This window comes from Catelliglobosispora koreensis DSM 44566 (assembly GCF_000379685.1).
Lineage (GTDB): Bacteria > Actinomycetota > Actinomycetes > Mycobacteriales > Micromonosporaceae > Catelliglobosispora > Catelliglobosispora koreensis.
Genome location: NZ_KB903254.1, coordinates 56224 through 168956, shown reverse-complemented (window position 1 = coordinate 168956; position 112733 = coordinate 56224). Strand labels below are relative to the sequence as shown.

Genomic DNA, 112733 nt, shown 5'->3' with positions numbered 1-112733 from the left:
AAGGTGATTGACGCGATCGAGCGGACCCTGGCACTCGGCCCGGACAGTCTGGCAGTCACACGAAAGTCGTTGCGCGAGAAGGGAAACATGTCGTCGGTCAGTGTGCTGCATGTGCTGCACGAGACGATGACGCGACCGCCAAACCCTGGAACGCCCGGTCTCATGATGGCGATGGGACCCGGCTTCTGCAGCGAACTCGTGCTCATGCAATGGTGAGGAGACCATGTACTACTTGCTGATTCTGGCAGTCGGCGTGGAGCGCTTGGCCGAGCTCGTCGTGTCGAAACGGCACGCGCGGTGGGCGTTTGAGCGTGGGGGCGTGGAGCATGGCAGGTCGCACTATCCGGTCATGGTGGCGATCCACGTTGGACTGCTCGCCGGCTGCGTCGCCGAAGTCGCGCTAACCGACCGCTCGTTCCTGCCGTGGCTGGGCTGGCCGATGCTGGCGATCGTCGTGCTGAGCCAGGCCCTGCGGTGGTGGTGCATCAAGACTTTGGGGCCACGCTGGAACACGCTCGTCATTGTCGTGCCCGGGCTGCCTTTGGTAACCAAGGGACCGTATCGCTGGCTGCGTCACCCCAACTACGTCGCGGTCGTGGCCGAGGGCATCGCGCTTCCGTTGGTGCACAGCGCCTGGATCACCGCGATCGCGTTCACGGTCCTCAACGCGTTCGTTCTGGCCAAACGGATCAAAGTGGAGAACGCGGCCCTGGCTTATGTATGACGCCGACGTGCTCATCGCGGGCGGCGGCCCGGCCGGGCTGGCCGCCTCGGTGTGCGCGGCTAAGGCGGGCTTGAGCGCGATCGTGTGTGAGCCACGGCCGGTGCCGGTCGACAAGGCGTGCGGCGAGGGCATCATGCCCGGTGGGCTTGCCGTGCTAAGGGAGCTGGGCGCGGCGCTCAAAGGTGTGGCGTTGCGGGGCATCCGCTACACCGACGGGAAGCGTCACGCGGAAGCGGTCTTCGGCAACGGGCCGGGCCTGGGGGTCCGCCGCACCGAGTTGCATGCCGCGATGAGCGAACTATCCCAACAGCACGGTACGCAGTGGACCACCACCCGGATCACTGAAGTGCACCAGGACGCTGATGGCGTTAGCGCGCACGGGATGCGTGCCCGCTATCTGCTCGCCGCCGACGGGCTGCACTCGCCCGTGCGGCGGGCGCTGGGCATCACGGTCCGGCCGGGGCGGCCGAGGCGGTTTGGGGTGCGGTGGCACTTCCGTACGCCCCCGTGGTCGGAGTTTGTTGAAGTGTGGTGGTCGCGGTGGGGTGAGGCTTATGTGACTCCCGTTGCGCCGGACCAGATCGGGGTCGCCATCCTCACCGCGCACCAGCCGGATCTGGCTTGGTTCCCGGGTTTGCTGGATCGCCTTGGCGAGGCTGAACGCGGGCCTGTGCGCGGGGCGGGACCGTTGCGGCAGACGGTCGCGCGGCGCGTTCACGGCAGGGTCTTGCTGATCGGCGACGCGGGCGGGTATGAAGACGCGCTCACCGGTGAGGGAATCAGTCTCGCGGTCAAGCAGGCCCAGGCCGCGGTCAGCGCCATCGCGCGCGAGCGGCCAGCTGACTACGAGCGGGAGTGGACCCGGCTCACCCGCGACTACCGCGTGCTGACAAGGGGTCTGGTGCTCTCGACCGGCCCAGCGCCCATGAGAAAGGCGATCGTCCCGTTGGCGGCAACGTTTCCTGGGCTGTTCGCCAGAATCGTCAACGTTCTGGCGCGATGAGGTCCAGGCCATATCGGTCGCGCTCGGCCCGGAAGCCCAGCCGCCCGTAATACGGCTCGACCATGCCTGGCGGCGTGAGGACCTTAACGAACCCGTGCCGTGAGAACAGCCCGCTCTGCTTGAACACGAAGTAGCCCGGGGAGAAGTCGCGGAAGCGTTGCGTCACATAGTCCAGATCGATCTGCGCCACACCGTTTCCGGCGTCGTGCGCGAGCATCATGCCGGCCAGATCGTCGCCGCGCATGATGATGAACGCCAGCCCGCCTTCGCTTTTCTTGAATGACGGGTTGAAGTTCGCGATATCGCTCGCGTGGAAACCCAAGAGGTAGTTCAGCATCGGGTCATCCGGCGCCACGGACACGACGGAGTACACCTTCTCGTCATGCCGGGTGGAGATCAGCTTGCGCAGGTACACGATATTGATGATCGCCAGCACGATGTTCAGGCCGACCATGGGCCACACCTGCAGGGCCCAGTTGAACCCGGTCAGCACCAGGCAGCCCAGCAGGTTGAGCAGGCGCAGCCGCAAGATTCTCGTCTGCAATAAGGACCAGACGAGAAGGGCGGATCCGCCCCAGCCGATGAGATCGAGCCAGCTCACAAGATCAGGCTAGCCCTGCCGCCCGGTCAGCGCGGCGGCGATGGCGATCTGGATGGGGTCGAGTCCCGCCTCGCCGTCCTCAACGGACCACAGCGAGTTCTGCAGCACGCGCGCGATGGTCCAGGCCGAGGCCTCCTGCCGGTCCAGCCCCATGACTTCGGTCATGAGATCAAACCGCGTGAGCACCCCTGCCTCATCAAATCGATTGTCGAGCGCGGGCAGCAGCTCGAAGCCGGGGTTGCCGGAAATCGGCTTCGGGTCAATGGCGAGCCACGGCTCCCGATCGGCGGCCAGCACGTTTTCGAAATGCAGATCCCAGTGCAGCAGCCGGTCGCCCGCGTCACCGGCCACTTCGCGAACGATCGCGGCCCAACGCTTCACCAGCTTGCCTTCATCGCCGCCTAGCGTGGCGGCCGCTTGCGGCACCTGATCCAGCATCGCGGTCACGACGCCATCGAGGGTCCGGATGCCTTCGGGCGCTTGGTGCGCGTTCAGCCGGGCGAGCAGTTCGGCGATGATCTGTGTCGCCTTCAGCGGGTCGCTGACGCTGTGCAGATCCCTGCTTTGCAGCCGCTCCAGCAGCAGGATGACCCCGTCTTCGCGCAGCAGGCGAACAGCGCCATCACCGGCCCAGGCTTTCAGGCCCGGACCTTCGCCGTCGCTTTCGCTGTCGGCTTGCTGGAGCTTGAGGTTGGCTGGTGTGCCGTCGGCCTGGCGCACGGCAAGGACCAGGGCCGCCATGCCGTGCATCGGTGGCGCGTCCTCCAGGGTCAGATCCCATCTGTCCACATAGGACGCGATCATCGCCGGAAGCTCAGCCAGCCATCGGGCGCCAGCTTCTTTTTCAAACCTCAGCCGGTACGCCGTGAAGCGCTCCGGAATCTCGATCATTCGGCTGATTCGAGGTCAGCCCGGGTGAACAGAGCACGCAAGGTCAGGCCCGCCTCGGCTAGCGCCTCGGCTCCGCCTTCCTGCCGGTCGATCACACAGATCGCGTGGTCGATCTTCGCCCCGAGGTCGCGCAGCTGCCCGGCCGAGATGACGACCTGCCCGCCTGACGTGACCACGTCTTCGACGATCAGCACCTGCTTGCCCGCGAGGTCGGCGCCCTCAGCGAGCCGTGCGGTGCCGTAAGCCTTCGCGGTCTTGCGCACGAACGCGCACGGCAACCCGGTGTGCCGCCCGAGCACGGTCACCACGGCGATGCCGCCCATCTCCAGCCCAGCGAGCACTTCGGTGCCCACGGGCACGAGCGCTGCCAGCTGCTTTCCGATCTCATCGAGGAGAATGGGGTCAGCTTCGAACTGATACTTGTCGAAGTATTCGGTGGCGACCCGTCCTGAGCGAAGAGTGAATTCTCCGGTGAGCCGGCTGACGTCGTAGACCCGTTGGGCAAGTTCTGTCACCCGCACATCTTCACACGCTGCTAGGCTGACCCGCCTTTAACCCCTTCACCTATGGCAGGACGAGATGGCATCTCTGTGGACAATCGTCGTGACGGGATCGCTCCTGTTCGGAGCCACCGCGTGTGGGTCACCGGCCCAGGTGCCTTCGGCTGGCGCGCAAGGCCTCGACAAGACCGCGGCCTGTGCCGGTTTCAAGACGATGCGAGCTGACTACGAAGGCAAAGTGCTGCCCGACCTGCGCAAGCTGGCCGACCGCGCGCACGCCGCCAATGTGGCACCGCTCAAAACCGCGGTGCTCGCCAACACGCAACAGCATGCGGTAAATGCCAAGACCTTCGCTGGGACTGTCAGCGAGCAGGAGCTTAAGGTCGCGTTAGAAAGCTATGCCGCTGATTTCGATGACATGGACGTCTACATCACCGCGCTTATCCCGCGTGGCGAGGGTGAGTCGGCCACTCGCGGTGTGGATACAGGTCTGCCGGGCCTCAGCGTCGCCGACATGATTCAGCGCAAGTGCGAAGGAAAGCTCACGCGCGGCAAGCAATTGGCGTGCTTCCAATACGAGGGCATCGACGGGCTCGATATCCAGCGCTTCCTCTTGAGTATGACCGCCTTTGACGAGGGGGAACGCGCGGACGACCAGCGACGGCTCAACAATTGGATCGCGGGAGTAAGCCAGACCATCGCGCAGCTAGCCGAGCAGACCGACGATGCCGCGCTCAAGGCGGCACTGCAAGCGGATGCCAAATACTACGAAGGCCTCAAACCCTTGCTGGCTGATGCTTCTAAGGATCCCGCCAAGGCGATGGACGCCGTGGGCCTGCCCGCTCATGCCGGGTTCGAAGTCTGTCTCAAATAGACACAACCTCAGCACCGTGTCCTGGGTCGTAGGGGGAGACGAGGGGAGGGCCAACGTGACCGACGACGGGTTCCGGCAGTTCGTGGAATTGCGGTATCGCGACCTGCTGCGCACCGCCTACCTGCTGACCGGGACGACCCACGCGGCCGAGGACCTGGTGCAGACCGCTTTGCTGAACGCCTTGCGGCACTGGAAGCACATCGACGATCCGATGGCCTACGTGCGGCGCGCGATGGTGAACCAGCGCAACAATCTCTGGCGCCGGCTCACCTCGCGGGAACTGATCACCGAGGTGCTGCCGGAACGGTCCACCCCGGACAGTTCAGCGGGGGTCGCGCAACGGGCCGAGCTGCTGGCCGCTCTGCGCAAACTTCCGCGCAAGATGCGGGCCGTCCTGGTGTTGCGCTATTGGGAAGACCTGTCCGAAGCGGAAACCGCCGCCCTTCTGGGCTGCTCGGTTGGCTCGGTCAAAGCCCAGGCCAGCCGGGGTTTGGCCCGCTTGCGTGAGCATCTCGCGCCCGAAACCCCAACCTACCAAGCGATCGCCGAGGTGACGGCATGAGTGAGCAGCAACTGCGGAATGCTTTCCGGGAACTTACCGCTGAGGTCAAGCCGAGCGGCACGGCGTACCCGCGGCTGATGCGGCGCAAGGTGCGTGAGACCCGCAGCCGGACGGCTGGCTGGGCCAGCGCGGCGCTCGGGGTGGGCCTGGCTTTCGTGCTCGTGCCCATGACCCTGACAGGCGGCGGAACGTCGGCGATGCCCTATGGGCAGACGCCGCCGCCAGCGAGCCCACCGCCGCTAGCACCAATGTCGCAGTGGGTGCGCAAGCTGATTGAGTCACCGACGCGCGGCAGCTTCGCCAATGACGCGAACCTGCTTACGGAACTGTCCGCGACGGCGAAGTCGCGTGCCGAGTCTTACCCGAGCCTTCCCAAGGAGCACAAGCTGCTCTTCGCGGGCGAGGTCGGCGAGTTCAGAATCGTCATTAGCGCCTTTTACAACAGCGAGGTTCAGACCGCCCTTTTCCAGGCAACAGAACGAGAAACCCCGCTCAATGGGGGCCTGACCGAGGGGCTCTCGGCGATAGAGCCCTATTTCAAGCTGGCGTTCCGCAGGAGCGGCCCGTCTTTCGCCAGCGTGGGTCTGGCTCCCGAGGGCTGCGTTGTCGCTACGAAGGCTTCTCAGGACTGGGGGGACAGCGGATCCTTTGTGGCCAAGGCGGTTTCGCCGGGGGAGTGGACAGCCAGAGTGACATGCGATGGCACTGTCCGCTACGAGGGCCCGCTGGCCGACACGCCACATCACCTCGGCGCCGGGCCGGTCACGTCGTCGATGCGCGCCAAGGCGATAGAGGGCATGATCGGTGACGTAGACAGCCGGCACGTAGACGCGCTCATCGGAAATTGTGTGTCAGATCCGCGGACGCGCGTGCGGATCGGTGGCCCCGTGCCGCCGCTGCCCGGAAACGTCTATGCGGCGACATGTCCCGGCCCATTCGAGGTCATGCAGGCGACGGTGCTCTACCAGCGCCCCGGTGAGCAGGGGTTAAACGGCCACACGTATTTCTTCCCGGAAACGGTGACACAACTGGATGTTGCCGGGTTCCCCCTGGAGGGCAAGACCGTCATCGTGGCGCCACCCGAGACAGTCAAGGTGCAGTTGCTAAGCCGTGATGGCGAGATCATGGGTGAGGCACCGGTGACCGGGCGGGCCGCCGTCACGGAGGGGTTCACCAGTGGCTACCTGAGGGCGCTGGATCGCTTTGGCGCCAACATCGGGACGGGAGCGATCGCGACGTTGAATCCGCCCTCACTGATGCTCATCCAGCCTCCCGTGGCACCCAGGGTAAACGACTGGAGGGACTCGTAAACCCGTGTCCCTCCAGCGTTTCGGGCCGTTAGGCGCGTGAGTTGTGGCTAATGAGGAAACCACTATTCACCGGTACGCCGGCGTTGGTGAAGCAGTTGACATGAGCGTCAACGGCGGTTCCCGCTGGCTGCCAAGGCTTGTGCAATCCACAGAAGTGTGAGGTCGTCCCGAAAGCGGTGACCTGGGTGTTGCTCGGAGCGGTCGAGTAGATGTTCGGGAAGCGGACTGTCCACACTGGAGGGCCGAACACGACGATGCCGTTGGCGGCGGCCAGGTTGTTGAAGTTCGTGGACGCGGGACCAACCGGTGGCTGGTTTAGCAAGTAGCCAAAGCGGTTTGGCGGCGCGACCGGACCGTAAAGTGAGCGCCGGTACTGGTACGACACGGTAAAGGCGGTGTTGGCCAGCGCACCTGCGGGGTTGAAGCAGAAGATCCGGGCGAACTGGCCGTTGGCCGAGGACGTCCACGGGCCGGCGATCTTGCAGCGGGCACCGACGGCGCCGTTGACCGCGGTGACCTGGAAGCCGCCGTCGATCGGGCCGGGGGTTCCCATAGCCGTGAACCCGACGGAGTAGGCGCCCACGCCCGCGTGCGTGCAGGTGTTGCCAAAGCCAGCCGAGTTGTACTGGGTGATGATGCCGCAAACCGCGTTCGCGTGGATGTATCCGTAACGCCCGGCACCGACCGGGGCGCCGGAACTGCGGGAGAACTGCACGGAGAATCCTGGTGTGGGGTCAAGCGCGCCAAAGGGGCTGTAGCAACTGACCTTCACGACTTCGTTGAGACCAACGACACCCCAGCTGTCAGCCTGGCACCAGCGCCCGGGTGGGTTGGCCAGGGCGTCGTGCACCGCGGTGACGTGAACGACACCACCGGCGATGCCCTGCCCGGGGAAGGTAACGGTCCAGCGCCCGGGTGGGCCGGCCACGACCGTGGAGCCTGCTGGCTGGGCCTGGGTGACGAAACCGCCGGACCAAAGCAAAAAGCCGAACTTGTCTGGCACCGCGGCCTGAGCCGGTGCCGATGCCACGCCTACGACTGCCCCCGCTGCCAGCAACGTCACAGCGACGCGTGACGCCCAGCGCTTGATGCTCATATATGGCTCCGTTTCTGATGAGGACGGTGCCACAGGCTATCAATACACATGCATAGATATTTAGGGCTATCGCAGTCAGATCGAGGACGCGAGCGGCGTATTTGCAAGTTAGCGCAGCCTTACTTAGGCTGACCTGACCGAGGTAAGGCTAACCTCTTATGCCACTAAAGGAGCCCGTTTAACGTGAAGAAGCCTCTCATTCTTCTGGTGGCTGCCGTGCTCACGGCAGCGACGCTTAGCGCCTGCGGCGATGAGCCAAACGTTGCGGGCGATAAGAAGATCATCGTCTACAGCGGGCGCGGCGAGTCGCTGATCAAGCCGGCGCTGGAGAAGTTCACCAAGGCGACCGGCATCCAGGTCGAGGCCCGTTATGGGGACACCGCGCAGATGGCTTCGCAGCTGATCGAGGAAGGCGGCCGTACCAAGGCGGATGTCTTCATCTCCCAGGATGCTGGCGGACTCGGTGCCGTCGCCAAGAAGGGTCTGCTCGCCGCTCTGCCAGCGGACACGCTTGCCAAGGCGCCCAAGGAGTTCCAGTCCCGCGCCGGGCAGTGGGTCGGCGTCACTGGGCGTGCGCGCACCTTCGTCTACAACCCAGACCTCGTGCCGGTGGCGGATCTGCCTAAGTCGGTCTTTGATGTGACGCAGCCGCAATGGCGGGGAAAAGTGGCGATTGCGCCAACTAACGGGTCGTTTCAGGCGTTTGTGACTTCGCTGCGGGTGGGCCAAGGGGAAGCCAAGGCGGAGGAGTTCCTCAACGGGCTCAAGGCCAACGGCGTACAGATCCGGTCCAACAACATCCAGATCGTGCAAGAGGTCGCCGACGGCAAGCTGCCGGCCGGTCTCGTGAACCACTACTACCTGCACGAGATCGCCAAGGAGAAGGGCATCGCCCCGGAGACCATGAAGGCGAAGCTGCACTTCTTCACGCCGGGCGACCCGGGCAACCTCGTCAACGTTTCCGGCGCGGCCATCACCATGAACTCAGCCAACGACGCTGACTCCAAGGCGCTCGTGGACTTCTTGCTTGGTGCCGAAGCGCAGACCTACTTCGCGAACGAGGTGGGGGAATACCCGTTGTCGGCCAGCGTGCCCGCGGCTGCCGGGCTGCCCACGTTCGCTGGCATCAAGCCGCCGGCGATCGACCTCAACGACCTCGACTCGCTGGAGCAGACGGTCGCACTGATCAAGAAAGTGGGGCTCGCCTGAGCACGCTGACGCTGCGGAGTGTGCGGGCGCGGCCGGTCCTGCTGGCCGCGTCCCTCATAGCGGTCGCGGTGGGCCTGATTCCCTTAGGCTACTTGGCGATCCGGGCCGGCGAGGCAGGCTGGCCGCGCATCGCCGCCGAAGTGTTCACCCAACGGACCGCTGTGCTGGCCGCCCGCAGCATTGGCCTAGCACTCGTCGTCACGCTGGCTTGCGTCGTGATCGGGGTCGGATCGGCCTTCCTCGTCGTGCGCTCAGACCTGCCGTGGCGCCGGGGTTTCGGCGTGCTGGCGGCGCTTCCCCTGGCCGTGCCGACCTATGTCGCCGGGTTCTCGTGGGTGTCCACGGTCGACGGCTTCTCCGGATTCTGGGCCGCCGCCCTGGTGCTCACGCTTTGCTCCTACCCCTACGTTTTTCTTCCCGTGGCGGCAGCGTTACGCGGAACCGACGCGGCGCAAGAAGAAGTGTCCCGTGCGCTAGGCAAGGGAGCGTGGCGCACGTTCACGGGCGTGACACTGCGGCAGGTGCGGCCAGCCGTGGCAGCCGGTGCGCTTCTCGTTGCGCTGTATGTGTTTTCCGACTTCGGCGCGGTGTCGATCGTGCTCGTGGACACGTTCACGCGCGCTGTTTTCACGGCGTTCAGCCTCGGGTTCGACCGGACGGGCGCGCTCGTGCTCTCGACCGTCCTCGTCGTGCTGACCGTGCTTCTCCTTACCGGCGAAGGACTGACGCGCCGTAAAGGGGCGCGCTATGCCCGGCCGGGGGTCAGCCGGCCGCCCACCCGCATCGCCTTGCGCGGCCTGCGCTGGCCATTCATCGCCGCCTTGGCCGCTGTGAGCGCACTGGCCCTGGGCATGCCGGCCGCCAGCCTGATCCGCTGGCTCAGCGCAGGAGTGTCGCGCCCCGGCTCGCTCGGCGAAATCGCCGCCGCGACAGGGAACTCACTTTTCGTCTCGGTCGCCGGGGCACTCCTGACCACCTTGCTCGCCTTGCCCGTCGGGCTCTATGCCGCCCGGTCACCCGGGTTCCTTTCCGCTGGCCTGGAACGGCTCACCTATCTCGGGCACGCCCTGCCCGGTGTCGTCATTGGACTATCGCTCGTGTTCTTCGGCATCAACGTCGCGTATTCGCTCTACCAAACGGTCTGGCTGCTGGCTTTGGCCTATGCGGCACTGTTCCTGCCGCTGGCCGTCGGAGCCGTGCACGCGGCGGCGGCTCAATCCCCGCCAGCGCTGGAAGACACGGCCCGTTCCCTGGGCCGGCGGCCGCTCTACGTGTTTCGCACGATCACGTTGCCGCTCACGCTGCCCGGTGTCGGAGCCGGTGCCGCACTGACGGTTTTGACCTGCATGAAGGAACTGCCAGCGACACTTTTGCTGCGGCCAACCGGAATGGACACCTTGGCCACCGAGCTGTGGACGCACACCTCAGTGAGCGAATACGCCGCGGCGGCACCCTATGCGGCTTTGCTCGTGCTCATCGCCGCGATCCCGACCTGGGCCCTATCCCGTGAGGTGATTTCCGCATGAGTTCGTTACACGTTACGGGAGGGCGTAAGGCTTTTGGGGCGGTGGCCGCGATGTCGGGAGTGGACCTGACCGTCGCTTCGGGCTCGCTCGTCGCCGTGCTCGGCCCGTCTGGCTGTGGCAAGACAACGCTTCTGCGCTGCATCGCCGGGTTTGAACGTCTCGATGCGGGCTCTATTGAGGTCGGTGGCAAGGTTGTCGCCCGGCCCGGGCTGCATCTCGCGCCAGAGCGGCGCCGGATCGCCGTCGTACCACAGGACGGGGCCTTGTTTCCGCACTTGTCGGTGGCGGGCAATGTTGGCTATGGCCTCGACCGCGGCGCGCGCCGTTCGGGGCGGATCTCCGAAACGCTTGAGCTGGTTGGGCTCGCGGGCTACGAAGACCGCATGCCGCATCAGCTTTCCGGCGGCCAGCAGCAGCGGGTCGCGGTCGCGCGGGCGCTGGCGCCGAAACCGCCGCTGGTGCTGCTGGACGAACCGTTCAGTGCGCTGGACGCCGCGTTACGGGCCGAGCTGCGCCGCGATGTGCGCGCCGCCTTACACGCCGACGGGGCGACAGCCGTGCTCGTCACACACGACCAGGGCGAGGCCCTGTCCATGGCTGACGAACTCGCGGTCATGCGCGCCGGGGTGATCGTCCAAAGTGGAGCACCGGCCGACGTTTACCGCCGGCCCGCCGATCCCTGGGTGGCCAGCTTCGTGGGTGAGGCGGTGCTGCTGCCCGCCGCGGCCGAGGGAACAAATGCCTTAACCCCCTTGGGGAGGGTACGCCTCACAGCGCCCCAGAACGGGCATTCCGACGCGGTCACGGTCTTCCTGCGCCCCGAGCAACTTCAGCTGCTTCCGGCGGGCACTTCAGACGGTGTCACAGCCACGGTGCTGCGGCGTGACTTCCACGGGCATGACGCCCTGCTTTTGCTGGCTCTGCCCGATGGGCTGAAAGTCAGTGCACGTGTATTCGGCGAGGCGGGGGCCAGTCCGGTGATCGGTGACGAAGTCACGGTGACGGTGCTAGGTGAAGCCCTGGCCTACCCACGATGAACGTTCTCGTTAACCTGGCCGCGCACGGCAGCCGTACCGCCCTGGTGACTCCCGAGGGCGAGATCTCTTACACCGCTTTGGCTTCCCGCGTCTCGCGGTTTGGTGAGCGCCTCGGATCGCGGCGCCGTCTGGTCCTGATGACCGGAGCCAACACGGCTGAAGCCATCATCGCCTACCTCGGTGCCCTGCACGCCGGGCATGTCGTGCTGCTGGCACCATCTGCGCCTGAACTGATCGAGGCTTACGACCCCGACGTGGTGATCGGGCCCGGTTCGGTGCAAGAACGGCGCACCGGTTCGGCGCACACGCTGCACCCCGACTTGGCGATGCTGCTGAGCACGTCAGGGTCCACCGGATCGGCGAAACTGGTGCGGCTGTCGCACACTAACCTGCGCTCCAACGCCGAATCGATCGCCAGCTACCTTCAGCTGACCGCTGACGACCGCGCGGCCACGACGCTGCCGATGCATTACTGCTACGGGCTTTCCGTCATCAACAGTCATCTGCTGCGTGGCGCTTCACTCGTGCTCACCGAACGGTCCGTCACGGAACCGGAGTTCTGGGAGACGGTCCGTTCCACGGGCTGCACCAGTTTCGCTGGCGTGCCGCACACGTTTGACCTGCTCGACCGCGTTGGCTTTAGCGAGATGGACCTGCCGTCCTTGCGTTACGTCACGCAGGCCGGTGGGCGCCTGGCGCCTGACCGCGTCCGGCACTACGCGAAACTGGGGCGACGTAAGGGTTTTGACTTCTACGTCATGTATGGGCAGACCGAGGCGACCGCCCGCATGGCCTATCTGCCGCCAGCGCGTGCGCTGACCGATCCGCACTGTGTGGGCGTCGCCGTTGCGGGCGGATCGTTCGACATCGACCCCGAGACGAGCGAGCTGATTTACCACGGGCCCAACGTCATGCTCGGTTACGCGTCTGGGCCGGCTGACTTGGCACACGGGCGGACCGTGCACGCTTTGCGCACGGGGGACCTCGCACGGCGTACACCCCAGGGGTTGGTTGAGATCGTGGGGCGGTGCAACCGGTTCGCCAAGGTATTCGGCTTGCGGATCGACCTGGAGCTGGTGGAGCAAAAGCTTGCCGAGCAAGGCATCATGGCGTCCTGCCTGGACGATGACGGCAAGATCGCCGTCGTGACAACGGGGGAGCCAAGGCACACACGGGTCCTCGCGGCGAAGGCGTGTCAGCTTCCAGCGCGCGCGGTCAGCGTGCACCGGGTGACCGCGTTGCCCCGGCTCTCCAGCGGAAAGCCCGACTACCAAGCCATGCGGGCCTTGCTGCATCCCAGCGGGCAAGCCGCCGGCACGGATCTCGCGGCCCTGTTCGCCGAAGTCTTTGAGCTGGAGACGGTTCCGGAGGACAGTTCGTTCGTCAGCCTGGGCGGCGACTCACTGTCCTATGTGGAGATGTCAGTCCGCCTCGAAGAAGCGCTCGGGCATTTGCCGCCAGACTGGCACACCACCTCGATCAAGGACCTGCGCGCCCTGCGGCGTCCCCATAAGCGGATCGCGGCCCTGGACACAGGCGTCTTCCTGCGCGCCGTATCCATCGTGCTGGTCGTGGGCACCCACTCGGCGCTATTCGCGGTCTCGGGTGGGGCACACCTGCTGCTGTCGGTCGCGGGCTTCAACTTCGCCCGCTTCCACCTGACCGCGGCTGGGCACAGCGCCCGGATGCAGGCCATCGTCCGCAGCGTGCGCCGCATCGCGCTCGTGAGCATCTGCTGGATCGCCTTCGCCGCGGCGTTCATCTCCGACGCCTATGGCCCGGCCGAGATCTTCTTGCTGCACAACTTCCTCAACCGGGGCGTGTTCAATGACTTCTGGTTCATCGAGACCATCGTCTACGTCCTCTTAGGAGCGCTGGGGCTGCTGGCCATTCCCTGGCTGGACCGGTTCGAACGACGGCACCCGTTCGCTTTCCCGATGGCGGTGATGATGGCCGGCCTGGTCACGCGATATGGACTGTTCGCCGGGGCGAAGCTGGCGACCCCGCTCGTCGTGATCTGGCTGTTCGCCCTGGGCTGGGCGGCGGCCAAAGCAACCTCGTGGCAGCAGCGGGCTGTCGTGACCATCGCGGCGGCGGCGACCATTCCCGGCTTTCATGGCCACCCGTTGCGGGAAGCCATCATGTTCGCCGGGCTGATCGCCCTCACCTGGATTCCGTCCATACCCAGTGTCACCGTGGTTAACCGGATCGCTGGCGTGCTCGCGGCATCGTCGCTTTACATCTATCTGACACATTGGCAGGTGTTCCCACGGCTGCTCGACTTTCCACCGGTCGCCGGCTTCGCCGCATCCCTGGTCGTGGGCGTGGCGGTCACTTTTGTGATCGGCCGGGTGAGCTCTGCGGTCACACTGGCGTACCGCCGGATCAAGAATGGCCTGCACCCGCGTTTGACTACGCTCCGTCATTGGAACTAATGTTCGAATGTGCAGGCGGAACTGGCAGGGCTGGTCTGGCGCGCGAGCGAGCGCACCGATCAAGCCTTTCCGCTGCTGCCTGAGCTGACGCAGTTCTTTCCCGGGCAGGGATTGCGCCGTGGCACCACTTTGGCCATCACCCCTGGGCCGGGGGCGCTTTCGCTGCTGCTCGCGACGCTCGCCGCCGCTTCTCAAGCCGGCTCCTGGTGTGCCGTGGCCGGCCTGCCGCAGCTGGGCATCATGGCGGCCAAAGAGCTCGGGGTGGTGCTCGACCGGCTCGTGCTGGTGCCCTATCCCGGTGCGGAGTGGACGGCCGTGACCTCCATTTTGCTCGATGGGTTCGATCTGGTGGCCATCGCCCCAGCCGGCCGGGTCGCCCCGTCGGTGCGGGCACAGCTCGCGGCGCGGGTCCGTCAGCGCAACGGCTCGCTGATCGTCTTGTCCGCACACGGATGGGAGGGAGCCGAGCTGACCCTCACCACCGAAAACCCTGTCTGGTATGGACCAAACCACGGGCGAGGGCGGTTGCGCTGCCGGGAAATCACCATCAACGCCAAGGGCCGTGGCTCGGCCGGGCGCCCACGATCGGGCACCATCGCGTTGCCGAGCACCTGTCCTAACGGTGAGCACACGTGCGGCAAACCCAACCGGGCCAGCGAGCCTCGCCACCTTTATGCCGTGGGCGGTTAAGCGCGGCGCGTTCGGGGCATAGCTCTGGGTGAAAGGAGCGATTCTCATGAACACCATGGAGCTAGTCCTGATTATCGCGGGCTTCGCTTTCCTCATCATCGCAGCCGTCCTGGCCTGGTTATACATCAGGCGGGAAGCACTGCGCCGTCAGTTCGGGCCAGAATACGACCGCCTGGCCTCCGAAATGGACACCGTATCCGCGGCAGAGCACGAACTCCGTGACCGCAAACAGCGGCATGCCCAGCTGCGGTTGCGGGAGCTGTCGCCCGAGGAGAGAAACAGCTATGTCCAGCAATGGCAGCAGCTGCAAATCCACTTCGCCGAAGCGCCGCATGAAGCGGTGGCCGAGGCGGACCGGTTCGTGACCCAGTTGCTCAGCGAAATCGGTTATCCCACCAAGGATTTCGACGAACAAGCCGCGCTGCTGTCGGTCGAGCACGCCCGCACCCTCGCCGATTACCGCACCGCACATGACATCGCCCAGCGACACGACCAGGGCGACGCCGACACCGAAGAGCTGCGCCAGGCGATCGTGCACTACCGCACCATCGTCACCGGCCTGCTTGGCGAAGACCCGGCCGAACAGCCCATGACCACGCCGTCATCGCCATCACCGTCACCAAGGAGGGCCCGAAATGCCGCATGACACCAAGCAAACGAGCCCCCGTGAAAACGAACACCCCCCAATGGACGATCTGGCCGAGCCCACCGAGGAGCGCGCCGAGCTTGAGGCAGAGCGCGCGGAACTTGAGTCAGACAAGGAGCCCGAGCCGTCAGACAGCCTGACCGACCGGGTCGACGCCTTGACCGACCCTGACGGGCAACGCCCCCGTGAACACGAGCTTCCCGTTCAGCGCGAGGAGACTGAGCTTCCCCGTGAGGAAGCCGAACTTTCCCGTGAGGACACTGAGCTTGCCAGCGAAGCAGACACGGAAGTTGTCAGCGAGCCGGCCGCGGACGTTGACGCCGCGGGGCAACCCGATTCTGATCCGGTAACGGATCCAGAGCCGTGGCTTCCCGATGGTGGCTCGGCGGTCGGGAGCGCTGAGGTCGAGTCATCGAGCGATTTGCGCCATCGCTGGGACGCGATCCAGATGCGTTTCGTTGACGATCCAGCGTCGGCCGCCGCGGAAGCCAGAACACTGGTTACCGAGGCGATCGCCAGTCTCAAGGCGACCTTGGAACAAAGGGAGCAGGAGCTGGAAAGCTGGAATGCGGATAGCTCCGACACCGAGGAACTGCGGCAGTTGTTTTCCAACTACCGCCGTCTCTTCGAGACTGTTATCAGCTGACCATCGATGAAGGGCGCTGTGAACACAGCGCCCTTCACTATTCTGGGCCGATGGATCTGAAATTCACCGGCGAGATCTGGTTTTGGAAAGGGCCCGCCCCTTGGCATTTCGTCACGGTTCCCGAGGCGGAATGCGCGGCACTGGAAGAAATGGCCGCCATGGTCAGCTATGGCTGGGGCATGATCCCGGTGAGCGCCCGCATAGGAAAAGCCAAGTGGACCACTTCTTTGTTTCCTAAAGATGGGCGCTACATCGTGCCGGTGAAAACCGCCGTGCGCAAAGCCGAGGACCTTGACGTCGGCGATGTGGTCACCGTTCACCTCACCATTTAGCGGCGTTCGCGGGCAACGGATCCGGGTGGCTGAGGCGTTTGCACGAGGTGCAGCGAATCGAATTCACCGCTGATGATCTGATGCGAACCGGCGTCATCAACGCCGGATCGCTGGCGGAGACACTGTTCGCGCTACGAACGTTGCAAAGCCGCCGCACTCCATTGCTGTTCGGCACGTGGCGCCGCCGCGCCCGGCGCGAGATCGGCGGCCCGGCGCAACACATCGCTGAGCTGTTCCACCCCAACGGAATGCTCGATCTGATGACGATCCTTAGCCCCGCCTCCCAACGGGAGCATGCTGCCGCGGCCGTCGCCGGGGCCCCGGCTCCCGCGCTGCGACGAGAGCTGGAACATCTCGCTCGCATCTCTTCTTTGCCGAGCTGGACGAGTGATCTGGCCCGGGGACGCCGTGCTGCCCGGGCGCGTCTGGCCGCTGGGGTCGATAACGCGTTCAGCGGGACTATCTCGAACCTGTGGCCGCGCATGAAACGGCACCTGGACGCGCACCGTCTTCGTTATGTCGAGGCGATGGCGCTCGGTGGGGTGGAAGGGCTGTTCAGCTGTCTTGCCCCGCATGTTCGCTGGCGCGCGCCGGTTCTCGAAGTCGTTGGCGCGCCTGTGCCGGGCGCGGCCCGTCTGCTGGGGCGTGGATTGCAGATCGCGCCATCGGTGTTTTGCTACCGGCCGGAGTTTTTCTGGCAGCTGGGCGGGGACGGTCCAGCGTTGCTGTTCGTCCCCGCCCTCGACGATCCCGTGACGGCACTGGAAGTGCTAACCGGGCCTGATTCTCAGCACGGCATGGGCCATCTGCATGCCCTCATCGGGAGATCACGTGCCGCGGTGCTTGAGGTAATCGCCACCGAGCCGGGCATCACGACCGGCCTGCTCGCCACCCGGCTTGGCCTATCCGCACCGTCCACATCGGAACATGCCACTGTGCTGCGCCAGGCCGGGCTCGTCGAGAGCCGGCGGCATCGCAATACGGTGCGGCATAACGTTACCGCCCTCGGCCGGGCAATGCTCGGCTACACGGGCGTCACCGCACCGTGAGGGTGTAACGAACGGTGTAGGCGTAACCGAAGGTGTGATGAACCGTCCACACCACCGTGTGCACACCGGGTTTCATTGGCTTGAGCAGGACGAAGTAGCCGTCGGCCACCGCCTGCTGTGGCGTGCCGGTGATGCACGGGTCCAGTTGCCGCATGCTCACGTCACCGGTGAAGGTGAACAATGGCGTCGTGGTCCGGTGGCTAAACACGTTGGGCACCACGGTTCCATCGACGGTGAGCGTGAGAGCGTCAACGGTGTCGATGGTCTGGCGTGCGCCCTCGGTGAGAAACTCCTCAAGCGTCTGCCCTGGCGCTGGCTCGAAGCCCGGATCCGGGCACGGATAATCGTTGAGATACACCGACAGCCCGAGAGCGACGGCCCGGCGCGCGGGCACCGTGCAGGAGCGATCCACGCTCGTAAAAGTGCCTTGCGCCCCGAGAAGCCAGGCGTGGCGATCGTTTTGATCGGCCGTGCACCGGGCACCGGTGGGATCCAGGCTCGGATGGCGGTCGAACGGAATGGCGATCGCCCAGCGCCACCAATCTCGGTACCACTCTTGCATGCTGCGGCCGTAAGGGTGGGAGCTCGGGTCAAACGCGACCTGCCGTGCCCCAGCCGTGTCTGCCCTGGCCAGTTCCGGTGTAGCGGTGGTCATGCCGAGTGCCATCGCGAGTGACAGGGCCAGAGCGGGAAATCGAATGCGTCCATGCACACGAGCCTCCTAAGTGAGTCGCGGCGCGACAGTTCGCGCCGCCGGCTCACGATCTCGCTCGCGCACCGGCGGCTCAACGACTTTCGCCGCTCGCCGAAAGTTCACAGGGCTCCGGCCCGCATCCACGCTTTTACGCACAGGTGTTCTATCTTAAGAGCGTGGGAGCCGTCGCTGGGCTGGGAAAACCGGACGACGGGCGCGCAAGTTCGCTTATCCGGACGATGCTCGTCTGGTGCCCGGACTGGCCCGTCGTCGCCAGTGGTGTGCCCGGCCCTGTGGCGGTGATGCACGCGAACAAGGTGGTCGCCTGTTCCCCGCAAGCGCGGTCCGAAGGGGTGAAGCGAGGGCTGAAGAAACGCGACGCGCAAGCCCGCTGCCCGGAACTATCCATTGTGGACTATGACCCGGGCCGGGATATGCGGGTCTTCGAGCCGGTAGTCGCGGCGGTAGAAGAACTGGCCGCCGGGGTGGCCGTGTTGCGGCCGGGGGTCTGTGCCTTCTCGGCCAAAGGCCCGGCGAGGTACTACAAGAGCGAAGCCGCCGCGGCTGAACGCATCGTCGAGCACATCGCCATCGAGTGCGAAGTGGAGGCCCAGATCGGCATCGCTGACGGGGCGTTCGCGGCGCTTCTGGCGGCACGGGCCGGTCAGCTCATCGCTCCCGGGGAAACTTCCCGCTTCCTAGCTGAGCTGCCGATTTCAACACTTGAGCGGCCACAGCTCGCCGATCTGTTGTGGCGCTTGGGAGTGCGGACCCTGGGCAAGTTCGCCACGCTGCCGCCGGGTGACGTGCTCGCCCGCTTCGGGCTGGACGCCGCCTTGGCTCAGCGGCTCGCGGCGGGTAAGGACGACCGTCCGCTCGCGGTGCGGCAGCCGCCACCGGACCTGGAAGTAGAAGACCGGTTCGACGATCCGGTGGAACGGGTGGACCGCGCGGCCTTCGCCGCTCGCGCGCTAGCGGAACGGTTGCACGCACGGCTTGCCGGATTCGGCCTCGTCTGCACCCGCCTGGCCATCGTGGCGATAACCGCTGAGGGACAAGAGCTTTACCGGGTATGGCGACACGACGGAGTGCTCACCGCGAACGCGATCGCCGACCGCACCCGGTGGCAGCTGGAAGGCTGGCTCACCAGCGGCCGGCTGGCTTGCGGCATCGTGGCTTTGCGGCTCCTGCCAGAGGGAGTGCTCGCTCAAGCCGGTTTGCAGCCAGGGTTGTGGGGCGAAGCCGGGGCTGAGCAAGACCGGGCGCACCGGGCGATGCACCGCCTTCAGGGTCTCCTGGGCCCGGAGTCCGTCATCATCGCGGTGGAAGGCGGTGGCCGTGATCCGCGTACGCGAGGGTCACAGGTGCCGTGGGGTGATGAGCGTGTCCCGGATCGCCCGGCCGGCCCTTGGCCCGGTCAGTTGCCCCCGCCCGCTCCGGCGGCGATTTTGCCCGAGCCAGCACACCTTGAAGTGCTAGATACCCACCACCAGCTGGTACGCGTCGACGCGCGCCTGCGGCTCAGCGGCGACCCCGCGCTAGTGGTGATCGGACAGTCCCGGCTAGAGGTAGTCAACTGGGCGGGCCCTTGGCCGGTCGATGAACGGTGGTGGAGTCCCGCGGGCGAGGGCAACCGGGTCATCCGCTTGCAGGTGGTGCTCAGGGATCAGCGGGCCTTTACCTTGGTTCTTTCGCAGGGACGCTGGTACCTGCCACACGACTTCTCCGAGCATTATCGTTAGCGCCCAGGCAGACTGGTGCCTATGGAACAGCTAGAACCGATGCCGTCAGACTGGAACAGAGCGCTTGCCATCGCGGCGCACCCCGACGACCTCGAATACGGCGCGGCAGCGGCGATCGCCCGCTGGACGGCCGAAGGCAAAGACGTGCGCTACCTGCTGGTCACGCGCGGCGAAGCCGGAATAGACACCCTGCACCCAGACGAGTGCGCTCCGTTGCGGGAAGCCGAACAGCGCGCCGCCGCGGACCGTGTCGGCGTGTCCATTGTGGACTTTCTGGACCACCAGGACGGTGTCGTCGAGTACGGCGTCGCTTTGCGCCGTGATATCGCTGCCGCTATCCGCAAGCATCAGCCCGAGCTGGTGCTCACGATGAACTACCACGACACCTGGCCGGGCGGTGGCGGATGGAATTCTCCGGATCACCGCAACACGGGCCGTGCTGTCCTGGATGCGATCGGTGATGCCGGCAACCGCTGGATTTTCCCGGGCGTGGGCGGTGACCCGTGGGGCAGCGTGCGTTATGCCGCTGTCTCAGGCTCACCAAACGCAGGCCATGCCGTTGGCATCGCGTCCACAATGGACAAAGGTATCGCCTCGCTGGAGGAGCACAAGGCATATTTGGACGCCTTAGGCGATCACCCGATGGCCAACGCCCGTGGCTTCCTTGAGTATCTGGCTGATCTCACAGCGCAACGATTTGGCGGCGAAAGGGCTGCCGCTTTCGAGCTGATCCGTCTCGGTTAAGCGCGCAAACGCGAGGATGAGTATGCTCCCAGCGTGGCTGGGGGAAGAGCGATATTTTCAAGACGGATGGCGGCGGGTCTCGCCGGGCAATCCATGCGCACGTGGGGGGCGGCGGCCGGGGTTCTAGCCCTGGCCCTGTCAGGTCTTTTCGGCGGGCTAGACGACGCCAAGAAGCCACCGGTCAGGCCGGGCACCGAAATCGTCATGCCGACGTGGAAGGTGACCGTCCTTTCTGCCCGGGTGATCGCGAGTCACCCGAAGATGTTCACGCTGTCTAAGGGAAATCAGCTGCTGACCGTGACGGCCAAGGTGGAAATCACGGCCGACTCGACGTGGACGGCTGGGGGTGGCCGGGGGTTGCGCCTCGGCGACATCATCAGGCTCACCGGTGTTACCGGCATCGTCAACGAGAGCGAGGTCGGTGGCCTGCCCATGACGACCCCGGCCGGCGTGCTGCTCAAGCGGGACAACAACACCACCTTGATGCTGCACCCGGGTCTTCCGGAGGAAGTGGAGTTCTACTGGGAGCAAAAGCCCGGCACCGCGCCCGCGAAGGAACTGACTATCCACATCCAGAGCATGCTGTGGCGGGGCGACTCGTTCACCACCTATGAGGACTGGCACATCGACGACGCTAAGAACGTCGAAGTCGTTGTCCCGCTTGACGACCAGCGGGCCACTACGCAGCCGGCGGCACAGTCATGAAGAAAGCCGGCTCCCGGACGCTGTCCGGAATACTGCTGATTCTTGTCCTCGCGGCTGGCTATGCCATCAAGACGGTCACTCCTAACGCTGACTTCTTCGAGCGCCCGTTCATCACCTCCGGTCCGGTCGGTGAAATCGTGACGACGCGCCAGTTCAGCGCCAAGGTGATCAGCGTCAGGTACGCCACGGAACTCAAGGAAGGTAGCAAGACCTTCACCACGGGTGGTGTCTTTGTCCTGGCGCGGGTGAGCTTCACCGCGACGATCAAGGAAACCCACATCGGTTTCGCCCAGCTGGAATCAGGTGACGGGCGCACCTTCGCCGCCACCGACCGGGTCACCCAGAACATGGTTGAGCGGTCCGCCGTGCGCCTGCAGCCCGGCATTCCGGTTGAGGGAGAGGTGGTCTTCGAAATCGCCCGGTCCGCTCTCGGGCCCGGCATGTCGATCCGGTTCGCCACCGAGGAAGGCTTTGAGGTGCGTATGGAGGGCATGGTGGAGATCCCGCTAACTTCCACGGAAGGGGCACCCTGGGTGGAGCCCAAGACCGTCACCTATGACCCGGCGGTGAAGCGATGACGCCCAAAGGCTGGTGGCGGCGCAATCTCGTGTCGCTCGTGTCCATCGTTCCGCTGCTCGCCCTGGCGGTCGGGCTCGGTTACATCGACTCGTTCTACCGCTTCTGGAACAAAGGCGCGCTGGTCGCGGTCGGCACCAACGCCGAAGGCTTCTCCACGCTGGAAGGTGTCCAGATGCGCCTGGTGGAGCTCACCACCACGGTTCCCAAAGACTCCAGTGGCAAGGCTGTCGTGCTGCCCAGCGGGGTGACCGCCTGGAAAGCTGTCATCGAATACAAGCTCACCGAGCCCGACGCGGCCGCGGTCTGCAAACTGGAGCTCGAAGACGACCAGGGCCGCCTACACGGCAATGGCCCGGCTGAGTTGAGCCGGGCCAAGGGCGTCAGCGGCATCGCGAACTGCAGCCCAGAAGATAAGGGGTCAACCCATTACCGGGTGGCGACCTACTTCGTGTTGCCCGGGGGTGCCAAGCCCGCCGCTGTCCGGGTGTCCTGGGTCATGCGGTACCCCTACTACGCCCGGTTGCCCTTCCGGGGCTGAGCCGGGTTGCCCTTGCGGTGACGGCGTTTGCTGAGCCGGGGCCGGCTGTCCAGCCGGTTCCGGCTCTTGCTTGCTGAGCACGAAGTCCACAGCGGCCGCGACCAGGCAGATCATGATGGTCATCTCGATCATCCGGTTGATGAGCGAGAACACGACCGAAAGTGGTGCCCACACGACGTCTACTTCGTTGGGGCCAACCAGCATGCGCTCGACTTCGCCGAGATAGGCCGAGATGCCATCGGCGATGACGAACGCCAGGCAGAAAAGCAGCATCGCCCTGATCCCAGCCTGCCGGATCATGCGTAGCCCTCGGGCGAGCGGGGTGAAGCTGTCCTCGATGTCTGTCCGAAGTGGACGGGCGACGCGCTTTAGCGCGGACGGCAGCAGGTTCCACTTGCGCTGAAGTTGCCTGCTCATTTCGTCCCGCTGGTCCGCGGCCTTGATCCGGAAGCCGAAGATGACGGCGCCGATGGCCAGCCAGGCAAGCGGAACGATGATGACGGTGTCGATGGAGGCGAGGATGTTGCCGGTCCACGTCTTGATCTGGTGGCCAAAGCTGGCGAACGTGCCTAGAGCGTCGATGGCGTTGTTCAGGGTCTGGTCCGCCCAGACCCACAGCCGGCGGTGCTCGGTCCACTCCAGCGCTGGGCCTTTCACCCCGGCGATGACGGCCACGGCCAGCGTCAGCCAGATGACTTCCAAATAGGCCTGCAGGAAACCGATCAGGCGCCAGGACTTCACCTTCGTGTTGATGCCGATGAGCCACCGCAGCACGATCGCCACCGATACGACGATGATGACCGTGGGGTTGAGACTGAACGGAAGCCGTTCGTCCAGAGCGTTGTCACCGCCGAAGTTGCTGAAGATCTCTTCGATGGTGATGCGGTAGAAGTAGGTGCGCCTGTCGTCATCCAGGAACTCGTAGGCCGCGTAAACCGCGAGGAACGGTAAGAAAACGCTAGCCATGTGCCCGGTGAGCGGGGCTGGCGGAGAGGCGTCCAGGGACTGACCCGCCGGGCCCGGCAGCGAAGCGCGGACGATCCGCATGATGATCACCATCACGCCAAGCATGCTGAGCGGAACCGTGGCGAAGACGAGCATGCCGACCGCGGCATGGATGTTGCTGGCCCATACGGCGCACCAAAGCAGGAAATCCCGGAGGGCAAACCCCAGCAGCAGCAAAGCGAACATCACCGGCCAATGCCGGAAGAACAGGCGCACAGCGGTGGCGATCACAGCAAACACTCGCGCACGCTACCGCATTTAAGGGGTCTTCGCTTTCACGAGGCGGCGGGTAGGGTCACGCTGTGTCTAAACAGGACGTTGCGTGGCGGCCATTGGCCCTGGTAGCAGGGATTGCCGGGCTGTTCATGCTCGCGTTTTCGGTTCGTTACGGTTTCCACCGCGATGAGCTTTATTATCTGGCCGCTGGCGACCATCTCGCGTGGGGCTATGACGATCAGCCACCGATGGTCGCGCTCTGGGCACGGATAGCGACAGAGCTCGCCGGTGGCCACATCATGTTGCTGCGGTTGCCCGCGACACTGGCTGTCGCTGGGCTCGCCTTGCTCACGGGACTCATCACAGCCGAACTCGGTGGTGGCAAAGGAGCCCAGATCCTCGCCGCGGTGGCGATGGTGTGCGCGCCGGTCATCGTGATCGCGGGACATCTGCTGTCGACGACGATTCTGGACATCTTCCTGTGGACGCTGCTGTCTTATCTGCTCGTGCGCTGGATCAACACGCACGGTGACCGTTTCCTCTACTTAGCCGGACCGCTGATCGGCTTCGCTCTGCTGACAAAGACGCTCGTGCTGCTGTTCCTGGCCGGGATCGCCGTTGGCGTCATCGTCGCTGGGCCACGGGAGCTGTTGCGCCGCAAGGCTCTCTGGATCAGCGCCGGGATCGCTGTAGTGCTGTGGGCGCCGAACCTTTACTGGCAGGCCACACATGGCTGGCCGCAACTGGGCATGACCGGAGTCATCGCCGAGGACGCCGACTGGGGCGGCCGGGTGGGCCTGATTCCCATGCAGGCGGCCATCATGGGCGGGACGCTCGCCGTGATCTGGATCGCCGGGCTGTGGCGGTTGCTGCGCACGCGAACCCCTTTCCGCCTGTTCGCCATCGCCTACCTGACCGTCCTGTTGCTCACCCTCATCACCGGCGGCCGTGAGTACTATCCCGCTGGCGCGATGCCCGTGCTCGTCGCCTCCGGCGCCATCGCTATCACCGCCTGGTTCAGCCGCCTGCCGAAGCGAGCACCGGGGACTGGCCCGCAAGCCGGGCCCGAAACGCTTTCGCAGCCCGGTGCCTCCGGCGCTGCCCGTGGTTCGCGGGGGCGGATCTGGCTGCTCGTGGGCGCGTTCGCGCTGTCGATTCCGGTGACTGTCGTGATGGGAGTTCCGTTCTTTCCCATGAACAGTCTCGGTAACTCGCCGCAGCCAGCCATCAACTATGACGCGGGGGAGCAGGTCGGCTGGCCGGAACTGGCCCGCAACGTCGCGGCCGTGCTCGCCAGGCTGCCCGAGGCTGACCGGGCTAAGACGACGATTGTCGCGGGGAACTATGGCCAGGCGGGCGCGCTTTACCGTTACGGTCCGCCGTTGGGGCTTCCTCAGCCTTATTCCGGTCATCTCGGCTTCTGGCATTGGGGACCGCCGGCCGAAGTGGACGGGCCGGTCATCATCGTCGGCCGCTACAGCGCGGGTGAGCTGCTCGACCATTGCGCCACGGTGGAACTGGCCGCCAGGAACGACAACGGGCTCGGAGTCGGCAACGAAGAACAGGGCGTACCCATCTGGCTGTGCCAAGGCCGCAAACTTCCGTGGGCACAGCTTTGGCCCCGGTTAAGGCATCAGGGCTGAAGCACCTCGAAGGCGTCGGGATAGTGTGTCTGCCAAGCTGGCAGCGCCCGCACAACGGTCCGTCCTTCGTGCACGGTGTCATAAGTGTGTTCCGGCACGATGAACTTGCGGGCATACTGCCCGGCACCGGTGTCGACGACGATGTAATGGTCGGTCCGGCGGGTGCTGCCGTCGCCGCCGGGGGCGTCGTAGATATTGGTGAACTTGCGCACGGCCAGCCCGCTGACGATAAGCAGCATTTGAGGGGCGTGGGCAACCGGCGGCGAATCAGGCCGCGGCTGAGTGCCTCCGTCTCGGCGGCCTTCTGAAAGGCGGCCCACTTGGTGGACGGCCCGTGGCCCTCGTTGAGCGCGGCCAGCGGAGCGGTGCCGTCTGGGTTCTTGCCCACCACAGTGGACACATGCGTGTAGATGTCCTGCTCTGCCGCGGTGAGCTGACGGTCATCGCCGGCGGTCAGCCGGACGGTATGCCCCGAGGACTCGAACCAGCCCCGGCGCATGAGGTCGGCGAAGGTCGCTTCAACGGCGGGCTCAACCCAGGCCTTCACCCGCCGGGCCCGGGATCGGCGGACCGTTGCCGGGGGCGCCGGGGCCAGGTGACGAGAAGCGTTACGGCATAAGCGATAAGCCAGCCGGTTTCGATCACGGCCGCCACGGCGAGGGTGGACACGAGCGGAGGGTAGCAACCGGGCGCCAACGCTATTAGTACACTTGTTCGTGTGGGGTTCGACAGTCAGCACCAGCGCACCTGGTCACAGCTGGAACGGCGGCTCAGTGGGGTCGCCGATCCGCTGGCTGACGCCGACGGCGGGGATGCCCCGGGGTTCTCGCGCAAACGGGAGATCTATAAAAAGCGGGAGCTCTCCTCGAGTACCCCCGAAATCCCTTATGCGGAGTTGCACTGCCACACGAACTTCAGCTTTCTCGACGGCGCGAGCGATCCGGAGGAGCTGGTCGAAGAAGCGGTCCGGCTTGGGCTGGAAGCGTTAGCCATCACCGACCACGACGGGTTCTATGGCGTGGTCAGGTTCGCCGAGGCCGCCCGGGAATACGGGCTCAAGACGGTCTTTGGCACCGAGCTGAATCTCACCTTCGGCCAGGAGCGCGCCGGGCAGCCCGATCCGCAAGGCGAACACTTGCTGCTGCTCGCTCGCGGGCACGAGGGCTACGCGAGACTGTCCGCTCAGATCGCGCGGGCGCATTTGCGGGGCGGGGAGAAGGGCCGCCCGCGTTATGACCTGATCGCCATGGCCGAACAGTTGCGTGGGCACGTCGTCGTGCTGACCGGCTGCCGCAAAGGCCGTGTGCGCCGCGCGCTGGAACACGAGGGCATTGCCGCTGCCCGCAACGAACTCCTTATGCTGCAGGACCTTTTCGGGCCTTCGCAGGTTTTCGTTGAACTGACCGATCACGGCAACCCGCTCGACACCGAACACAACGATGCTCTGGCAACGCTTTCCGATCAGGTCATCGCGACCAATAACGTTCACTATCACGCGCCCGCGCGGCGCAAACTGGCCACCGTGATGGCGGCGGTGCGCGCCCGCACGAGTCTTGACCTCCTGGATCCTTATCTGCCAGCGGCGGCCACCGCACACTTGCGCTCCGGCGACGAAATGGCGGTGCGCCTGGGCGAAGGGCCGGTGCGCGCCGCCGCTGCTTTGGCCCAGGAGCTCGCTTTCGACCTGAATCTGATCGCCCCGCGACTTCCCCCGTTCATCGGGCTGGCCGAAGGGCTGACCGAGCAGGAGATGTTGCGCCAGCTTGCTTTGGCGGGATATGACGAGCGTTACGGCCGCAATCATGAAGCGCTGGAACGCATTGAGCACGAGCTGCGGATCATCGACGAACTCGGTTACCCGGGCTATTTCCTCGTCGTCTGGGATCTCGTGCGGTTCTGCCGTTCCAAAGGCATTTATTGCCAAGGGCGGGGGAGCGCGGCCAACTCGGCGGTTTGTTACGCGCTGCGCATCACCAACGTTGACCCGATACGCATGGAAGGGCTGTTATTCGAGCGGTTCCTGGCGCCGGAGCGAGACGGTCCGCCTGATATCGACATCGACATCGAGTCAGACCGCCGTGAGGAAGTCATTCAGTATGTCTTTGACACCTACGGCCGTGAGCACACCGCACAGGTCGCCAACGTCATCTCCTACCGCCCACGGTCGGCGGTGCGTGACGTGGCGCGCGCGTTCGGGTTCTCACCCGGTCAGCAAGACGCGTGGAGCAAACAGCTCGACCGCTGGCACGGGGTGTCCAAAGCAGACGCTGAGGGAGTGCCCGATATCGTCATGCACTTCGCCAACGAAATGTTAGGCGCACCAAGGCATTTAGGCATCCACTCCGGCGGCATGGTCATTTGCGACCGTCCCGTGATCGAGGTCGTCCCGGTCGAGCATGCCCGGATGGAAAAGCGCACCGTCCTGCAGTGGGACAAAGACGATTGTGCCGCCATCAATCTCGTCAAATTCGATCTCCTCGGGCTCGGCATGCTGTCAGCTTTGCGTTACGCGCACGAGTTCATCGACTCCACCCTGGACCTCGGCGATCTGCACCCGACTGACGAAGAGGTCTACGAAATGCTGTGCCGCGCGGACACCGTTGGCGTGTTCCAAGTCGAGAGCCGGGCGCAGATGTCAACCCTGCCGCGCCTGAAACCACGCGAGTTCTACGATCTCGTCGTCGAAGTCGCCCTGATCCGCCCCGGCCCGATCCAGGGCGGCTCGGTGCACCCGTTCATCCGCCGCAAGAACGGTTTGGAGCAGTGGCAGATTCCGCATCCGTTGATGGCCAACGCTTTGAACCGGACGCTCGGGGTGCCCCTGTTTCAGGAGCAGATGATGCAACTGGCCATCGACGTCGCGTCCTTCACCGCCTCCGACGCCGATCAGCTGCGCCGGGCCATGGGTTCCAAACGGTCCATGGAGAAGATGGAAAAGCTGCGCGACAAGTTCTATGACGGCATGGCGGGCAACGGCATCACGGATGCGCTCGCTGACGATATCTTCGGCAAACTGGCCGCGTTCGCCAACTATGGCTTCCCGGAAAGCCATGCCATCAGTTTCGCCTACCTGGTCTATGCCAGCGCCTGGCTCAAACGCTATTACCCAGCCGCTTTCTGCGCCGCTTTGCTCGGCGCGCAGCCGATGGGCTTCTATTCCACACAGTCCCTTGTGGACGATGCGCGCCGTCATGGCGTGCTCGTCGACCGGCCTCACGTCAACAAATCCGACGTCAAAGCCACGCTGGAAGGCGATCGCTCGATCATGGCGGGCGGAGCGCGTACCCCCTCGTCTCAATGGGGATGGCACGGCCCGTCGGTGCGCCTCGGCCTGGATCAGGTGCGGACCCTGGGCTCGGAAAAAGCTTCGCTCATCGTCACCGAACGCGCCAACGGCGACTACCGCGACATCCTCGACTTCGCCCGGCGCACCCAGTTGCCCGCCACCGCTTTGGAAGCCCTCGCGACCGCCGATGCCTTCGCGTGCTTCGGTTTGAACCGGCGCGAAGCTTTGTGGGCCGCCGGCGCCGCCGCGCAGGAACGCTCCGATCGCCTTCCCCACACCACCACGGGGGTACGCGCTCCGCAGTTGCCCAGCATGGACGAAGTAGACCAGCTCGTCGCCGATGTCTGGGCCACCGGCCTGTCTCCGGACAACCATCCGATCCGGATCGTCCGCGAGTTCCTTGACGAGCAAGGAGCCATCCCGATTTCCCGCCTCGGCGGCATTCCCGACGGCGATCGCGTCCTCGTCGGTGGCCTCGTCACTCACCGCCAGCGCCCAGCGACCGCAAGCGGCATAACGTTTCTCAACCTCGAAGACGAGACCGGCATGCTGAACATCGTCTGCACCCCGGGCTTATGGCAACGTCACCGCAAAGTCGCGTTGAGCAGTGCGGCGTTGCTCATCCGCGGCAAGCTCGAAAACGTCTCCGGCGTCATCAACGTCGCCGCCGACAAGCTGACCCCGCTGAAGATCGCGACCCGCCCGTCCTCTCGCGACTTCCGCTAGGCTTTCGCGTCCCAGACCATGCGCACACATCTCGGCTTGCCGTTCAGGCGGCCTGGAACGCCGCCCGGGTCTGGCACGAATCCCGTTTCGGCCGGCACGCCACCGAGCGCCGTATAGAACCCTTGCGCGGCAACGTTCTGCTCGAGCACCCACAGATATCTCGCGGGGCTCATGGCTTGCTGAACGATCGCCTCGGTCGCTTGTGCCATCAGTGCTTTTCCGGTGCCGCCGCGGTGGCGGCCGGTGACCACGTGCAGATTGTCGATCAGGCTGCCCCAGCGCGGGTCGTGGTCGAGTAACACGTGCACGAAGCCGATGAACTCCGGGCCGTCCTCGGCCACGAAGGTGACCGTGCCGTCGCGTTCACCGAAGCGTTTGGCCCAGACTTCTTCACGGTTCGCGACGAGGTCACCATCCAAGAAGGAGTCAGCGTAGGCGCCACGGTAATGCTCGCGCCAACTCCGCGTGTGCAGCCTGGCGATCTGTCGCACATCGTGCGCTTCGGCTTCCCGTAACCGCATGTGGGTTCCCTCCTCGTTGCCGCCGAGGCTATCGGGTGCGGGAATCCGTATGGTTGTTGGGTTGTAGGTGTTCTAGATTGGACATGTGTTCGAAGGTGTTGCGGAGCGGATTGTCGCCGATGGGCGCCTCGCTTCCGCGGCCGCAGTTGACAGGCTGGCTGAGCAGGTCCGGGTTGTTGCCCGCGCGCAGGGTGAGCTCGTGCGGCTTGTCCACGAGGTTGTGCAAGAAACGCCGGTGCGTGAGTTCGCCGCGTTTGAAATCGCTGCCGCATCAGCACAATCACGGTTCGCCGCGGAGCATGAGGTCCGGCTAGCGGCGGAGCTTTGTGTCCGCTTGCCAGCCGTGCTTGCCGCGCTTTGTGCGGGTGAGCTCGGTTTACGGCACGCTCAGGTCTTCGCCGACGTTCTGTCCTCTTTGGATGGCGAGGTCGCTGAGCGGGTCGCCGCCGAGGTCTTGCCGAAATCGCGTGGGCGGACGTGCGGGCAGCTTCGGGATATGTTGCGGGGCAAGGCGTTGGCCGCCGATCCCGCGTTCACCACTGCCCGGCGTCAGCGCGCTCATGCCGTGCGGTCTGTGCAGTTGCATGCTGCCGTTGACGGGACGGCTTCGCTGTCGGCGTTCGGGTTGGACGCTGTGCGGGCCGCTGCGGCGTTCGCCCGGATCGGTGCCTTGGCACGTGCTCGTAAGACTGGTGAGGTTTCGCTGGAGCAGGCCCGTGCTGATGTGTTTCTGGAACTGCTGGAAGGCCAGCACTCCAGCGCCGCGTCAGGCGTGGTGCATCTCGATGTCAGTCTGGAAACCCTTGCCGGTCTTGACAATGATCCTGGCCGGCTGGGAGCTTATGGTCCTGTCGGTGCTGATATCGCCCGGCAGTGGGCGCAGTCGCATCCGGGCTATCAGTGGCAATACGCCATCCGCGACAGCAACGGCACGCTCCTTCAGCAAGGACTGACCCGCGCCCGCCCTGCGACTTCAGCTGCCCACCGGGATCGTCGGCCGCCCACCCAGCGCGAGGGATCTGGTCCCGCGCATCGCGAAGAGGGGTCCGGCTCCGTGCGGCGCGAAGGATCCGGGGGCGCGTATGGCGATCTTGATGGGCTGGTGCGGGCGCCGGGTCAGGATCCGGGGGACCGGTTCGCCAACGCTGCTTTGACGCGATGGATTCGGTTGCGGGACAGGACGTGCCGGGCACCTGGATGCCGCAGGCCGACGGTCAGCTGCCAGCTCGACCACACCATCCGCCACCACGACGGCGGGCCTACGCATCACGCCAACCTAGGTGCACTGTGCGAACACCATCACCGGGCCAAAGATCAAGGTGGCTGGACCGTCGTTCAAACCAGACCCGGGCACTTCACCTGGACCAGCCCACTCGGCCGGATCTACGAGGTGAAGCCCGAACCACCGTAAAGTCAGAACGACAACCCGTGACGCTCGACGATCGGGCCGGTGGCCTCAAAGTCGAGATCGCAGTGATACTTGGCGGCCATCTCCGCCAAGGTTTCAGGGTCGGGTGCGGCGGTCATGCTTTCCATCGAGCGGAACAGCTCCTCTAGCCCAGCGGGCGAGATGATCTCAAGGACGGTGGCTGGAGCGGAGCCCGCGTTCCAGAACGTGTGCCATTGCCCGCGTGGCTTGACGAGCAGGTCACCGGGTGAGCCGAGGAACTCCTCGTCGCCGAGGACAGCACCGATCTGTCCACTCAGGACAAACGTGAACTCGTCCTCGTCGTGGTGGCGGTGCATGGGCGCGGCGAGAGCCTTGGGTGCGAAGAGATGCTGCACGAGGGCGAACCGTCCGCCCACGAGCGGGCCGTCGAGCATGAAGTGGTCTATGACTCCGGCCGTAACGTCCGCCGTTGAGCGGGTTTTGATCACCTGAGCGTGGAGTTTCATAACTTCAGCCTAGAGAGGGGCAGGCGCGGCGGACTATTCCACAAATCTGGTAATACGCTGGTGAGCGTGGGCGACCCCAGGGCCAATGCGCTTGGCAAGATCCGTCAGCTGGCCGCGGAGCCACGTGACTTGGTGCGGTTGTGGCAGGAGTCAACCGGTGTGCTGACCGAAACGGTGCCGCACTATATGGTGCCGTGCTGGTACAGCCTCGATCCGGCGTCGTTGCTCATCACCAGCCACTATCACGATGGCATGCCGGAATTCCCGCAGGAGTGGCTCAACGGGGAGTACTACGCCGAAGACGTGAACCAGCTCGCCCAGGTGGCCAAGTCGCCAGACGGTCTGGCGACGCTGCATGAGTCGGTGCGGGATCCGAGCCAGTCGCCGCGGTGGCGGCAGAACATGGAGATGGGCGCCGATCAGGAACTCGTGCTCGCCTTGCGTTCGAAATCGGGTGAAGTCTGGGGCGCGCTGGGTCTCTACCGTGAGCCGGACCGGCCGATGTTCGATGACGGCGAGCGAAAGTTCTTGCGCGCCATGGCACCGGCGTTAGCCGCAGGTGTGCGCCGGGCGTTGCTCATCGGTGAGGCCACCGATCCTGAAGGGCCGGATGCGCCCGGGCTACTCGTGCTGACCGACGACGGAATCGAGTCGACGACACCGGGAGTCGAGCACTGGCTCAGTCAACTGCCCGATGGTGACTGGGAGAAAGGCCGCTTGCCGACGTCTATCCAAAGTGTCGCCGCCCGTGCCCGGCGGACAGCCGCATTCCCTGACGTGCCAGGGGAAGTCGCGATGGCACGGGTGCTTTCGCGCAGCGGGCGGTGGATCGTTTTGCACGGCGCGGCACTGGTTTCGACCGGTGAACCGCGCGTGGCCGTCATCGTCGAGCCAGCCCATCCGGCGCGCATCTTTCCTTTGCTGGCTTCGGCTTATGGCCTGACAGACCGTGAAACTGACCTCGCTCGCTTGGTCCTGGAAGGCTATTCGACCGCGCAGATCGCCGAGGAATTCGTGGTGTCACCACATACGGTGCAGCAACACCTGAAGAGCATTTTTGAGAAAACGGGGGTACGCAGCCGGCGCGACCTCGTGGGAAGGATCTTCTTCACCCACTATGAGCCGCGGTTCCGCGATAACGAAAAGCGCGTGGCACGGGGCAAGCCGGTCCGTGGCGGTCCGGCCAGCCCGTAAATCGTGAGTGTTCACGGTGATGGGTGTCGTACCGTCCAATGCGGACCCGGCTCATACGGAACAAGCTGTAGCACGAGCCGGTCTCCGCATCGAGGAGTGCATCGATCTGGGCAGTGAGTGGGCGATTACGCGGAGGAAGACCGTGGCGTGGTCGGCCGCAAGCTGCTGCACCTCGCGCGGCTGCAGCGTGACCGTGAGCGTTTCGTCGCACAGTTCGGCCAGCGGTGTATGACATCGCGCGCGGCGACGGCCTCTGGCACGTTTACCGATGCTGGGCAAGCTCAGTTCACGGGTCTATGTCCTAACGCACTGAACCGAGCATGGGTTCGGACTCGGCGATGCCTTCGTCGCTCGGGGCGATGCCGTCAGTGAACACGCGCGAGGCTTGCTTGCGCCGCAACGCGAGATGGGCGTGCGCTGGCGCGTCGTAGCCGTACCGTGCGCGGGCCTCGGCGGGGGTCAAGACAACCGGGTTCACCGGCCGGATGCCGCGAAGCACAGGCGCCACAACGGGAACCGTCATCGGCGACAGCACCGCCAGCAACCGCAACTCAAGCCGGGGACTGCGGTGCACGAGCCAGAACGTGGACTTGAGCAGCAGCCGGGCGGCGAGGTCAGCGAAACGGCTCTGGCGCAGCCCGCCCATGCGGCGCATCCACTGTGGCATCGTGGCGATGGTTCCCGCCCGCAGGACGGCTCCGGCGATCCAAGTCGCCGGCTTGAAAACCGCCGGAGCGGGTGGCAGCATGACTCGCGCGTCCAGCAGGTGCGCCATCATCGACTGTGCCGCTTCGGATCCGGCGAGCCGGGGCCGCATGCGTGCGAAGTACTCGCGGATGCCCTCGCGGCTCAAGGGCACATCATCAGGTGAGCACGTCTGCAATTCGGCCGCGACGGCACACTCTTGCCAGTAGCGCGCTTCGTCTGACGGGGACAGTTTGCCGGGGCCGTAACGCTCATAGGCGTAGAGGATCGAGTGCCACGCCGTTAGGTGAATCCACAGTTGCGAGTGCGGATCGTTGGCGTCATAACGGTTGCCGCTCAACGGTTCCACGCCGATGCCTTTCGAGTGCACCTTGACGAGGACGTCGGCTGCCTTAGAAGTCGAGCGGGAGTCTCCAAACGCGACCATCGCGAAGTAACGCAGCGTCCGGTCATATCGCGTGCGCGGCCGGTAGCGCACGGCGTTTGTCTGGTCGACCGCCGCGATCAAGGCCGGGTCCAGTTCTTCGATCGTCACGGCGCGCTGGAAGCCCACGGTGAGCGAAGTCGGGTACCCCCAGACTTTCCAGGTGATGGAATCGGGGCCGAAGAAACCGTAGTCCTCAGCTGGCTCGATTCGTTTCATGGCAACCCCTTCCGGAATTACTACACTGGTGTAGCAATGGATGCTACACGGGTGTAGTAATCTCGGGAAGATGCGACGGCAATACGCTCCCAGACTGTCTATAGCCGACCGCCGCGAGCAGGTCCTCGACGCCGCGCTGCAGGTCATCGTGCGTGACGGTTACGCGAAAGTCTCGATCGAGGCCGTCGCCCGCGAAGCCGGCATCACGCGCCCTGTCGTCTACAGCGCCTATGACGGCCTAGGCCCGCTCTTGCTCGCCCTGCTCGACCGTCAGCAAATCCGCGCCATCGAACAACTCGAAGGCCTCATCCCAGACACCCTGTCGCCCGGCGATCCCGGCGGCTTCGCCCTGCGCGCGATCGAAGCGTGGATGAACGCCGTCGTCACCGACCCGATGACGTGGCGCCCGATCCTCACCCAGCAATACGGCACCCCCGAGGTCGTGCGCGACAGGATCGAGGCAACGCGCGGGCATATCCGCCAGCAGCTTTCAAACCTCATCTTCAGCGGGTACGCCGAAAGCCTCCCGGACACCGAAGTCGCCGCCCACATGTTGCTGGCCGTGCTGGAGCACTTCGGCACGCTGCTGCTCGAAGACCCACCGCGATACGAGCCCGCGCGCATGGCGGCGACCCTCGCCCGGATGCTAACTGCGCTACGGTGACCGGCATGGATATCCGCTCGCTAGTCCTGGGCCAGCTGGAGTTCTACTGGGACAACCACTTGTGGCCCCGGCTGCAAGGACTGACCGACGACGAATACGTGTGGGAACCCTTCCCTCCCAACGGTCCGCCGACCATCGCGTGGCGCATGACCCACGTCTCCGTCGACATCTTCTACACCCGGGCAGACGCTTTCTTTGGCGGCTCCGGCACGGGAGACATGTTCGACCCCAGCCGCTTTCCAAAAACGTTGCCCGAGAAAGCGGCTGACGCCCTGGCCCTGCTTGAGCGCAGCTACACCTGGTGGCGTGAGGGCATCGCCGCCCTAGACGACAAAGCCCTGTGGGCACCCCTCGGGCCGAAAGGCGCGTACTTCCAAGACGAGCCGATGGCGGCCCTTGTGCAGCACCTCAACCGCGAAACCATGCACCACGGCGGCGAAATCTGTCTCCTACGCGACCTCTATCGTGCCCGTGGCCAGTAGCACCACTACTGTCAGTCAGCATGACCTTCCTGAAGACGACAGAAGACGCCAACAGCGATCTGGCCAACTATGCCCGGCTGTTTACGTTGCGGCCTAACGTTTACGAGGCTTGGCAGGTGCTGGCCGCCGCGGCGCATGAGGGGATGGACGAGCGGCGCTACGAGCTGGTGACGCTAGCCGCCGCCCGTGCGCTCAAGTCGAGCTATTGCGGTCTCGCGCACGGCAAAACGTTGCGGGAGAAGTTCTACGACACGGAAACCGTGCAAGCCATCGCGGTCAAGCACGACGAAGCGGGTCTTGACCCGGCAGACATCGCGATTATGGACTTCGCCGGTAAGGTCGTGCGTAACGCGCCCGGAATCACGCAAGCTGACGTGAACGGATTGCGCGAGCACGGACTGTCCGATGACGACATCTTCCAGATCATTCTGACGGTCGGCATTCGCTGTTTCTTCAGCACGGTCCTTGACGCGGCGGGCGCCGAGCCTGACGCGGCTTACCGCGACTCCATCGAGCCGGCGCTTCAGCAGGCACTCACGTTTGGCCGCCCGATCGAGCGGTGAAGGGGTGCCACTGCTTCCCGGGAAACGGGTGGCACCCCTTCGGGGAGGAGCGGGCTGGGGGAGGAGCGGGAATCTAAGGAATCGTCACTCCGTAGGCAGCCAGGATTTCCGCGATGGGCTGGTAGAACGTGGTGCCGCCGGAGGTGCAGTTGCCTGAACCGCCGGACAGGATGCCGATGATGACGCCGGTGGACGCGACATACAGGGGACCTCCGCTGTCGCCCGGCTCGGCACAAATGTTGGTGCGGATGAGACCGTAGACCACTCCCTCGGAGTAGTAGACGGTCTGGTTTAGACCGGTGACCACGCCGCAGCGCACACCGGTGGTGCTACCACTGCGGCATACGCTCATGCCAACGGTGGCGTTCCCGGCGCCCCTAATCGTTACCGTGCCGGGATACGTATAGACCGCGCTCGGGTGCGCGATGCTGGTGTTCGAGTAGCGGACGATGCCGTAATCGTTGCCAGGAAACGACGTTCCCGTGCGCGACCCGAGGACGGTGGTGCGCGCCGCGTTTGAGTACCACGTCGCGCCGGTGTTCGTGCAGTGTCCAGCGGTGACGAAGTAGGCCACCGATCCCTTGCGCACGTTGGCTCCGAGCGAGCATCGCGAGGAGGCGGAGTAGATCGCCTGGCCACCCGCGATTAGGGTGCGGAACTGGCCGTCCACGCGGCGGACCGGGTAGGTGCGGCGAAGTGCCGCGACCTGTGCCTCGGTGACGGTCGCGTCCGCGGTCACGACGACTTCGCCGGTGACGGGGTCCGGACCCCATGACAGGCCTGGCGTGTTCAGCGAGGCCGCCTGAGCTGGCGCGGCTGGCAACAGCACGAGGGCACAGGCGAAGACGAGGGCGGTGAGACGATGGTGTCGCATGTGGACCTCCAATCGGAGAGTAACCATCGTTACATCGAAACTAATCGAATAGCAAGAAAAGTACGCGCAGTGACCGCGGCGATATCATGTGGCCATGTTGACGATCACGCGACCGAGTGCCTGGCGCAGCCAGTATGAGATCCACTCACGGGGACGGTTGCTGGCCACGTGGAAGAAGGAAACGTGGAAAGCCGGCGGCGAAATCGTGATTGGCCAGCAGTCCTATGTGGTGCGCAGCAGCGTCTGGGGCAACAAGCACACCCTCATTGACCAAGGCGGCGGGGAGCTGGCCTTGGCCGACCGGGTGGGCCGCAAGCGCTGGACCATCGCGAGCGGCGCCCACCTCTACCAGTTTCAGCGTGCGTCACTGTGGCGGGCGGATCAGCAGCTGCTGATCAACGGTCAGCCCAAGGGTTACATCAGGCGGGCGAGCGGATGGCGCTTCGGTGCTGAGGCGGAGCTTTCGGCGCTGCCGTTGCCGGTGCAGATCTTCGCGGTCGCGGTGGTGCTGTCGCTTTGGGAGCAGGCAGCGGCGGCTTCCGGCGCGTGATCAGGCGACGCAGACGACCCGAACCTCTTGCGGCGCATTGTTGGTGAATCCACCGCGGTTCCACGTGTCATCGGTCTGCGTCTCGCCGTCTTGAGTCACGGCCCTAACCTTCAGCGTGTACTCGCCGGGCTCCGCGTTCCACATATAACGCCAGCGGCGCCAGGCCCATTGATGCCCCGCGTCCGCCTCTAGAATCGCGGCATGCCAGTCCTGCCCGGTGCTGACTTCGACTCCTTCGAGCGGTGCGCGGCCAGACCAGGCGCGGCCGGTCAACTCCACCGGGCCGGGGCGCACGACGCGCGTACGCGTCATGAAATCGGGAAAGCCCGGCGGCACCATTAGCGCGCGCGGCGCGATCCGGGTGATCGCTTCTCCTTGCTCGCCGGGCTCTTGCCGGATCCGGTAGGCCGTCGCCTGCTGGAATCCCTGGAACGGCTCGGCCACGAAGTCGATGCGCGTGAGCCACTTGACGTGCGCCATCCCATACCAGCCCGGCACCACCAGCCGCAGCGGAAATCCATGCTGTGGCAGCAAAGGAAGACCATTCATCTGGTACGCCAGGAGCGTCTCGGCACGCATCGCCTCCGCCATAGGCAAGCTGCGCTGGTAGTCCTGTTCGACGCCACGCTCGATGCCGTGGTCGGCGCCGGTGAAGACCACCTCGACCGCGGCCGGGTCAATCCCGGCACGGGTCAGGACTTCGTGCAGCGGCACGCCGGTCCACTCGGCGGTCCCCACGGCTTCCACCAGCCACGGCTGACTAACCGGCCGGGGCAGGAGCCGGGCGCGGCCGTTGCCAGCGCACTCCATCGTCACGCGAACGGTCGCCGAAGGCATCGCCCGCAGCTCATCGAGCGTGAAGGTGACGGTGCTAGTGCCGTTGACCGTCAGCTGGAAGGTCTCGGGATTGAGGTCGGGAATGTCGTAGTGGATGAGCAGGTAATGCAGTCCCGCGGGCGTCACGTCATAGCGCAGTGCCTCCAGCGGCATCCCGTGATTACGGGCGGCGAGCGCCAGCTCTTCCAGGCTGATGCCCTCGCCGTCTTGAGCGAGCCGGCCGGGCTGGCTGAACTCCTGCGTCGTCATCTCACGGCACCTCCAGGCACCAGTCTGCTCCTACCCTGGCCAGGCGTGTGCGGCGGGGGATACTGTCAGATCTTGGAATCTTGTCCACAAGCGACAGTCGACCTCACGATACGGTGTGGGCCGTGGCGCAGCATGTCTTCATTAGCTACTCGCACAGCGCGGACAAGGCCTATGCCGACCGTCTCGCAGCGTTCCTGGCCGGCGCTGGTTTCGACGTCTGGTATGACGCGGCCATCGTCGCGGGTGGACACTGGGCCGATGTAATCCAGGAACGCATCGAGTCCTGTGCGGCGTTCGTCGTTGTCATGACGACACAGGCCAGCACCTCGACGTGGGTCTCGCGGGAGATCACACACGCGGAGCAGCACCGCAAACCGATCTTCCCGTTGCTGTTGGAGGGCAAGGGTTTCTTTGTCCTCGGGCACTTGCAGCACGAGGACGTCACGGGCGGAAAGCTGCCGTCGCAAGGCTTTATCGCCCAGTTGCGCGCCGCCATGCCGGCCGCGGCCGGGCCGCTCACTCCCTTGGCGGCGGCGGAGGCACGGAGCCCGGAAAAGCCGCCAGCGGAACGGCTTCTGGACGTCGCACTTGGCACGTCAGCCCAGCCGCCGGCGGAAAAGCCCGGCGAGGCGTCGTGGTCGGCGGACCTCACCTATGACCTCAAGGGGTCGATGACGTGCGTGACGGTCGCGCGGATCATGCTGACGCACGAGACCCACCTGATCACGGTCGGGTTCACGCTTTACAAAGACGTGCTCGCGGCCGATGGCATCACCGTGAAGGCGACAGTGATGGGCACCCTCGCCGGGACACATCACGTCACGTTCAGCGACCGCGACAAGCGGCACGCGGCGACGGTTGAGATCACGCAGGACGGATTCGCGTACCAGATAACAGGCATCACTGTCGCCGGGCAGGAACTTGAGCTGCGGGGGTTCCGCGATCCCATCCGGGCTTAGCTCTTATTTCCCCTCGGGCGTACCGTCCGGGGTCATGGCACCGCCCTCGGCACTGTCCGTCAGGTAGACGTGCTGGTGCCCGTTGCCCGCGTCGTTGTTCAGCTGATCGAGCTGTGTCGCCGCCACCGACCAGGTCGAGACGGCGAGCTTGCGCTGGCGGGCCGCTAGCTCCAGCGCCGCCTGCTGCTGGGTGCCTGCCGGAGCCGACAGCGCGAGCGCGTAGGTGTCCACGGCGGACGACAGCATCTCCACCGCGTTGCGAAACGCCCCGCGAGCGACATTCGTGCCGGTCATTCCGGACACGGTCACGGCGTAGCGCTGGGTCTCTTGCGCCATAACGGCTTTCCACGCGGTCACCTGATCGGCGGTCGCGGTCGTGCCTGAGCTCAGTCCCGTTAGGACCGGCTGCAGCACGGCTTTGGTGTTGCGGGTCATCTTGGTCAACTCGGTGATCTGGGTGACGTCGCGTTTGGCCTCTTCGGCGCGTAGCGCCGCGACAGCGGGCGGTTCGCTGCTGCCGGGGCTGGCCACGAGCAGGCCGGCCCCGACACCGAGCGCGACCGCCACCGCGATCACCCCAACGATGCTCAGAACACGGCGGTCCGCCGCGGGCTGGGACACAGGCTTGCCGGTCTTCCGGGACATCGACGACCTCCGCTCAGACTTTTGCTGAGCGGAGCCTACTCTTTCTCTCATTTAGACAAAAGTGAGGTTTAGTCGTCGGTCCTCTTGACCCGGCGCAGCCGGACCTTCGTGATCGCCCGGCCGGTCACTTCAACGACCTCGGCGGTGAACCCTGGTGCTTTGACGGTGTCGCCGGCCGCGGTCGGAATGCGGCCCAGCCGGTCGAGGATGAGCCCTGCCACCGTCGTGTAGTCGGTCTCGCCCAGCCGGTCGGTGTCGATGTCGACGTCAGGAAGGTCGTGCAGCGGAAAGGAACCCTGAACCACGATCGCGCCATCCGCCTCGCGAACGACCTGGACCACGTCACGGTCCGTCTCGTCATAGATCTCGCCAACGACCTCTTCGACGAGGTCTTCCATCGTGACGATCCCGTCGATGCCGCCGCGCTCGTCAACCACAAGAGCGAACTGCTCATGCTGATGGCGCAACTGGCGCATCGCGTCGGAAACGGAGAGCGTCTCGGGCAGGAACAACGGCTCGCGTGCGCGTTCGCCCGCGGTGCCGTCGTGACCGAGCAGATCGCGCAAGTGCACGACACCGATCACGTCGTCGAGCCCGGCCGGGCCGACAACCGGGGCACGCGTGTGGCCAGACTCGGCGAGCACGGTCAGCGCGTCCTGTGTGGACAGATTCTCGGCGAGCGTGGTGACCTGCTGACGTGGTACCAGAATGTCCCTGATATCGCGCTTGGCGATGTCGAAGGCACCTGAAATGATCTCGCGCTGCTGCGCGGTGAAACCTCGTTGCGCCACAACGAGTTCCCGGATCTCCTCAGCCGAGATCTCCTCACGTCCCGCACGCGGGTCAACACCGGCGATGCGCACCACCATGTCGGTCGACTTGCCAAGCAGCCACACGAAGGGCCGTGACGCGGTCGCCAGCCAGTCCAGAGGACGGGCCGCCATCAGCGCCCAGCCTTCCGCCCGCTGCATCGCGATCCGCTTGGGCGCCAGCTCACCGATCACCAGCGTGATGAAGGTCAGGATCAGCGTGACGATGACGATCGCGACCGGCTCGGCCGCAGTGCCCAGAAACGACAGCGGGCTGACGAGCGGTTTGGCTAGCGACGTCGCCGCGAAGGCTGACGCCAGGAAGCCAGCGAGCGTGATGCCGATCTGAATCGTGGCCAGAAAGCGGTTCGGGTCGCGCGACAGTCTGGCCAGGGTCTTGCCGCCCCGCGACGTTCGCTCGAGGCGCTGAATCTGCGACTCCCGCAGAGAAATCAGGGCCATCTCACTGCCCGACAGCGCCCCGTTGATCAACATGAGAACAAGCACCAGCAGAATCTGGGTGCCGTAGCCGCCCACAGGCGTTCACTCCTAAGTCAGGTCAATTGACCTACCACGGTATCGGATCTCCCACTTTCCGGTGGCCGGTAGGGTCGGGGAATGACGGCGATTGTGCACGCGGGGCCGGTGGAACGGCTGAACATCGGGGCGGCGACAGGGCTAATCCGGTTACGTAGCGAGGATACGGCGGGGCAACTGTCCATAATGGAATTCCATTTGCCGCCGAATTCGCTTGGGGCGACACCGCACATTCACGATGGCCACAGTGAGGACTTTGTCATCGTTTCTGGTGAGATCACCTTCGATCTGCTTGCCGAGGGAAATCTGGTGAGCGAGGCGGTCGGCGCTGGCGGGACAGTGTCAGTGCCGCCGGGAACAGTGCACGGATTCCGTAACGACTCCGCCGAGGAAGCCGTGATCGTGGGGCTGTTCCGGCCCGGCGGATACGAGCAGTATTTCCGCGAGCTGCACGAAATGGTGCTCGCAGGGCAGATGCCAGGACCGGACGATATGGCCCGGCTCAGGGCTAGATTTCAGAGCAGAACGCTGTAAATTACGGCCGTGCCCGACCCCACCAAGCCGCTGCCACCCGCGTCCGACCCGTGGGAAGGGCGCGCTGCCGTGCCAGGCTACGACCCGGCTTTCACCCAGAGCACGGGACCGCAGGTCATCTTCGTCGAGGTGGCCCGCAAACGGCGCTGGCCGTGGGTCCTGGGCATCATGGGGGTACTCATGGTGCTGTGCTGTGGCATCTGCGGAGCCGTGGTCGCGCCGGTGTTCGGGGAGTGGCCGTCGACGATCGCCGCGACCCCGGCGGAAGTCGGCGGGCTCAAACGAGACGACAACGCGCTCGTCAAGCTGATCACGGCTGAAGCCAACTACCGGCTGCGGGCTAGTGAATTCATCGATGGCAGTTTCGTCAACGTGTTCCAGGATCCGTCCAGCAAGGACAAAGGCGTGGTCGCCTTCGGCGGGACGGGCCTGATCTGGGACCCGGAGAAGACGCTCAAAGACGTCATCCAGGGCGCGGGCGAGAACATCTGGGACGTCAGCACGTTCCCGCCCGGCAGTCTCGGCGGATTACTCAAGTGCGGCAAAGGAAAAGACGACCAAGGTAAGCCGGTCGTCATGTGCGCCTGGATCGATCACGGCAGCATGGGCATCGGCATCTTCTACGGTGGGCGGTCCAAAGAGGACAGCGCGACGTTCATGCGCGCGTTGCGTTCTGAGATCATCGTCAGGCCCTGAGGAGGCAGGCCGGGCGGAAAGCTGGTGAGGCTGCTCCGTCGGTGGTCAGGGCGTGCAGCACCCATTGCCACGTCACGGGGTCGGTGATCAGGGTGCCGTGCTCGGCGAGGTTCAGTGGGCACGCCTCCTGCACGACGATATTCGTTGCCCCGTCAAGGAACTGGCTCTCATAAGGGATCACGACCTCGTCGAGGGCGGTCGCGATGACGGTGTAGTCGACGCCTGGTTCGGTGTCGCGCCCGTCAGCGTTCAGTTCCCGCATGAACGGTGATCCGGCGATCTGGTCGGCACAGGCCGGGCACAATACGGCGGCGATCGGGGCGAGCGGTGTCGTGGTGCCGTGATTGGACGGTGCGATGCCGATGAGTTCTTCGACCTTGGCCGCACCACCCAGGTAACGCAGGTAGTAACGGGGCATCATGCCGCCCTGGCTGTGCCCGACGATGCGCACTTTGCGGGCTCCCGTCGCCTCGAGCACCTCATCGACGTAACTGGCCAGGAACTGGGCGCTTTCCCGCACCCGGGCCGTGGCGAAGATCCCCGCGAACCCGAATCCACCGTCGCCGTAGTTGGGCGCGAACACGCAATAGCCCGCTTGACGCAGGAACGGCACGAGAGGTGCCCAGGTCTGCGCGTTGCCGCCGGTGCCGTGGGTGAGCACGATGGGCGACCCGCCAGCGCAGTCCCAGTCTTCGATCGCGGCGACGATCCGCTCAGGGGCACGCTGCCCGGCTGAGTCCGCGGGATTGGCGACGGCCGCAGTCGCGGGCAGAATGGCCAGGGTGACGAGCACAGCCACGATGGTCTTGCAAAGTTTCATGAACGATCTATAAAGGACATATGCCCCTAAACGTTCACCGCCACGCCGCCAGCTGGCCCGCCATCACCGCGGGCGCGCTGTGGCTCCTGCTGACCCTCGCCGTGTGGCGTGAGTCGACGTTAGGGCTCGACGCCTGGCTGCACGCTCAGATTCCTGACCTATCCGTGGCCGAATTCATCACGTACGCGGGAGACCCGGTCGTGATTTTGCTCTTGGCGATCAGCCTGGTGGTGGTCTTAATGCGCTGGCGGGAGTGGGAGGCCGCGCGGTTCGTCGCGGGCACTTTCCTTGCGGTGGCGCTGTTTCGCTGGGCCGTGGTCTGGCAACTGGAACGTGAGCGGCCAGAGGGTGGGCTGATGGCCGCGTTCGGCTACTCATATCCGTCCGGTCACACCGCCTATTCCGCCACCGCCGCCGCCGTGATCGCGTTGCTTGCCATCGAGAGTCGTAGATCTGTCTTGCTGGCGTTGATTGCCTGGCCAGCCATCGTTGGCACGACGCGGGTGGCGGTCGGTGTGCACTGGGCGACGGACGTGATTGGCGGGCTGTTGCTGGCCATCGCGGTCGTGTCAGTGGTGTGCAGGTCACACCCGATCGAGTTGACAGCAGTGGGTTACCGCGCCAAGACTGTGCGGCGACAACTCCATAGCTTGCCCACGTGGGGAAGCCGGTCCAAGTCCGGCGCTGACCCGCAACGGTAGGCCGCTATTCGATAGCGGCAAGCCCGATAGCCACCTGGTCAAGCCTGCTCCCTGTTCCCGTCGTGGTCTGCGGGATGGAGCCCGGGCACGCCCGGGATCTGTGCTGAGGCCCGTCCGAAAGGCGTGACCCCTCATGCTCAAGCGCTTGGCCGCGTTAACGCTGGCCGCATCCTTCACCTTCTTGGGCACCCCCGCTGCCGCAGCCGCACCAACGACCGATCCCGCTGACGCCGCCGCGGGCTGGCTCGCCGGACGGCTCGCCGACGGCGATCACTTCGTCTCCCCGTTCGGCGACGCCTGGGCTTACGGCCTGACCCTTGACTCAACCTTGTCGTTCGCCGCCGCCGGAGTCGCGAAAACCACTGCGGGCAAAGCGATCACGTGGCTGTCGCAAACGGACCGTCTCGAAGCCTACGCCGGCAACGGAACGGACCGCTCCATCGCGGGCCGCTACGCCAAGCTGATCCTCGCCGCCGACGTCAACGGCGCCGACCCGGCCAACTTCAACGGTGTTGACCTCGTCGCCCGGCTGACCGCACGCGAAGATGCCAACGGGCGCTTCGCTGACAAGACTTCCGGCACCGACAGCGCGAGCCCGTTCAACCAATCGCTGGCGATCATCGCGCTGGAGCGGCTGCCCGCTGGAGCATCCGCTAACGCCGTGAAGTACCTCCTCGACGCGCAGTGCCCGGACGGCAGCTTCCCGTTCGCCTTCGGCCTGCCAACGTGCGCCGGTGACTCGGACTCGACAACCCTTGCCATGCAAGCACTTGCCGTCGTCGGCGAGGACACCGCGCTGGCCAAGGCCACCGCCTGGATCGTCGCGAAGCAGAAAGCCAACGGCGCGTTCGCCGATGACTGGGCCGGTGTCGAAAACGCCAACAACACCGCCATGGCCGTGCTCGCCCTCAAGGCCGCCGGCAAAGACACCGAGGCGGGCAAAGCGCTCGCATTCCTCAAGACGCTCCAGGTGGGCTGCGACAAGCCCGAAGCCAACCGTGGCGCGGTCGCCTATGACACCACCGGATACGACGAGTCCACAGTGGACTACGCGACGATCCAGGCGGTGTGGGGACTCGCCGGAACGCCGCTAGCCTCACTGGACGCCTCGTCATCCGTAGCGGATGTTCCAGCCCTCAAGTGCGAGACCGGAGGCACTGGCGGGGGAGGCCAGTTGCCGGTAACCGGAATCCAGCTGTGGACCATCATCGTCGTGGGTGGGGGATTGGTGCTGATCGGTGCTGGCGTCGTCGTTCTTGGACGGCGCCGCGCGTGAAGCGCCTCGCGCTGACAGCGATCCTCACGGCGTTTCTCGCCGCCGGATTCGCTGTCGCACCAGCGGTTCCGGCACAGGCCGCGGCTTGTGCCGGAACCACCGGCGTTACCGTGATCGTGGACTTCTCCGCGTTCGGTGGTGGCGTGCAAACCCGTTGCGTCTTTGGCGATCCGGCTACTGGGCTTGCCGCTCTCCGGGACGCTGGATTTACTCTCGCGGGCACTCAGTCTGACGGCAACGCTTTCGTCTGCCGGATCGACGACAAGCCTGGCCCTTCCGAAGAGCCGTGCGTGGATACGCCACCCGGGTCACGGTCGTGGAGCTACTGGCACGCGACACGGGGCGGCTCGTGGACGTACAGCACCAAGGGCGCGGCCGTGCGCAAGCCACCCCAGGGCACAGTCGAAGGCTGGGCCTTCGGCGACAAAGCTCGCCCCTCAGCGGCCCCTCCGCCCCCGCCAGCGCCACCCGAGCCGCCCCCGGCAACGACCCGCAAACCTGCTGCCGCGACCACCTCGTCGTCCCCTGAACTCCCCGCCCCGGCACCGTCTATTTCGGACAGTCCGCCGCCTTCTGCGAGCGATGCCCCGGCTTCGCCGTCGTCGTCTGTGGCGGCTGCGTTGGTCCCGCCTTTGGAGCGCCGCAGCTACACGGGCACCGTGATCACCATCGTGATCGTGATCGCGATCGCCGCACTCGCCATCCACCTAGCCCGCCGCCGGCGCCGCCTCACCGACCTCCCCTAACACCCTCCCCGCACCCCACCTTCCCCGCCCCGCTTTCCCCGCCCCGCGCTTCCTGTTCCGCGCTTCCTGTTCCGCGCTTCCCCCTTCCCGCGCCTCGCGCCCCGCTTCCCGCGCCTCGCGCCTCGCGCCTCGCGCCTCGCGCCTCGCGCCTCGCGCCTCGCGCCTCGCGCCTCGCGCCTCGCGCCTCGCGCCTCGCGCCTCGCGCCCCGCTTCCCGCGCTTGGCTTTCCGGCCCGCGCTGCGCTTTCTGTGCCCGCCTTGCCTGCTCGACACCTGTCGCGAGCAACCGCTCGGCCGCTTGCCGTGTTTCGGCTGGGCAGCCTCGGCCGCTCGCGGGTTCGTGAACTATTGCCGCCTGCGCAAACCCCCGCCATGCTTCGTCGGCGGCAGACCCGCTTCGGTTGCATGCCTGGTCACCGTTTCGCTGGGTTCCCGGTGCGGCGCCGCTGACGACTCCATGCTTCGCGAAAGGCTTGCCGCTTCGCTTTGGGGCCAAGGTGTTCCGTTCGGTGGCTACCTAGTCGTGATCCACATCCATAACGCAGATCCACATCCCTTGAGACGTGATCAACAGGCGGTTTGATCACGTCCCAAGGGATGTGGATCACGGATGGGCCTGGCGGAAAGCCGGAGGGGAAGCGGGCGGGGAGCGCGGGGCGGGGAGCGAGTAGGTCCGGCGGGGCGGCGGGAAGCGGGGAGCGAGTAGGCCCGGCGGGAAGAAGCGGGGCGGGAAGCGGCGAGAAGCGCGGGGCGGGCGACCCGCGTGGGAAGCCGGCGGGAAGAAGCGGGGCGGGAAGTGGCGGGGGAGATCGTGCGAAGCGGGGAGCAGCGACCGGGGAAGTGGCGAAGGACTTGGGGTGGGAAAGAGGGGTGGGGAGGAAGGGGGTGTCCATGGTGGAGGGTTGGGGATAGCGTGACGCGGTGAGCAGATGGTTCCGGCCGGCCGGGTTTGTGATCGCGGGGTTGTTGCTGTTCATGCCGTTTGTGGCGGTGTCGTGTGAGGCTCCCGGGGGGTTTGGGCGCGCGGCGCCGGGCGGGACGACCACTTATACGGGCATGGATTTGGTGACGGGTGGCACGCCTGAGGTGTCTCCGGCCGATAAGGTGCGTGAGGGTCCGCACGAGACGGTCCCCGCGCAGCCGATGGCGATTGTCGCGTTGCTGCTCATCACAGCAGGGGTAGTCGTGACGCTTGTGGTGGGTCAAGTGCTGATCAGGCGGGCGGTCGCGACGATGCTCGCGGGGCTGGCGGCGCTCGCGCTGACGGTGAACCAGCTGACCGTCCAATCACTCCTGATCGATAGGGTGCAGGCGCAGCTGACCGTGGCGGTTCCGGCGGGGAAACAGACGGCGGACTTCGTGCGTACCCAATCGGGATTTTGGCTCTGTGTGATCACGTTGATCGTTCTAGTCATGGTCTATGGCGCGGGCTGGATCCGTAACACGACTCGTGAGTAGAGTCGGCTTCGTGGATCAAAGCCTCAACGAGAGCATGGGTATCGAAATCAAGGAAGCCGCGCCTGACAGGGTGGTGGCGACGATGCCGGTGCGGGGGAATACGCAGCCGTTTGGCCTGCTGCACGGTGGTGCGTCGTGTGTGCTGGCCGAAACGCTCGGCTCGATTGGGGCGAGCATGCACGGCGCGGCGATCGGCCGGCCGCGCGCGGTCGGGATCGAGATCAGCGCGACGCATCACAAGGCGGTGACCGAGGGGACCGTGACCGGTGTGGCTACGCCGTTGCACCTGGGCGGTTCCGTAGCCACCTACGAGATCGTCATCACCGATGAGTCCGGTGCCCGGGTTTGCACAGCCCGGCTGACCTGCCTGATCCGGAAATAGCTCGATGTATCTGTCGCACTTGGACTGCCCCCGCTGCCGCAAAACCTATGACGCCACGGTCCTGCAGAACTTGTGCGAGTGCGGTTCGCCGCTGCTGGCTCGCTATGACTTGGTGGCGGCCGGCAAAGCGGTTACGCCGCAAGACATCGCGGGCCGCTCGGCGGATCTGTGGCGTTATCGCGAGCTGTTGCCTGTCAGCGATGGCGAGTTCGTCACGACGCTTGGCGAGGGCTGGACGCCGATGTGGCCAGCCGAACGTTTTGGCGTCCACATTGGACTCGATAATCTGCTCGTCAAGGACGAAGGGTTAACGCCCACGGGATCGTTCAAGGCCAGGGGCGCTGCCGTCGGGGTCTCGCGGGCCAAAGAGCTTGGCGTGCAGCACATCGCAATGCCGACGAACGGCAACGCGGGTGCGGCGTGGGCGACATACGCCGCGCGCGCCGGCCTCAAAGCCACGATCGCGATGCCCCTGGCGGCACCCGAGATCTCGCGGCTGGAAATCAGGGCGGCCAAAGCCGAACTGCACCTTGTCGACGGGCTCATCAACGACGCGGGCAAACTCATCGCCGGAATCCTCAAGGGCGGCGGGATCTTCGACGCGTCCACGCTGAAAGAGCCTTATCGCCTCGAAGGCAAGAAGACCATGGGTTACGAGATCGCCGAACAGCTCGGCTGGCGCGTGCCCGACGTCATCATCTACCCGACGGGCGGGGGAGTCGGGCTCATCGGCATCCGCAAAGCCTTCGAAGAAATGCGTGCCCTGGGCTGGATCGGGGACAAGATGCCCCGGCTCGTCGCGGTGCAGTCGAGTGGCTGCGCGCCTATCGTGCGGGCCTTTTCGCACGGTGAACACCGTGCCGAGCCCTGGGAAAACGCCAAAACCGTCGCCTTCGGGATCACGGTGCCAGCTCCGCTAGGCGACGAACTCATCCTCGATTCCCTTTCCAAATCAGGGGGTACGGCGTTAGCCGTCGACGACGCGGAAATCCTCAGTGATCTGGCTGATTTTGCCGCCCACGAGGGATTGCTCCTGTGCCCGGAAGGTGCGGCGTGCCTAACCGCGGCACGCAAACTGCGCGCGTCCGGGTGGCTCGGCCGCCAGGACGAAGTTGTCGTGCTCAATACGGGCGTGGGATTGAAGTACCCAGACTCGATTTCAGCTCTGGGCTAACACGGGCATGACTCCCGCCTAAGCCGCGTTCGGGATGGCATGAGTGAAGAGGATGCTCTAGATGCCTACAGTCGCATCGTCACCGACGTCGCGGCCAAGGTCCTGCCCAGTGTGGCCGCGCTGGGTGTCCGCACGAACCGCGGCCAGGGGGCTGGTTCGGCCGTAACGTTCACCGACGACGGCTTCCTGCTCACGAGCGCACACGTCGTCGCCGGAGCGGACAGTGGTGTCGCGACGTTCTCAGATGGTGTGGAGACGCGCTTCGATGTCGTGGGTGCCGATCCGCTCAGTGATCTCGCTGTGCTGCGGGTGCGGGCTCAGGGCGTACCAGCTGCTGGTTTTGGTGATGCCGACAAGCTGAAGGTGGGGCAGCTGGTTGTGGCGGTCGGCAATCCCATGGGTTTGGCTGGGTCGGTGACCGCGGGTGTGATCTCGGCCTTGGGCCGCTCGTTGCCGACGCGCGATGGGCGGCAGGTGCGGCTGATCGACGACGTCATTCAGACCGATGCGGCGCTAAACCCGGGCAACTCGGGCGGTGCGCTAGCCGATTCGCAGGGTCGTGTGATCGGTGTCAATACGGCGGTCGCCGGGGTGGGCCTTGGGCTCGCGGTGCCGATCAATTCAACGACCCGTCACATCATTAGCGAACTCATCTCGATGGGCCGTGTGCGCCGGGCGTGGATGGGTGTCGCGGGAGCCCCGATTCCGTTGCCGCCCAACGTCGCTGAGCGCACGGGCCAGAAGCAGGGACTGCGTGTCGTCGAAGTCGTGCCGGGCAGCCCCGCTGGCGTGGCGGGGATCTATCTGGGCGATGTCGTTCTCACCGCTGGTGGCCAGCAAATACAGAGCGTCCAGTCCCTGCTGCGGCTCATGCTCGGCCCGGCGATCGGTTCCCGGATGCCCGTGACGCTCCTGCGCCGGGGAGCGTTCGTGGACGTCGTTGTGGTGCCCGCCGAACTGTCCAAATAGGATTGTCCGGCAAGAAGGCTGCTAGGGTGGGGTGATGCGTTCGTCCCCCCGGCTCGCAGAACGCCCGTCCAAGGCGGAAGAAACGCCCAAACGTGGACGCAAACGTGGTCCGCTGTGGACGCGGCTGCTGATTGTTTTCGGTGCGTTGCTGATGGTGATCGGTGGCGGCGGCATCATCGCTTTCAAAGTCGTGCTCGACGCGACCGTTGACAGCATTGATCAAGTTGACGCCGACATGGGCGACTCGGCTGTCCCGGCGGGTGAGGCGCTCAAGGGAGCCATGAACATCCTGCTCGTGGGTGTCGACGACGGCGTGATCGAGGGAGTGGACAAGCGGTCCGATGAGCCCGTGCGGGCAGACTCGATCATGATTTTGCACGTGCCGGAGACCCATGACCGGGGGTACTTGATCTCGCTGCCCCGCGACCTGTGGGTGCGCGTCCCGGCATACCCGAAGACCAACTTCAACGGCGGAAACGGCAAGCTCAATAGCGCCTACCAAACCGGTTACGGAGATCCGAAGAAGCCCGGTTTCCCCGGCCGCTCAGGCGGGCTTGAGCTGCTCACGCACACCATCCGTGAGATCACCGGCATCAGGATCAACGCGGCGGCGACCGTTAACTTCACCGGATTCACCGCCGCGGTGAAACTGCTCGGCGGCGTCACGATGACGATCGATGAGCGCGTCGAGTCTGTGCACTACGGGTTCGACAAGAACGGCAAGCACTGCGTGCCCGCGATCTTCGACTCCAACGCGGTGGCTCACCGGGTGTCTGGCTGCAAGCCGCGCGTGTTCGAGCGGGGCACGCGACGGCTGACCGCTGAAGAGGCACTCGACTACACCCGCCAGCGGGAGTGGATGGAGCTCGATGACGGCGACTATGGCCGTCAGCGCCATCAGCAGCAGTTCATCAAGGCGCTCGTGGGTGAGGCCAAGGCACAGGGGCTGACCGGCAACCTGCCCAAGGCGCTCGGCCTGATCGATGCCGTGGGCGGCGCGCTGAGCATGTGGACCAACGGCCAGAAGGTCGAAGACTGGTTCTTCACGCTCAAGGACATCGCGTCAGGTGACCTGGCCATGATTAAGACCAACAACGGCAAGTTCACCCCTGCCAACATCACTGGCACGTCAGCGGAGGCGCTGTCGGAGGAGAGCAAGCAGATGCTCGAAGCCCTCAAAGCTGGGCAGATTTCGGCCTGGCTCGCCGGGCACCCTGACTGGATCGGGTCATCCAGTTAGAGCGTCCGTTGTGGTGACGGTGCCGAGCTTGGCGAAGACGTATTCCACCGCGAACCGGTGGGCGTCACCGTCCAATCCGGACATCGCGTCCTCGGCGAATGTCACGTCATAGCCGTGATCGTCGGCGGCACGGGCCGTCGACTCCACGCCCATGTTCGTGGCTATGCCCGCGATGACGATCCGCTTGATGTCGCGTTTGCGAAGCTCGGCGTCCAGATCCGTGCCATAGAAGGCGCCCCAGCTGTGCTTCACGACGATTACGTCGCTGCGCTCCGCGATCTGCTCGTTCAGCTCGCTGCCCGGGGGCTGTTCGGCGACGTTGGGCCGGTCCACCCTGATGGCGATCACAGGCCGTTGCCGTTCGCGGAAGGCGTCGGCTAGCCGGATCGCGTTACGCAGCACGGTTTCGCCACTGTGCGGAGCGAGAGGCAGCCCGATGATCCGGGGCATGAGGTCGACCAGGACTAGCGCGGTGTCATCAAACGTCACGTCTCAAGATCTTAGCTCCGGCCTGCGCTTGGCGCTTTGAAGACGGCGAACAGGGCCAGCACGGCGCAGGCGAGCAGGGGAGCGCCGTCGCGGATCAAACCGTCGGTGCCCAGCAGCAGCCAGCACAGCGGCAGGTGAATCGCGAGCACCAGGAGGGTCAGGACGACGAGACCCGGTGTGGCCCAAGGCTTTCTCTTCACCAGGAAGAACGTCACGATAAGCGTCGCGTAACTGATTACTAGCGCGGCGCCGAACCACACCACGACTATCGGGACGGCGCCAATGCGCCCGTCGAAGATCTGTCCAATCGCGACAGCCGCGCCCACCAGCATCAGCGGGCTGTAACTCAGCGCGGCGACCCGGGCCGTGAGCAGCCAGCCCGGCACAGGAGAACGCTTGGGCTGCACCGGTTTCCAGTCGATGCCCTGGCGCGTGACGACGAGCCGGTTCGCGTGCTGCACCAGATAATCGCGCACCGCCTGGGAACGGTAGAACAACAACAGCACCGCCGTGCACAGCGCGAGCACCGCGATGAAACCAGCGAGCCCAGCCGGATGCGGCGTGCCTTGCCTGGGCACGACCAGCCTCGCCAGCGCGAACAACGTCGTCACCGACAGGATCAGCGCGAACGGCTGGGCACTGGCCCGCCCACGGCGCACCTGCCAGATCAGGAGCAAGAAGCCAGCCGAGCGCAGCAAAGCCCACGTCGTGCGCACGAAGAGCGGATAGCCACCGTCGTCGGTGACCCACCAATTGACGCACTCCACCGCGACGGTTACGAACGCCGTAACGCCGAGAAGGACCAGAAGGGTGCGAACCGGGGTTGGTGTCAGCTGCGGACTCCCATGAGGCGGCGGTACATCACGTGCAAACCGACATACCCCTTGAGCGGATGCAGAAACGCCTCCGGAATCGTGGCCATGATCTCGAACCCGATCGACTGCCACAACGCCACCGCGTGCGTATTCGTCTCGACCACGGCATTGAACTGCATCGCCCGGTAGCCATCGACACGGGCCGCTTCCAGAACGCGGTTCACGAGAGCCCGGCCGACGCCACGCCCCTCGTGCGCCGGGTCCACCATGAAGCCGGCGTTAGCCACGTGCGACCCCGGCCCCGCCTGATTACGGTGGATCTCAGCCGTGCCCACGATCGCCCCATCCCCATCGATGGCGACGAGCGTGCGCCCGGTGCCGGGCTCGTGCAGCCAGTTGGCACGGGCGTCTTCCTCGCTGATGTCGGGATCCCAAGTGAACGTCTCACCAGCTTTGACGATCGGCTGCATGAAGCGCCACATGTGCGGCCAGTCGTCGTGAACCGCGTTTCTGATCAGCATGCCCCCCATCATTTCAGGTCGGGCATGAAGGGGGACACCGCTGTGTCCCCCTTCTTTCTTATGAACAGGATGCCGTGGCCGGCAGGCCGCCGCCGTTGCGGTTCGCCTGGAAACCCCACGACGTGACCGCGTTGGGCCCGAGCGTCCCGTTGTGCGACAGGTTCCGTGCCGTGACGTTCTGCCCACTGACCGTCAGCTGAGCGTTCCAGCTGTTGACGATGGTGTGACCGGCAGGCAGCGTGAACGTCACCGTCCAGCCCGTAATCGTGCTGGAGCTGGTGTTCTGGACATTGACCGCGGCCACATAGCCTTGCTGCCACTCGCTTTGCGCCGTGATCGTGGCACTGCAACCGCCTCCACCACCGCCGGGTGCCGTCGTGACATTCACCGTGGCTGGCGCTGATCTGTTGCCCGCGGCGTCGAGGGCCGCGACCTGGAACTGGTAGGCGGTGGACGGGCTCAAACCCGTTGCGGTGTAAGACGTTGCGCCAACGGTCGCTATTTGAGTGCCGTTACGGCTCACGGCGTACCCGCTGACTCCAATGTTGTCGCTGGAGGCGGACCAGGACAGGGCGGCGCTGCTGGAGGTGACCGAGCCCGCCGTTAGGTTTTGCGGCGTCGTCGGCGGTTGCGTGTCGCCGCCGCCACTGGTGCTGACCGAGAACGTGTTGACGGCCAAGCCCGTTTGCCCGACCCACGGCTCAAAGCCCGCCTGAATACTTGTCATGTACCAGTTACGCTGCGCGTGACCACGGTTGACCGCGTCGCCATAGAAACTCTCCACCGTGAAATCGGCACTGGTCGTCGCAGACGTGCGCAGGTAGGAGATGACGTTCCAGCCGATGTTGCCGAACCAGACTTCCCACGTCGCACCGTTGATGTTCGCGGTGCCGGTGCGGGAGCCAATCGGCTGGATCGATCCCTGCCGGTTGAGCCAAATCATCAGCTCCGCGCCCGTGTTCTGCCCGTTGGTCCGTGGCGTCGGGTCAAACCAGATGTCGTACGAGGCGTTGTACACGCCACTTGACGAGTACGTGAAGCTGGCACTCGTGCGGTAGCTGCTGAAGCTTGGTGCGCTGGCCTGCAGTGGCAGCCCACTGTTGGCGCTGCAGTTGCCGTAGTGGCATCCAAAGAAGACCGACGGGTACGAGCCAGGGGCGCCATTAGTCGGCTTGTTATGACTGGCGGTGGTGATGCTGAACCCGGTGTCGGTCGTGTTGATGCACTGCGTCGTATCGTCGCCCCAGTTGTTGTTCTGGACGATATAGCGACCGCCTTGAATGCTTGTGCTGCCGTACTTCTCGCAGATCGTTGCCGCGTGAGCTGGCGTCGCGGGGATAGCTATCAGCCCCGCGAGCACGGCAAGTGCCGTGAGCGTCCGTTTCATTGAGTCACCCATTTCGGTTCCGGCCGGTTTGGTTTGATCGCCCTTTCACCCGGCTCCCGTGGGTGTGCCGTTGAGCTTAGCGTGGCCGTGGGAGCGATTCCAGTGGTCCAGTAACCTAGGACGTTGTAGTGGGTGTGTCCGGGTACGGGCCCCCGGATCCGGTGGTGTACTCTTTTGAAGCCGCCGCGGTGCTGACGTGTCGCGGCGACGGGATGTGGCGCAGCTTGGTAGCGCACTTGACTGGGGGTCAAGGGGCCGTGGGTTCAAATCCCGCCATCCCGACAGGCGAAAACTCCTGATCAGGCCGCATAATTCATGCGGCCTGATCTATTTTCTGATCACGGTTCGACACATGTTTCGACACGTACGCTCGTACTGTTAGCGCTCTGAGCCGGATTCAAGATCGCAATCTGCGTGCGGCCTTACGGCGACCGCCGTGAGTTTTTGCAGTTCGCGGCCAGCGTTAGTGATCGTTGGCCGTGGCTAGGCTTTCGCCGTCCTATATGGATAGTCACGACACATCCACGACACATGATCTCGGTTTAGGGCTCCCAGCGGAACGGCATGGGAGGCCGTGATGGGCATGGCAGCAGGTGTGTTCTTCGACAAGCCGTCTGGATCGTTTGGGTTCCGGATGGATCTTCCGCGGTTATCGGATGGAAGCCGCCGTCAGGCGAAGCGAGTGGGGTTCGCGACAGACGCTGAGGCCGGAGCGGAGCGTAACCGGCTGCGCCAGTTGGCTAGGGCTGGTACCCATCGGGCCCGGCTGGCAGGGACGACGAAGACGCTATGCGAGGGATGGCTCGAATCGCGGATCCAGGAGCTGAGTAGCAACACCGTGTACAACTACCGGTGGCTACTTGAACTCACCTACCCGTACATCGGCGGTAAGCGGGCCTCCGCGCTGACGGGCCGTAAGGCCGAGAGTGTGTACAAGAAGCTTGAGGAGCTCGGCTACTCACGCACCACGTTGCGGACGCTGGATCTGGTGCTGACCAAGGCGTTCGGTGACGAAACCGGCCGAGATCTCGGTGCCCGCAAGCCGAGGCCGTCAGATGACGAGCGTCTGGTGTGGACGCTTACGGAGGTGCAGCGGTTCCTTGCCGTGACATTGGGGGATAGGCGGCACGTGCTGTGGCGGCTGATGGCCGTCACCGGCCTGCGCCGTGGTGAGGTCTGCGGGCTGAAATGGGCAGACCTTGACCTGGACTCCGGGATGCTGGCCGTGTGCCGTCAGCGGGTCGTCGAGGAGAACCCGCGCCGGATCGTGGAGAAGCCACCCAAGTCCCGCAACGGCCACCGCACCATCGCTATCGACGACGGAATGGTCGAGCTGCTGGGCAAGGCATCACTGGATTCTCAGTCGGTGTACGTGTTTACCGGCCGTACCGGGATGCCACTGCGACCCGACAACCTCACGAACCAGTTCAATAAGATCGCAAAACGGGCCGGAGTACGGCCACTCGGGCCGCATCAGCTGCGGCACAGGCTTGCTTCAAGCCTCCTCGACCTTGGCTACGGAATCCATGAAGTCGCCGAGCGCCTCGGTCACGACCCAGCGACGCTGATGAAGTACTACGCCCGAGTCAGCGCAGGCCGAAGGATCCGAGCAGGACAAGACGCAGCGAGATTGATGATCGCTTGGAAATAGGTGAAGTCTCGCGGCACGGGGCGCCGCTGTAGCCGGGCGTCACAGGTCAGTTCAACAAGGGCTGTAGTCCGGGTTGGAGCGATGCCGCTTGGCCCCGCCAGGTACGGCACGTCTAAATTGGACTCTTTCTTGCTCTCATCGAACCTGGCTCACGGACACACCAAGTTTGACAGTGCGCCTTTTGAAGGGCGCGGGACCACCTTCGAGGTGATAGAGAGTTAGCGCATTAAGGTCATGCCGTTCGAGGGAACCGGTTGCTTCCACGACGCCATTGTTTGCGTCCGACGTCAACGTAATGATCATCTCGGCGTCAGCCGAAACGACGAGACCCGGGCTGCGGGTGGCGAAGATGTATTGTCGGGCACCTCGTAGATCCCGGAGCTTGGCTACAAGGTATTCCTCGATCCAGGGCGCGTGGAGAGCGTCTTCGGGCTGGTCGATGATAAGAGGGTCGTTTCCGTCGGCGAGGGCGATGATCAGAATCGCAGTGCATTTTTGGCCGTGTGCAAGCCGCTCGATATGCACGTATTCATCGTTGCTGTGCTTGCGGAACTCCACCGAGAGTCCATCGGAAAGGTCGAGGGTCTGCATCTGGAGCAACTCTTCGATGGCGCCTTTCTCGTTGACGCGGTCGAAAAGAGTCTCGATATGTTTGCGTTCGGCGTTGGTGGCGGCGCACACCCCATCGATGTCTTCATTGAGAAATGAACGGACCAGTTTGACGGGAGTGGACCGTTCGCAGATTTGCTGGAGCACAGGGGCCCGGAGCCGGGCGCCTTTGGCGATGGCGGCGAGTTCAGCTTGATACTCCGTGTCGTCGTTTTCGGGGAGCATCTTGATCCTGACAATGCCGCCCATCAGTTTGTTGAGGGATTTGATCCGGTCTTCGCGAAGTCGGCGACGTGTCTTGCGGACCTCAATCAACTCCGCGATCAAATCCTCGCGATATGCCTTGGCTTTAGCTAGGTTCGGCAACAGCTGCTCTTGGAGCCTAGTCTTCTGAGCGTCGAGTTTGGCCTTCTCCGTCTGTAGCTCTACCAAGCGGGTCCGAAGCGCTGGAAGACCCTTTTGATCGCCGTCGAATTGGCTGACAGCTCTGGCGAGCTGGCTGTCAAATTGACGATACCGCTCGAACCACTCCTGCCGTATCGAACTGAGTTCCTTGTTGAATGTCAGCAGTGCGTCGGATAGCTGGGTATTGGCGGCGTCGATCGCTTCGCGCAGTTGAGCGTATGCCAGCTGCACCCGACTGTAGAGGCTTTGGTTCTGGGCAACGGCAGCGGCTGCGGAGAACTTTTCATCGTCGTTACGGGCGGGGACTGCAAGTTCCGGGATTCCAACTAGTGGCTCGAAAAGTGTCTTCTCTTTACTCCAATTCGCTTGCATCTTAACGATCTCGGCGTCGAAGAGACCTGACAGCTCCTCAAGTCGCTTCTCGACTTCTGGCTGGGCCTGCAAGTTCCTCTGCGTTTGCGCGATCTGCGTGTGGAGTGAGGCGATAAGATGCCCATTTTCGTTAAGCCGTGTAACTGTTTCTAGGTGGCGGATGTCGAAGTCGGTCAAGTCCAGCGCGGCGTCGATTAGCGCCATACGGCCTACCGGCGTTCGTGCGTATTCGATCACCTCGCTTTGCGAGAATCCTGTGATTGCGATCCGGCCAGAGAGCCCAGTCATATGCTCGGTGTCGCCGAGGAACTCTGGCTTTGTTGACCCGTCTTCGAAGTACGCGCGGCGGACCAGGCACCGTGCGTGGCCGCGGGTTATCACGACCTCTACTGTGGAGCCAGAGGTGAGGGCGTACTTAAGCCGGGAATCGACCTCCTTGCGTACCTGGGGGAAGTCGTTGCAGTCGGTCTGCTGATCGAGCGCGAACCGAATGAGTTCAATGAGGAGCGATTTTCCCGCTCCTGTCCCCCCGAGCAGACAGTTGAGGTCGCTTGAGAATTCGAACTGCTGGCCGTCGAGGAAGCCGCCACTCACCCTTACGGATTCGATCACCGTATGTGCCGGATCTTCCGGATGCACCAGACTAATTCGTAGAGCTGGGTCAGCTAGTGCGTGCCGGAGGCCGCACAAATCTGGCCTCGATGCTTTGACCCAAGTCCGGCGATTTCCGATGCCGTGAAGAACGTGGACGCTTGCGCCCGGCGCGGTGGTGTCGGAGCTGCGGACGACCGCGAGATCACGTTTACCGCCAAGCCTTGTGTTGATTCCCGCGGCCTCAGCGATCTCTACAATCTCGACTGCAGCGATTGCTGAATCAAGCAACGTCTGCTTGACATGGTCGGCCACTGGGATCCGCAGCAGGCCCTTTTCCCGGTCTGCGTGCGCCGCGATTGCCAGACCACCCCTGTCGGCGACGATCTTTGCTGTCGCGGCAAATCCAGTACTGAGTGCCTTATGAAGGTCACCGTGATCGGCACGGAGAATCTTGAGTTCTACAAGAACATCCTCAACGAAGTGGGCGGGTGTCCCCTCTTCCCAGATCGCCAGCAAATGTCCTTCAGCCGTGCTCAGCTCCACACCTGGTAACACGATCAGCGGCGTATCCTTCGCAGCCTCAGCTACGGCATCACACCAACCGGCTGTGTTGTGATCAGTCACGGCGATGGCGTGCAATCCCGCCGCTATCGCCGCGTCGACGATCTCGCGGGCATTGTCAGCACCGTAAGTGCGGGTGTCGACGTCTCGCGAGGCTGGCGTGTGCACGTGGAGGTCCACGGCCCAGAACTGCGCGGGCCCGTGCTTTGCGCCCACCGATGTTGCCGCGCTGCTGCTCACGATATGTACCAACGCTTTCGTCAAGCCCTTCGCTCCACCGTCTCGGCCGAGCGTCCGGGACGACACTGTAGCGATGAGTAGCGAAGGGAAAGGCACGACACTCAGATGCGGCGAGAACGCTGACTAACTAGATGATCCAGATTGGACAAATGAGGCTGTGAATCCACCGTTTCGGCGACGAGTCGCTGCATGCGGGCTAACTCGACTGGGTGCTGGATCCCAGGCAGGCTGTCCCATCGCTCGCGCGTACCGGCTTGGGAGGAGCAGTGATCGTTCGAAACGTCAGACGTTGGGTATACCTTGCCGTCTATGCCTGTTAGCAAAGTTCGTCGTCGTGCTCAACAACCACGGCGGGATTATCCAGATGTGAAGGCGTGGCAACCGAAGCTACATCCGTCCGAGAGCCTTCATGAAGCTTTTTTCATGCGATGCCAGCAGGTCGAGCGCGAGATCCTGGGTCGTATTGACTTCGAGAGAAGGTTCAACGCGAACAATTTCGACTCAGGATGGGCGGTGGAGGAAATTATTCGGCATTCCCTCAGCGAGCTGCTTCCATCCAGATACTCGGTGCGTGCTGGATCACTCAGCGACGTTAAAGGGTATTCAGCTGGTGACTGCGATGTCGTGATCTTCAACCAAGATTGGTTTCCGGCGATCAAAGCGGCTCCAACGAAGGAGTCAAGAAGGACCTATCTCCCCGTAGAGGGGGCCTACGGCGTTCTCGAAGTAAAGCAAACGCTGACACGGAAGTCCTTGGACGAGGCGATGGAGAAGCTGGTCGTCTGTAGCCGGTTGTTTAGGCCGAGCGTCGCTTTCGACCGCGTTGTAGAAAATGACACGAGGAATGCGTGCACTCATTTCATCTCTAATCCGCTGTTCACGGCAGTAGTTGCGGCCGACCTGAATGGCGATCACGACCGCGAAAAACTTATTGAGCGTTTCATCCGAATAAATCAATTGTTACCGCGAAAAGATGTAGTTCATGCTCTCTGCATTCTAGGAAAGGGCATGCTCTCGTGGGGGGCAAATCGCGAGGTCTTTTGCGCAGATCCCCTGCGGCCAAAAGATTTCGGCCCAGCGACGTTCATGAGCGATGACCGGTACGCGGAGCTGATCCCGGTCTACCGTGCGACCGACCCAAGCGCATCGCCGTTCTATGAGCTAGTAACAGGCCTAATGAATCATCTGTTTGCGTCTGTTCTCGGACCTGAAAACGTAACAGTCCATTACGGACAGGTTTCAGGAGTTTCGATACCTGCAACTGCTGGCTGCACTCTTGTGCCTGATGCTGCCCTCCTGAACGACCTAAATGATGACTGCGTTGGCAAACATGTCTGCACTGAGAGTGAGTACCACCGGAAAGGTGCGAGCACGCTTCGTCATCCAGTTCCCGGAGCTGCTTAGTCGAACGTGGAGTACTTCGACTTGAGCCGAGCGAGGCCCTCGGCGGGTGCGACGCCGCGCTGGCCCCAGGCTGGTTGCCGCGGGCCGTGACCAGTGGGTCGAGCTGACGAGATGGATGGATGCGTTGCCACGTAACAACATCGCGGCTACTTGACCGCTCGTGGTAACAAATGCGGTAACGGGAGAAGATGGCGCCGAAGTCGGCCGAGGACGTGATGAAGGTGCTGTCACGGATATTCAACAACGCGATCGACGACGGCCGGATCTCACGGAACCCGTGCCTGCGACTCAAATGGCATGCGGCGCCTAAGAATCGGCCGTGGGCGACGCCGGATCAGGTGCTGCAGCTCGCGTCGCACATCCGGCATTGGGGCTATCAGGTCACGGTGACTGCTGCGGCGTACACGGGGATGCGTTTCGGCGAGCTAGCGGCGCTGCAGCGGTGCAATGTGGACGAGGAATGCCGCTGGGTTTACGTCGATCCTGAGATCGGTGCGCTCAAAGACCTTGGCGGGCACGCTGTCCTAGGCCCGCCAAAGACCGCCGCTGGAACCGGACCGTCGGCCTTCCCCCGTTTCTCACCGCACTCTTGCGGTTGATGCTGCAAGCCCACGACCATGACTTCGTGTTCATAGGATCCCGCAGGGGAGTGGTGCGCCACAACGCGCTCGACAAAGTATGGCGCCGGGCCATGGCGGAAACGGTTGCACAGCTGGGTAATCAGGCGATCCGTGGCCTGCACTTTCACGACCTCCGCGGCTCACACAAGACCTGGCTGCTAGAGGACGACATGCCGCTGGTCGCCCAGTATGCAAGGCTGGGGCACAGGCTCAAAGGCGTAGAAGGAATCTACGGGCATAGCACACCACAGATGGAGCACGACATCTCCAAAGCCTTGCAGAACCGTTGGGAAGACTCAGGTGGGTCGGTCTTCGCGGCAGCCCTGGTGCGAACGATCGCATCTCACAAGCTGGCGGGCGGGCCGAACCTGGCCGTTACCCCGGGTCGCCTGCGTCCAGGCTGAACATGGTGTTCTGGTTGGGCCGGGAGTTGTTGCACCGAACGCCGTTGTAGACGCCGTAGCCCGTTCGCATGGCGAACCTCAGGGATGCTGACCGTAAGAGGCTTTGGGCCTTGTCGGGGAATCAGTGTGCATTTCTTGGCTGCACCCAGGTGCTAGTTGGCAGTCACGGCGTTGCGGGCGTAAACGAGATTGTGCTGGGAGAAGAGGCGCACATTGTTTCGGAGGCAGACAGTGGGCCTAGGTGCGATCCTGGGATGCCGCCTCTGCTCCGAAACGCCTACGAAAATATGATTCTGCTCTGCCCGACCCACCATGCCCTGATCGACAAGGCAGCAGGCGTCCATTTTTCAGTCGACGCCCTGCGCAAGATGAAACATGATCACGAGAAGATGATCGCGGTGCGCGAGAGCCATCTTTCAAACGACCGGAAAATCGCGCAAAACGTGATCACATACCTCGCCGACCGGCGCGTCCTATTTAGAGCCATCTACGCGGAGAGCCAACCTCACTGCGTGGAGTCTGCAAATCGGATCCGCGAATTCTTGACCAAGCAGCTGTGCGAACCTGATGTCGGCAAGGAACTCAGGAATGCCTTGGTTGCAATACGGGCAGCTTGCCGCACGTTCGTTGATGCTGCCGACGCTGACGGCACCTTTAACCGGAAAGAATGGGAACACACGGACCCATTCTCGCTTGCCTTAGGTGCTTTGAGGGCGAGCGTCGGAGTGCACCTAGCCCGGCTCGCCGAACGTTTCGATCTGGAGGTTGAGCCCCAGCTCGCAGAGATCGTGCCGCCCGAACTTTCGGCCGAGGATGGCCAGGTGCTGCTGCGTAATGTTGTGTAGCTGGTGGCGATCTCGGCGCCAGCGACCTGGACCGCTGGGTTCCTTTGGGCGAAGGCTGACGGACGCTGTGCCGCTAGCTGTTTTGCAAAATCGTTGTACTGCATGTCGTGTCTATTTCGAAGTTTCCGGGAGCTGGCCGCCCAGGGTGCAGGTCCCGCAGATCTTCGACGGGTGTTCCTTGCGGAAGGTCATCCGCTGCTGAGCTTCTCGCACGATCCAGTCGTAGGAGTGGATTTGTACATTGTTGCGGAATTCATGACGCTGGAGCAGTTCGCGATCGGTCTCTGTGCGATCGTTTCCGCGTCCAATGAGGACTAATCCAGAGCAAGCTTCGCCATCGATGTCATATAGGCCTAATCCCGTGCGTCCTCCACGCCGTGCATAGCTGCGGTTGTCATTGAGCCAAGCCCGCCACTCCAATATCTGGTTGAGGCCTTTGGCCAGTTCTTTTCTGGGCCTGCGGTCCTTGGTGAATAGCCGCGCTCTTGGGCTCTCTAGTTCGACGAGCGTCCATCTAACTCCACGGCTGTCGAGTCTCGCGATCAGAAAATCGGCGCGGAACTCCGCTCCAAGGCGAGTCTCCGGGATCACCCATCGGCAGCCCGCCCCTAGTTCTCCGGCCAGCATCCAGGGGTGATCAGTGAAATACCGTTGCAGAGGCTTCTCGTCGTCGGCAGACTCCAGGGCGAGGTTGTACGCAGCTACATCGTCAGGTGTCGCATCGTGCGCGCCGGTTCTGCCGGTGCAGCAGCGGAGGAAACCGGCTTGATCAAGGGTGATCCGGGCATGGGCCAGATACGTTTCGAGCTGATTCACCGTAGAAGAATCTCAACCACCAACTCATAGCGCCAGAGCCGATTTGATTCCTCACCTCATGCTGCTTAGCCACCACCGGACTTCATACACCTGCGTAACCTTGGAGCCCGCCAGTCGTTATGTGTCGAAGTTCCCGGTGATCCATGTTGGACACAGAGAACTTTGTTTAACGACGATGGCAAAGCTGGCCCGCGAAAGCCGATCGTTCATGATTCAGACTGTTGCAGGAGTATGTCCTCATTGAACAACTGTTAGGCGGGGACGCCGATCCTCTTGATAGCGAGACGGATGATCCCAAAGCGCGCGAGGCAGGGCTGATCCCGGTAGTTGCTCGACGCTGAATCCGCAAAAACACCGCCAGATGGTCCGCTTTCGGCCCTGAGATCCGTCGGTGTTCCAGGCGTGTACATCGGACAGTCCGTCAACATATCCAGCTGCATACGCCTCACGTACGCGCTGATCGGCGGTCCCGAGGCGCACCGAAATTGATTGCAGTGCATCAATTGTCTCTGTGTCGATGCCGTCAGCAACCTGATCTGGGGCCACCTGTAGATGATGGGTCATGTCAATATAAACGCGGTACAGAGCCATCCGCGACTGTCGTTTTGATGATTGCGGCTCGGGCCGGAGTATGCCGTCACGAACCTGCTATGAGACTGCCCAGTTGCCCCAGTAGACATTCCAATCCGGCAATGACGGCAGCGCTGACTCATCGCTCCCGGTAAGGAACGATGGCAGGGCTTCGACGGCCGCACGCTGGTATGTCATCGCGTGTATCTCGTAGACGGGTTCGCACTCGGCATGGATCACGCCACCGACATAATTTGTCTTGATCGGATGACCGGAAAGGTCCCGTACACGCCGTCGAATCTCCTTGCGCAAGGCGGAAACTTGATCGCCTGGAACGTGGTAGATCTGCGCAAGGCCGTGCTCAACCAGCAGTTGGGCCACAAGCTGAGCGACCAGCGGTAAACGCGCGTCCACTTCAGGCGCAGGGAAGAGTTTGTCAATGATCGCCATACAACGACTGCAGGAAGGAGCAAAGGCGGGGTCGCAATACTTCGTTACCGGCCCAGCTTCACCGCCGACCATGACAGACCAGGTTCGTCCACAGAGCGTCACCTCCGACCACCGCGGCTCCGACAATGCCGCCGTGTCATACCGCGACGCGGTTGGCACGCGTTCAGTGAATTCAGGCTCAAGGTGGAAGTCGTGGACAGCCGGTCGGCCCCGGGTGTCGTTCTCAACTGGACGCACGAGATGTATGGCAGTACCACCGCTAGTAGTGGTCAGCAGCAAGGCCTGTCCAGCTACGGGAATGGTGTTGACTCCGTGAAGCGTCTCTTTCGCCATGGCCTAATTATTCGCGAAGACCGAGGCGCATTGGAAACCCTCACGCACCAAAATCGACAGTTGGGTGTACAGCCGGTACCTGGTGACATCACTGCACCGCTGAGGCTGTGGCTGCCTTGGTGCCGCCAAGTACCGGCCGTGAGACCGTCTGGCCTGTCTGGGAAAATCGGAGAGTGCCTTTGATACTCGACACGTCCCGCGCGCTTCGCTCGCATGATGAGCTCGTCAGCCTGATTCGCGCGGTCGTCGCTGCTGGTCCGCAGGATGAGAGCCGTGCACTGGAGTGGAAGCTGGGGTACGGCGATCTACTTTCCCATGAGGCGTCGTTCGCCTTGGCTCGTGCCGTGCTCGGCCTGGCCAACCGGCCCGTGGCCGTTGCACGTACCCAATTTGAGGGTGTGGGCTACGTGGTCGTGGGCGCTGAGCCCGGCGAGATCCGCGGACAGGTCGTTCCCGACAGTGCCGAGCTGCTGAACGCTATGCGCCGTTACACCGGACCCGCGCATCCTGTATGGGACCCGCGAACCGTCTCCATTGACGGCGTACTGGTACTCGTTATCACCGTCGAGGCGCCATCGCCTGGTGATCGCTTCGCGCTGCTACGGAAGTCCTACCAAGGCCCGAAAGGCACGCTCGTTCCCGAAGGCACCATATTTGTCCGGCACCCAGGTGCGTCCGAACGCGCCACTCGCGAGGACATCGAGATGCTGCAAGATCGGCTTCTCGGCGGTGCTGATGCTGCTGCGGAAACCACCCGGCGCGAGGAACAACGGCAACGGCAGCGAGCACTCATCGCCGACATGGTGCACGCCGGCAACAGCTGGGTAGACACATTGCAGATCCTCACCATCGCCAGCGCCAGCAAGCGTTGGGGCACTGGCGACATAGGGAAGTGGGTAGACACCGATAGCGGGCGCGCGATGGCCAACAACATGCAGCTCATCACAGCGAACATACGAAAGCTGCGCCTGGAAACAACACACCCGGATCTGATGGCTGCACTCGATGCAGTGCAAGCCGTTGTGCGCAATCCAGAAATCTTCGACCCGGTGTGGAACGGTACGGCCAACGATGCTGACGCCCGGGGGACGGTCTACCAGCACCTCAACCATGTCAAACGAACCTTCCTTGCGCTTGAGCAGACCGGGATCAGAGTGCTCGCCGACTAGCCGCCGCTGTAGCGGCTCGGTCGGACATGCACCGACTCGCTGAAGAACGGGCTGATACACAAAACATCTTGCGCACTTGACCGCTCGTGGTTACAAACGTGGTAACGGGGAGGGTGAACTAACCGGTATGGGCCATCGCCGGATAGCATTGACTGGCAACAGTATTCGCACCTAGCGGCATATGCTGACACTGCGAAAACCCTTGTGACACAATCGTTACGAGGCCCCTGGGGGTCAAGGGGCCGTGGGTTCAAATCCCGCCATCCCGACACACCGCCATCCCGACTGGCGAAATCTCCTGCTCAGGCCGCATAATTCTTGCGGCCTGATCTATTCCTGATCACGGTTCGACACATGTTTCGACACGTACGCTCGTACTGTTAGCGCTCCGAGCCGGAATCAAGATCGCTATCTTGGGGCGGGCTTACGGCGACTGCCGTAAGTTTCCGCAGTCCGCAGTCGGTGTTAGTGATCGTGAGCGTGGTGAGCTTATCTTTGTCCTATGTGGACAGCCGCGACGCATCCACGACACATGATCACGGTTCAGGGCTCCCAGCGGAACGGCGCGGGAGGCCGTGATGGGCATGGCAGCAGGAATCTACCCGGCGGCTGACATCGGCAGTCGAAGACTTCGCCGGCAAAGGCCGGTGACCGTGCTGACAAGTCAACATCTCCTCGACGGCTCAACCGTGCCGTCAGCGCACTTCTCCTTCACGCCGAGTGGCTTTGTCAGGTCCGCTAATGCTGCGGCGGGAGGGGTGATCATGCTGAGATGCCGCCTCAAACCATCGCTGGTCGGACTGCAAGTCGGGGTCGCCCGCCCGAAAGCGGTCGACCCAGCTAGTCAAGTCGAGCGACTTCACACCATCTCCCGGGATTAGGCACCGTAGTCCGGGCTCCGTACGTCGATAGCCGAAAAACAACCGCGCGAGCGGGCTCTCATTCGGCTGGTATCCGTACTTCTTGGCAAATTGGGGCCGCAGAGGACCGACTCCCCGAAGCCCTTCAACCAGCTCTTTCCAGTACCTAGAACCGTAGTCAAAGTGATTCTTCTGGTAGTTGAGCGGAACGAAATCGCAATGGATCTCACCGATTATCCGGCCCTCGTTGCGCGGTGAGTCAATCGGGTACTCAATTTCTTGTAGGTCTGATGAGTTCCATACGAATAGTGATTTGTCTCGGCGAAGGATCTTCCGGCCGTGCGAGAGGAAGTCGATACCGAAGTCGTTGCGGTCTAGGTAGCGCTGAATCCCAAGCCAGCCCCAGACGCGGTTTGAGCGGGGGCGCACCCGTCCTTGGCAATACTCGCAGCTTAAGACGTCTGAATCGTAGATTGCACTGCAGGTTCCGCAAAAGTGAGTCGGGCTTAGCTGAATGTCGATGTTCATGACTGCGGGAATCAGTTCCGATCCGCGTTCCACGGAGCGTGTCTCGCTCCAGGCGCAAGGCATCCGCGCAAGAACAGGCTCTCCGTCGACGACGATTTGAAGGCCGCCATAGCGCAGTAGGTAGCTGAATGTGTCGCCAAGCCATCGTGCCAGCAGCCGAGGCTTTAGAGGAGCCATGTTGAGCGAGCCTGGTTCATGACGAATGGCGATGCGATTCCCCGGTTGTGATTCGGCGGAACTAGATCGGACATCGGTGGCATCAAGGACTGACTCGGAACTCTGCATCCTTCTCATATCAAGCGTTGCAGTTAGTGATCGATTTGTTTGATGTGCGGTCGACTCGACGGTCAGGTGCGTGCCTAGCCGCGCAATCGCGATAAGTACAGACATGCCACTCGCACTAACGGACTTGTCGTGTCTTGGATCTCCGGGCGGGTCGGAGGAGTTTCCGAGGTCAGTCAGCCAGTAGGTGACGTCGAGCGGCTGCCCGTCGTCTGCGATCGAAACCCCACCTTCCCAGGTGGTCAATTCGATCAACAGCGGTGAATCAGGTGACCAACGTCTGCGAAGGCCATTGTCGACCAATGCAGCCACGCAATCGATCGGATCGAGTGCGATCTCTCGCAACACGGAAAATAGCCTGAAACCTGCGTTCTGGCGCAGCCGTCCATGCTCTGCAAAGTCTAGAGGCACTTCCGGGATGAATTGCGGTCCTAGCTGATTAGCCAGCTGCGATAGGCTTCGCATCGACTCGGCCAGACGTTCGCCGGTCGAATTTAGGATGGTGTCACTTGCATCTTGATCGACCGGGCCGAAGAGGGGTGTGGACACCGTGAGGGTGTCTGCCTGGGTTAACAGGTCCTCTGTGGACAGCACGCCGCCGCTCAGGCGAAGGAGTTCGGCGACAAGGTTCGTATGCTTGGCAATTAGGTGGTTGTTGAGCTCGTATGCCTGGCCAAGTAGCCGGTTCGCCTCCATGAGCTGTTCCTCGGTTCTATCACGCCTCTGCTCTGCCGCCGAAAGTCGAACCTGCGCGTCCTCAAGAAACTCCGCGGCCATACTGGATCGTGCACGAGCCTGACGTTCGCGATTCAGTTGATGGCGTAACTCATCGCGTTCGTCGGTAAGTTGTGAAACTGCCACCGTCATTGCGCCGAGGATGAACGCAAGTAGCTGGCCTGCGTCGTTGCACGTCCGGATGGTGGACCGGATCTCGACAGACCTAGCACTTAGGAAGTCGGCGGCTTCGTGGAGTGCCTTCACCGCGAAAGGGGTCATCGCATGCTGGATGGTTTCGACGGTTGAGCGAGTGGTACGTGCTTGTTGCCAAAGAGTTTTCGCCTTGTTGAGCAAGATAGCCTGACTGCGCGCGTCCCTTGGTCCAACTGCCTCGACCAAATTCTTGGTGAACTCCCAAGTGGGCGTTTCGGCGCCGCCAAGGCTACGCGAAATGGTGTCCTTGGTGCAGTGGATCACAGCGGCAAGATCGCGGATGGTCATCCCGCTTTGTTCGACTTGATCTCGAAGCCATTCAGCCATTGCTTGCTGCGCTTGGCTGCCAGGCTTTAGCTGGCCCCACGGACGACCCTTTCTCTTGGTCATCGGCGTGGCACGCGATGTAGCGCCGGGCTGTTGTCGCGAGACAAACCAGGTATGTCCAATTTAGTCAGCCGATTGACCATGTCCCTTATGAGATCGCGAGCTGAGACAAATGGTCAAGCCCTCACCTTGGAATGCGACAAGACATCGTAGGTTCCGGGAGGGGAAGCATGCGCCACGCGCCGATTCACGACTCAGGGTCCGCGTCTTTGGGCCGCAGCAAGACCGAACGACCCGTACAAACACATGGGGAGGGAGCGGCTGCCGCGGAGTCTCACACCGCCACGACCGATGCAATGTTCCGGAGTCGGCTGATGTCATACGTGCGCGCTGTGAACGATCAAGCAGTGCCCCTGACAGGCTGCGGTGAGCGCTATGAGGACCTTCTTGACTATGTGTTGAGCTCGGTTCCAGGGTGCCGTGTTCAGCGCAACACACTCAATCACTACCGGACGGAGGAGGTGGATCTGACTATCGCTAACGATCGACTCTGCAATGGACTCAGGATGCTTCCAGAGCTGTTCCTGGTGGAGTGCAAAAATTGGTCGGTTCCCGTCGACAGCACGACGATAGGTTACTTCGTCAACGTAATCGCCGATCGAGGGTGCTCGCTCGGAATTCTTGCGGCGGCGAAAGGCATCACGGGACGCCCAGAGCACCGTAGCAGGGCCTACGCGATCGGAGCGGCAGCTCTTGTCCGAGGATTGAGGCTGTTGGTCATCACACAGGATGACATTATGCGCCTCAATAGCCCCATGGATGTCGTCACGTTACTGCATCACCGGAACCACTCGTTGACTGCGCACGGGACAATCCATCTGGGGTAATTTAGTCACGAATCCCTACCCGCTGCGCGGGCTGCTGTCAGGTGTTGGGCCGGGTGTCTGGGCAAGCTTTTGATCATTGAGGTAAATACGGCATATGCTCTGAAGTACCAGATGTTGTGGGGTGATCGAATGTCCTCAGCTGCGTGGTTAGCCACAGAATGCGATGCCCTAATGCTTGGGAAGATCGAGAGTGACAGGACTCCGGTCGACGATCTGCCTCCGCGTAAGGGCGTCGATGTATTTAGGGAACTCGGATCGCCACGGTGTTTGGAGTGGCGGGCTGTTAAGGCAGACGACGCTGAGGGCGATGGCATCAATCGTTTCCTCACGCTTGGATTGGTTGTAACACTCTCGGAGTTTGGGGAGCCAGTCTGGTGTGACGTCGCCTTTAGTGTGGATGTCGATGACGATCGTGGCTTCGGGCGTCGGCCGACACATGCTTGGGGGATATCCGCACAGGAGGACCCGCGGCCAAGGCTTGAGGCGATGCGTGACCACTGGCTCAGCGCCGCAGACCGTATGGGGAGTAGCGAGATTACAAGCTTGTATTGGCCATCGCGTTACTCAAGTCCGGACCTGACAGACAGCGGCATGATCGGCGCTGAAGAAATCCGACGCGCGAATGATGCCCGGCTATAGGTCTGGGGCGAACACGTTGGCACGGAACAACATCGCGGCAACTTGACCGCTCGCGGTAACAAATGTGGTAACGGGGGAGGGTGAACTGCCCGGTATGTGCCGTCACCGGATAGCATTGACTGGCAACAGTATTCGCACCTGACGGCATGTCCTGATACGGTGAAAACCCTTGTGACACAATCGTTACGAGGCCCCCCTGGGGGTCAAGGGGCCGTGGGTTCAAATCCCGCCATCCCGACTGGTGAAATCACCTGATCAGGCCGCATAATTCATGCGGTCTGATCTATTTTTTGATCACGGCTCGACACATGTTTCGACACGTACGGTCGTACTGTTAGCGCTCTGAACCGAGATAGAGATCGTCACTAGGTCAGCGTCTGTGGCGCGTTGCTGCTGCTCGTGGCTGGCATTGGCCGCGCAGACCGTGTCGGCCTGCGTCTGTCCTTTGTGGATAGTCGCGACACATCCACGACACATGATCTCGGCCAGAGCCCTCTTCGGTACGGCATGGGAGGCCGTGATGGGCATGGCACCGGGAGTGTTCTTCGATAAGCCATCTGGTTCGTTTGGGTTCCGGATGGATCTTCCGCGGCAGGCGGATGGGAGCCGCCGTCAGGCGAAACGGGTGGGGTTCGCGACGGACGTGGAGGCGGCGGCGGAGCGTGACCGGCTGCGCCTGGTGGCGCGGGCGGGTACCCAGCGGGCGCGGCTGGCCGGAACGATGAAGACGTTGTGCGAGGGGTGGCTGGAGTCGCGGAGCCAGGAGCTGAGCAGCAACAGCGTTTACAACTACCGGTGGCTGCTTGAACTCACCTTCCCGTACATCGGCGGTCAGCGGGCGTCGGTGCTGACGGGCAGTAAGGCCGAGGATGTGTACAGGAAGCTTGAGGCGCTGGGCTACTCGCGCACGACTTTGCGAACGCTGGATCTGGTGCTGACCAAGGCGTTCGGTGACGAGACCGGTCGGCATCTCGGCGCCCGCAAGCCCAGGCCGTCCGATGATGAGCGTCTGGTGTGGACGCTGAATGAGGTGCAGCGGTTCCTCGCGGTGACTGTGGGGGATAGGCGGCACGTGCTGTGGAGGCTGATGGCCGTGACCGGGCTTCGGCGCGGTGAGGTCTGCGGGCTGAAATGGGAAGACCTGAACCTGGACTTCGGCATGTTGACGGTGTGCCGTCAGCGGATCGTGGAGGAGAAGCCACGCCGGATCGTGGAGAAGCCACCCAAGTCCCACAACGGCCGCCGCACCATCGCCGTCGATGATGAAACAGTCGAGCTGCTGCGTAAGGCATCGCTGGATTCTCAGTCGGTGTACGTGTTCACCGGCCGTACCGGGATGCCACTGCGGCCCGACAACGTGACGGGCCAGTTCAACAAGATCGCGAAACGGGCAGGAGTGCGGCCGCTCGGGCCACATCAGCTGCGGCACCTCCTCGCCTCCAGCCTGCTGGACCTCGGCTACGGCATCCACGAAGTCGCTGAACGCCTCGGCCACGATCCTGCGACGCTGATGAAGTACTACACCCGGGTCAACGCGGAACGAAGGATCCAGGCAGGACGCGATGCCGCGCAGCTAATGCTGGCTTAGGTGAGGGGGCTGGTTCCGAAGACCTTGAGCTTCGGAAAGGTGCGACTAGGTGTTTAGCGATTTCGTCCGTGCGCGCACACCGATAGATTCCCTGGAGGGGGACTTATCGATGCTTTCGTAATGGACCGGCGTCGCGGTAGTGAATCTCATAGATCCACTCTTCGGGATAGTCGCCTATCTTCAGCCAACGGTAGGCCAAGACGTGGTGACGGCGACGAAGAACATTCAGCTCCTCGGAACCGTCGAGCCAACCTCCGAGTTCCGCCATCATCGCCTCCTCACCGAGGCCGGTGGAGAGTAGGCCATCGATGAGATTAACCTCGTTGACAGCCAGAATTGCAGTCCCCAATGGGCCTTGCTCAGACGGATCGCTCTTTCCTGCCCGCTGGGCCGACGCAAAGATCCACTGAGGTAGATCCCGTCCTTCAACCATCTGCGACCTCCGTTCGCGGCGTACCGGCGCGGATCTTAGGGTGCAACGTAACAGGCACTGTCCGCATTGAACATTTGCAATCTGTAGTTTGGCACCATGCGGGTGGCACCCTTAATGAGCGTCCGTCCAAACACCTTCGCTGACGGGACCATTGATGGTTCTACTGCGCGACCGCTCGCCACTGCTGTTCGCGAGCCTGGAAACGTTGTCGCCTATGAGAGCAGGCGGATGCACAATGACAGCGGACCGGTGGCAGGGCCGGGTTATTGCGGCGACGAGAGCCAGCGGGGTCTAGAGAATGCGCGCGGCGGACCGGTGCTCGGCGACTATGCGCGCAGCGAGTTCGGCGCTGATTTGCTGGGCGTATCTGCCGATCTCCGCGAAGCTGACCGCATCCTCGGCAACGGGACGGACGTTTCGTGGCATGCCGTGCCCGAAGCTTGCGCTGTTGCTAACGACCCCCACTTTGCCAATAGATATCATGTTGGCGGGCTCAAGACCGGCAGCCGGCACAACCAAACCCGCCGCCGGAATAGGCAGTGATGTCAATACATCGAGCATTGTCTTCAGCTGACTGACGAGGTGCTCCTCGTCGAGGATCGCCCCGATGGTGCCGCGTGGCAAGGCCGTCCAGGCTGTCCGCTGTCCAGAGCGAGTTACGGTAAGACCGGCAACCTTTCCACGTTCTTTGCTAAGTACCCACGTCTTGCTCGCGTCCGCGCTGGCGTCGAGTTCCTCGGTCGAAGAGAACAGCTGGTGCCGTCGACCGATATCAGGAAGGGCGGCGCTGAGCTCCGCGAGCTCTTTAACTTGGAGCCGCGCTTCATCTCCAACCGGAACGAGATGCAGCTCGACGGCTTCGTAACCGTTCTGGTTTGGCAACCGGCCGTCGAGGTCGGACCGCCAGGTGATGGCGACTGGGGTGGCCTGACGTAGCCATGTCAATCGACCCGCAACAGTTGGCATTACTTCCGTAACGGAAGCGCTACTGGTCTTCGATCCAGGAAACGTCGGCCGAGTCGATGGCTTTGCCCTCCCAGTCTTTACCCCTGCCAGGAGCCGTGAGGCAGCAGCCTCGCTGTCGAGATCGACGAGGTTGATGTGTACCACTTGACTTAGGAGGCCGGTCGGTTCGCACTTCTGCACCATGACCGGCACCAGGGCGCGCTTGGCGCCCTCTGGGTCCGCAGCGAATGCCGCAGCCCATTCGGCCTGTGGAAAGCTGGCTTTGAGGTACGCGGGAGACAGGACGGCGATCATTCGGGCGGACTGGCGGAGCGCCTTTTGCATCTCCATCACGAAGTTACTACCGGGCCGGAAATCCCACGCTTGTATCACGACTGAGTAACCGTCGTCTTCCAGCACGTGGCCAATCCACTCAGCCCAATCGGCATTGGCTGAGTTGTAGGAGATGAAAAAGTCTTTCCGATCCGCGTCCATGTCACCAAGGGTAAATCCGCGATCGATTGACCTAGCAATTGCCCGGCGGAATCGGCGGGCGTGGCGGCACAACACCCACTGACTTTGTCGTCGTGACAAACACGGTATGCCGAATGCGGGACATTCATGACGCGGGCGGTAGCAACCTGAACCGCATCGACCCAGGACCGCCTCTCGCCCTTGGCCAGGTCCCGTTGCACCTGGTTACATCGGGTATCAGATAATTTGACGATGGATCTCAACCTCGCGCGCCCAGCTGGCCTTGACGAGGCTGCGTGGGCAGCCATCGAGGACAGCCGCGCCCGCCTTGAGCGTGCGGTGAACGACGGTGACCACCCTCTCGCGATCGGAACAGCGAAGGATCTCGCGGAGGCAGTGGCACGGACCGTTCTTGGTGCGCGCGGTGAGACGGTCGTCAGCTCCGACGATTTCGGCAAGGCGATTAACGGCGCGCACTCGGCCCTGCACCGACAGCCAGGTATTGGTTTGACCGACGATCCCGTCGTCCGGAACATTGCTCAGAGCAGCCGGAACATCGTCCTCGAACTGCCAGCTGCACGTAACCGGTGCGGTACCGGTCACGGCCGAGCTGTGCTACCCGACGTTTCAGTCGAGCTGGTCAACATCTCTGTTAGTGGGGCACTGCTATGGGCAAGATGGGCACTTAACGCCTCGAAGCTCTAATCTCTGGTTCGATGCCGGCTCTGGCTCGTGACTTGCTTGACGGCAAGGTGTTCCGCAGCGGCGAGCTCACGCAGCGGCTAACCGCAGCTAACCTACCTGGGCTGGAGGAGGACACGCTCCGTCAGCTCGGTATCGCCGTTGCGCACCGCGCGATGAACAACACCTTCGTCATTCAATTTGACGGTGTCGAAGCATGCGCAGCGGATACGTCCCTTGAGCGATGGCCGGCCGCGTACCGCGCTGGTGTCGCTGAAGGACTGCTCCTCGATCGGAACGGCTACGTCAGCCCGAACGTCTGGGGCGCCAACCATCTCGCGCTCGTCATGGCAGCGCACCCTGATGCAGCGGCAGTACTAGAGCAACTAGAGACAAAGGTGCGCGCAGCTGATTGGGCGTACGCCTATGCGGGCAATCCCGTTCTGCGGACGGAGGTCACGAGCGCGCTCGGGTCATCGTTGGCGATCTTGTCCACCGCAAAGGCCCAAACTGCGTTGACTGAAATCATTGGTCTGCTTCGGGACCGGGCTAACTCAGGCGGGTAGAAGCGGGTGCGGGTACGCATGGTCGACTGGCGAGTGGTTACGGATTTCTGTGTTCGGGGACCTTTAGGACGCCCGGGACCGGGGCTACCGAGATTGATATCGCGATGCGTAGGCTCGTGCTACTGGGACTGGGCGGCGTCGGGGCGGCGCCTGTACCGGGTTAATGGGAGGCGTTCTGATCCTCGTCATTGGACAATTAGCAGGTGCTCCCACAGCTTCTCCCCGGCGCGGACCGTCGCACGGCACTCAGTATCTTCACCAGTATCCACACCTCTGCCGTCAATCTGCGTGGCGGCGGCGGCCACGGTAACCTCCTCGGCCGCTATCTTGATTGGTCGGACGACTCCGCTGCCCAGCTCCGCGGGCAAGTGCCCCGAGGCGAGATCGATCGCCTGATCTTCACCGATCGGCACCGTTTGCTTTGGGCCACACGCGGAGCCGTGTCCGGCTTAGACGGTGCCGTCGCCTTCGAACTCGACGAACGCATCGCCGCACTCGAATCCGCGAAGAAGGCCATTAACGACCGGATCCAAAGCTGGCAACGCGTCGATCGGTTCCTCGCCCTGGACACCACCTTCTTCCTCCAGCATGACAAGCCCCTGCGCGAAACCAACTTCCATGATCTGCTCGACGACAACCGGGAAAACATCCAGATCCTCGTACCGCTTGCCGTGGTGGACGAACTCGACCGGCTCAAGGAAGGCGCGGAGCGTTATCGTGCGCGAGCACGCTACTCGATCGCCGTCCTCGACGATCTGCTGCAGAACCCCGGCCTATTGCTCCCAGAGGACGGCATACCGGCCAAAAGCAGTCGCGAAACCCGTGTCGAGGTCATCATGGACCGCCCTGGCCACGTCCGGCTCGCCGACGCAGACGACGAGATCGTCGACCGGATCGCCACCATCGAGCCGTTCACAGGCAAGTCGATCACCCTTTTCACCTTCGACACTGGCATGGCGTTACGCGCACGTGCCGCCGGGCTCACGGTGGCGAAGTTCAAAAAGGACCCTGGCCCCGAACAGAGGCCCCGCCGGGAGGACCAGTTCCATGGCCCGTCAACCTTCACCATCTGGCGGAGCCGCTCCGGTTGGGAAACCTGACCAGGAAAGCAGGAACCGACCGGTCATTGGTGGTCGGACTACTTCCGCTTTCGATGGCGGGTGTCGGACAGAGTTCTTCAACGCGTTGTCGGTTAGCAGCTCGAATCCCTTCAGAGCAGAGGGTGCTAGCGGCTACGTGCGTTTCACAAGCAGCTCGTGGATGGAGCTGCTTGTGGCCTCGCCAGACTTGAGGCTGGCATGTTTCGAAACTGCAGGAATCCCGATGACGGATCCGTTCGAAATGTAGTAGAGCTTGAATTCAGCCCGTTGGCTTAGGCTCACCCCAAGTCCAAAAGCGAGGCTTACTGGACACTTTATATAGAGATGAAAGGTCGGTAGCGTCGAGCTTGTCGTCAATGTTCGGGTGGTGACCTCATCTATGAATCGGCCGATCGTGCTGCAACTCCAGTGAAGGATGTATGTCATGGCATCCTCGTGTTCAGGAATCGATCGCGTTGGTTCCGCTATGTCGAGCACAATGGAAGCAGTGCACGCTAGTCGATGTGCATGATGCAAAGCCGCAGCCTTAAACGAGTTTTTGGTGATATTGACAATCAATGCGATGTCAGAGTGGTTTCGGTCGGCATCGAGGTGAATTTCGGAAATCAGAGCTACTGGCGTGTGTCTGCGGCGGAGCTCTCGCGGGCTTTGAAAATTGATGGCTTCGTAGAAAGGCGCCTGAGATCGGGTCGTCTTAATGCGTTCCTGTAGTACCAGCACATTGGAGACATTCCGCAGTCTCGCACCTAGCTGAAAGGCTAATGGCGTCGGTAGTGATAGGAACAGCGCTGTTGGCACATGGGGCCTCGCTGTCTCATCGATCTCACGACGTTCCTCGGACAGAATGTCGTCAATAATCTTCTTGGTGAGACTGCTTTTGGCAAGGTCGGACTCCGTTACCTTGTACTCATACGCTCGGCCTCCGGCAAGTGATCCTCTAACATAGTCCTTGGCTTTGTCCTGCCATCGACTGCTCCAGTCGGGTAGCCGCACGGAAACAACCAGCGCCCGTTGTCGGCGTCTCGGCTTTGATAGGACGTGCAAAGTGAAGAGAGCTGCGAAGGCCGCCAGAGCAATGGCTGCAAACGTAAGCATGTAAGTTGCTTGGTGTCTCTCCTCGGTGGATAGATAATTTGCGACAAGAGAAAGAGCCATTGCGAAACTAGCGCCGCTGAGCCAGTTGAGAGCATTGCTGATACGTTCGCGAATGGTGTTCAACGCTCTCCAAGGGATCTCGGTCACAGACAGTTGGTCAGAGGGTTCAGGGTCTAGGCGAGTGTATTGCTAACTGTCTAGATGTCACCCAATCGAGCGCGTCTCGATCAAGAGCCTTCGCCCGCCCATAAGTCTGATCGCGATACCGCCAGTCGTTGCGGGACAAGTTCAGATCTCCAGCCACGTGCGATACGGATGTCGCGGGTGACGAGATCGCCCGTAGCGGTAAGGAACTCGGCAAACCTGCGCACGATCGGCCATGGGGGCACTGCTTCGCTTACCCAGACGATGGCCAGGCTTTCGTCACTGGGTGTGAACGGGCCGTCGGGCGTCGTGTCTGGGACCGTAACGGCGATGCCGGCCGCATCACGCCAGCCCGCGATTCCAATCAGCTCGTCATGCTCGCCTGCCAATGCCGACATCGCACATATGCGTCAACATGATGTTCGTTGAGCTGCGGGAACCGCTTGATGTCGGTACCCGGAGGGGCACCGATCAACAAGAAAGCCTTCCATGACATTGGATCGCTATTTTCGGGACTCGGTGCTGGGCTGGTCTTGCGCGCTGCCACTTGCATGGCGCGGTGCCGGACACAGGCGTCGGGTCGCAACATAGCTGATCTTTGCCTAACGCGAAAATAGCGCCGACAACTGATGTCGATCACATAAAATGGCTCGAGTTAATTGGATGGTCGGAGAATTCGTATGAGTACCACCCTCGGCCTGGATCTCCAGGCTGGTTGCAATATCGCGCTGGACGAAATGTATGGGGATTGGTATCGCGATCCGTGGGCATGGGTTGAGTTCCAGTGGCTCAGTGGAAACGCCTCGAAATTCGACCTGAAAGATCTTCTGAAAAAGGCGGATGGAGAATACTCGCTCGCCGTACCACCGGGGTTTCATCTGACTGAGGTTCCAAAGAATCGGTTGGGGGTTCGCCCTGCGGTGATACAGGACCCGTTGACTCGGGTGCTGTATGCGACCGCGGTTGGCTCGAACCTCACTAAGCTGCATGAGAGCCTGCCTGATTGGGTGTACGGCTGGCGCGCGCGCGAGGGTGTGAAGAACCGCGCGGCTAAGAACAGGCTGGAGTGGGCAAACTATTTAGAAGGAATCCCGGCCAAGGTCGGTTCGCTGTCAGGTCTTCAGATCGACATCTCTTCGTTCTTCGCCTCAGTAAGGGCAGAGGTGTTGACTGACACAGTCTTTCAGCGGATCGGAAATACCGCAGCTGCGGGCATAATCCAGGACGTACTCCGTCAGCACGATGCCCTTGTTACCCGTAGCGGGTTGCCTCAGCGCAGTTTCGCCTCGGCTGCGCTTGCACATGTTTATCTCCGGCCAGTTGACGACGCTCTCGTATCAGCATTATCGGCTGGCGTGGTTTGGGCGACGCGATGGATGGACGACATCAGCCTCATGGGTGCGGAGGAACGGCTCTATCAGGCCTATTTGGAGATTCAGGACAGGATTCGACAGCTCGGGCTGGAGCCGAACGCCGCGAAAACCAAGCTGACGACGGCAGCTCAGCTTGTGACAGACCTAAAGCATGAGGGACTCAAGGAGGTGCCGATTCCCAAGCGAGTCAGATGGGAATCGTCCGGTGCGCCTACAACAGTGGAGGACATCGGAGCACTTGAGAGGCTTGAGGAAGCCGTGCTGGCCGATCCAGGGCCACACACTCGTACTTGGCTTCGCGCGACACTAACATCCCTGGTGCAGCGAGAGATGTATGGATCATGGGAGAAATGGCTCCAGGCTGCCAAGCAGATCCCGCATGCCGCAGACGCGCTCGGACGGTATCTTCGAGCCTTTGCAGAGTACGCACCTGAGGATGAAACGTATGAAAAATGTTGGGGCGATCTCGCGGATTGGTTTGGTGAGTACTCGGCGAGCCCCTGGTGCTCCCTCGACTGGGTTGCGGCACAATATGCGCTAATTTTTCCTACGAACCGAATCACTGGGCCCGTTGAGGAGGTTCTTACCAACTGGCTGGCCGAAAGTTCGGACGCACAGAAGGTTGCGATCGCGGCGCAGCGGCTGGGAGCGTCCCGACCGGGAGACTGCCGGGACATTTTGCGAGCACGCGTAGACCGTGTGGCAGATCCTGTCTTGCTTCGCATCATGGGGATTTCGCTTCTTGAGGCTGGCGCGGATCGGACCACTGTTCGCGCGATCCTTAAGCGAGACCGCCGGAACGCGGTCGTGCTCGCGATGTTTGAGGATACGAGCTGGAAAGTGCCGAAGGTGTCTCTCGATTTCGTCGCCAACCGTTCGTGATGCGCCATCGCAGGCGTAGCAACGCTAGATGGATCTGCTGACACGAAACAGCATCGCGACACCTTGACTACTCGTGGTAACAAATGCGGTAACAGCGGAGGGCGAACTACCTGACTAGAACCCAGGTCTAGGCCCAGCAACTGTAAGAGTCTTCGTGGTTGTTTATCCATTGTGTCCGGAAAGCTTCCGGGGTCAGGCCGTCCAGCGAGCCGTGCGGCCTGTACGTGTTGTACTCGATACGCCAGTCTTCGGCTAGTACCTGCACTTCAAGGAGCGTGTTGAACTGCTCGCAGACCAGCAGCTCGTCGCGGAACCGGCCGTTGAACGACTCGCAAACCCCGTTCTGCCAAGGGGATCCAGGATCGATGAACGCCGGGTCGACACCGGTGAACCGGCACCAGTCAGCCAAGGCGAATGCCGTGAGCTCAGGTCCATTGTCCATTCGGATGTGCTCCGGGCGGCGCCCCAGCGAGGCGACCAGGCCGTCAAGAACCGCGACCGTGGCATCGGCGTTAAATGACCGCGCGGGCCTGGTAGCGAGGGCCTCACGGGTGAATTCGTCGATGATGTTGAGGAACCGGACCTGCCGCCCGTCGACGGTGACGTCGACCTGGAAATCTAAGGCCCACATCTGATCCGGGCGCTGTGCCCGCATCCGCTGATGCCTGGCTGGGCCGCAGCGCTGCTTCTTACGTGTCCGCTGCGGGCGTTTCAGCCCTTCCTCAACCCACAGCCGGTGAGTGCGTTTCCTGTTGACTACCAACCCTTCCCGTGCGGCGATCACGTGCGCTTTGCGCCAGCCCCACCGCGGATGCCTGGCCGATATCTGGCGCAGTCTTGCCCGCAGCATCTGCTCGGCGTCCGGGACTGTCCTGGCTGGGCGGCGCTGCATCGAGCGGTGCTGGCCCACGACCCGGCATGCCCGGCGTTCGGATACCCGGAACCGTTGCTGCAGAACGACTACTGCTCTGCGCTTGCGGTCCGGGCTCACCAGTTTCCCCGGCCCAGCTCCTTGAGCATGTCGATATCGAGCAGCTGATCGGCGACGATCTTCTTCAGCCTGGCGTTCTCACGCTCAAGTTCCTTGAGCCGCTTGGCATCATCGGCTTTCATCCCGCCGTACTGCGCCACCCACCGGTGCCACGTCGGCTCCGAAATCTCCAGCTGCTTACACACCTCAGCCAGCCCTTGCCCCTGGCCGATCAGCTTCTCACCCTCACGCAACTTACGAATGACCTGCTCAGGCGTGTGCCGTCTTGTACCCATCCGTGATCGTCCTCCCAGCCCCATTCTGGGGCATAGGACCCTTGCAGACGATGGACCTGTTCACTGGGATCTAGTCATACCCGGTATGCGCCATCACCCGATATCATTGACTGGCAACAGTATTCGCACCTGACGGCATGTGCTGACACTGCGGAATCCCTTGTGACACAATCGTTACGAGCCCTGGGGGTCAAGGGGCCGTGGGTTCAAATCCTGTCATCCCGACTGATGGTTTTCCCTGATCAGGCCGCATGATTCATGCGGCCTGATCTATTTTATGATCACCTCGTGACACCTGTTTTGACACGTACGGTCGTACTGTTGGTCTGTTTTGCGGTGAGTGGATCTCATGTCGATTGATGCACGAGGCGCCGTTGATGTTCGTTTTGGCTGGTGACTGGACTAATAGCCAATAGTAGATCTTGGCATTCGCAGACTGTCTAATGCGGACAGTAGTGACACCCGTGTGACACATCGCCCCTGAATATGGCGGCGGCTGGGGCATACCGGCGCGGTCCCTGGTGTCAGGATGATCTGGTGCTGGGACGGATTCTAACGGAGCTTGCTGGGAGTGAGGCTCGTCAGCGGGAGCGTGCTGCGGCTGAGCTCGGTGACCTGTTTGAGGCAGGTGTCCTGGATCAGGATGAGGCCGAGCTTGCGGTTGCTGCTCTCGTGGATCTGGCTCTTGCGGAAGGAGCCGGTTCCGTCGCCGGGGAGTCGCTGAACTCACTGGGCAAGGCGTCGATTCACTATTGGCCTTCATACTCGACGGTCAGCCGACTTATTACGCTGCTGCCTGGCGCTTCGGTAGCCGAGATTGAGCACATCCTTGACATCCTCGCCAGCACACATGACCCTGCGGCTAAGCAGATCATTCTGTCGTACGTGGAGCATCCTCATGTGGTAGTCAGGCAAGCCGCGGCCGACGCGCTGGAAGAGCTTCCTGGTCGTATTCCCGGTGAGCTGTACGCGCTTGAGCGGTATGTGACTCCGGCGTACGCACGTCAGTGGCAGCTGGAGGTGTCTGCGGCGTTGGGCCGGCCGGTTGCGGTGTTCGAGCAGACCTACGGTTATCCATGCGGTCAGCAGTTTGTGGATGGTCCCGCCTCCATTGCCGAGCTCACTCTTCTCAGTAGCGGGTCATTGCGTACGAGGATGCCGAGCGAGTTGCTTGTCTGGTACGGGCAGGTGCGGGAGGTCAGCCTGCCGGACACCGCCAACGGCTTCTTCCTGCATCCGCCAGAAACCCTCGCCGCGCACGCCACAGGCGAAGGCGTAACCAGGGTCGCCGGCATATTCGAGTCGGAAGTCGTGGTGTTTGGCAGCGATGGTGGCGGAACTCTTTACGGCTTGGGGTTTCCCGCAGGGGCGCCGGTGTACCGGTTGCCGCCCGGACATCTTATTGATGGTCTGTATACGAGCCACGACCCTAGATTCGCTGTCATCGCCCCACATCTCGTTGGATTCCTGGACACGCTGCGAGACGCAGTCGTCGCCTTCGCAGAGGCAGGGGAGATCGCGGAACTCTGACGCCATCCATAGGCTGTTCGCCGCCGTTCGAGGCAGCCCAGTCGCGTCATGGCTCCGACGCGGGGCAGTCCTTCAGATGACTGGCCGGTAGTTACCCCCGGCTGGCAAGGATCTGTTGGGAGGGATGGGATGTCAGCCAATGAAGTCTTCTTCGAACCTCATTCGCAATCCTTTGGGTTCCGGATGGACTTGCCTCGAGGCACCGACGGCAGCCGGCGTCAGATCAAACGGGCGAGGCTTCAGTACTCCGGACGAGGCGTTGCGAGAGCGGGAACGGTTACGGCTGGCGAAAGAGGCGAGCACACATAAAGCTCGGCTCGCAGGCTCGATGAAGTCGCTGTGTAATGCGTGGATTGAATCGCGTGTCCAGGAGCTTGAGGCAAACACCATCTACAGCTACAAATGGCTCCTGCAGCTCACCTATCCGTATATCGGGTCTCTGCGGGCCTCGACGCTGACCGGCCGGATTGCGAGTCGTATGTACAGCGAGCTGGAAGCCAGCGGCTACTCAAGAACAACGTTACGGACGCTGGATTTGGTGCTCACGAAAGCGTTCGGGGAGGAGACAGGACGAACCTTGGGTGCGCGTAAGCCGCGGCCGTCCGATGTGGTGCATCCTGTGTGGACTTTGCGTGAGGCACAGCATTTCCTCGCGAGTACGGTGGGGGAGCGGCGGCACCTGTTGTGGCGGCTGCTCGCCGTCACTGGCCTTCGGCGCGGGGAAGCGTGCGGGCTAAAGTGGATGGACCTCAACCTGCGCTCGGGCATGCTATCGGTGCACCGGCAGCGCGTCGTCCAGGAGTATCCGCGGATGGTCGTGGAGAAGCAGCCTAAGTCCCACAACGGCTTCCGAACACTGGCGCTCGACGAGCAAACCGTCGAGTTATTGAGGCAGGCAGAGCTGGCATCGCAATCGGCGTATGTTTTCGTCGGGCGGACAAGCATGCCATTGCGCCCGGACAACGTGACGGATCAGTTCAACAAGACAGCGGTCAGAGTTGGCGTCAGACCGCTTGGCCCACACCAGCTTCGGCATCTACTTGCGTCGAGCCTTCTGGAGCGCGGCTACGGTATTCATGAAGTCGCCGAACGACTCGGCCACGATCCGGGGACGCTGATGAAACACTACGCCCGTGTCGGCGCAGAAAGGCGAGTCCAAACAGGACACGATGCAGCGCTACTCATGACCGGCTGACAGAACGCTGCCTTAGATTATGGACCCACCAGCTCCCGCCGCGGCGAAGTCTGTTGTACACGGCCGTTCCAGGGCCTGTCTCATGTGATTGGCGGGGCTCCGTATCCGTGGTGCATGCGGAATCTCATCGGGTCGGTGCCGGTGGTGGTGACATGGCTGATCAGTATCGATCTGAGCGGCTCGGGTACTTCGGCTCGCAGGGGCCGGGTCCATTCCAGACTGGTGAGGAGTTCGGCGGCGCCGTCTAGCTGGGTTGCGGTCAAGGGCTGTGAGGTGAGCACACTCATGATCGTTTCGGTTGGTTCAGTGAGCAGCATGCGCTGTGGGGCGAGCTCGTGCCAGGGTGTTCCGCCGTACACGAAGGTTTCGCCGTCGTAAGTGCTCATCTGGCGTGGCGGGAACCCGGCCCAGGTGAGCAGCGTCAGGATGCGTTCTGTGGCGTCCGGATATCGTGCGGTCACCAGATCGGCAAGCTTCTCCTCGGCATCATCCTCGCGTTGTGAGGCAGCTTCAGCAGCCTGCGAGAAGTAGTCTTCTGGTGCAGCCTGCACCCATCGGAGACGGCGTTCCTCTTCTGCCGCCCGCACTTTGCTCAGTTGCTGCTGAACCTTACGGGAGCCGGTTAGCCCACGGTCGGCCAGCCAATCGGTGAGGCCAGGGGCGTCACGAAGTTCCGCGTCACAGTTACCCAGGCCTCGGATCCCCGTCTGGTGGTGAAGGGTCCAGCGGGCAATTTCTGCGCCCGATGCGTCCAGCACCAGAATCGTTGGCCACCCCATGCAGAGACAGTGATCCCCGGTACCGCCGTCTACCACAGCCAGCAGCCGGGCTAGCTGACCGATCGCGTCTTCTGACACCGCGATTCGGGCGGCGTCAGCACGGTCCAACTCATCGGGCGACGCCTCGACAATCACGACCTTGGCCGCAACGGCGAGGACGCCTGCCATTAGAGCCGTGGTCGGAGCCAGCCCGCCGACGGTGAACCCCGGTTCATCAGTCACGGCGGCGAGAATACCGACCGTTGTGCAATCGTTCGCTATTGCTATTTCGCGAACCTGGAAACGCTGTCGCCTGCAGGGGCAGGCGGATGCACAATGGCTCCATCGTCCGGCGTCGCGGCGAACAGTCGATCCCCATTGGACCAGCGGCCATTCATGCTGCGCTTGCTATCGTCGAAGGCAGCTTGCGACAAAACTGGTTCAAGATCAATAAGTAGCTGGGCAATCTCATCGACGAGCGGGGTCGGCGGTGCCCGCGAATAGGCTGCCTTGCCTATTGGATTCGTCTTGCTCGGCCATCATTGCTTCGGCGCTTTCGATATTGGCGGCCCTGGCGTCGGGCGGCGGCATTTCCATCCCAGCTGCCTTTAGACGGCCAAGGATTTCATCGCCCAATTCCTTTGGGTCTTTAGGCATATCGAACCTCCAGGTATCCACGGCGGGCGGTTGAGCCTTCAGCAGCGATTACGCTGCCGGTCCGCAATCTTAACCACCAGTCGTCCCAGTATCCCCGGAACGGGAGGTAGACGTTATCTGTTGCTGGATTAGGACGATCATGGCCAAACCAGTTTATGGCGTAGGAGTCGATTCGAAGTTGGTGAAAAGGAACACCGCGGCCGCCGAGGCGGAATGGGGCAAGACGACCGCGATCTTCGGGGGGAAGGGTTTCGTATGCCCTTCCGTCCCAAATGAAGGTCATGTCTAAGTCGCCTGGATCGGGCTTCGCCGAGGTAAAGCTGCCGCCGAACCATATTGCCTGAACGGGAATGGTCGAAGTGACCAAATCGCGAGCGCTTTGAAAGTCATCCCAGATCAGTGCGCGCGTACGCGACTCGGCGAATGCCTCTACGAACCTCTCCTGGATTTCAAGTTCAGTGCAGTCGTAGCGGCCACCGACAGGCAGATACCCGTTCGGCAAGAGATCCGGGATCATATTGATCATTCTAGTTGATCGCTGATGTTTCGCGTCTGCGAATGTAGGGAGTCAGCCGCGGTGCTCGGATGGTTGGGCTGCCGCCTTTCCTTGCGGATTCTCCTGTTGACGCTGCGAGCCCACGAACACGATTTTGTGTTCATCGGTACGCATGGGGCCACATCCCGGTCAGCCATTACGCCATCGCTCTAGTAGGCCTACTGGGCATCGTCACTGTACGTGACCGTATGTTGAGGTCGAGTGGGGAAATCGGTGCGCCTTTGTCTTGAGCACTTACGCTTTGCTGGTGCTTCTTGCCGATGAGACTCCGAAGATCACCGACTGGATGCAGGCGTGGGGAACCCTGATCGGGGCGACGCTCACCGTCGCTGCGGTCGTACTCACTGGTCTGCTACTGCGGCATGAGATACGGGCGGCTCGTCAAGCTCGCGAGATGGCTGACGAGGAGGCCCGCCCTTACGTCATCGTCGACTTTGACTTCCGAGGCGTCATCGTGCTGTTGGTCATTCAGAACATAGGTAGGTCGATCGCACATGACGTGGAGATCAATTTCGATCCGCCCCTGGCCTCAAAGGCGTTCGACTTCGACGATGTCCAAGCGCTCAAGGGTCCTATCCGGATGATGGCCCCAGGCAGGAAGATCCCGTTCTTCTTCGACAGCGTCCTCGAACGCTCGCCGGACGCCGGGTTGCCGGACAGCTACAGCGTATCTATTTCATACCGTGACTCGGCGGGGACTAAGTACGATGACCCGCCGTACACGCTGGATCTTCAGACCTTCCTCGGTACCGCAATGCCGCCAAATGGTTTGCCCGAGCTGGTCGGGCATGTGAGAGACATGCGGGATGAAATGCGGAAGTGGAGGAGGTACGGTACGCCACTTTTCGTGCGAACCATTGACCATCGTGCTGAGGCTGAAAGATCGCGCGAGGCTCTGGAGAAGCAGAAGGCAAAGCGCGTTAGCGAGGTTGCTTCGGAACCTGATGAAGAAAAGGCAGAAGACGAGAGTAGGCCACCTAGGCTCTGACTAGCCATCGTTGATGGGTGCGGAACTGCGTGGGATGCGCTGATACGAAACAACATCGCCGCAACTTGACCGCTCGTGGTAACAAATGCGGTAACAGGGGAGGGTGAACTACCCGGTACGCGCCATCACCGGATAGCATTGACTGGCAACAGTATTCGCACCTAACGGCATGTCCTGATACCGCGAAATCCCTTGTGACACAACCGTTACGAACCTGGGGGTCAAGGGGCCGTGGGTTCAAATCCCGCCATCCCGACAGCGTGAGCTGGGAATATAGAAGCTCGCAATGTTCTCACCCAGTTTGACGGTGAGCATTTTGGCGACGGCGACCTTGGTCATGGGGTCTCACATCCAGGTGGGATACGTGTTGTCAGTACCCTCTAGCGGCCAGAACCTCGTTGCCGTCACTTGCATTGACATCTATCAAGGAGTGGCATTTGATCCGGTCGATAGCGATCCGAGGCCATCTGGTGCCTGCGGTGGGGCTGACTGCCCCACCGTCAATGTCATTGCAGACGGTGATGGTGGCCGGCTATCGCCGGCCACCATCAATTTCCTGAGGGAGGTGTGTTTCGGGTTAGAAGGTGGCTACCCGCAGCAGTTTTTCCTTAATGCCGTCGGGGTCATCGACGTTGTTCCAGTCGGTGGTTCCGGCGGCTTGCAGCGCAGATTTCACTGCGGCTGGGGTGGCAGTGGGGTGGGTTGCCTTGTACAGCGCAGCACCGCCGGCCACGTGCGGTGAGGCCATGGAGGTGCCGGAGATGGTGTTGTAGCCGTCGCCTTTCCAGGTGGAGTAGATGCAAACTCCGGGGGCGATAAGGTCGACGTCGGCGCCGAAGTTGGAGAAGTCGGCAAGGGTGTCATCGACGTCGGCGCGGCAGGTCGCCGCACCGCCGCCGCCGGGCAGGCCGTTGAAATCGGCCAGGGCGCTAACGGTGATTACCTCGTCGTAGGCGGCGGGGACAAAGCCTTTGGCGTCTGCGTCGGAGTTTCCGGCCGCGACGACGAAGGTGACCCCAGCGTTGATGGCCGCGCAGATGGCTTCGTGCATGGCGTCTTTGTTGGTGCCGCAGGCGTTCCTGTCATCACCTGAGCCGCCGAGGCTCATGTTGGCGACCTCGATCTCCGAAGCGTGGGCGGCGACGTAGTCGATGCCGCAGATGACCTGCGCCCAGCTGCCGCTGCCGGAATTGCTCAGTACGCGTACCGGCCACAGCCGTGCGCCGGGGGCTACGCCGACGACACCGATGTTGTTGTCCAGGGCGCCGATGGTGCCGGAGACGTGTGTGCCGTGGCCGTTGCCGTCGTTGGCGCTCTGGCCGGTATTGCAGTTCTTGGCTCCGGCTGTGTAGACGTTGAGGTCCGGGTGATCGAGGTCGATTCCGGTGTCGATGACAGCAACGTCCACATTGACCCGTTCGTCGACTCCGTCGATGTCGGCGGTGGGGCTGTGCTCGCCATCGATGCGGTTGATGCCGGTGGGCAGCGTTTGGGCCGCAGTGGTCATGATGCCGTCGGGCTGCACGAGCAGTACGCGCGAGTCGCGGGCGATACGCGCGGCGGCGATGCTGCTCATGTGGGCTGAATAGCCGGTGATCGAGTGGGTGTAAAGGAAGCCGACAGCCGCACCATGTGCATTGGCATGTTCGGCGGCAACTGACGTGGCGTTGCTGCCGGGGGCGAGCATGACGATGTAGTCACCGACGGTGGGCGCCGCGGCTGCGGTGCCGCTGAGGGTGGCGGCACCCATCAGGCTGCCTGCGAACAGTGTGGCTAGAAGTTTGCGCACGGGGGTTCCTTCCGCCGGGGTCATCCGATCGAAGTCCCGCAAGCAACAGCGGGATGAGCCGAGACTGGCTGAAGCGCTAACACCGCACCAGAGCATTTAAAGGTTCGTTATCATAAATATATAAATACTTATAAATTTGGGCATACCGGGATGGCGGTGACGCCGGAGTACCGGCTGCCGCTACTTGTGTTGTCGGCCTGAAGTCGCCGGTGTTGCACCCTTGCGCTGTTTGGGCGTGTGGGCGGGAGATGTGCAGGAGCCGAAGAAAAGGGACACCGCAGAATGATGTCCGAGCTCGACGATGACCTGGTAGCACGCGCGCAGCACGGCGACGCGGCAGCACTTGAACAGTTGCTGGGCGCCGTGCGCGTGGTGGCGGTGCGATATTGCCGGGCGAGGCTCGGCCGTACTGTCGGTGCGTTCACCACCGCCGATGACCTGGCCCAGGAGATCTGCCTAGCGGTCTTTCATGGGCTGGCACGGGTGCGTGGGCCGCTGATCACCTATATGTACGGCATCGCCTCGCACAAGGTTACCGACGCTTTGCGGACCGCCGGGCGAACAGCTGTCCTGCATTCTCTTGATGAGCTTGAAGGCCGTGCGGACATCAGCCCCGGCCCGGAGGATGCCGCTGTCGCGGCAGAGCTGTCGGCGCAGCTGGCGCGCCTGCTGGCAACGCTTCCGCCTCAGCATCGCGAGATCATTGTGCTGCGGATTATGGTGGGCTTGCCCGCAGAACAGGTGGGTGCGGCACTTAACCTGTCGGCGGCTAACGTGCGCCTGATTCAGCACCGCGCGCTGGCCCAGCTGCGGCCCGTGGCCAACGAAATCCTCTCCGAGGTGAACCCATGACGGCACACCACGACCAGCACACCGAACCAGCCGAAGTGCAGCACGACGAACACCTCGCTCACAAGCTGGCCACCGGGCAACCTGGCCTGCCTCAGGATCCGCTGTCGATACTGCTGGCGGCATGCCGTGACGACATCCGCGCCGCCGAGAATCCAGCGATGCCACTGCTGGCCAATGCCGCACACGTCGCGGTCCGCGGTCACCGGCGGCGCACACTGCTGGCAATCGCAGCTGCCACATTGGTCTCAGGTGGCGCCGCAGCGGTCGTGTTGGCCCGTGACGCGCAGCCGGGAAGTCCATTGTGGCCGATCACCGAACTGGTCTACACCGAGCACGCCGATCTGGCGCTCATCCGCATGGCCCTCGGCGATGCACGTGCGGCCATCACCCAGGGCCGCTACACCGACGCGCAAATCCATCTCGACGAAGCCGCACGCCTGCTTACCAGAATTACGCCAGGCACCCCCGCGCAGCAGCTGGCAGCCGAAATCGGTACCCTGCGCCAGGAACTCGCCGCGCATCTCGCTGCCCCTGCGCAGCAAAGCGAGCCCGCCAGCCAAACGCCGGGCGCCCGGGCTGCGACACCGGCGTCGGCCGGGGGAACCACAGGCGCTCCAACCGATCCTGGCAGTCCCGGCCAGCGCCCGGCCACCCCCACCCCAGGTGGTCAGCCACCAGTGCCACCAGGTCGAGACCGGCCACAGCCTGGGGAACAGCAGCGTACGACCACGAGAGGATCAAGCCGCCCACCCCGCTAGAAAGCCCTGCATCGTGTGCGGCTTGTGCGAAACGCTCAGCCAGCGTTGCTGCTGGTTGCGTGCCATGCGCCACAACCACTCGTGTAGCCAAGCTGGTCTGGCCCGTGCACCTGTGCCGTGGCGAGTTCGCGCCATCGGCACAGGTCCATCAGTGTTGCGGCCCAGCCGGTCAGGAAGCCACCGGCTCCGCGATGGGCGCTGTGTTTGTCTTCCGGGCGGACAGAAGCGCGTCTAGCGACCAGGCGCCCGGGCCGATCGCTGCGACCAGCAGGAACGACCAGCAGAACATGGCGGCAAGCTCGCCCCCATTGTTGAGGGGCAGCAGCGACAACGGCTGGTGCACCACAAAATACGCGTACGCCATCGACCCGGAACACACCAGCGCCGCGACCCGCGTGCCGAGTCCCGCCAGGACCATGAGCCCGCCGGCGAACTGGATGGCGGCAGCCCACCAGCCTGGCCATGAGGCAAACTCCACCGCCTGGCCCGATCCGCGGTTTCCGCCGAACACCCCGAACAGTGACGACGCCCCGTGCAAGGTGAACAGCAACCCGACAACGACCCGGAACAGAGTCGTGGTCACCTCGGTAAAACGACTGGTACGCATAACGATCTCCTTCGCCGACATCCACCCTCGTCACAGTGACAAGGGTTGATGTATACTAAATGTGGGCGAAAGATTGGTAAACCCCGTATTTATGGAGAAGCTGTTAACTCCTCGCGCACGTCGCGGCAAAGGAGTTCGCAAGGTCTGTCGCTGAAGCGCCGCCCTGTGTTTCATACGTAGCAGGAATTCTTTTCTCCCAGACCGCACTGGTGATGCGTCGCCAGCGGCTGCCTGGGCAAACGTGCGCCTGGATCGACTGTCGTGACACGACCCAGCGGGCGGACGCTGTAGTTGTTGCCGGGCGGTTATCCCGCCGCGAGCACGCCAGGAAGGTGATCCCACCCAGGGGTCACGTAATGCTGTGCCGGTGGTGCCGTGCCAGCAGCAAATTGCCACTGACTGGGAGGCCGGGAAATGTTTGCCCTGCACCGTATTGCTGTCATCGCCGTTGCCGTCATGGCCGCCAGCCTCGTCTCAGGCGCCGCAGCGGCCGCGGCGTTTAGCGACGATTTTGAAGATGGTGACCTGGCCGGATGGTCCAGCACCGGCGATGGGTCCTGGAACGTGGTCACCGACGGCACGCTGGCGTTGCGCCAGTCCTGGGGCAGCAGCTCAAACGCTCGCCTGTTCACGGGCACGGCCACATGGGCGTCTTATACCGTGCAGGCCAGAGTCAAACCCATCACCTTCGCGGTCGGCTCACACATCGGCCTGCTCGCCCGCGCGGGTGGGCCGTCCAAGTACTACCGCCTGGCCCTGCTACCGGATAGCCAAATCCAGCTGCACGCCGTCAACGGCCACGCGGTCACGGTACTGGCCTCCGCCACACACACCATCGACACCCTCGTCTGGTACACCCTGACCCTGCGCGTGCACGGCACCCAGCTTCAGGCCAGCATCGATGGCGTCCCCGTTCTGCAGGCCACCAGTACCCTTGCCTCCAGCGGTCAGATTGGTCTGCAGACGGCCTTCGCTACCGCCTCCTTCGACGACATCACCGTCACTTTTACGCCATAGACAGGCGATCCTTCGCCCATTGCAGCGCGTGGGAAGCCGAGTACCAGCAGTAATGGCTGGCCGATGGTGACATTTGCGGACGAGATGGCGCTGTTGAATTCGAGGGAGCCCCGTCAGGCCACTGCGTGGTCTAGCGCGACTTCGCCTGTCCAGCCGAGCGTCGAAGGGTTCAATGTGCATGTGAGGCGAGCGCCTTCGCCAACAATGCCCGCACGCCCGGTTTACGCGGCGCCGCCGGGCCTGCGGCACCCGCCCACATCCATAGCATCGGTGACAGCGTTGCGAGTGGTTTCCTCGACGATGGCTGGCCGGTTGACGACGTTGGAAACGGTGCCGACCGAGACACCCGCCGTTGCGGCCACGTCCTTCATGGTGACGGTGCCGAGCCTCGGTGCCTTGTTCGCCGCCTTGTTGCCGCTGAACGCGTACTTCAGTTCATGGCAGGCACATGGCTGTGGGCGCTTGCGGTTTCGGTGCTCCGTGGAACCTCGCGCCGGGCGTCAAGTGCCTCGGTCCAAAGCCGGTCAGACCGTAGGCCGTGGTGTGAATTAGCTGGTGACGGGAAGCCAAGCGCGCGCGGCAGTTATCAGGGCGGTCACTCCGGTGTGAAGCGTTGGTTCGATGACCGGGGCGAAGTGAGGCGAGTGGTTCGAGGGCAGCCGGGCCACGATCTTTTCCATTGCCTTGAAATCAGTTAGCCCGGCGAATGCCTGCGGGTCGGCTCCGCCCAGAAGCCAATAGACGCAGGGGATATCGGCGGCCATAGCGAGTAGGCCGACATCTTCGCTGCCGGTCACGGGGCCAGGGTCAAGAATCCGGTCCGCGCCGAACTCTTCGTCGAAGGCGGCACGGGTGTGCGCGACGGCTTGCAGGTCGTTGACGACGGCGGGGAATGACATCGTGTTTTCGATCTCTGGAGGTTTGGGGGCCCCGGCTGTTGCCGCTTCGCCGTTAATGATGCGGTCGATCGCGTTCATGACGGTTTCGCGAACGTGGGTGTCGAAGGTGCGGATGGTCAGCTGAAGGTCGGCACGGTCGGGGATGATGTTTTCTTTCGTGCCCGCGCGAAGAGCGCCGATGGTGAGCACAACGGTGTCGGTTCCGGCGACTTCGCGGGAGACCACGGTTTGCAGCCGCATCACCGTCGCCGCCGCCATCACCACCGGGTCGACGGAGACTTCGGGGCGTGAACCGTGCGCCCCGCGGCCGTGCATAACGACGTGCAGGGTGTCAGAGCCGGCGAACGATGGTCCCGCACGCAGGCCGATCATGCCTGCGGGTAGCGGTGCGACATGCTGTCCTAAAACGACAACTGGAACGCCGAACCGTTGGTAAAGACCGTCGTCGATCATCGCCTGCGCGCCTTGGCCCAGTTCCTCGGCTGGCTGGAACACCAGCAACAACGTCCCCTGCCACGCGCTCTTGCTGGAAGCGAGGGCCTGGGCGGCGCCGAGCAGGCACGTGACATGCACGTCATGGCCGCACGCATGCATCACCGGCACCTCATATCCAAGATGATCGGTCGCCCGAACAGTGCTCGCATATGGCAACCCGGTGTCTTCTTTGACCGGCAGAGCATCCATATCCGCGCGCAGCAGCACTACCGGCCCGGCACCGTTGCGCAGCACCGCAACCACACCGGTGCCACCGACCCCCGGGGTCACCTCATACCCAAAATCTTCCAGATGTCCAGCGACTAGGCCCGCCGTGCGGGTTTCCTGTAGCGACAGCTCGGGATGCTGGTGTAAGTCCTGGTAGATCCCGGAAAGATCGATAGACGTGCCCACCTATTGTCCCCCGCTTCACTCGGTGGTGAAACTGCTGCGCAAAGTCACCGTAGCACTGCGCCATGTCCTCATGGATTCGATCAGCTATGCGCTCTGTCCCATGCGGTGTGGACGGTCAGAAGTCCTGCGGGCAACGGGCCATTTATCACGTCGGCTGCCGGTGTCACACTTTGGGACGCCGCCGGAGGATCAGCGCGAGGCCTGCTGCTGCCCAGATCGTGGCGATGATGATGAGCAGGCCCATGCCATAGTCGCGTGGCAGGGCTGAAGGCAGGTCGCTGCTTCGCCCGTACCCCAGGATTGCCGGGAGCGCGATGAGGATGAAGGCCAGAGTGGCGATGGCGGCTGCTTGGATGACCGGCCTGGTTCTTGCCGTGGTGAGCCGTGCTAGAAGGACACCGCAACCGAGGATCAGTGGTATGAGGACGAGCTCGTGCCCGGTTAGAGCGAGTGCGAGGAATCGCAAGTAGGCCAGGCGGGTGTCGTGACTTTGCACGACACCAGCGAGTGAGTACAGAAGTGCAGCGCACCCGGCTGCGATCAGCAGCCAGCGCAGGAGCCGGGTTCGTGTGCTCATGCGGGTTTGGCCACGTTGATGCGGCGGATCCATTTGGTTTGCATGACGCCGGGCCGATTGGGAGCGATGAGGCGGCAGGGGTAGCCGTGGTCGAGGTTGAGGGTTTCGCCGTTAATGCCTAGGGCTAGCAGGGTGAGCGGGTCGCGTGCGTGGGTTGGGGCGACGGTGGATTGGCTGTAGCCGCCTTTCTGGAGCGACGTAACAGTGACCTGGAAGGTGTCGTCGCCTCCGGCGAGGGCCACGAGGTCACGGATGCGGATGCCGGTCCAGGTGGCGTCGGCGCTCCATCCTTCGACGCAGGTGATAGGCAGGCTGGCGGTGTGCTGCGGTATGGCTTGCAGCTGTTGGAGGGTGAACAGCTGTGTGCCATTAGGGCCGGTGAGCTCAAGGCGGTAGCCGGGATCGGTTGCCCCCGCCGTGACTCCGGCGGCTTGAGCGGATCCATTGACCGGCAGGCCTTGCGATCCTACGCGCGGGTCTCGTGGGGCCAGTAGCGAGACCGCTGCCAACGGCCGGATGGTCTGCCCGGCAAACGATACGGCGATCGCCCCGGCGGTCGCGGCGACGGTGGCTATCAGCCCACGACGTGACAGTCCTCCTGTGACGGGTTCGCGACGTGGTTTGCTGCGCAGGGCTCGCTGGATGATGGGCAGTTTGACTCCAATGTGGACAAGCACCGACCCGGCGACGGCCCAGGCGGTCCAATAGTGGGCCACGGTGAAGAAAAAACCCATCGGCTGGTACCAGCGGAAAATGTTGAGCAGTCCGGAAAACAGCTGAAACAACACGGAGGCGACCAGCACGGCGAGACTGGCGCGTTCCAAGGCGTGAGCCGCGTCGCGTACCGGCGGCCAGCGAAACAGTTTCGGGTACACCGACCACAGTTTCGCGGTTACCAAAGGGATGGCGGCGACACCGGTGATGATATGCAGGCCCTGAGTGACCCGGTACAGATTGACCGGACGCGACGGCCAGGTGAACCACCATGGCGGCTGCTGGATGGCGTGGCTGATGTAGCCGGTGACAAAACATATGGTGATGGCTGCCGTGGCCATGAGGCCGAGCTGGCTGGTCAGTTTGGCACTGCGCAGCAGCGAGGTGAACTTCTTCATGCGACAGCTGGCCTCCGAGAAGTGAAGTGGCGCAGGGCGGTGATGACAACGACGACGAGCAGAGCGCTGCCGTAGCCGAGCTGCAGCGCACCGAACCCGTCGAGCTGCAGGTTGCTGGAATACTGCGCAACGTAACCGGCGACGCCAATGGCGATCCACTCTGGCCGGTCGCTCATGGCGGCCAAGGCGATGAGGAGGATGGTGTACCACGAATATCCTGGTGTAGCCACGAGTAGAAAGGCTCCAGTCATGATGGTGGCGGTATGCCATGGCCTGTCCGGGTTGGTGCGCCACCAGGCAAGAGCGGCCGTAGCGAGAAGGATTGCAGCCGCGGCGGCAAGGCTTGCCGATGGGGGAAGCACTAGTGCCAGCAACGCAAACCGGGTTCCCGTGTCATAACCTTCGCCCACAAGGTAGTCCGGGAGGTAGCCGAGCACCTTCGAGCCGTTAGCCAGCACGTGTGGCACGTATAGCAGCGTCACCGTCAGCGCAGCGGTGGCCGCCACGATGAGTGGGCGGCGGCGCAGTAGCGAGGGGCCGGTGAGCGCCGGTGTGAATTTCGTTGCGACAGCCAGCCCGATCAGCACCCCGCCGGCGACGGTGCCGCGCCAGGTTTTGGCGAGTGCGGCTGCCAGTAACGCGGCCACGGCGAACAGGGTGCTGACCACATCAAGGTGCGCGTTGTTTCCGGCTTCTAATGCTACGAGGGGGCACCAGGCCCATAGTGCGGCTGTACGTGGGTCGGCTCCGGCTTTAGGCAGCAGCCACACGAGTAGGACCGCTATAGCCAGGACCGCGAGTCCGGCCGAGAACTGGACTGGGCGTTCCCGCGTACCTGGTGGTGAAAGTGCCTGGACAGCAAGGAAGTAGGCCTGTGCGGCCGGTGGGTAAATGGTGGGCACGGTGGGCCGGTTGATCAGCGAACAACCCGGTACCACGCCGGGTGTTTCCGGACTGACGCACCACGGCGACTCGGCGGGCCAAAGGAAATCGTCGCGCAGCCTCGCCAGCTCTGGGGCGGCTGGCGCATAGGTGTAAGGGCTGACGCCTTCGGCTTGCACACGGCCGTCCCAGATGTAGCGGTAGAGATCGTCGCTGCTGCGTGGCGGGGCGAACCCGGCCGCAAGCGGCAACCCGGCAGCCCCAACAAGAATGAGCGCCACCGCGTTCTTGCGTGGTGCCTTGCGTATCAGCCAGGCACCGCCGGCGAAAAGGAGCCAGCTGGCTGCCATGAGCACATACCATGTGGTAGGGCCATGCCAGGTAGCGGGATGGACCAGCCACCAGAAACAAAGCCCAAGTGCGCCAAGGCATGCGGCCGCTGCGACGGTGTGTTTCATGGCAGGTCGAAAGGTAGTGTCATGCCGTCGAGCGCCGATCCGCAGGTGCAGCCGCGCGTGGTGCTGATTGTGGCGATAGCCTGCAGCAGCACAGTTTTCAAGGCGGCAGTATTTTCGGCGAAGACGCGGAACACCTCCTCCTGCGTTACCCCATGGTCGCCTTGCACTCCGGCGTCGAGGTCGGTGACCAGGGCGATCGTGGCGTAGCACATGGCCAGTTCGCGTGCCAGAGCGGCTTCTGGCGTCCCGGTCATGTTGATGACCGTTCCGCCTTGTGCGGCATAGGTTTGGGACTCGGCACGGGTGGAAAACCGTGGGCCGTTGATGACGACCATGGTGCCTTCGGCGGTAACCGGGAGCCCGGCATCAAGAGCAGTGTCCACGATGGACCCGCGGAGGCGGTTGCAGTAGGGGTCAGCGAAGTTGATGTGCACGGCACCGGTGTCATAGAAGGTGTGCTGGCGCCCGCTCGTGTGATCGGCGAGCTGATCGGGTACCACGAAATGGCCGGCACCTAGATGTGATTGCAGTCCACCCACGGCGCATGGGGCGATGATCTGCCGCACGCCTACGGACCTCAGTGCCCACATGTTGGCCCGGTACGGGATGACGTGGGCAGGGAAACGGTGCCCGACACCATGGCGGGGGAGAAAGGCTACGGGCCGGCCGGCCACTTGCGCGATCGTGATCGCTGCGGACGGTTCCCCGTATGGTGTGGTCAGCTTGTGTTCGGTGGCGCCATCGCCGAAGAGCTCGTAGAGCCCGGATCCGCCGATGATCGCGATGTCTGCATGCATGGTGTCTCCTAGGTTTGCGGGAGCAGCTCGGCGAACCAGCGGCCGGTCGCAGCCCATTGCCGCGCAACGGTCAGGTTCGCCTCACGGGCGACCGCGGGTATGTCATCGGCGGCCACAGCCGCCCACCAAAAGGGAGGACTGTCAAATCCGTTGTGCCGTAGCCGGACCGGATGCCGCCAGCTACCCGATCCGGGAGCGCTGGTTTCGGCGACGATGGTTCCACCCGGCCGCAGCAAGGCCGCACAACGACACAGCAGCCGCACCGGATGACCTCCGATTCCGATGTTTCCATCGGCCAGCACGGCGTGTCCCCACCATCCGGCGTCGGGAACATCGGCGAACACGTCGCATAGCCGTGCGGCCGCACGCCGGCCGAGTGCCTCGGTTACCGCTTCGGCACTGATGTCGATACCCAACGCGGCGACGCCACGGCTCGCGAGGGCGGTCACGAGCCTCCCTGGGCCGCAGCCAACATCCAATGTGGACGCATGGCACGGTTCAAGTAGAGCGTCATCCCCGGGCCTAGAGTCGCTGTACCAGTCGGCGGCGTTCATACGTGCCAGCGTGTCCCCGGTGATGGAGGTGAAGTCCACAATGGAGTCCTGGCCGCTGGCAGCGTGCGCCAGTGCCTGCCCGAAGACCGCGAGTGCTGCTTTCACCTCAGCTCCAGGCTCTTCACGGTGGCGGTGAACCGGCTTGCAGGACACTGTTGCGCGACATAGGGCAGGTCTGCGACGGTGTCGACGTCGCGTAACATGGGGCAGTGCGCAACGGAAAGCCCAAGCCCGATAAGGGCTTTGAGGGTCAGCTCACCGGTGTCGCGCTGAGACATTGGCACGGTCGCCAGCACCGCGGCGTGCCGTGGGTCGTTGAGACCTAGCAGCCACCAGCCGCCATCTTCGGCTAGCCCGAGGACAGCGTCGGCAATCGACAGCTGCGCGGCGGCACCCTCAAGCATGCCGGCGGTCAGCTGAGGCGTGTCCATTCCCACCAGAATCGCTGGCACACCGGCGCTATCGGCGGATTGGAAGCCGTTGGCTAGCCGTTCACCCAAGCCATTGCCTTGCTGGGCGATTACCGTCCAGCCGGGCGGGCGTGGTGATTGCCCGTCAAGCAGCAACACCCGCCGGTACGCGGGTGCTGCCCCGACCGCGTCGATCGTGTCGGCCAGCGCGGCCGCCGCGATCCTGGCCGCCTGCTGAGGGCTGCATGGTGGGCACAGCCGCGTTTTGACCTTGCCCGGCACCGGCTGCTTGGCCACGACGAGATATTGGATGTTCATCCGGCGAGCACCCTGGACATGTCGCGCACCGCCCGGAGAGTGCCGCTGAAAGTCCCGGTGACTTTTGACTTCGTGCCCGCCGCGCGGGGCAGGTAGTCGACATCCACTTCGGACACGCGCCAGCCAGCCCTGCCTGCCAGCAAAACCATTTCCAGGGGGTACCCGAAACGTCTGTCCCGCATACCCAAACCCAGAAGCGCTTCCCGTCTGGCGGCCCGCATCGGCCCGAGATCATGAACGTCCACTCCGGCAGCACGCCGCAAGCGCCTAGCCAAAACGGCATTACCCCACTGAGCATGTAGTGGCCACACGCCCTTGGCCGCAGGCCGGCGCCTGCCCAGCACCAGATCCGCCGTCCCGTCCAGGATGGGGCCTGTCACGCGGGGCAGCTGAGTCAGGTCGAGGGAGCCGTCGGCGTCCACAATGCACACCAGCCCCGAAGTCGCGGCACACAGCCCGGCGTGCACGGCCGCGCCAAAGCCTCGCTGCGGTACGTGAATGACCTTCGCCCCCAGGGCGGCGGCGACCTCGGGTGACCCGTCAGACGAGCCGTTGTCGGCGACAATCGCGCGGTAGCCGTCCGGCAGTCCGGCTAGTACTCCGGGCAGGGCGGCTGCCTCGTCCAGGCATGGAAGCACCACGTCAATCACGCCTTCACCGTATGACCAGGCACGTGCCATTGATCCTTACGACACTCTTACGGATCGGTATGAACAACTATGAGCTGGGTAAAGTCACCGGTGTGCGGATACTGGTCACGGGCTCAGCGGGATTCATCGGCTCGCATATCGTCACCGTCTTGCGCGAAGCAGGGCATGAGGTGACTGGCCTGGATTGCTTCTTGCCGGCTGCGCACCGGCAGCCCTTGCCAGCGGCGGAAGGCACCCAGGCCGGCGATGTCCGTGACGCGCAGGCGGTCCGCCAGGCGCTGCGCTCTGTTGACGCCGTGTGCCATCAGGCGGCGATGGTCGGCATGGGCGTCAGCTTGGCCGACGCACCCGAGTACGCCTCGCACAACGACCTTGGCACGGCAGTGCTGTTGGCCGAGATGGCTGCTGCTGGCATCGGCAAACTCGTGCTCGCGAGCTCCATGGTGGTCTATGGCGAAGGCGCCTACGAGTGCCCGGCTGACGGGCCGCAGCGGCCGCTGCCACGCCTAGGCGAGGATCTGCGCGCAGGCCGGTTCGAGCCCCGCTGCCCGCTCTGCCACGGCGAGCTTTCACCGTCGTTTGTGGCCGAAGACGCGCCTATCGAGCCACGCAGTCTTTACGCCGCATCAAAAGCGGCTCAGGAACACTATGCGGCCGCCTGGGCGCGGGCGACCGGAAGCACTGCGATCGCCTTGCGCTATCACAATGTTTACGGGCCGAACATGCCCCGCGACACCCCCTACGCCGGTGTTGCCGCGATCTTTCGTTCCGCATTGGAAAATGGCCTGCCACCGCAGGTTTTTGAAGATGGTGGCCAGCGGCGCGATTTCATTCACGTCACCGACATCGCCCGTGCCAACCTCGCTGCCCTGCAAAGCCCGGGCATACCAGGCTCGCTCACGCCCTACAACATCGCCACGGGCCGGCCACACACCATTTTGGACATGGCCACCGAGCTCGCCTCCGCCATGTCCGGCCAGCGCCCGCAGATCACTGGCGGGTTCCGCGGTGGCGATGTCCGCCACGTCACCGCCAGCCCCGCCAAGGCCCGCGACGAGCTGGGATTCGCCGCGGAGATCCGTTTTCGGCAGGGGATGAAAGACTTCGCCACGGCACCGTTGCGGTCCTAAGCGTTTTCGCTGTCCTTGCGTTTAGCTCGCCAGATCAGTGCGGTCACCGCGACGATCGCAAGCAGGATGACAGCGAATCCCGCTGCGCCAAAACGGTTTGCCGTTTCCGAAAGCCACACTTGGACGGCCGCGGCTGAGTCGATGACCGGGTCACTGGTGATTGTCCCGGCAAACACCCTGATCTCATACCAGCCATACCAGGCGACGTATACGCCCGACAGAACCGTAATGGTGACAGGGGTTTCAGACGATTGTTGTCGGCTTGCTCAAGCGGAGAGCCCTCGGACAGCCTGAGCTGATACCTCCCAGCGGCGACGGGCGTAGTGCGGTGGGTTATCGCGGGTGACGTGGCGGTTTAGCGGGCCTTGACGTGGTAGCGGCATATGGCGCCGACGTGTATCAATGTCCGGGTCCTTGTCGCGTGCTGTCTGTTTGAAATGTTGTGGTGGATGGTTTTCGGAGCTTTTCTGTCGTCGGAAGGTGGTTTGGTGACGATGAGCAGGATGCCGCGCCGCGTGGTTTCGCAGGCGCAGTCTTGCAGGGCGATGTCGCCGACGAAGTCGAGTGCGGTGACGCCGGTTAGGTCGATTTCGACGACTGGCGCCGGGTAGCGGCGAAGCACTCCTACGACTGCCTTCGGCAGCAGGTGCGCGGTTAGCGCGGTCAGCGGACCGGTGGCTTCGATGATGATGCGGTGCGGGGTCACGCACATGCGAAGCTGCAGGGTTTGGTTCATGGTTGCCGCCAGGGTTGCGGATGCGGGTTCTTCAGGTTGGCAAGGGCTGCGGCGATGGTGTGGATGTTCAGGCTGTCATTGTTGGTGCTCCAGGCTGCGGGTGGGACGTAGCCGGGGTTTCTGGCGCCAGCGAGTGCGGCGGTGATGGTGGCGGTGGCGTGGGTGTGCCCGCCGAGGCTTAGTGCGTATCGGATGGCGGCTGTGGGGTCGGTGGGGTGGCGAAGGTACGCGGTTAGTGCTGCGGGAACGGTGCGCAGGGCGCTGGAGGTGGTGTTGAGGGTGGCGATGGTTTCGGCGGGCCCGGCACGGTGGCGCACGAGGGTGCGGGTGATGGATAGGTGGTGGGTGAAGTCGGGATGATGGGCTTGGCTTGCGGCAGTGGCCAGGAACCGCTCGGTGGTAAAGGTTTTGCTAGGCAGGGTATGGGTGGCCAGGGCGGTGGCGGTGGCGGTGATCGCTGCGGCGTCGCGGGCTAGCTGGTGGGTGTGGGTAATGACGGCGCTGCGGCGGGCGAGTTCGGCGATCGTACCGATGCCGGTGTGAGGAAGCAGCCCAGAAGCGATGGCACGGATGGCGGCGGTGCTGCCGTGTGAACCTTCCCCGCCGTGCAGGGATGGCGCGGCTTGCCACCAGGGGATGCCTTGTGCCACTTGGGCTAGCACTGTTGCTGTGCCGTTGCCTCCGCGGCTGGCTTCTGCGGGCGGATGCTGGGCCAGGGTCCAGGCGAGCTGGTCTTCGTCGAGGGCGCCGTCGTGCTCTCCGTAGTGCCCGGCTGTCGCTAGTAACTGCCTGGTCAGGTGGCTGGATGGCCCGTCGTTGGCGGCGGTGTCTATTGCGGCGTCGACCTGGGCGGGAGTGGGCAGGCGGATGCCGTGCAGTGGTGCGGCGAGCCGGTCGGCGCAGGTGGCCAGCAGCAAGCTGTTACGGATGTGCCGATGTGGCGAGCTGGCCGGTGCCGGTGGGCTGTGCATGGTGCTGTTTTCCTTCCTTGCGCTGGCGGGCTGAGGCGCTGCGGCGCGGTGTGATCGTTTGGTGGTCAGCGTGTTCCGGGGGGTTGAGCATGGTGCCGTCGGTGAGGGTGTGCAGGAACCGTCTGGCCCATGCCGTGACGTTGTTGGTATGCACCTGTGCGCGCATCGTTTTCATCACCGGCGACGCTGTCGCCGCTTGCGCGGCAGCGGTGAGCATGGCCTGCTCAAGAGCGCCGGGTTCGTGGGGATTGACGATGATGGCTCCGGGTAGCTGTGCCTGGCTGCTAGAGAATTCGCTCAGCACAACACGCCCGTGGCCGCTTTCCCGGGTGGCAGCGTATTCGGCTGCGTGCGGGGTCATCCGGTCGCGAACGGGGGTGGCAAGCATGACGTCGGCGGCCAGATAGAAGGCAGCGCGCTCCGCCTCGCTTAGGTCTTGGCGCTGATAGTGAACGGGAACGTAGCCGACCGTGGCATGTTTGCCATTGATTTGAGCGGTTAGCCGTTCGATGTCGTGGCGCAGGGCACCGTTTTCGCCTGCGGGCGGTTCACCAGTGGGTGCTAGGTGGATCAGCACCGCTGTGCCTGCTTGCAGGGCGCGGCCGTCCAGTAATTGGGCGAAGGCGTTGAGGACGGCGATCGTTCCGTCGCCGCTGTCGGTTCCGCCAGTTGACAGAAATACTGTGGTGGCAGGGTGCAGCCGGGCACGGATCTGCCCCGCTGCGGTGCGGGCGGTGGCGGTTGCTGCGGCGTGGGCGATGGCGTGTGCGTCGGCGGGCATTGGCATCACCAATGGCGTACCGGTTTCGTTTTCTGTGCAGGCGGCGAAGTTGGCGGCTGACCGGGCGTCGGTGAAGGTGGCCAGGTCGGCGGCCAGGATGCTGGTTGTGATCTGCTCACGCTCGGCGATGGCCTGCAGGGTTTGCGCTGGCGGGAATGGGCTGTGTAGCGAGAATCCGATGCGCAGGTCTGGCCGCAGGTGACGCAGCAGGCCTGGTACGAGTTGCAGCGGGTAGTCATGAATCCATACCGCCGCTCCCGGTGCAGCCAGGCTAGCGATGGTGTCCGCGTACTGGCCGGAGATGATGTGGTGTGCTTTCTGCCATTGCTCGTCTTGCGACAGTGTCGCGGCATGGTGGCCGAAGTATGCCGGGGCAAGGGTTTGCGCGCAGTAGCCGTCGCGATGTGTCGCCATGTCTGTGCTGTCCACCGGAACTGATTTGAGCCAGGCGCTTTCTTTTGCGGCGCCAGCGGCTACCCAGGCGCCGCCGTGTGAGGCGACGGCGTGCATTAGTGCCGCGCTTCCCAGAGCCGCGGAGCTGGCCGGTGTCAACGGTGCGGTATCGGTGGCGAGGATGAGCTGGTGTTTGCCAGATTTCATGATCACGGCCTTTCCTGCTGGTCTGGTGGTGCCGGTGGGCCAGGGGACAGGACGGCGAGAACCCGGTCGACTCTGGCCAGGCGCAGGTTGCGCTGCAGCCGTGCGGACGGGGAGCGAAGGGCAACGGTGCCGCCGTTGCGGATCGCGCGGCGGTGTGCGTCGAGCAGCATGAGAATTCCGGCGGCGTCGATGGATGGGCACCCCGCTAGGTCGATGATCAACTGTTGTGGTGCCAGTAAGATCGCCTCGTCAAGGGTGTTGCTGACCGACGGAGCGGACCACACGTCAAGATCACCACTGATGACAACCTCGACAGTGGGAATACGCGCGGTCATCGGCTCGGCGTTCATCATTGCCCCCTTCAACTGGTCGTAATGCGGTCGCGGGCATCGGCCACGCTGCCGGGCCGGTATGGCGGGGCACCCGCAGTGTCATGACAGTTGTGTGACAACCGGGCCAGCGGTCGCAGAAAAACGTGCCGGCGCTGGGAAGCCGCTCACCCGGCGGTAATGGCGCGACACCGCAGGAGGTGCGGCCGCGAGTCGTGACGCCACGTCAACGACCTGTGGTTTCAAAGCCGGTGGCAGTGACCAGGTGACGGGAGGGCGTGCGCGTGGGTTGTGTGCCCCGCCGATGGTCGCTGTCATTAGTGCTGCGGCATGCCAGTCCGGCCCCATTTGATGCGCAAACGCGATAGCGGCAAGCGGTTCACGCGGGCAGATCAGATAGGCGGCGAGGGCTGCACCGGCTGCGCCGCAAGCGCTGCGGCCACAGCCTAAAACCTTTGCTGTCTCTTCCGGCGTGGCACGATCACGGCCCAGCTGCCGCACAAGTGCGAGCTGGGCGCGCATTGTCGCGCCGCGGCTTTGCTCAGTCAGGACCGCCAGCAACTTGTCGGTGTCGAGGATTTCGAAGTCGCCATCGGCGGCAGCCAGGCTCACGGCAGCCGCGTGGATTGCTGCGGCGTCCCGGGCATCGGGGTGTGTGTGGGTGACGGCGGCAGACCTTCGGCCGATCTGTGCCACGGCACCAACACCGGATCCGGGCAGCAAACCTGCGGCGCCGGCACGTACAGCCGCGTCACTGCCCCATCCGCCAGCACCGTTGCGGTAGGCCGGTGCTGCCTCCCACCAGGCGGCACCAGTGGCGACCGCCGCCAGGATCTGCTGGGTGCCAGATCGCGCCTGGCCCTCTGGCTGTTCCCATACCGTGGTGGCCAGTTCGCCGGCCAGCCTGTCCTCATCAACGCCGCCCGTGGCTAGGTGCCTTGTCAGGGTGAGTAGCTGCGCTACGGCGTGGCTGGGGACGGAATCGGGGGTGCAAAGCCAATCGGCGTAGACGGCTAATGTCAGCGCTGAGGAGATGCGCTGCCGCGCAGCGGGCGGGCCAGAGTGCGTCATCCGTGGCTCCTTTGCCAATTGGCCAGTGCACCGTGCGGGCTGTGCCGCCGGGCCACTGTGGTGTGCTGTGGGAGGGCTCGGCCACTCCGGCCCGGCGGCAACCCCGTTGCGGCTACCGGCACCAGTGATTGGGGCGGCCAGTGCCGGTAACCGGTAGCCACAGCGTTGGGCAGCTGTATCGCGAGTGTCCGGCGGATCTATGACAGTTGCGTGACAAACCGCGCCAGCGGCCCCTTCAGAGATGCGACTGGGGCGGTGAAGGCGGTAGACATGCGGGCGTGGCAGCGGTGCTGATGATTGAAGACGACGACCGGATCCGGATGTCGCTGGGGTTGGCCCTGGAAGATGAGGGCTACACGGTGCGCTCGGCCGGGACCGCGGAGGAAGGTTTGGCCGCGCAGCGTGCCGATCCGGCCGATACTGTCCTGGTTGACTTGATGCTGCCCGGCATCGACGGGTTCGAGTGCATCCGGCAGCTGCGCCGCGACGGCGACGTGCCCATCATTGTCGTGTCCGCCCGCGACGACACGCACGATGTCGTTGCCGCCCTTGAGGCCGGTGCCGACGACTACGTGATCAAACCGGTGGCCGTGAAAGAGCTGTCCGCGCGGATGCGTGCCCTGCGCCGGCGCGCCCGGCCGGCCCAGGCGTCCACCTTGACTCTGGTCTTTGGCGAACTGGAGATCCGGCCACAGGCCGGCGAGGTGCTACTGCATGGGGAGCTGCTTTCATTGACACGTACTGAATTCCGGCTCATCTGTGAACTGGCCGAACATGCTGGGCTGGTCCTGTCACGCCAGCAACTACTGGAGCGTGTGTGGGAATACGACTACGGCGATGACCGGCTTGTTGACGTCCACATCGGACGGCTGCGCCAGAAGATCGAAGACAACCCGTCCGTGCCGTCTCGGCTTATCACCGTTCGCGGCCTGGGCTACAAGCTTCAGCGATGAGGCGCCCTGGGCTGCGGGCCAGAGTTACCGCCGGATTCGCTATCGCCGCATTCATCGTGTCAGCGACGGTGGCTTTGCTTTCCTATCAGCTGACCGAAAACTACCTGCTCGGCGAACGCGAACGCTCCGCCCTGCGTGCCACCGCCATCGAAGCAGGCATCGTGAAAGCGGGCCTTGCCGGCAGTAATCCCGACATCGGCGCGGTCTTGAAGGCGCTAGATACGGGCGGCAAACGCCGGGCTGTTATCTATCGCGACGGAACGTGGTACGGCCGCAATGCCGACTTCGGCATCAAGTCCACCATTCCTGCCAATCTGCAGGCCATGGTCAGCTCCGGGCAGGCCGGAGCGCAGCGCATCCGCACAGACACCGGCCCGGCACTGGCCATCGGCGTGCCACTAGACGATTCCACCTCGTTCTACGTCATCGATGTCATGCAGGAACTCGACCGGTCCCTGCAGGTACTCGCCCTGATCATCACCCTGGTCGCTGCGGCCACCACCGCAGCCGGGGCGGCACTGGGCTGGTATGCCGCCCGCTACGTGGTGCGGCCACTAACCAATGTGGTCGCAGCCGCCGACAACATCTCCGCCGGTGACCTGACTGCTCGCCTCGATCCCAGTGCTGAACCTGATCTGGCCCGGCTTGCTGCCTCGTTCAACAAGATGGTCGACGAGCTGTCCGCGCGGGTGCAGCGCGACCGGCGCTTCGCCGCCGACGTCAGCCACGAACTACGCTCGCCACTTCAAACCCTCAGCGCCGCAACGAGTGTGCTCACTCGCCGCGCGGCTGGAATGGATGCCAAAGCGGCAGCTGCGGCACACCTTGTTGCTGGCGAGGTCCAGCGGTTCGAAGATTTAGTCACCGACCTGCTGGAGCTGTCGCGCAGCGACCAGCCAGCCAGCCTGGAACCAGTGGACATCGCGGCGCTGACACGGAGCGTATGCCGGACCCGTGGTGTCGATACCGCCAAAGTACAAGCACCGCCAGACGATGTGGTGTGGCGAGTGGACCGGCGCCGGTTCCAGCAAATCCTGGCAAACCTCATCGACAACGCAGAGGCCCACGGCGGTGGCCTGCACGCCATCACCATTAGAGAAACCAGTCAAGGGCGTTACCTGGACATAGACGACGACGGGCCAGGGGTCAGCCCACCCGATCGGGCCATCATCTTCGACCGGTTCGTTCGGGGCCGCGCCGCCGGTGCGCGCGGCGACGGTGACGGCGCCGGCCTCGGCCTGGCCATCGTGCACCAGCACGTCACCGCCCATGGCGGCACCATTACCGTCACCGACCGTCCCGGCGGCGGCGCCCGGTTCACCATCGCCTTGCCAACGGAGCCAACATGAAACGCTACCTCTGGCTGATGCGCGTGATCGCTGTCGCGATCACCGCCCCGATGGCCGCAAGTGCCTGTGGGGTCTCCGTGCAAGCCGAACCGCATCCTGTCGAGCTACCAGGCCGAAGTACCGCCCCTGCCACCAGTCAAACCCCAGCCCCGCAAGGCGAACTGACCCAAACCCTTTATCTGATCCGAGACAGCCATCTGGTCGCGGTCACCCGCAACACCCCGAAACAGCTGACCGCTGCCGAGCAGCTGGCCAGCCTGCTGTCTGGGCCAACCTCTGCCGAGCAGCAGCAGGGTTTGTCCAGTTCGCTGCTGGGCACAGACTTAGGCCTTAGCGTGCAAAACCGTAACGGCCAGGCCATTGTGGAACTGGCTACCAGCCTGGAAGGCACCGGCCGTACCGACGACATCCTCGCCTTCGCCCAAATCGTTTGCACCCTCACGAGCCGCGGCGACATCCACACCGTCACCTTCACCCGCGCCGGCGAACCCGTCGAGGTCCCCCGCGCGAACAGTTCGCTGAGCCGTGACCCTCTCACCGCTGCCGATTACACGCCTCTGATCGCATCGAAGTAGACGCGTGGGTGCCCAGCAGCCAGCCCAGCCGCGTCGCCCGCTCGGCGCATCAGCGGAGCCTAAGCCCAGATGTCATCAGACTGTCACAGACGTGGCCCGTTACCTGCGCTGACAGTGCGGGTTGTCCTAGCCGGGACCGCCTGGCAATCGGTGTCCGGTGATTGCCAGGCGGTCCCGCACGGATCTGGCCGTCAGCACATCCGGGCAGGGTGGCAAGGGTGCCCGCTGGCGGCCAGGCCGCCCTGCCTGTCCACCGACCGATTCAGAAAGCTTTATGGCACAGCCACTTAGGGTGCACATGAGGTCGGGGCGAAGTGGTGGCATGACCCGTTGTACGGCAGCCCAATGTGGACCTCGGCCCGGACGGCCCAGTGAGCATGCGCCGCTGCGGGCGCTGCAGCACGTGGTGCTGCCCGGCAGCGATTATCGCTGCCCGGACAGCCTTGGCTAGGCCGGTGACCCGAAACGAGATCTTTCTGGAGCGGCAATGGCGGCGGCAGACCTCGAGCGCTGAGCTGCCAACATCGTCGATGCTTCCAAGCCCAGCCAAGTCAATCTCCAGGCAAGTCACTGGGTAAGAGCGCAGGGCGGCCACGGCCATTTTGAGCAATAGGTGGGCGTTACTGGCATGCAGGTCACCTATGGCTGTGATCCGGACCTGCCGCGCAGCTACGTGAGCCCTGAGGACAACACCGGGCATCACAGCGATCCATTCGCAGGTAGCGGGGGTGGTGCGGCAGTCGCCGTGTCTGCAAGTCCAGCCAAAAGGCTGGCTGCGGTGCGGATATGCTGACGGGCCGCTGCGGACGGAAGCCACGGTGCGGGCGGTGTGAAGGTGGGGCAGGCCGCGCCGGCCAGCGCAGCGGTGATGGCCGCGATGGCTCGGTTTGGCCCGCCCAGCATGACGGCATACCGGATCGCGGCGGCCGGATCGCCCGGATAACGCAGGTAGGCAGTCAGTGCGGCCGGGACGGTCCGCAGCGTAGTGGTTCCCGGTCGCAGGGTGGCAGCGGCTTCCGCTGGCCCGGCGCGGTGCAGAACCAGGGTGCGCACCATGGGCAGCACCGATGGGAACTGCGGGCCGTGTGATGCGGCTGCTGTGGCGGCCAGGAACCGTGCGGCTGCTGGCCCGGAACTGGGTTCGCCGCGCGCCGCGAGCGCCACGGCGACTGCGGTAACCGCGGCGCCATCTGCGCCGAGGGGGTGTGTGTGCGTTACCGCAGTCGCGGCGCGGGCGGTTTCGGCGATGACAGCAAGCGTTCCGGGCAGCAGGCCTGCGGCGATGGCACGCACTGCTGCGTCGCTGCCGCAGGATCCCTGCCCGTCGCGCAGGCCCGCGGCGACCGTCTGCCATCCAGTTCCTGCGGTGACGGCGGCGAGCACCATCCTGGTACCGGTAGGGCTGGAATGAGGGCTGTTTTGCCAGGCCGAAGCGAGATCTGCGGCGAGTCTTTCGGGATGGACGCGGCCACCGCCGTTTCCAAGATGCACAGCCAGCGTGACCGCCTGCATGACAGCAACACCGACGCCACTGCTGCGGGCAGGGCTGTTCATCGCCAGGTCAGCCTGGATCGAGGTGGGCCGCCGTGTGGTAGTAAACCGGGCCGCGAGCAAATCCGCGCAGGCGGCAAGCAGGAACGTATTACGCAGGCGCAAAGGCCACCCGGCCGTCATCGTCAGCGGCAGCAATTGTGCGCCTTTCCAGGAAGACAAAGGGCACGGGAGCCCGGCGCCGCACACCTGGCCGTACGAAGGCAGCAAGCTGCACCAGGCCCCCGCGGTCGTCAGCCTGAAAGCGGTGTATGGCAGAAACCACACGGGTATATGACAGTCTCATGACAACGGCCTGGCCTGCCGCTGGCAGGGTTTAGGGTGTGCGGTGGCCTGCCGGGCCTGGCCGCCCGCCAGCGGCCGCCGACTGCCTCTCCATAGCGCAGGAGCTTGCGGATAAAGGCCCGGCAGCCCCTACATCATTTGAGGAGTACGCGGCCGTGTTTGCTTTTTTGCCCAGCCCATCGCAAAGCGTGTGGCACCTGGGCCCCGTCGCGATACGCGCCTATGCGCTGTGCATCATCGCCGGGATTATCGCCGCTGTGCTGCTTACCCGGCGGCGATGGGCTGCCCGCGGCGGGCAGGCTGACGATATCCTCGACATCTCGATTTGGGCGGTGCCGTTCGGCATCATCGGGGGCCGTCTTTATCACGTCATCACTGACGCGCAGCTGTACTTCGGCATGGGCAAGAATCCGGTCCGGGCGTTCTACATCTGGGAAGGTGGCCTGGGCATCTGGGGTGCGGTGGCGCTCGGTGCGGTGGGTGCGTGGATTGGCTGCCGCCGTAAGAACGTTTCCTTGGCGGCGTTCGCCGATGCCGCCGCCCCAGGTTTGGTACTGGCGCAGGCTATTGGCCGGTGGGGCAATTACTTTAACCAGGAACTGTTCGGTGGCCCATCTACCCTGCCGTGGGCGGTGTACATCGATGCGGCGCACCGGCCAGTTCACACGGCGGAGATCGCCACCTACCATCCCGCGTTTCTATATGAGTTCCTGTGGAACATTGGCGTTTTCGTGCTGCTGCTGTGGGCCGAAAGACGGTACCGGCTCTCTGGCGGCCGCCTATTCACGCTCTATGTCGCCGCCTACACACTCGGGCGGGTGTGGATTGAGGCCTTGCGCGTCGATGACGTCAATCATTTTCTCGGACTGCGCCTCAACATCTGGACGTCTATCCTTGTTTTCGCTGGCGCGGTAACGGTTTTGGCGTCTCGGTGGCGGTCGCGCGACACGAGCCCGGCTGTACCGGCGCAAGACCTCAGCGGCAAGGTTGATTCTGCGCGGTGATACCTGGTCCGATGGCTAGCAGGGTCTTGCTGGGAGGCCGGCCTGGATGGCTTTCTTAGTGTTGGAGCAGTGAGTTGACTGCGATGAGGTGAAAGCGGCTGTCCCGCTGGCATCAATGACCATCCAATACCGGTATGAGGTGTCCGCGGGGTTCACTGCGGCGTTGAGGGCCGTTTTGCCGGGATTGCCAATGGGCGTTGGCGGCATCTTGGAGTGGGCGTAGGTGTTGTAAGGGTTGCTCTCGTCTTCAAGCTCGGCTTGGGTGATGTCTTTTGACGGCTTTGCAGGCGACCCATTGAGCTTGAAGAAGTAGTTCAGGGTGCTGTCAGCCTTAAGGCAGTTGCAGCTGAACCTTCTGGAGTAGGCACGGAAGTAGAGAACCTGCGTCAGCTTTGAAAAATCTTCGGCGCTGCGCACTTCTTTTTGGGCGATTGACGCGGCGATGAGCGCCTCGTATGGGGAATAGGCACTTTTCGAGGCGACAGACTCGGTAAAACGGATCTCCGCGGTGACCTGGTTGAACTTAGCTACCATCGCCTTGAGGGCCTGCTCTGGCGTGGTATCTGGATCGAATTCGTACGTCGCTGGGAAAAGGAAACCTTCGGCCGACCGGAACGTTATCGCCCTGCCGTCTTTGCGGGTGAACCAAGTTTCGGCGACGCCAAGCGCGACAGGGTCTTTGGCGGCGTCCTGGAAATCCTGGATGGGCCTTCCCAGTTCGGTGGCGAGCTTTTTGTAGATGTCGAATGTGGACATGCCTTCGGTGACAACGACCGTCTTGACATATCGGTTCTTCAGGTCCAGCAGGGCCAACACAGCTGCATCGGCACTCATTTCCTTCTGCAGCTTGTACCAGCCTGCCTGAATGGTTTTGGAGTCTGGGTTTCGTGCTGAGGCCGCAAGAAACGCCACTTCGCTCTTGACAACCCCAGCGGCGGTAAGGGTTTTGGCGATCTCGCCGCCGGAATCCCCTTGCCTGACTTCAATGATGGCGTTTTGGCCATTTCCTGAACCGGTGTAGTCATCGGGGCCGAAGAAGCCGAACTCGTCAAGAGTGTAGTAGCCGCCGAATCCCGCACCGGACAGCAGCAGCAGTGTGACAAGGGCCGCAAGGAAAGGATTGCGTTTCCTGCGGCGCTCCTTTGCGCCCCTGGCGCCTACCGGGCGCGCTTGATAAACCTGCGGGGCGTAAGCCTCGTACTGCCGCGGGTCATACCCGTGGTGCCCGTAGTGCGCTTCGTCGCGCCATCCGTACTGCGGTTGTTGCTGATAGTGGGGATCGCCGTAACGCTCGCCCTTCCGCTGACCGTCATGTGGGTAGCTGTACTGCTCGCCGTTCCATTGGCCGCCGTGCGGGTATTCCTGTTGCTGATGTGGCGGCCACTGGTGCTGATAGTCCTCCTGCTGCAAGTAGCGTGAATCGCCGCCGTCGTAATAGCCGCCGCTGTAGTCCTGGCCATTGCTCACGACGTTTGCCTCCGCTTCTGACTTCCCGTTTGGCGTGGCCAGGTCGCCGAGGTGACTGCAGCACCGCGATCGCTCAGCGGTGCAGATCCGCTAGACCACGTTCGTTTACACATTGCCTCGCCTCTGGACCTAGGCTCCGGCCGCGTGGCACAGCCTCAGTCGCGGACATGGCGGATAACCCACAGGCGCATGACAGTTGCGTGACAACGCCGCTGCACCGGTAGCGACGCGTTTTGCACCCCCGCTGGCTTGCCGATTGCGGCGGGCAGGACGGGATGCGGTTCGGCGCCGCGCAAAGCTAACCTCGGCGTCGGGAGAATCCTGTGCCGTTATCAGCCGGCTGCGCAGCAGGCGAGGGCGTGTTTGCGCCGGGCGTGCCACCGTCGGCTGCCTTCCATTCTTGCGCAGGTTTGTCACACAACCGTCATAGTTACGCAGGGCGCCCGCCATACAGAGCGCTGATGCTGCTCAATGTGCCCGGCCCGCTCGGCACAGCCCTGGCGGGCGCGAGGCCGCAAGGAGGGGGTGTGCGCCGGGTGCCTGACAGGGCCATCCCACAGGCTCAGGCACCCGGCCGTACCACACGGCTGCCTGCCTAAATTCCTGGCAGACCACTCCCGGGAAAGCCACAGGCAGCCAGGCGGCACTACCGGAAAAGTGTTGTGGCACAAGACTTTGTTCGCAGATTTAGTGACGCTGGCCTCTATGGTCATGACGTCCTGGCCGCGTGGTGGGCCGGCCTGGTTAGGCCCATGCAGTCCATAGGATGTTGTGAGTCGGGGCGTGTCAGGTCGATTTCGGCCAGCCGAGTAGCCGCGCTCCAAGGACCGCGGTGTGCAGGGTAAACCGCTGGGTGGGTTCACCCGGGTGATAGCCGGTCAGCGCGTGAATGCGGTCGAGGCGGTAGGTCACCGCACGCACGGAAAGGTGCAGCTGCCGCGCGGTCGCGGTGTAGTTGCCCTGGTTGTCGAACAAGACTGTCAGTGTGTCCAGATAGGACTGGGCGCCGCCGCGTGCATTCTGCAGCGGGCCAAGGACAGTGGTCACCAAGTCGGTGATGGCGTCGCGGTCACGCAGCAAAACGGGGAACACGAGCAGATCTGCGGCGTGCAGCACGGGGGTGGTGAAGCCGAGCTTCGTTGCGAGGTCGAGGGCGTCGCGGGCTTCGGTCAGTGACGTGCTGACGCCGTTGATACCGGGGTGCGCCCGGCCCACACCGATTTGCCACGCACCGGCACCGAAGCGGGCCAGAAGGTGATGGGCGAGCTCGGCGGGCAGGCCGCGCAGCCCTC

113 protein-coding genes, 1 tRNA gene, 1 pseudogene and 1 riboswitch (2 of these 116 only partly in view) are annotated in these 112733 nt (G+C 63.5%); of the genes and pseudogenes, 62 read left to right on the top strand and 53 right to left on the bottom strand.

The features are described 5' to 3' along the window. The 3 genes in view from A3E1_RS0115700 to A3E1_RS0115690 are tightly spaced (at most 7 nt apart) and all read left to right on the top strand, a layout consistent with a single transcriptional unit that may run on beyond the window. On the top strand, positions 1 to 216 hold the 3' end of the coding sequence (locus A3E1_RS0115700) for a type III polyketide synthase (protein WP_020521738.1). 837 nt of this gene lie to the left of the window's left edge; the window shows 216 of its 1053 coding nt (coding positions 838–1053); its start codon lies off the left edge, out of view; its stop codon occupies positions 214 to 216. 7 nt (positions 217 to 223) lie between these two features. After that, positions 224 to 724, top strand: coding sequence for an isoprenylcysteine carboxyl methyltransferase family protein (locus A3E1_RS0115695; protein ID WP_020521737.1), 501 nt, complete (start codon positions 224 to 226; stop codon positions 722 to 724). Continuing rightward, entirely contained in the window at positions 717 to 1727 is a 1011-nt protein-coding gene (locus A3E1_RS0115690) for an NAD(P)/FAD-dependent oxidoreductase (RefSeq protein ID WP_020521736.1), read from the top strand. Before A3E1_RS0115695 ends, A3E1_RS0115690 begins: the two co-directional genes overlap by 8 nt. On the opposite strand, the gene A3E1_RS0115685 is transcribed toward A3E1_RS0115690, so the two are convergent. Genes A3E1_RS0115685 through A3E1_RS0115675 form a run of 3 tightly spaced genes read right to left on the bottom strand, consistent with a single transcriptional unit; the run spans position 1708 to position 3740 of the window. Next, positions 1708 to 2328 (bottom strand): hypothetical protein, encoded by a 621-nt coding sequence (locus A3E1_RS0115685; RefSeq protein ID WP_020521735.1) that lies wholly within the window; start codon positions 2326 to 2328, stop codon positions 1708 to 1710. The genes A3E1_RS0115690 and A3E1_RS0115685 overlap by 20 nt on opposite strands. Before the next feature lie 9 nt (positions 2329 to 2337). Further along, entirely contained in the window at positions 2338 to 3219 is an 882-nt protein-coding gene (locus A3E1_RS0115680) for an aminoglycoside phosphotransferase family protein (protein WP_020521734.1), read from the bottom strand. Then, complete coding sequence (locus A3E1_RS0115675; RefSeq protein ID WP_020521733.1) at positions 3216 to 3740, bottom strand: orotate phosphoribosyltransferase; 525 nt, start codon at positions 3738 to 3740, stop codon at positions 3216 to 3218. Before A3E1_RS0115675 ends, A3E1_RS0115680 begins: the two co-directional genes overlap by 4 nt. Positions 3741 to 3798: 58 nt before the next feature. Here A3E1_RS0115675 and A3E1_RS0115670 point away from each other — a divergent pair, with 58 nt between their 5' ends. From A3E1_RS0115670 to A3E1_RS0115660, 3 genes are read left to right on the top strand one after another with little or no spacing between them, the layout of a single operon-like run. Next, positions 3799 to 4593: a hypothetical protein gene (locus A3E1_RS0115670; RefSeq protein WP_020521732.1), complete on the top strand. Its 795-nt coding sequence runs from the start codon at positions 3799 to 3801 to the stop codon at positions 4591 to 4593. A 16-nt stretch (positions 4594 to 4609) separates the two neighbouring features. Continuing rightward, positions 4610 to 5155, top strand: a complete 546-nt coding sequence (locus A3E1_RS0115665; protein WP_245571203.1) for a SigE family RNA polymerase sigma factor — start codon at positions 4610 to 4612, stop codon at positions 5153 to 5155. Next, on the top strand, positions 5152 to 6465 hold the full coding sequence (locus tag A3E1_RS0115660) for a hypothetical protein (protein WP_020521730.1): 1314 nt from the start codon (positions 5152 to 5154) through the stop codon (positions 6463 to 6465). The genes A3E1_RS0115665 and A3E1_RS0115660 overlap by 4 nt, the downstream gene beginning before the upstream one ends. 28 nt (positions 6466 to 6493) lie before the next feature. Here the strand turns inward: A3E1_RS0115660 and A3E1_RS0115655 are convergent, their stop codons facing one another. Next, on the bottom strand, positions 6494 to 7561 hold the full coding sequence (locus A3E1_RS0115655; protein ID WP_020521729.1) for a hypothetical protein: 1068 nt from the start codon (positions 7559 to 7561) through the stop codon (positions 6494 to 6496). Positions 7562 to 7744: 183 nt separating this feature from the next. Here A3E1_RS0115655 and A3E1_RS0115650 point away from each other — a divergent pair, with 183 nt between their 5' ends. The 9 genes from A3E1_RS0115650 to A3E1_RS44775 are packed head-to-tail and all read left to right on the top strand — an operon-like array spanning position 7745 to position 17131. Further along, positions 7745 to 8770 carry an iron ABC transporter substrate-binding protein gene (locus A3E1_RS0115650; RefSeq protein WP_020521728.1) on the top strand — a complete coding sequence of 342 codons (1026 nt, stop codon included), beginning with the start codon at positions 7745 to 7747 and terminating at the stop codon, positions 8768 to 8770. Positions 8771 to 8790: 20 nt separating this feature from the next. Then, positions 8791 to 10296, top strand: a complete 1506-nt coding sequence (locus A3E1_RS0115645) for an ABC transporter permease (RefSeq protein WP_020521727.1) — start codon at positions 8791 to 8793, stop codon at positions 10294 to 10296. Beyond that, positions 10293 to 11333, top strand: coding sequence for an ABC transporter ATP-binding protein (locus A3E1_RS0115640; RefSeq protein ID WP_026208478.1), 1041 nt, complete (start codon positions 10293 to 10295; stop codon positions 11331 to 11333). The genes A3E1_RS0115645 and A3E1_RS0115640 overlap by 4 nt, the downstream gene beginning before the upstream one ends. Next, complete coding sequence (locus A3E1_RS0115635) at positions 11330 to 13768, top strand: AMP-binding protein (protein WP_020521725.1); 2439 nt, start codon at positions 11330 to 11332, stop codon at positions 13766 to 13768. Before A3E1_RS0115640 ends, A3E1_RS0115635 begins: the two co-directional genes overlap by 4 nt. Positions 13769 to 13777: 9 nt before the next feature. Next, positions 13778 to 14458 (top strand): hypothetical protein, encoded by a 681-nt coding sequence (locus tag A3E1_RS40490; RefSeq protein ID WP_020521724.1) that lies wholly within the window; start codon positions 13778 to 13780, stop codon positions 14456 to 14458. A gap of 46 nt (positions 14459 to 14504) precedes the next feature. Further along, positions 14505 to 15104, top strand: a complete 600-nt coding sequence (locus A3E1_RS0115625; protein ID WP_020521723.1) for a hypothetical protein — start codon at positions 14505 to 14507, stop codon at positions 15102 to 15104. Continuing rightward, the gene (locus A3E1_RS44780; RefSeq protein ID WP_020521722.1) at positions 15094 to 15750 is read left to right on the top strand and encodes a hypothetical protein; all 657 of its coding nucleotides are present in this window, start codon (positions 15094 to 15096) and stop codon (positions 15748 to 15750) included. Before A3E1_RS0115625 ends, A3E1_RS44780 begins: the two co-directional genes overlap by 11 nt. A gap of 50 nt (positions 15751 to 15800) precedes the next feature. Next, a complete protein-coding gene (locus A3E1_RS0115615; RefSeq protein ID WP_020521721.1) occupies positions 15801 to 16082 on the top strand; it encodes a DUF1905 domain-containing protein in 282 nt (93 codons plus the stop codon). A gap of 47 nt (positions 16083 to 16129) precedes the next feature. Further along, positions 16130 to 17131, top strand: coding sequence for an ArsR/SmtB family transcription factor (locus tag A3E1_RS44775; protein ID WP_020521720.1), 1002 nt, complete (start codon positions 16130 to 16132; stop codon positions 17129 to 17131). Here A3E1_RS44775 and A3E1_RS40475 read toward each other — a convergent pair. Continuing rightward, complete coding sequence (locus A3E1_RS40475) at positions 17118 to 17843, bottom strand: hypothetical protein (protein WP_020521719.1); 726 nt, start codon at positions 17841 to 17843, stop codon at positions 17118 to 17120. The genes A3E1_RS44775 and A3E1_RS40475 overlap by 14 nt on opposite strands. Positions 17844 to 18064: 221 nt before the next feature. Here A3E1_RS40475 and A3E1_RS0115600 point away from each other — a divergent pair, with 221 nt between their 5' ends. The 5 genes from A3E1_RS0115600 (at position 18065) to A3E1_RS47115 (ending at position 22133) form a co-directional block, all read left to right on the top strand. Then, positions 18065 to 19567 (top strand): DNA polymerase Y family protein, encoded by a 1503-nt coding sequence (locus tag A3E1_RS0115600; protein WP_040390920.1) that lies wholly within the window; start codon positions 18065 to 18067, stop codon positions 19565 to 19567. Between the two features lie 21 nt (positions 19568 to 19588). Further along, positions 19589 to 20311, top strand: coding sequence for a PIG-L deacetylase family protein (locus A3E1_RS0115595; protein ID WP_020521717.1), 723 nt, complete (start codon positions 19589 to 19591; stop codon positions 20309 to 20311). A 66-nt stretch (positions 20312 to 20377) separates the two neighbouring features. Continuing rightward, positions 20378 to 21016 carry a hypothetical protein gene (locus A3E1_RS0115590; RefSeq protein ID WP_026208476.1) on the top strand — a complete coding sequence of 213 codons (639 nt, stop codon included), beginning with the start codon at positions 20378 to 20380 and terminating at the stop codon, positions 21014 to 21016. Beyond that, complete coding sequence (locus tag A3E1_RS0115585) at positions 21013 to 21594, top strand: DUF4352 domain-containing protein (protein WP_020521715.1); 582 nt, start codon at positions 21013 to 21015, stop codon at positions 21592 to 21594. The genes A3E1_RS0115590 and A3E1_RS0115585 overlap by 4 nt, the downstream gene beginning before the upstream one ends. After that, positions 21591 to 22133, top strand: a complete 543-nt coding sequence (locus A3E1_RS47115) for a hypothetical protein (protein ID WP_157631537.1) — start codon at positions 21591 to 21593, stop codon at positions 22131 to 22133. The genes A3E1_RS0115585 and A3E1_RS47115 overlap by 4 nt, the downstream gene beginning before the upstream one ends. Here the strand turns inward: A3E1_RS47115 and A3E1_RS0115575 are convergent. Beyond that, on the bottom strand, positions 22014 to 23378 hold the full coding sequence (locus A3E1_RS0115575) for a collagen-like triple helix repeat-containing protein (protein ID WP_020521713.1): 1365 nt from the start codon (positions 23376 to 23378) through the stop codon (positions 22014 to 22016). The two genes, A3E1_RS47115 and A3E1_RS0115575, sit on opposite strands and share 120 nt — an antisense overlap. Positions 23379 to 23440: 62 nt before the next feature. Here A3E1_RS0115575 and A3E1_RS40465 point away from each other — a divergent pair, with 62 nt between their 5' ends. Further along, positions 23441 to 24997 carry an ArnT family glycosyltransferase gene (locus tag A3E1_RS40465; protein WP_040390881.1) on the top strand — a complete coding sequence of 519 codons (1557 nt, stop codon included), beginning with the start codon at positions 23441 to 23443 and terminating at the stop codon, positions 24995 to 24997. Here the strand turns inward: A3E1_RS40465 and A3E1_RS0115565 are convergent. Together A3E1_RS0115565 and A3E1_RS48830 are read right to left on the bottom strand one after the other, a co-directional pair. Then, positions 24988 to 25236, bottom strand: coding sequence for a hypothetical protein (locus A3E1_RS0115565; protein ID WP_020521711.1), 249 nt, complete (start codon positions 25234 to 25236; stop codon positions 24988 to 24990). The two genes, A3E1_RS40465 and A3E1_RS0115565, sit on opposite strands and share 10 nt — an antisense overlap. A gap of 304 nt (positions 25237 to 25540) precedes the next feature. Further along, positions 25541 to 25666: a hypothetical protein gene (locus A3E1_RS48830; RefSeq protein ID WP_020521710.1), complete on the bottom strand. Its 126-nt coding sequence runs from the start codon at positions 25664 to 25666 to the stop codon at positions 25541 to 25543. Positions 25667 to 25715: 49 nt separating this feature from the next. Between A3E1_RS48830 and A3E1_RS0115555 the strand changes: the two genes are divergently transcribed. Further along, positions 25716 to 29009: an error-prone DNA polymerase gene (locus A3E1_RS0115555; protein WP_020521709.1), complete on the top strand. Its 3294-nt coding sequence runs from the start codon at positions 25716 to 25718 to the stop codon at positions 29007 to 29009. On the opposite strand, the gene A3E1_RS0115550 is transcribed toward A3E1_RS0115555, so the two are convergent. Continuing rightward, positions 29006 to 29530, bottom strand: coding sequence for a GNAT family N-acetyltransferase (locus A3E1_RS0115550; RefSeq protein WP_020521708.1), 525 nt, complete (start codon positions 29528 to 29530; stop codon positions 29006 to 29008). The genes A3E1_RS0115555 and A3E1_RS0115550 overlap by 4 nt on opposite strands. Positions 29531 to 29615: 85 nt before the next feature. Between A3E1_RS0115550 and A3E1_RS48415 the strand changes: the two genes are divergently transcribed. Continuing rightward, entirely contained in the window at positions 29616 to 30941 is a 1326-nt protein-coding gene (locus A3E1_RS48415; protein ID WP_020521707.1) for an HNH endonuclease signature motif containing protein, read from the top strand. A 2-nt stretch (positions 30942 to 30943) separates the two neighbouring features. On the opposite strand, the gene A3E1_RS0115540 is transcribed toward A3E1_RS48415, so the two are convergent. Beyond that, complete coding sequence (locus A3E1_RS0115540) at positions 30944 to 31426, bottom strand: cupin domain-containing protein (protein WP_020521706.1); 483 nt, start codon at positions 31424 to 31426, stop codon at positions 30944 to 30946. 66 nt (positions 31427 to 31492) lie between these two features. Between A3E1_RS0115540 and A3E1_RS0115535 the strand changes: the two genes are divergently transcribed. Continuing rightward, positions 31493 to 32620 (top strand): LuxR C-terminal-related transcriptional regulator, encoded by a 1128-nt coding sequence (locus tag A3E1_RS0115535; protein ID WP_020521705.1) that lies wholly within the window; start codon positions 31493 to 31495, stop codon positions 32618 to 32620. Positions 32621 to 32921: 301 nt separating this feature from the next. Here the strand turns inward: A3E1_RS0115535 and A3E1_RS0115530 are convergent, their stop codons facing one another. Then, the gene (locus tag A3E1_RS0115530) at positions 32922 to 33968 is read right to left on the bottom strand and encodes an oxygenase MpaB family protein (protein WP_020521704.1); all 1047 of its coding nucleotides are present in this window, start codon (positions 33966 to 33968) and stop codon (positions 32922 to 32924) included. Positions 33969 to 34038: 70 nt separating this feature from the next. On the opposite strand from A3E1_RS0115530, the gene A3E1_RS44765 reads away from it, so the two are divergent. From A3E1_RS44765 to A3E1_RS0115515, 3 genes are read left to right on the top strand one after another with little or no spacing between them, the layout of a single operon-like run. Further along, on the top strand, positions 34039 to 34632 hold the full coding sequence (locus A3E1_RS44765) for a TetR/AcrR family transcriptional regulator (protein WP_020521703.1): 594 nt from the start codon (positions 34039 to 34041) through the stop codon (positions 34630 to 34632). A 5-nt stretch (positions 34633 to 34637) separates the two neighbouring features. After that, entirely contained in the window at positions 34638 to 35114 is a 477-nt protein-coding gene (locus A3E1_RS0115520) for a DinB family protein (protein ID WP_020521702.1), read from the top strand. Positions 35115 to 35134: 20 nt separating this feature from the next. Continuing rightward, complete coding sequence (locus A3E1_RS0115515) at positions 35135 to 35677, top strand: carboxymuconolactone decarboxylase family protein (RefSeq protein ID WP_020521701.1); 543 nt, start codon at positions 35135 to 35137, stop codon at positions 35675 to 35677. Positions 35678 to 35750: 73 nt separating this feature from the next. On the opposite strand, the gene A3E1_RS0115510 is transcribed toward A3E1_RS0115515, so the two are convergent. Beyond that, the gene (locus A3E1_RS0115510; RefSeq protein WP_020521700.1) at positions 35751 to 36551 is read right to left on the bottom strand and encodes a S1 family peptidase; all 801 of its coding nucleotides are present in this window, start codon (positions 36549 to 36551) and stop codon (positions 35751 to 35753) included. Positions 36552 to 36645: 94 nt separating this feature from the next. Here A3E1_RS0115510 and A3E1_RS0115505 point away from each other — a divergent pair, with 94 nt between their 5' ends. Continuing rightward, positions 36646 to 37101 (top strand): hypothetical protein, encoded by a 456-nt coding sequence (locus A3E1_RS0115505; RefSeq protein ID WP_020521699.1) that lies wholly within the window; start codon positions 36646 to 36648, stop codon positions 37099 to 37101. On the opposite strand, the gene A3E1_RS0115500 is transcribed toward A3E1_RS0115505, so the two are convergent. Then, positions 37102 to 38187 carry a sulfite oxidase gene (locus A3E1_RS0115500; protein ID WP_020521698.1) on the bottom strand — a complete coding sequence of 362 codons (1086 nt, stop codon included), beginning with the start codon at positions 38185 to 38187 and terminating at the stop codon, positions 37102 to 37104. Between the two features lie 122 nt (positions 38188 to 38309). Here A3E1_RS0115500 and A3E1_RS44760 point away from each other — a divergent pair, with 122 nt between their 5' ends. Beyond that, positions 38310 to 39146, top strand: coding sequence for a toll/interleukin-1 receptor domain-containing protein (locus A3E1_RS44760; protein ID WP_020521697.1), 837 nt, complete (start codon positions 38310 to 38312; stop codon positions 39144 to 39146). Between the two features lie 3 nt (positions 39147 to 39149). Here A3E1_RS44760 and A3E1_RS0115490 read toward each other — a convergent pair whose 3' ends face one another. Next, positions 39150 to 39791, bottom strand: a complete 642-nt coding sequence (locus tag A3E1_RS0115490; protein WP_020521696.1) for a hypothetical protein — start codon at positions 39789 to 39791, stop codon at positions 39150 to 39152. A 68-nt stretch (positions 39792 to 39859) separates the two neighbouring features. Beyond that, complete coding sequence (locus tag A3E1_RS0115485; protein ID WP_020521695.1) at positions 39860 to 41137, bottom strand: hemolysin family protein; 1278 nt, start codon at positions 41135 to 41137, stop codon at positions 39860 to 39862. Between the two features lie 81 nt (positions 41138 to 41218). Between A3E1_RS0115485 and A3E1_RS0115480 the strand changes: the two genes are divergently transcribed. Together A3E1_RS0115480 and A3E1_RS0115475 are read left to right on the top strand one after the other, a co-directional pair. Then, positions 41219 to 41671, top strand: coding sequence for a cupin domain-containing protein (locus tag A3E1_RS0115480; protein ID WP_020521694.1), 453 nt, complete (start codon positions 41219 to 41221; stop codon positions 41669 to 41671). A 9-nt stretch (positions 41672 to 41680) separates the two neighbouring features. Beyond that, a complete protein-coding gene (locus A3E1_RS0115475) occupies positions 41681 to 42367 on the top strand; it encodes a hypothetical protein (protein WP_020521693.1) in 687 nt (228 codons plus the stop codon). Here A3E1_RS0115475 and A3E1_RS0115470 read toward each other — a convergent pair. Beyond that, on the bottom strand, positions 42357 to 43187 hold the full coding sequence (locus tag A3E1_RS0115470) for an esterase/lipase family protein (RefSeq protein WP_020521692.1): 831 nt from the start codon (positions 43185 to 43187) through the stop codon (positions 42357 to 42359). The two genes, A3E1_RS0115475 and A3E1_RS0115470, sit on opposite strands and share 11 nt — an antisense overlap. A gap of 20 nt (positions 43188 to 43207) precedes the next feature. Here A3E1_RS0115470 and A3E1_RS49155 point away from each other — a divergent pair. The 8 genes and pseudogenes from A3E1_RS49155 to A3E1_RS40440 all read left to right on the top strand — a co-directional run. Next, positions 43208 to 43765, top strand: a pseudogene (locus A3E1_RS49155) (phosphatase PAP2 family protein); the annotation flags it as partial. 15 nt (positions 43766 to 43780) lie between these two features. Further along, positions 43781 to 43940: riboswitch (cobalamin riboswitch) on the top strand. 81 nt (positions 43941 to 44021) lie between these two features. Beyond that, complete coding sequence (locus A3E1_RS40445) at positions 44022 to 45164, top strand: prenyltransferase/squalene oxidase repeat-containing protein (protein ID WP_020521690.1); 1143 nt, start codon at positions 44022 to 44024, stop codon at positions 45162 to 45164. Beyond that, positions 45161 to 45910, top strand: a complete 750-nt coding sequence (locus A3E1_RS0115455; RefSeq protein WP_020521689.1) for a hypothetical protein — start codon at positions 45161 to 45163, stop codon at positions 45908 to 45910. Before A3E1_RS40445 ends, A3E1_RS0115455 begins: the two co-directional genes overlap by 4 nt. Positions 45911 to 46830: 920 nt before the next feature. Next, positions 46831 to 47367 (top strand): hypothetical protein, encoded by a 537-nt coding sequence (locus A3E1_RS0115450; protein ID WP_020521688.1) that lies wholly within the window; start codon positions 46831 to 46833, stop codon positions 47365 to 47367. Between the two features lie 10 nt (positions 47368 to 47377). Continuing rightward, complete coding sequence (locus A3E1_RS0115445; protein ID WP_020521687.1) at positions 47378 to 47749, top strand: PaaI family thioesterase; 372 nt, start codon at positions 47378 to 47380, stop codon at positions 47747 to 47749. A gap of 4 nt (positions 47750 to 47753) precedes the next feature. After that, positions 47754 to 48923 carry a threonine synthase gene (locus A3E1_RS0115440; RefSeq protein WP_020521686.1) on the top strand — a complete coding sequence of 390 codons (1170 nt, stop codon included), beginning with the start codon at positions 47754 to 47756 and terminating at the stop codon, positions 48921 to 48923. Positions 48924 to 48962: 39 nt separating this feature from the next. After that, positions 48963 to 49892, top strand: coding sequence for a S1C family serine protease (locus tag A3E1_RS0115435; protein ID WP_020521685.1), 930 nt, complete (start codon positions 48963 to 48965; stop codon positions 49890 to 49892). A gap of 34 nt (positions 49893 to 49926) precedes the next feature. Continuing rightward, on the top strand, positions 49927 to 51132 hold the full coding sequence (locus tag A3E1_RS40440; RefSeq protein WP_020521684.1) for an LCP family protein: 1206 nt from the start codon (positions 49927 to 49929) through the stop codon (positions 51130 to 51132). Here A3E1_RS40440 and A3E1_RS0115425 read toward each other — a convergent pair. The 4 genes from A3E1_RS0115425 to A3E1_RS48410 all read right to left on the bottom strand — a co-directional run bounded on the left by A3E1_RS0115425 (position 51121) and on the right by A3E1_RS48410 (position 54344). Continuing rightward, entirely contained in the window at positions 51121 to 51621 is a 501-nt protein-coding gene (locus A3E1_RS0115425; RefSeq protein WP_020521683.1) for an isochorismatase family protein, read from the bottom strand. The genes A3E1_RS40440 and A3E1_RS0115425 overlap by 12 nt on opposite strands. 11 nt (positions 51622 to 51632) lie before the next feature. Then, on the bottom strand, positions 51633 to 52388 hold the full coding sequence (locus A3E1_RS0115420) for a hypothetical protein (protein ID WP_020521682.1): 756 nt from the start codon (positions 52386 to 52388) through the stop codon (positions 51633 to 51635). Between the two features lie 62 nt (positions 52389 to 52450). Then, the gene (locus A3E1_RS0115415) at positions 52451 to 52957 is read right to left on the bottom strand and encodes a GNAT family N-acetyltransferase (RefSeq protein WP_020521681.1); all 507 of its coding nucleotides are present in this window, start codon (positions 52955 to 52957) and stop codon (positions 52451 to 52453) included. Positions 52958 to 53015: 58 nt separating this feature from the next. After that, complete coding sequence (locus tag A3E1_RS48410) at positions 53016 to 54344, bottom strand: GH12 family glycosyl hydrolase domain-containing protein (RefSeq protein ID WP_040390910.1); 1329 nt, start codon at positions 54342 to 54344, stop codon at positions 53016 to 53018. A 208-nt stretch (positions 54345 to 54552) separates the two neighbouring features. Between A3E1_RS48410 and A3E1_RS0115405 the strand changes: the two genes are divergently transcribed. Both A3E1_RS0115405 and A3E1_RS0115395 read left to right on the top strand, forming a co-directional pair. Continuing rightward, positions 54553 to 54626: transfer RNA gene (locus tag A3E1_RS0115405), tRNA-Pro, on the top strand. A 295-nt stretch (positions 54627 to 54921) separates the two neighbouring features. Beyond that, a complete protein-coding gene (locus A3E1_RS0115395) occupies positions 54922 to 55995 on the top strand; it encodes a tyrosine-type recombinase/integrase (RefSeq protein ID WP_020521679.1) in 1074 nt (357 codons plus the stop codon). 135 nt (positions 55996 to 56130) lie between these two features. On the opposite strand, the gene A3E1_RS0115390 is transcribed toward A3E1_RS0115395, so the two are convergent. Next, positions 56131 to 58800 carry a PHP domain-containing protein gene (locus A3E1_RS0115390; RefSeq protein ID WP_245571200.1) on the bottom strand — a complete coding sequence of 890 codons (2670 nt, stop codon included), beginning with the start codon at positions 58798 to 58800 and terminating at the stop codon, positions 56131 to 56133. Positions 58801 to 59085: 285 nt separating this feature from the next. On the opposite strand from A3E1_RS0115390, the gene A3E1_RS0115385 reads away from it, so the two are divergent. The 4 genes from A3E1_RS0115385 (at position 59086) to A3E1_RS44745 (ending at position 62049) form a co-directional block, all read left to right on the top strand. Continuing rightward, positions 59086 to 60180: a DUF6602 domain-containing protein gene (locus tag A3E1_RS0115385; RefSeq protein WP_157631535.1), complete on the top strand. Its 1095-nt coding sequence runs from the start codon at positions 59086 to 59088 to the stop codon at positions 60178 to 60180. A gap of 188 nt (positions 60181 to 60368) precedes the next feature. Continuing rightward, on the top strand, positions 60369 to 60779 hold the full coding sequence (locus A3E1_RS0115380; RefSeq protein ID WP_026208470.1) for a site-specific integrase: 411 nt from the start codon (positions 60369 to 60371) through the stop codon (positions 60777 to 60779). Further along, positions 60779 to 61204, top strand: coding sequence for a tyrosine-type recombinase/integrase (locus tag A3E1_RS44750; RefSeq protein WP_051105035.1), 426 nt, complete (start codon positions 60779 to 60781; stop codon positions 61202 to 61204). Before A3E1_RS0115380 ends, A3E1_RS44750 begins: the two co-directional genes overlap by 1 nt. A 68-nt stretch (positions 61205 to 61272) precedes the next feature. Further along, on the top strand, positions 61273 to 62049 hold the full coding sequence (locus A3E1_RS44745) for a DUF6650 family protein (RefSeq protein WP_020521676.1): 777 nt from the start codon (positions 61273 to 61275) through the stop codon (positions 62047 to 62049). Between the two features lie 111 nt (positions 62050 to 62160). Here the strand turns inward: A3E1_RS44745 and A3E1_RS0115365 are convergent, their stop codons facing one another. Next, a complete protein-coding gene (locus A3E1_RS0115365) occupies positions 62161 to 62865 on the bottom strand; it encodes a Shedu anti-phage system protein SduA domain-containing protein (protein ID WP_020521675.1) in 705 nt (234 codons plus the stop codon). Positions 62866 to 63513: 648 nt separating this feature from the next. Further along, positions 63514 to 63885 carry a hypothetical protein gene (locus A3E1_RS44740; protein WP_020521673.1) on the bottom strand — a complete coding sequence of 124 codons (372 nt, stop codon included), beginning with the start codon at positions 63883 to 63885 and terminating at the stop codon, positions 63514 to 63516. A 506-nt stretch (positions 63886 to 64391) separates the two neighbouring features. On the opposite strand from A3E1_RS44740, the gene A3E1_RS44735 reads away from it, so the two are divergent. Continuing rightward, positions 64392 to 65387: an AlbA family DNA-binding domain-containing protein gene (locus A3E1_RS44735; RefSeq protein ID WP_020521672.1), complete on the top strand. Its 996-nt coding sequence runs from the start codon at positions 64392 to 64394 to the stop codon at positions 65385 to 65387. 695 nt (positions 65388 to 66082) lie between these two features. Here the strand turns inward: A3E1_RS44735 and A3E1_RS0115350 are convergent. Beyond that, complete coding sequence (locus tag A3E1_RS0115350) at positions 66083 to 68377, bottom strand: helix-turn-helix domain-containing protein (protein ID WP_157631534.1); 2295 nt, start codon at positions 68375 to 68377, stop codon at positions 66083 to 66085. Between the two features lie 131 nt (positions 68378 to 68508). Here A3E1_RS0115350 and A3E1_RS49150 point away from each other — a divergent pair, with 131 nt between their 5' ends. Then, positions 68509 to 69201, top strand: a complete 693-nt coding sequence (locus A3E1_RS49150; protein WP_407637365.1) for a restriction endonuclease — start codon at positions 68509 to 68511, stop codon at positions 69199 to 69201. A gap of 1114 nt (positions 69202 to 70315) precedes the next feature. Then, positions 70316 to 71428 (top strand): tyrosine-type recombinase/integrase, encoded by a 1113-nt coding sequence (locus tag A3E1_RS0115330; RefSeq protein ID WP_245571198.1) that lies wholly within the window; start codon positions 70316 to 70318, stop codon positions 71426 to 71428. Positions 71429 to 71531: 103 nt separating this feature from the next. Here the strand turns inward: A3E1_RS0115330 and A3E1_RS0115325 are convergent, their stop codons facing one another. From A3E1_RS0115325 to A3E1_RS47100, 3 genes are all read right to left on the bottom strand, one after another. Further along, on the bottom strand, positions 71532 to 71861 hold the full coding sequence (locus tag A3E1_RS0115325) for a hypothetical protein (protein WP_020521666.1): 330 nt from the start codon (positions 71859 to 71861) through the stop codon (positions 71532 to 71534). A gap of 291 nt (positions 71862 to 72152) precedes the next feature. After that, complete coding sequence (locus tag A3E1_RS44730; RefSeq protein ID WP_020521665.1) at positions 72153 to 73301, bottom strand: toll/interleukin-1 receptor domain-containing protein; 1149 nt, start codon at positions 73299 to 73301, stop codon at positions 72153 to 72155. 216 nt (positions 73302 to 73517) lie between these two features. Next, positions 73518 to 73883, bottom strand: a complete 366-nt coding sequence (locus A3E1_RS47100; protein ID WP_157631533.1) for a hypothetical protein — start codon at positions 73881 to 73883, stop codon at positions 73518 to 73520. 113 nt (positions 73884 to 73996) lie between these two features. Between A3E1_RS47100 and A3E1_RS0115310 the strand changes: the two genes are divergently transcribed. Further along, a complete protein-coding gene (locus A3E1_RS0115310) occupies positions 73997 to 74527 on the top strand; it encodes a hypothetical protein (protein WP_020521663.1) in 531 nt (176 codons plus the stop codon). Positions 74528 to 74730: 203 nt separating this feature from the next. Further along, positions 74731 to 75627 carry a PIN domain-containing protein gene (locus A3E1_RS0115305; protein ID WP_020521662.1) on the top strand — a complete coding sequence of 299 codons (897 nt, stop codon included), beginning with the start codon at positions 74731 to 74733 and terminating at the stop codon, positions 75625 to 75627. A 132-nt stretch (positions 75628 to 75759) separates the two neighbouring features. On the opposite strand, the gene A3E1_RS0115300 is transcribed toward A3E1_RS0115305, so the two are convergent. Both A3E1_RS0115300 and A3E1_RS0115295 read right to left on the bottom strand, forming a co-directional pair. Further along, positions 75760 to 76869 carry an SAVED domain-containing protein gene (locus A3E1_RS0115300; RefSeq protein ID WP_157631532.1) on the bottom strand — a complete coding sequence of 370 codons (1110 nt, stop codon included), beginning with the start codon at positions 76867 to 76869 and terminating at the stop codon, positions 75760 to 75762. A gap of 80 nt (positions 76870 to 76949) precedes the next feature. Continuing rightward, entirely contained in the window at positions 76950 to 77264 is a 315-nt protein-coding gene (locus A3E1_RS0115295; RefSeq protein ID WP_020521660.1) for a hypothetical protein, read from the bottom strand. A gap of 282 nt (positions 77265 to 77546) precedes the next feature. Here A3E1_RS0115295 and A3E1_RS0115290 point away from each other — a divergent pair, with 282 nt between their 5' ends. Then, positions 77547 to 79121, top strand: a complete 1575-nt coding sequence (locus tag A3E1_RS0115290) for an RNA-directed DNA polymerase (protein WP_020521659.1) — start codon at positions 77547 to 77549, stop codon at positions 79119 to 79121. Positions 79122 to 79248: 127 nt separating this feature from the next. Here the strand turns inward: A3E1_RS0115290 and A3E1_RS46110 are convergent. Then, positions 79249 to 80387 (bottom strand): IS3 family transposase gene (locus A3E1_RS46110; protein WP_085952238.1). Its coding sequence is split into 2 segments (ribosomal slippage): positions 79249 to 80123 and positions 80123 to 80387, totalling 1140 coding nucleotides; the frame shifts between segments, so codons are not numbered across the junction. A gap of 537 nt (positions 80388 to 80924) precedes the next feature. Here A3E1_RS46110 and A3E1_RS44725 point away from each other — a divergent pair. Both A3E1_RS44725 and A3E1_RS0115270 read left to right on the top strand, forming a co-directional pair. Next, entirely contained in the window at positions 80925 to 81917 is a 993-nt protein-coding gene (locus A3E1_RS44725; protein ID WP_020521656.1) for a HEAT repeat domain-containing protein, read from the top strand. Positions 81918 to 82245: 328 nt separating this feature from the next. Next, on the top strand, positions 82246 to 83112 hold the full coding sequence (locus A3E1_RS0115270; RefSeq protein WP_020521655.1) for a tyrosine-type recombinase/integrase: 867 nt from the start codon (positions 82246 to 82248) through the stop codon (positions 83110 to 83112). Positions 83113 to 83192: 80 nt separating this feature from the next. Here A3E1_RS0115270 and A3E1_RS0115265 read toward each other — a convergent pair whose 3' ends face one another. Both A3E1_RS0115265 and A3E1_RS0115250 read right to left on the bottom strand, forming a co-directional pair. Further along, positions 83193 to 84113 (bottom strand): hypothetical protein, encoded by a 921-nt coding sequence (locus A3E1_RS0115265; RefSeq protein WP_020521654.1) that lies wholly within the window; start codon positions 84111 to 84113, stop codon positions 83193 to 83195. Between the two features lie 406 nt (positions 84114 to 84519). Beyond that, entirely contained in the window at positions 84520 to 85044 is a 525-nt protein-coding gene (locus A3E1_RS0115250; protein WP_026208464.1) for a DUF6932 family protein, read from the bottom strand. Positions 85045 to 85330: 286 nt separating this feature from the next. On the opposite strand from A3E1_RS0115250, the gene A3E1_RS0115245 reads away from it, so the two are divergent. Continuing rightward, the gene (locus A3E1_RS0115245; RefSeq protein ID WP_026208463.1) at positions 85331 to 86071 is read left to right on the top strand and encodes a hypothetical protein; all 741 of its coding nucleotides are present in this window, start codon (positions 85331 to 85333) and stop codon (positions 86069 to 86071) included. A 577-nt stretch (positions 86072 to 86648) separates the two neighbouring features. Here the strand turns inward: A3E1_RS0115245 and A3E1_RS0115235 are convergent. Next, positions 86649 to 87860 (bottom strand): S8 family peptidase, encoded by a 1212-nt coding sequence (locus A3E1_RS0115235; RefSeq protein WP_020521648.1) that lies wholly within the window; start codon positions 87858 to 87860, stop codon positions 86649 to 86651. Between the two features lie 285 nt (positions 87861 to 88145). Between A3E1_RS0115235 and A3E1_RS0115230 the strand changes: the two genes are divergently transcribed. Together A3E1_RS0115230 and A3E1_RS44720 are read left to right on the top strand one after the other, a co-directional pair. Beyond that, positions 88146 to 88712: a sigma-70 family RNA polymerase sigma factor gene (locus tag A3E1_RS0115230; RefSeq protein WP_026208462.1), complete on the top strand. Its 567-nt coding sequence runs from the start codon at positions 88146 to 88148 to the stop codon at positions 88710 to 88712. Further along, complete coding sequence (locus tag A3E1_RS44720) at positions 88709 to 89470, top strand: hypothetical protein (RefSeq protein ID WP_020521646.1); 762 nt, start codon at positions 88709 to 88711, stop codon at positions 89468 to 89470. The genes A3E1_RS0115230 and A3E1_RS44720 overlap by 4 nt, the downstream gene beginning before the upstream one ends. A gap of 169 nt (positions 89471 to 89639) precedes the next feature. Here A3E1_RS44720 and A3E1_RS0115220 read toward each other — a convergent pair whose 3' ends face one another. After that, positions 89640 to 90077, bottom strand: a complete 438-nt coding sequence (locus A3E1_RS0115220; protein WP_026208461.1) for a DoxX family protein — start codon at positions 90075 to 90077, stop codon at positions 89640 to 89642. A 414-nt stretch (positions 90078 to 90491) separates the two neighbouring features. Between A3E1_RS0115220 and A3E1_RS0115215 the strand changes: the two genes are divergently transcribed. Continuing rightward, the gene (locus tag A3E1_RS0115215; RefSeq protein WP_020521644.1) at positions 90492 to 91094 is read left to right on the top strand and encodes a family 16 glycoside hydrolase; all 603 of its coding nucleotides are present in this window, start codon (positions 90492 to 90494) and stop codon (positions 91092 to 91094) included. A gap of 221 nt (positions 91095 to 91315) precedes the next feature. Here A3E1_RS0115215 and A3E1_RS46105 read toward each other — a convergent pair whose 3' ends face one another. From A3E1_RS46105 to A3E1_RS0115170, 9 genes are all read right to left on the bottom strand, one after another. Further along, positions 91316 to 91456 (bottom strand): LacI family DNA-binding transcriptional regulator, encoded by a 141-nt coding sequence (locus A3E1_RS46105; RefSeq protein WP_211215938.1) that lies wholly within the window; start codon positions 91454 to 91456, stop codon positions 91316 to 91318. A 186-nt stretch (positions 91457 to 91642) separates the two neighbouring features. Then, on the bottom strand, positions 91643 to 92881 hold the full coding sequence (locus tag A3E1_RS0115205; RefSeq protein WP_020521642.1) for an amidohydrolase: 1239 nt from the start codon (positions 92879 to 92881) through the stop codon (positions 91643 to 91645). 163 nt (positions 92882 to 93044) lie between these two features. Continuing rightward, a complete protein-coding gene (locus A3E1_RS0115200) occupies positions 93045 to 93458 on the bottom strand; it encodes a hypothetical protein (protein WP_020521641.1) in 414 nt (137 codons plus the stop codon). Then, positions 93455 to 94570: a molybdopterin-dependent oxidoreductase gene (locus A3E1_RS0115195; protein WP_020521640.1), complete on the bottom strand. Its 1116-nt coding sequence runs from the start codon at positions 94568 to 94570 to the stop codon at positions 93455 to 93457. The genes A3E1_RS0115200 and A3E1_RS0115195 overlap by 4 nt, the downstream gene beginning before the upstream one ends. After that, complete coding sequence (locus A3E1_RS40385) at positions 94567 to 95802, bottom strand: glycosyltransferase 87 family protein (protein WP_020521639.1); 1236 nt, start codon at positions 95800 to 95802, stop codon at positions 94567 to 94569. The genes A3E1_RS0115195 and A3E1_RS40385 overlap by 4 nt, the downstream gene beginning before the upstream one ends. Before the next feature lie 104 nt (positions 95803 to 95906). Then, positions 95907 to 96707: an S-methyl-5'-thioadenosine phosphorylase gene (locus A3E1_RS0115185; protein ID WP_020521638.1), complete on the bottom strand. Its 801-nt coding sequence runs from the start codon at positions 96705 to 96707 to the stop codon at positions 95907 to 95909. An 8-nt stretch (positions 96708 to 96715) separates the two neighbouring features. Then, positions 96716 to 97366 (bottom strand): class I SAM-dependent methyltransferase, encoded by a 651-nt coding sequence (locus tag A3E1_RS0115180; RefSeq protein ID WP_020521637.1) that lies wholly within the window; start codon positions 97364 to 97366, stop codon positions 96716 to 96718. Beyond that, positions 97363 to 97989 carry a TIGR04282 family arsenosugar biosynthesis glycosyltransferase gene (locus tag A3E1_RS0115175; RefSeq protein ID WP_020521636.1) on the bottom strand — a complete coding sequence of 209 codons (627 nt, stop codon included), beginning with the start codon at positions 97987 to 97989 and terminating at the stop codon, positions 97363 to 97365. Before A3E1_RS0115175 ends, A3E1_RS0115180 begins: the two co-directional genes overlap by 4 nt. Next, positions 97986 to 98669 (bottom strand): glycosyltransferase family 2 protein, encoded by a 684-nt coding sequence (locus tag A3E1_RS0115170; protein WP_211215937.1) that lies wholly within the window; start codon positions 98667 to 98669, stop codon positions 97986 to 97988. Before A3E1_RS0115170 ends, A3E1_RS0115175 begins: the two co-directional genes overlap by 4 nt. A 62-nt stretch (positions 98670 to 98731) precedes the next feature. Here A3E1_RS0115170 and A3E1_RS0115165 point away from each other — a divergent pair, with 62 nt between their 5' ends. Continuing rightward, on the top strand, positions 98732 to 99769 hold the full coding sequence (locus tag A3E1_RS0115165; RefSeq protein ID WP_026208458.1) for an NAD-dependent epimerase/dehydratase family protein: 1038 nt from the start codon (positions 98732 to 98734) through the stop codon (positions 99767 to 99769). Here A3E1_RS0115165 and A3E1_RS49145 read toward each other — a convergent pair. The 6 genes from A3E1_RS49145 to A3E1_RS0115135 form a co-directional block, all read right to left on the bottom strand. Continuing rightward, the gene (locus A3E1_RS49145; RefSeq protein ID WP_020521633.1) at positions 99766 to 99945 is read right to left on the bottom strand and encodes a hypothetical protein; all 180 of its coding nucleotides are present in this window, start codon (positions 99943 to 99945) and stop codon (positions 99766 to 99768) included. The genes A3E1_RS0115165 and A3E1_RS49145 overlap by 4 nt on opposite strands. Before the next feature lie 179 nt (positions 99946 to 100124). Then, on the bottom strand, positions 100125 to 100505 hold the full coding sequence (locus A3E1_RS0115155; protein WP_020521632.1) for an STAS domain-containing protein: 381 nt from the start codon (positions 100503 to 100505) through the stop codon (positions 100125 to 100127). Continuing rightward, the gene (locus A3E1_RS0115150; protein WP_020521631.1) at positions 100502 to 101476 is read right to left on the bottom strand and encodes an ADP-ribosylglycohydrolase family protein; all 975 of its coding nucleotides are present in this window, start codon (positions 101474 to 101476) and stop codon (positions 100502 to 100504) included. Before A3E1_RS0115150 ends, A3E1_RS0115155 begins: the two co-directional genes overlap by 4 nt. Beyond that, on the bottom strand, positions 101427 to 102857 hold the full coding sequence (locus tag A3E1_RS0115145) for a trehalose-6-phosphate synthase (protein WP_245571205.1): 1431 nt from the start codon (positions 102855 to 102857) through the stop codon (positions 101427 to 101429). Before A3E1_RS0115145 ends, A3E1_RS0115150 begins: the two co-directional genes overlap by 50 nt. A 2-nt stretch (positions 102858 to 102859) precedes the next feature. Further along, positions 102860 to 103207, bottom strand: a complete 348-nt coding sequence (locus A3E1_RS0115140) for an STAS domain-containing protein (protein WP_157631531.1) — start codon at positions 103205 to 103207, stop codon at positions 102860 to 102862. 81 nt (positions 103208 to 103288) lie between these two features. Beyond that, positions 103289 to 104257 (bottom strand): ADP-ribosylglycohydrolase family protein, encoded by a 969-nt coding sequence (locus A3E1_RS0115135; RefSeq protein WP_020521628.1) that lies wholly within the window; start codon positions 104255 to 104257, stop codon positions 103289 to 103291. 278 nt (positions 104258 to 104535) lie between these two features. Here A3E1_RS0115135 and A3E1_RS0115130 point away from each other — a divergent pair, with 278 nt between their 5' ends. From A3E1_RS0115130 to A3E1_RS0115120, 3 genes are read left to right on the top strand one after another with little or no spacing between them, the layout of a single operon-like run. Beyond that, complete coding sequence (locus tag A3E1_RS0115130) at positions 104536 to 105210, top strand: response regulator transcription factor (RefSeq protein ID WP_020521627.1); 675 nt, start codon at positions 104536 to 104538, stop codon at positions 105208 to 105210. Next, positions 105207 to 106559, top strand: a complete 1353-nt coding sequence (locus tag A3E1_RS0115125; protein WP_020521626.1) for a HAMP domain-containing sensor histidine kinase — start codon at positions 105207 to 105209, stop codon at positions 106557 to 106559. Before A3E1_RS0115130 ends, A3E1_RS0115125 begins: the two co-directional genes overlap by 4 nt. Beyond that, on the top strand, positions 106556 to 107134 hold the full coding sequence (locus A3E1_RS0115120; RefSeq protein WP_020521625.1) for a GerMN domain-containing protein: 579 nt from the start codon (positions 106556 to 106558) through the stop codon (positions 107132 to 107134). The genes A3E1_RS0115125 and A3E1_RS0115120 overlap by 4 nt, the downstream gene beginning before the upstream one ends. A gap of 262 nt (positions 107135 to 107396) precedes the next feature. Here the strand turns inward: A3E1_RS0115120 and A3E1_RS49140 are convergent, their stop codons facing one another. Together A3E1_RS49140 and A3E1_RS0115110 are read right to left on the bottom strand one after the other, a co-directional pair. Further along, positions 107397 to 107834, bottom strand: coding sequence for an STAS domain-containing protein (locus tag A3E1_RS49140; protein ID WP_020521624.1), 438 nt, complete (start codon positions 107832 to 107834; stop codon positions 107397 to 107399). After that, positions 107834 to 108952 (bottom strand): ADP-ribosylglycohydrolase family protein, encoded by a 1119-nt coding sequence (locus A3E1_RS0115110; RefSeq protein WP_020521623.1) that lies wholly within the window; start codon positions 108950 to 108952, stop codon positions 107834 to 107836. The genes A3E1_RS49140 and A3E1_RS0115110 overlap by 1 nt, the downstream gene beginning before the upstream one ends. Positions 108953 to 109125: 173 nt before the next feature. Between A3E1_RS0115110 and lgt the strand changes: the two genes are divergently transcribed. Beyond that, positions 109126 to 109974 (top strand): prolipoprotein diacylglyceryl transferase, encoded by an 849-nt coding sequence (gene lgt / locus A3E1_RS0115105; protein WP_020521622.1) that lies wholly within the window; start codon positions 109126 to 109128, stop codon positions 109972 to 109974. Between the two features lie 15 nt (positions 109975 to 109989). Here the strand turns inward: lgt and mltG are convergent, their stop codons facing one another. Next, positions 109990 to 111441, bottom strand: coding sequence for an endolytic transglycosylase MltG (gene mltG / locus A3E1_RS40380; RefSeq protein WP_020521621.1), 1452 nt, complete (start codon positions 111439 to 111441; stop codon positions 109990 to 109992). Positions 111442 to 112227: 786 nt separating this feature from the next. Next, a protein-coding gene (locus A3E1_RS0115095; RefSeq protein WP_020521620.1) for a PucR family transcriptional regulator crosses the window boundary here: on the bottom strand, positions 112228 to 112733 show its end. Its footprint extends 559 nt past the window's final position; only the last 506 of its 1065 coding nucleotides appear in the window; its start codon lies off the right edge, out of view; its stop codon occupies positions 112228 to 112230.

What these genes read in the sequence shown, in the direction of transcription:
- A3E1_RS0115695 (WP_020521737.1), top strand. Translation starts at nt 224, where the DNA reads ATGTACTACTTGCTGATTCTGGCAGTCGGCGTGGAGCGCTTGGCCGAG.
- A3E1_RS0115690 (WP_020521736.1), top strand. Translation starts at nt 717, where the DNA reads ATGTATGACGCCGACGTGCTCATCGCGGGCGGCGGCCCGGCCGGGCTG.
- A3E1_RS0115680 (WP_020521734.1), bottom strand. Translation starts at nt 3,219, where the DNA reads ATGATCGAGATTCCGGAGCGCTTCACGGCGTACCGGCTGAGGTTTGAA.
- A3E1_RS0115670 (WP_020521732.1), top strand. Translation starts at nt 3,799, where the DNA reads ATGGCATCTCTGTGGACAATCGTCGTGACGGGATCGCTCCTGTTCGGA.
- A3E1_RS0115660 (WP_020521730.1), top strand. Translation starts at nt 5,152, where the DNA reads ATGAGTGAGCAGCAACTGCGGAATGCTTTCCGGGAACTTACCGCTGAG.
- A3E1_RS0115655 (WP_020521729.1), bottom strand. Translation starts at nt 7,561, where the DNA reads ATGAGCATCAAGCGCTGGGCGTCACGCGTCGCTGTGACGTTGCTGGCA.
- A3E1_RS0115640 (WP_026208478.1), top strand. Translation starts at nt 10,293, where the DNA reads ATGAGTTCGTTACACGTTACGGGAGGGCGTAAGGCTTTTGGGGCGGTG.
- A3E1_RS0115635 (WP_020521725.1), top strand. Translation starts at nt 11,330, where the DNA reads ATGAACGTTCTCGTTAACCTGGCCGCGCACGGCAGCCGTACCGCCCTG.
- A3E1_RS0115625 (WP_020521723.1), top strand. Translation starts at nt 14,505, where the DNA reads ATGAACACCATGGAGCTAGTCCTGATTATCGCGGGCTTCGCTTTCCTC.
- A3E1_RS44780 (WP_020521722.1), top strand. Translation starts at nt 15,094, where the DNA reads ATGCCGCATGACACCAAGCAAACGAGCCCCCGTGAAAACGAACACCCC.
- A3E1_RS0115615 (WP_020521721.1), top strand. Translation starts at nt 15,801, where the DNA reads ATGGATCTGAAATTCACCGGCGAGATCTGGTTTTGGAAAGGGCCCGCC.
- A3E1_RS0115600 (WP_040390920.1), top strand. Translation starts at nt 18,065, where the DNA reads ATGCTCGTCTGGTGCCCGGACTGGCCCGTCGTCGCCAGTGGTGTGCCC.
- A3E1_RS0115595 (WP_020521717.1), top strand. Translation starts at nt 19,589, where the DNA reads ATGGAACAGCTAGAACCGATGCCGTCAGACTGGAACAGAGCGCTTGCC.
- A3E1_RS0115590 (WP_026208476.1), top strand. Translation starts at nt 20,378, where the DNA reads ATGGCGGCGGGTCTCGCCGGGCAATCCATGCGCACGTGGGGGGCGGCG.
- A3E1_RS0115585 (WP_020521715.1), top strand. Translation starts at nt 21,013, where the DNA reads ATGAAGAAAGCCGGCTCCCGGACGCTGTCCGGAATACTGCTGATTCTT.
- A3E1_RS47115 (WP_157631537.1), top strand. Translation starts at nt 21,591, where the DNA reads ATGACGCCCAAAGGCTGGTGGCGGCGCAATCTCGTGTCGCTCGTGTCC.
- A3E1_RS0115565 (WP_020521711.1), bottom strand. Translation starts at nt 25,236, where the DNA reads ATGCTGCTTATCGTCAGCGGGCTGGCCGTGCGCAAGTTCACCAATATC.
- A3E1_RS0115550 (WP_020521708.1), bottom strand. Translation starts at nt 29,530, where the DNA reads ATGCGGTTACGGGAAGCCGAAGCGCACGATGTGCGACAGATCGCCAGG.
- A3E1_RS0115540 (WP_020521706.1), bottom strand. Translation starts at nt 31,426, where the DNA reads ATGAAACTCCACGCTCAGGTGATCAAAACCCGCTCAACGGCGGACGTT.
- A3E1_RS0115530 (WP_020521704.1), bottom strand. Translation starts at nt 33,968, where the DNA reads ATGAAACGAATCGAGCCAGCTGAGGACTACGGTTTCTTCGGCCCCGAT.
- A3E1_RS44765 (WP_020521703.1), top strand. Translation starts at nt 34,039, where the DNA reads ATGCGACGGCAATACGCTCCCAGACTGTCTATAGCCGACCGCCGCGAG.
- A3E1_RS0115520 (WP_020521702.1), top strand. Translation starts at nt 34,638, where the DNA reads ATGGATATCCGCTCGCTAGTCCTGGGCCAGCTGGAGTTCTACTGGGAC.
- A3E1_RS0115515 (WP_020521701.1), top strand. Translation starts at nt 35,135, where the DNA reads ATGACCTTCCTGAAGACGACAGAAGACGCCAACAGCGATCTGGCCAAC.
- A3E1_RS0115510 (WP_020521700.1), bottom strand. Translation starts at nt 36,551, where the DNA reads ATGCGACACCATCGTCTCACCGCCCTCGTCTTCGCCTGTGCCCTCGTG.
- A3E1_RS0115505 (WP_020521699.1), top strand. Translation starts at nt 36,646, where the DNA reads ATGTTGACGATCACGCGACCGAGTGCCTGGCGCAGCCAGTATGAGATC.
- A3E1_RS0115500 (WP_020521698.1), bottom strand. Translation starts at nt 38,187, where the DNA reads ATGACGACGCAGGAGTTCAGCCAGCCCGGCCGGCTCGCTCAAGACGGC.
- A3E1_RS0115490 (WP_020521696.1), bottom strand. Translation starts at nt 39,791, where the DNA reads ATGTCCCGGAAGACCGGCAAGCCTGTGTCCCAGCCCGCGGCGGACCGC.
- A3E1_RS0115480 (WP_020521694.1), top strand. Translation starts at nt 41,219, where the DNA reads ATGACGGCGATTGTGCACGCGGGGCCGGTGGAACGGCTGAACATCGGG.
- A3E1_RS0115470 (WP_020521692.1), bottom strand. Translation starts at nt 43,187, where the DNA reads ATGAAACTTTGCAAGACCATCGTGGCTGTGCTCGTCACCCTGGCCATT.
- A3E1_RS40445 (WP_020521690.1), top strand. Translation starts at nt 44,022, where the DNA reads ATGCTCAAGCGCTTGGCCGCGTTAACGCTGGCCGCATCCTTCACCTTC.
- A3E1_RS0115440 (WP_020521686.1), top strand. Translation starts at nt 47,754, where the DNA reads ATGTATCTGTCGCACTTGGACTGCCCCCGCTGCCGCAAAACCTATGAC.
- A3E1_RS0115435 (WP_020521685.1), top strand. Translation starts at nt 48,963, where the DNA reads ATGAGTGAAGAGGATGCTCTAGATGCCTACAGTCGCATCGTCACCGAC.
- A3E1_RS40440 (WP_020521684.1), top strand. Translation starts at nt 49,927, where the DNA reads ATGCGTTCGTCCCCCCGGCTCGCAGAACGCCCGTCCAAGGCGGAAGAA.
- A3E1_RS0115415 (WP_020521681.1), bottom strand. Translation starts at nt 52,957, where the DNA reads ATGCTGATCAGAAACGCGGTTCACGACGACTGGCCGCACATGTGGCGC.
- A3E1_RS48410 (WP_040390910.1), bottom strand. Translation starts at nt 54,344, where the DNA reads ATGAAACGGACGCTCACGGCACTTGCCGTGCTCGCGGGGCTGATAGCT.
- A3E1_RS0115395 (WP_020521679.1), top strand. Translation starts at nt 54,922, where the DNA reads ATGGGCATGGCAGCAGGTGTGTTCTTCGACAAGCCGTCTGGATCGTTT.
- A3E1_RS0115385 (WP_157631535.1), top strand. Translation starts at nt 59,086, where the DNA reads ATGCCTGTTAGCAAAGTTCGTCGTCGTGCTCAACAACCACGGCGGGAT.
- A3E1_RS0115380 (WP_026208470.1), top strand. Translation starts at nt 60,369, where the DNA reads ATGGCGCCGAAGTCGGCCGAGGACGTGATGAAGGTGCTGTCACGGATA.
- A3E1_RS44750 (WP_051105035.1), top strand. Translation starts at nt 60,779, where the DNA reads ATGCTGCAAGCCCACGACCATGACTTCGTGTTCATAGGATCCCGCAGG.
- A3E1_RS44745 (WP_020521676.1), top strand. Translation starts at nt 61,273, where the DNA reads ATGGCGAACCTCAGGGATGCTGACCGTAAGAGGCTTTGGGCCTTGTCG.
- A3E1_RS44740 (WP_020521673.1), bottom strand. Translation starts at nt 63,885, where the DNA reads ATGGCGATCATTGACAAACTCTTCCCTGCGCCTGAAGTGGACGCGCGT.
- A3E1_RS0115350 (WP_157631534.1), bottom strand. Translation starts at nt 68,377, where the DNA reads ATGACCAAGAGAAAGGGTCGTCCGTGGGGCCAGCTAAAGCCTGGCAGC.
- A3E1_RS49150 (WP_407637365.1), top strand. Translation starts at nt 68,509, where the DNA reads ATGCGACAAGACATCGTAGGTTCCGGGAGGGGAAGCATGCGCCACGCG.
- A3E1_RS0115330 (WP_245571198.1), top strand. Translation starts at nt 70,316, where the DNA reads ATGATCTCGGCCAGAGCCCTCTTCGGTACGGCATGGGAGGCCGTGATG.
- A3E1_RS0115325 (WP_020521666.1), bottom strand. Translation starts at nt 71,861, where the DNA reads ATGGTTGAAGGACGGGATCTACCTCAGTGGATCTTTGCGTCGGCCCAG.
- A3E1_RS44730 (WP_020521665.1), bottom strand. Translation starts at nt 73,301, where the DNA reads ATGGACGCGGATCGGAAAGACTTTTTCATCTCCTACAACTCAGCCAAT.
- A3E1_RS0115310 (WP_020521663.1), top strand. Translation starts at nt 73,997, where the DNA reads ATGCCGGCTCTGGCTCGTGACTTGCTTGACGGCAAGGTGTTCCGCAGC.
- A3E1_RS0115295 (WP_020521660.1), bottom strand. Translation starts at nt 77,264, where the DNA reads ATGTCGGCATTGGCAGGCGAGCATGACGAGCTGATTGGAATCGCGGGC.
- A3E1_RS0115290 (WP_020521659.1), top strand. Translation starts at nt 77,547, where the DNA reads ATGAGTACCACCCTCGGCCTGGATCTCCAGGCTGGTTGCAATATCGCG.
- A3E1_RS0115270 (WP_020521655.1), top strand. Translation starts at nt 82,246, where the DNA reads ATGAAGTCGCTGTGTAATGCGTGGATTGAATCGCGTGTCCAGGAGCTT.
- A3E1_RS0115250 (WP_026208464.1), bottom strand. Translation starts at nt 85,044, where the DNA reads ATGATCCCGGATCTCTTGCCGAACGGGTATCTGCCTGTCGGTGGCCGC.
- A3E1_RS0115230 (WP_026208462.1), top strand. Translation starts at nt 88,146, where the DNA reads ATGTCCGAGCTCGACGATGACCTGGTAGCACGCGCGCAGCACGGCGAC.
- A3E1_RS44720 (WP_020521646.1), top strand. Translation starts at nt 88,709, where the DNA reads ATGACGGCACACCACGACCAGCACACCGAACCAGCCGAAGTGCAGCAC.
- A3E1_RS0115220 (WP_026208461.1), bottom strand. Translation starts at nt 90,077, where the DNA reads ATGCGTACCAGTCGTTTTACCGAGGTGACCACGACTCTGTTCCGGGTC.
- A3E1_RS0115215 (WP_020521644.1), top strand. Translation starts at nt 90,492, where the DNA reads ATGTTTGCCCTGCACCGTATTGCTGTCATCGCCGTTGCCGTCATGGCC.
- A3E1_RS0115200 (WP_020521641.1), bottom strand. Translation starts at nt 93,458, where the DNA reads ATGAGCACACGAACCCGGCTCCTGCGCTGGCTGCTGATCGCAGCCGGG.
- A3E1_RS0115195 (WP_020521640.1), bottom strand. Translation starts at nt 94,570, where the DNA reads ATGAAGAAGTTCACCTCGCTGCTGCGCAGTGCCAAACTGACCAGCCAG.
- A3E1_RS40385 (WP_020521639.1), bottom strand. Translation starts at nt 95,802, where the DNA reads ATGGCAGCCAGCTGGCTCCTTTTCGCCGGCGGTGCCTGGCTGATACGC.
- A3E1_RS0115185 (WP_020521638.1), bottom strand. Translation starts at nt 96,707, where the DNA reads ATGCATGCAGACATCGCGATCATCGGCGGATCCGGGCTCTACGAGCTC.
- A3E1_RS0115175 (WP_020521636.1), bottom strand. Translation starts at nt 97,989, where the DNA reads ATGAACATCCAATATCTCGTCGTGGCCAAGCAGCCGGTGCCGGGCAAG.
- A3E1_RS0115170 (WP_211215937.1), bottom strand. Translation starts at nt 98,669, where the DNA reads ATGGCACGTGCCTGGTCATACGGTGAAGGCGTGATTGACGTGGTGCTT.
- A3E1_RS0115155 (WP_020521632.1), bottom strand. Translation starts at nt 100,505, where the DNA reads ATGAACCAAACCCTGCAGCTTCGCATGTGCGTGACCCCGCACCGCATC.
- A3E1_RS0115150 (WP_020521631.1), bottom strand. Translation starts at nt 101,476, where the DNA reads ATGCACAGCCCACCGGCACCGGCCAGCTCGCCACATCGGCACATCCGT.
- A3E1_RS0115145 (WP_245571205.1), bottom strand. Translation starts at nt 102,857, where the DNA reads ATGAAATCTGGCAAACACCAGCTCATCCTCGCCACCGATACCGCACCG.
- A3E1_RS0115140 (WP_157631531.1), bottom strand. Translation starts at nt 103,207, where the DNA reads ATGAACGCCGAGCCGATGACCGCGCGTATTCCCACTGTCGAGGTTGTC.
- A3E1_RS0115135 (WP_020521628.1), bottom strand. Translation starts at nt 104,257, where the DNA reads ATGACGCACTCTGGCCCGCCCGCTGCGCGGCAGCGCATCTCCTCAGCG.
- A3E1_RS0115125 (WP_020521626.1), top strand. Translation starts at nt 105,207, where the DNA reads ATGAGGCGCCCTGGGCTGCGGGCCAGAGTTACCGCCGGATTCGCTATC.
- A3E1_RS0115120 (WP_020521625.1), top strand. Translation starts at nt 106,556, where the DNA reads ATGAAACGCTACCTCTGGCTGATGCGCGTGATCGCTGTCGCGATCACC.
- A3E1_RS49140 (WP_020521624.1), bottom strand. Translation starts at nt 107,834, where the DNA reads ATGCCCGGTGTTGTCCTCAGGGCTCACGTAGCTGCGCGGCAGGTCCGG.